Annotated in this window: 68 protein-coding genes and 7 pseudogenes; 20 read left to right on the top strand and 55 right to left on the bottom strand. The window is 36.2% G+C overall.

The features are described 5' to 3' along the window. The 3 genes and pseudogenes from J4P91_RS18615 to J4P91_RS29750 all read right to left on the bottom strand — a co-directional run. On the bottom strand, positions 1-659 hold a 659-nt coding region (locus J4P91_RS18615; RefSeq protein WP_243763910.1), incomplete at its 3' end, for an SH3 domain-containing protein. 1088 nt (positions 660-1747) lie between these two features. Continuing rightward, a pseudogene (locus tag J4P91_RS18610) lies at positions 1748-2179 on the bottom strand (helix-turn-helix domain-containing protein); the annotation flags it as partial. A 10-nt stretch (positions 2180-2189) separates the two neighbouring features. Then, a pseudogene (locus J4P91_RS29750) lies at positions 2190-2549 on the bottom strand (hypothetical protein); the annotation flags it as partial. An 8-nt stretch (positions 2550-2557) separates the two neighbouring features. Here J4P91_RS29750 and J4P91_RS18605 point away from each other — a divergent pair. From J4P91_RS18605 to J4P91_RS18590, 4 genes are all read left to right on the top strand, one after another. Next, positions 2558-2731 (top strand): hypothetical protein, encoded by a 174-nt coding sequence (locus J4P91_RS18605; RefSeq protein WP_207995322.1) that lies wholly within the window; start codon positions 2558-2560, stop codon positions 2729-2731. Further along, positions 2728-2931 carry a hypothetical protein gene (locus J4P91_RS18600; protein WP_207995321.1) on the top strand — a complete coding sequence of 68 codons (204 nt, stop codon included), beginning with the start codon at positions 2728-2730 and terminating at the stop codon, positions 2929-2931. Before J4P91_RS18605 ends, J4P91_RS18600 begins: the two co-directional genes overlap by 4 nt. Positions 2932-3090: 159 nt before the next feature. Further along, positions 3091-3342 (top strand): hypothetical protein, encoded by a 252-nt coding sequence (locus tag J4P91_RS18595; RefSeq protein ID WP_207995320.1) that lies wholly within the window; start codon positions 3091-3093, stop codon positions 3340-3342. Between the two features lie 18 nt (positions 3343-3360). Then, positions 3361-3849: a hypothetical protein gene (locus tag J4P91_RS18590; protein WP_207995319.1), complete on the top strand. Its 489-nt coding sequence runs from the start codon at positions 3361-3363 to the stop codon at positions 3847-3849. Between the two features lie 384 nt (positions 3850-4233). Here J4P91_RS18590 and J4P91_RS18585 read toward each other — a convergent pair whose 3' ends face one another. The 7 genes and pseudogenes from J4P91_RS18585 to J4P91_RS18560 all read right to left on the bottom strand — a co-directional run bounded on the left by J4P91_RS18585 (position 4234) and on the right by J4P91_RS18560 (position 11358). After that, positions 4234-5262: a hypothetical protein gene (locus tag J4P91_RS18585; RefSeq protein ID WP_207995318.1), complete on the bottom strand. Its 1029-nt coding sequence runs from the start codon at positions 5260-5262 to the stop codon at positions 4234-4236. Positions 5263-5446: 184 nt separating this feature from the next. Further along, a pseudogene (locus J4P91_RS18580) lies at positions 5447-5530 on the bottom strand (IS6 family transposase); the annotation flags it as partial. Positions 5531-5841: 311 nt separating this feature from the next. Beyond that, the gene (locus J4P91_RS29445; protein WP_279538658.1) at positions 5842-5973 is read right to left on the bottom strand and encodes a hypothetical protein; all 132 of its coding nucleotides are present in this window, start codon (positions 5971-5973) and stop codon (positions 5842-5844) included. Between the two features lie 85 nt (positions 5974-6058). Then, entirely contained in the window at positions 6059-7348 is a 1290-nt protein-coding gene (dnaB, locus tag J4P91_RS18575; RefSeq protein ID WP_207995317.1) for a replicative DNA helicase, read from the bottom strand. After that, positions 7345-8211, bottom strand: coding sequence for a DnaD domain-containing protein (locus J4P91_RS18570; protein WP_207995316.1), 867 nt, complete (start codon positions 8209-8211; stop codon positions 7345-7347). Before J4P91_RS18570 ends, dnaB begins: the two co-directional genes overlap by 4 nt. A 585-nt stretch (positions 8212-8796) precedes the next feature. Continuing rightward, positions 8797-11118: a M20/M25/M40 family metallo-hydrolase gene (locus J4P91_RS18565; protein ID WP_207995315.1), complete on the bottom strand. Its 2322-nt coding sequence runs from the start codon at positions 11116-11118 to the stop codon at positions 8797-8799. After that, complete coding sequence (locus J4P91_RS18560) at positions 11119-11358, bottom strand: hypothetical protein (RefSeq protein ID WP_207995314.1); 240 nt, start codon at positions 11356-11358, stop codon at positions 11119-11121. A 327-nt stretch (positions 11359-11685) separates the two neighbouring features. On the opposite strand from J4P91_RS18560, the gene J4P91_RS18555 reads away from it, so the two are divergent. The 3 genes from J4P91_RS18555 (at position 11686) to J4P91_RS18545 (ending at position 14231) form a co-directional block, all read left to right on the top strand. Then, positions 11686-11814: a metallophosphoesterase family protein gene (locus tag J4P91_RS18555; protein ID WP_207995313.1), complete on the top strand. Its 129-nt coding sequence runs from the start codon at positions 11686-11688 to the stop codon at positions 11812-11814. A gap of 19 nt (positions 11815-11833) precedes the next feature. Further along, complete coding sequence (gene pepV / locus J4P91_RS18550) at positions 11834-13240, top strand: dipeptidase PepV (protein WP_207995328.1); 1407 nt, start codon at positions 11834-11836, stop codon at positions 13238-13240. A gap of 493 nt (positions 13241-13733) precedes the next feature. Beyond that, on the top strand, positions 13734-14231 hold the full coding sequence (locus tag J4P91_RS18545) for a DinB family protein (RefSeq protein WP_207995312.1): 498 nt from the start codon (positions 13734-13736) through the stop codon (positions 14229-14231). Positions 14232-14706: 475 nt separating this feature from the next. On the opposite strand, the gene J4P91_RS18540 is transcribed toward J4P91_RS18545, so the two are convergent. The 10 genes and pseudogenes from J4P91_RS18540 to J4P91_RS18495 form a co-directional block, all read right to left on the bottom strand. Continuing rightward, positions 14707-16143, bottom strand: a complete 1437-nt coding sequence (locus tag J4P91_RS18540; RefSeq protein WP_207995311.1) for a GntP family permease — start codon at positions 16141-16143, stop codon at positions 14707-14709. 90 nt (positions 16144-16233) lie between these two features. Beyond that, the gene (locus tag J4P91_RS18535; protein ID WP_207995310.1) at positions 16234-17025 is read right to left on the bottom strand and encodes an enoyl-CoA hydratase; all 792 of its coding nucleotides are present in this window, start codon (positions 17023-17025) and stop codon (positions 16234-16236) included. Between the two features lie 35 nt (positions 17026-17060). Beyond that, entirely contained in the window at positions 17061-18665 is a 1605-nt protein-coding gene (locus J4P91_RS18530) for an ATP-dependent acyl-CoA ligase (protein WP_207995309.1), read from the bottom strand. Positions 18666-19073: 408 nt separating this feature from the next. Then, positions 19074-20798 carry a sigma 54-interacting transcriptional regulator gene (locus J4P91_RS18525; RefSeq protein ID WP_207995308.1) on the bottom strand — a complete coding sequence of 575 codons (1725 nt, stop codon included), beginning with the start codon at positions 20796-20798 and terminating at the stop codon, positions 19074-19076. A gap of 459 nt (positions 20799-21257) precedes the next feature. Continuing rightward, positions 21258-21567: pseudogene (locus J4P91_RS18520) on the bottom strand (nucleoside triphosphate pyrophosphohydrolase). A 275-nt stretch (positions 21568-21842) separates the two neighbouring features. Next, entirely contained in the window at positions 21843-22358 is a 516-nt protein-coding gene (locus J4P91_RS18515; RefSeq protein ID WP_207995307.1) for a GNAT family N-acetyltransferase, read from the bottom strand. 186 nt (positions 22359-22544) lie between these two features. Next, a complete protein-coding gene (locus J4P91_RS18510; protein WP_207995306.1) occupies positions 22545-23270 on the bottom strand; it encodes a MerR family transcriptional regulator in 726 nt (241 codons plus the stop codon). Between the two features lie 26 nt (positions 23271-23296). Further along, positions 23297-23581 carry a hypothetical protein gene (locus J4P91_RS18505; protein WP_207995305.1) on the bottom strand — a complete coding sequence of 95 codons (285 nt, stop codon included), beginning with the start codon at positions 23579-23581 and terminating at the stop codon, positions 23297-23299. Between the two features lie 3 nt (positions 23582-23584). Further along, positions 23585-23923 (bottom strand): magnetosome magnetite crystal formation protein family, encoded by a 339-nt coding sequence (locus tag J4P91_RS18500; RefSeq protein ID WP_207995304.1) that lies wholly within the window; start codon positions 23921-23923, stop codon positions 23585-23587. A 441-nt stretch (positions 23924-24364) separates the two neighbouring features. Further along, positions 24365-25477: a tyrosine-type recombinase/integrase gene (locus J4P91_RS18495; RefSeq protein WP_207995303.1), complete on the bottom strand. Its 1113-nt coding sequence runs from the start codon at positions 25475-25477 to the stop codon at positions 24365-24367. 511 nt (positions 25478-25988) lie between these two features. On the opposite strand from J4P91_RS18495, the gene J4P91_RS18490 reads away from it, so the two are divergent. Then, positions 25989-26609, top strand: coding sequence for a GIY-YIG nuclease family protein (locus tag J4P91_RS18490; protein WP_207995302.1), 621 nt, complete (start codon positions 25989-25991; stop codon positions 26607-26609). A 678-nt stretch (positions 26610-27287) separates the two neighbouring features. On the opposite strand, the gene J4P91_RS18485 is transcribed toward J4P91_RS18490, so the two are convergent. Beyond that, positions 27288-27848 (bottom strand): recombinase family protein, encoded by a 561-nt coding sequence (locus J4P91_RS18485; protein WP_207995301.1) that lies wholly within the window; start codon positions 27846-27848, stop codon positions 27288-27290. Between the two features lie 617 nt (positions 27849-28465). On the opposite strand from J4P91_RS18485, the gene J4P91_RS18480 reads away from it, so the two are divergent. Both J4P91_RS18480 and J4P91_RS18475 read left to right on the top strand, forming a co-directional pair. Next, positions 28466-29521, top strand: coding sequence for a DNA cytosine methyltransferase (locus J4P91_RS18480; protein WP_207995300.1), 1056 nt, complete (start codon positions 28466-28468; stop codon positions 29519-29521). Further along, positions 29484-30593 carry a hypothetical protein gene (locus J4P91_RS18475; RefSeq protein ID WP_207995299.1) on the top strand — a complete coding sequence of 370 codons (1110 nt, stop codon included), beginning with the start codon at positions 29484-29486 and terminating at the stop codon, positions 30591-30593. The genes J4P91_RS18480 and J4P91_RS18475 overlap by 38 nt, the downstream gene beginning before the upstream one ends. 37 nt (positions 30594-30630) lie before the next feature. Here the strand turns inward: J4P91_RS18475 and J4P91_RS18470 are convergent, their stop codons facing one another. The 10 genes and pseudogenes from J4P91_RS18470 to J4P91_RS29440 form a co-directional block, all read right to left on the bottom strand. After that, a complete protein-coding gene (locus J4P91_RS18470) occupies positions 30631-30888 on the bottom strand; it encodes a histidine phosphatase family protein (protein ID WP_307802547.1) in 258 nt (85 codons plus the stop codon). A gap of 258 nt (positions 30889-31146) precedes the next feature. Continuing rightward, positions 31147-31323 (bottom strand): annotated as a pseudogene (locus J4P91_RS28980) (hypothetical protein); the annotation flags it as partial. A 31-nt stretch (positions 31324-31354) separates the two neighbouring features. Next, a complete protein-coding gene (locus tag J4P91_RS18460; protein ID WP_243763909.1) occupies positions 31355-32707 on the bottom strand; it encodes a reverse transcriptase domain-containing protein in 1353 nt (450 codons plus the stop codon). 339 nt (positions 32708-33046) lie between these two features. Further along, positions 33047-33148, bottom strand: a pseudogene (locus J4P91_RS29745) (recombinase family protein); the annotation flags it as partial. Positions 33149-33305: 157 nt separating this feature from the next. Continuing rightward, the gene (locus J4P91_RS18455) at positions 33306-33485 is read right to left on the bottom strand and encodes a hypothetical protein (protein ID WP_207995297.1); all 180 of its coding nucleotides are present in this window, start codon (positions 33483-33485) and stop codon (positions 33306-33308) included. A 372-nt stretch (positions 33486-33857) separates the two neighbouring features. Next, on the bottom strand, positions 33858-35792 hold the full coding sequence (locus tag J4P91_RS18450; RefSeq protein WP_207995296.1) for a hypothetical protein: 1935 nt from the start codon (positions 35790-35792) through the stop codon (positions 33858-33860). Continuing rightward, on the bottom strand, positions 35789-36412 hold the full coding sequence (locus J4P91_RS18445) for a helix-turn-helix domain-containing protein (RefSeq protein WP_307802546.1): 624 nt from the start codon (positions 36410-36412) through the stop codon (positions 35789-35791). The genes J4P91_RS18450 and J4P91_RS18445 overlap by 4 nt, the downstream gene beginning before the upstream one ends. 597 nt (positions 36413-37009) lie before the next feature. Then, positions 37010-39478 (bottom strand): restriction endonuclease-like protein, encoded by a 2469-nt coding sequence (locus J4P91_RS18440; protein WP_207995325.1) that lies wholly within the window; start codon positions 39476-39478, stop codon positions 37010-37012. Beyond that, on the bottom strand, positions 39453-41990 hold the full coding sequence (locus J4P91_RS18435; RefSeq protein ID WP_207995295.1) for an MrcB family domain-containing protein: 2538 nt from the start codon (positions 41988-41990) through the stop codon (positions 39453-39455). Before J4P91_RS18435 ends, J4P91_RS18440 begins: the two co-directional genes overlap by 26 nt. 124 nt (positions 41991-42114) lie before the next feature. Next, positions 42115-42249, bottom strand: coding sequence for a hypothetical protein (locus J4P91_RS29440; RefSeq protein ID WP_279538657.1), 135 nt, complete (start codon positions 42247-42249; stop codon positions 42115-42117). 179 nt (positions 42250-42428) lie between these two features. On the opposite strand from J4P91_RS29440, the gene J4P91_RS18430 reads away from it, so the two are divergent. Beyond that, positions 42429-43775: an MFS transporter gene (locus J4P91_RS18430; RefSeq protein WP_207995294.1), complete on the top strand. Its 1347-nt coding sequence runs from the start codon at positions 42429-42431 to the stop codon at positions 43773-43775. 131 nt (positions 43776-43906) lie between these two features. On the opposite strand, the gene J4P91_RS29435 is transcribed toward J4P91_RS18430, so the two are convergent. The 3 genes and pseudogenes from J4P91_RS29435 to J4P91_RS18420 all read right to left on the bottom strand — a co-directional run bounded on the left by J4P91_RS29435 (position 43907) and on the right by J4P91_RS18420 (position 45496). After that, entirely contained in the window at positions 43907-44038 is a 132-nt protein-coding gene (locus tag J4P91_RS29435; protein ID WP_279538656.1) for a hypothetical protein, read from the bottom strand. After that, positions 44038-45146 (bottom strand): annotated as a pseudogene (locus J4P91_RS18425) (tetratricopeptide repeat protein). The gene J4P91_RS29435 and the pseudogene J4P91_RS18425 overlap by 1 nt, the downstream one beginning before the upstream one ends. A 185-nt stretch (positions 45147-45331) precedes the next feature. Then, on the bottom strand, positions 45332-45496 hold the full coding sequence (locus J4P91_RS18420) for an IS1096 element passenger TnpR family protein (RefSeq protein ID WP_017153077.1): 165 nt from the start codon (positions 45494-45496) through the stop codon (positions 45332-45334). A gap of 158 nt (positions 45497-45654) precedes the next feature. Here J4P91_RS18420 and J4P91_RS18415 point away from each other — a divergent pair, with 158 nt between their 5' ends. Continuing rightward, complete coding sequence (locus tag J4P91_RS18415; RefSeq protein ID WP_207995293.1) at positions 45655-47088, top strand: alanine/glycine:cation symporter family protein; 1434 nt, start codon at positions 45655-45657, stop codon at positions 47086-47088. A 193-nt stretch (positions 47089-47281) separates the two neighbouring features. Here the strand turns inward: J4P91_RS18415 and J4P91_RS18410 are convergent, their stop codons facing one another. The 7 genes from J4P91_RS18410 to J4P91_RS18380 all read right to left on the bottom strand — a co-directional run bounded on the left by J4P91_RS18410 (position 47282) and on the right by J4P91_RS18380 (position 54907). Then, positions 47282-48733, bottom strand: a complete 1452-nt coding sequence (locus J4P91_RS18410) for an MFS transporter (protein ID WP_307802545.1) — start codon at positions 48731-48733, stop codon at positions 47282-47284. Positions 48734-49090: 357 nt separating this feature from the next. Then, positions 49091-50314, bottom strand: coding sequence for an L-2-hydroxyglutarate oxidase (gene lhgO / locus J4P91_RS18405; RefSeq protein WP_207995291.1), 1224 nt, complete (start codon positions 50312-50314; stop codon positions 49091-49093). A gap of 72 nt (positions 50315-50386) precedes the next feature. Then, positions 50387-51325: a glutarate dioxygenase GlaH gene (glaH, locus tag J4P91_RS18400; RefSeq protein WP_207995290.1), complete on the bottom strand. Its 939-nt coding sequence runs from the start codon at positions 51323-51325 to the stop codon at positions 50387-50389. 495 nt (positions 51326-51820) lie between these two features. Then, positions 51821-52480, bottom strand: coding sequence for a 2OG-Fe(II) oxygenase (locus J4P91_RS18395; RefSeq protein ID WP_374192057.1), 660 nt, complete (start codon positions 52478-52480; stop codon positions 51821-51823). 233 nt (positions 52481-52713) lie between these two features. Next, positions 52714-52854, bottom strand: coding sequence for a hypothetical protein (locus tag J4P91_RS18390; protein ID WP_207995288.1), 141 nt, complete (start codon positions 52852-52854; stop codon positions 52714-52716). Positions 52855-53022: 168 nt separating this feature from the next. Beyond that, positions 53023-53376 (bottom strand): DUF3870 domain-containing protein, encoded by a 354-nt coding sequence (locus J4P91_RS18385; RefSeq protein ID WP_207995287.1) that lies wholly within the window; start codon positions 53374-53376, stop codon positions 53023-53025. 82 nt (positions 53377-53458) lie between these two features. Beyond that, entirely contained in the window at positions 53459-54907 is a 1449-nt protein-coding gene (locus tag J4P91_RS18380) for an amino acid permease (protein ID WP_243763908.1), read from the bottom strand. Positions 54908-55357: 450 nt separating this feature from the next. Between J4P91_RS18380 and J4P91_RS18375 the strand changes: the two genes are divergently transcribed. Continuing rightward, positions 55358-55504 carry a YflJ family protein gene (locus J4P91_RS18375; RefSeq protein ID WP_207995286.1) on the top strand — a complete coding sequence of 49 codons (147 nt, stop codon included), beginning with the start codon at positions 55358-55360 and terminating at the stop codon, positions 55502-55504. Positions 55505-55623: 119 nt separating this feature from the next. Further along, on the top strand, positions 55624-55953 hold the full coding sequence (locus J4P91_RS18370) for a hypothetical protein (protein WP_207995285.1): 330 nt from the start codon (positions 55624-55626) through the stop codon (positions 55951-55953). Positions 55954-56151: 198 nt separating this feature from the next. On the opposite strand, the gene J4P91_RS18365 is transcribed toward J4P91_RS18370, so the two are convergent. Beyond that, a complete protein-coding gene (locus tag J4P91_RS18365) occupies positions 56152-57732 on the bottom strand; it encodes an N-acetylmuramoyl-L-alanine amidase (protein WP_207995284.1) in 1581 nt (526 codons plus the stop codon). Positions 57733-58085: 353 nt separating this feature from the next. After that, the gene (locus J4P91_RS18360; RefSeq protein WP_207995283.1) at positions 58086-59135 is read right to left on the bottom strand and encodes a M42 family metallopeptidase; all 1050 of its coding nucleotides are present in this window, start codon (positions 59133-59135) and stop codon (positions 58086-58088) included. 162 nt (positions 59136-59297) lie between these two features. On the opposite strand from J4P91_RS18360, the gene J4P91_RS18355 reads away from it, so the two are divergent. Next, positions 59298-59480 (top strand): hypothetical protein, encoded by a 183-nt coding sequence (locus J4P91_RS18355; RefSeq protein WP_207995282.1) that lies wholly within the window; start codon positions 59298-59300, stop codon positions 59478-59480. Positions 59481-59524: 44 nt separating this feature from the next. Here J4P91_RS18355 and J4P91_RS18350 read toward each other — a convergent pair whose 3' ends face one another. The 3 genes from J4P91_RS18350 to J4P91_RS18340 all read right to left on the bottom strand — a co-directional run bounded on the left by J4P91_RS18350 (position 59525) and on the right by J4P91_RS18340 (position 61059). Next, a complete protein-coding gene (locus tag J4P91_RS18350; RefSeq protein ID WP_207995281.1) occupies positions 59525-59851 on the bottom strand; it encodes a nucleoside triphosphate pyrophosphohydrolase in 327 nt (108 codons plus the stop codon). Positions 59852-59876: 25 nt separating this feature from the next. Then, entirely contained in the window at positions 59877-60206 is a 330-nt protein-coding gene (locus J4P91_RS18345) for a hypothetical protein (RefSeq protein WP_207995280.1), read from the bottom strand. 64 nt (positions 60207-60270) lie between these two features. Further along, positions 60271-61059, bottom strand: a complete 789-nt coding sequence (locus J4P91_RS18340) for an enoyl-CoA hydratase (protein WP_017153093.1) — start codon at positions 61057-61059, stop codon at positions 60271-60273. Positions 61060-61314: 255 nt separating this feature from the next. Between J4P91_RS18340 and J4P91_RS18335 the strand changes: the two genes are divergently transcribed. Further along, entirely contained in the window at positions 61315-62709 is a 1395-nt protein-coding gene (locus tag J4P91_RS18335) for an O-antigen ligase family protein (RefSeq protein ID WP_207995279.1), read from the top strand. A 219-nt stretch (positions 62710-62928) separates the two neighbouring features. Here J4P91_RS18335 and J4P91_RS18330 read toward each other — a convergent pair whose 3' ends face one another. Continuing rightward, positions 62929-65640 carry an S-layer homology domain-containing protein gene (locus J4P91_RS18330; RefSeq protein WP_207995278.1) on the bottom strand — a complete coding sequence of 904 codons (2712 nt, stop codon included), beginning with the start codon at positions 65638-65640 and terminating at the stop codon, positions 62929-62931. 952 nt (positions 65641-66592) lie between these two features. Then, positions 66593-68443: an S-layer homology domain-containing protein gene (locus tag J4P91_RS18325; RefSeq protein WP_207995277.1), complete on the bottom strand. Its 1851-nt coding sequence runs from the start codon at positions 68441-68443 to the stop codon at positions 66593-66595. A 342-nt stretch (positions 68444-68785) separates the two neighbouring features. On the opposite strand from J4P91_RS18325, the gene J4P91_RS18320 reads away from it, so the two are divergent. Beyond that, on the top strand, positions 68786-70225 hold the full coding sequence (locus J4P91_RS18320) for a glycosyltransferase family 39 protein (protein WP_207995276.1): 1440 nt from the start codon (positions 68786-68788) through the stop codon (positions 70223-70225). A gap of 82 nt (positions 70226-70307) precedes the next feature. Here J4P91_RS18320 and csaB read toward each other — a convergent pair whose 3' ends face one another. Next, a complete protein-coding gene (csaB, locus tag J4P91_RS18315) occupies positions 70308-71399 on the bottom strand; it encodes a polysaccharide pyruvyl transferase CsaB (protein WP_207995275.1) in 1092 nt (363 codons plus the stop codon). Between the two features lie 201 nt (positions 71400-71600). Further along, a complete protein-coding gene (locus J4P91_RS18310; RefSeq protein ID WP_207995274.1) occupies positions 71601-73118 on the bottom strand; it encodes a putative polysaccharide biosynthesis protein in 1518 nt (505 codons plus the stop codon). A gap of 498 nt (positions 73119-73616) precedes the next feature. On the opposite strand from J4P91_RS18310, the gene secA2 reads away from it, so the two are divergent. Both secA2 and J4P91_RS18300 read left to right on the top strand, forming a co-directional pair. Beyond that, positions 73617-75980 carry an accessory Sec system translocase SecA2 gene (gene secA2, locus J4P91_RS18305; protein WP_207995273.1) on the top strand — a complete coding sequence of 788 codons (2364 nt, stop codon included), beginning with the start codon at positions 73617-73619 and terminating at the stop codon, positions 75978-75980. 13 nt (positions 75981-75993) lie between these two features. Next, a complete protein-coding gene (locus J4P91_RS18300) occupies positions 75994-76884 on the top strand; it encodes an accessory Sec system S-layer assembly protein (protein WP_207995272.1) in 891 nt (296 codons plus the stop codon). Between the two features lie 93 nt (positions 76885-76977). On the opposite strand, the gene J4P91_RS18295 is transcribed toward J4P91_RS18300, so the two are convergent. Continuing rightward, positions 76978-77346 carry a hypothetical protein gene (locus tag J4P91_RS18295; protein WP_207995271.1) on the bottom strand — a complete coding sequence of 123 codons (369 nt, stop codon included), beginning with the start codon at positions 77344-77346 and terminating at the stop codon, positions 76978-76980. A 182-nt stretch (positions 77347-77528) separates the two neighbouring features. Further along, positions 77529-79001: a SulP family inorganic anion transporter gene (locus tag J4P91_RS18290; RefSeq protein ID WP_207995270.1), complete on the bottom strand. Its 1473-nt coding sequence runs from the start codon at positions 78999-79001 to the stop codon at positions 77529-77531. A 356-nt stretch (positions 79002-79357) separates the two neighbouring features. Here J4P91_RS18290 and J4P91_RS18285 point away from each other — a divergent pair, with 356 nt between their 5' ends. Continuing rightward, positions 79358-79828, top strand: coding sequence for a hypothetical protein (locus J4P91_RS18285; protein ID WP_207995269.1), 471 nt, complete (start codon positions 79358-79360; stop codon positions 79826-79828). Between the two features lie 34 nt (positions 79829-79862). Here the strand turns inward: J4P91_RS18285 and J4P91_RS18280 are convergent, their stop codons facing one another. The 3 genes from J4P91_RS18280 to J4P91_RS18270 all read right to left on the bottom strand — a co-directional run. Continuing rightward, complete coding sequence (locus J4P91_RS18280) at positions 79863-81419, bottom strand: fatty acid--CoA ligase (RefSeq protein ID WP_207995268.1); 1557 nt, start codon at positions 81417-81419, stop codon at positions 79863-79865. Between the two features lie 487 nt (positions 81420-81906). Beyond that, entirely contained in the window at positions 81907-83397 is a 1491-nt protein-coding gene (locus J4P91_RS18275) for a coproporphyrinogen III oxidase (RefSeq protein ID WP_207995267.1), read from the bottom strand. A 138-nt stretch (positions 83398-83535) separates the two neighbouring features. After that, on the bottom strand, positions 83536-84231 hold a 696-nt coding region (locus J4P91_RS18270), incomplete at its 5' end, for an LPXTG cell wall anchor domain-containing protein (protein ID WP_207995266.1).

Below are 84231 nucleotides of genomic sequence, written 5' to 3'. Positions count from 1 at the left end.
TTCGCTACTTCTTGCGCTTTCGCTACTTCTTGCGCTTTCGCTACTTCTTGCGCTTTCGCTACTTCTTGCGCTTTCGCTACTTCTTGCGCTTTCGCCACTTCTTGCACTTTCGCCACTTCTTGCGCTTTCGCCACTTCTTGCGCTTTCGCTACTTTTTGAACCTTAGCTACCTCTTGCGTTTTCGCTACTTTTTGAACCTTAGCTACCTCTTGCGTTTTAACAGGCGCTGTACTTGTTAAGAAAGGAACATGTACATAAGCTGTTTTTCCATTGTATTCAAATTGTAACCAATCATTTTGTACTTGATGTGTTGTTTCGATTACATCGTCTTTTTTCAATTTACCAAGAATTTCTGAGTTTGTGTTTGCTTCAGCACGTACATTTAATACGTTTGCTGTTACGTAATAGATATCCTTTGTAAAGTCCGCGCTTACGAACGCTTCTTTACCATTTAATTTGATTTTTGACCATCCGTTTTCTGTATGTATAACATTTAATTTATATCCATCTAGTAATTTACCAACAATGTTTGATTTCGTAGTTGAGTTTTCTCTTACATTTAGTACATCAGCTGTTACGACAGTTTCTGCATTAGCAGATGTTGTGAAAATCCCAAGACCCAAAACTGCTGCTGTTGCTACACCAATTATCTTTTTCATAATAGCCTCCATTGCATTTGTTTTCGAGTTCTCATTATAACAATCATTTTTTGAGATTTGGATAAATCATAGAATTACAAACGATTCGTAATATATCATTAACACTTTGTAACAATGATAGAAACAACAGAAAGATGCTTTCAACCGCTTGTATTCAGGAGGTTTATTGACTTTAATTACTATAATTAGCCATTAATTTATTTCAAAATAATGAAATGTGTTTCATGTATATTTCATTTTTATTAATATATCATTACTGTTAGTGGTGATTTTACTATGAAATGAACAATATAGTTATATAATAATAATATTTTTCAGTTTGTAAAATTATAAAAACATGATTATTATTAAGGGGAATTCGTACAATTGTTACAAGGAGCAAATATTAAACGGAAAGATTTACCTTTTATCCTCGAGTTCTCTAGTCATTCTTTTGATAGTAATATTGACTATTTGACGGCTTTAACCAAGAAATAGAAATTCTCATTATAGAGATATTAGAAAGAGTATGCTTCAACTTCTTCAATATAAACTGTATCTTCTTTACGAATAAGTACAATATCTCCTTTATTCATAAAGTCACGACGTTTTAAAAAAGTTGCGAAGAAACACCCCTTTGAATCTTTTTATCTACAGGGGTGTTTTTTATGTCCAAAAGAAAAAGAACACCAAAAATTGAAAAGTAGATTCAAGAAGATCGAGGTTCAGGAATGGAATGCAGATTATAAACCATGGCTAAAGATTCAAGACGTATCTTCAAAAGGTCGCTCTACACGTTTAAAAGAGATAAAAACCAATTAGCAGAATGAATTTCTATAAGATCTAGAACGAAATCACTTTTATTTAACCGAACATTCATACCTTTCCGTTGGTATTTGAGAACAGTTTCTTTTATTAACGTAGGAGGAAAGTATTGTCATTGCGCAGATGAATTAGGAATTAAACATCCTATATCTCCTAAAACTGGTAGGTAGTTTATCATAAATTGAACTCCCCCCACCTTCACTTCGTTTAGAGGAGGGGGTCTTCTCGGTTAAAATAATAAATACATAACTATGAATAAAGAAACAAGATGATATAAATAAAGACTATATCACAGTATGCTTTTCACGATATTGTCTAGGAGTCATGTTACATATTTTTTTGAACACTCTTGTGAAATAACTTTGATCATAAAAGTTAAGCCAAGCACAAATATCTGATAATGGATATGTAGTTAATGTTAATAGTTTTTTTGCTTCGTCTACTCGCTCCCTTTGAATATATTCACTTAAAAGGATTCCCACTTCCTTTTTAAACAATTTAGATAAATAAGTAGGATTCATATCAAGTAGTGTAGCGAGATCATTGAGAGATATTTCATGGTAAATATTTTTGCTAATATGATTGAAACATGTAGTAATTGTATTCGAATATCTTTGAATATTATACTCCTTAACACGATCAGCAAAAGCACATAAAGCATCCTCAATTAATCTATTCACAGAATACATGTTATCTAGTTGTTCAATGGTCTCCATTTACTTTATCTTCCACTTGTGTTTGAATCAAATATGTCCAGTAATCTTTTGATGCATTTTTCATTGTTAGTAGCAGTTCTTCTTTCGTTGTACTTTCTTGTACATCTTTAAAAGAAAGACCTGTATAATCACCTTTATTGTCCCTTATTTCAAGGTGTGTTATTTTTTTATTATTCTCTTGAATAAGTTGTGATAAAGCAAATAACCGATCTAATTCTTTTGATTCAAATTGACTATAATCAATCTTATTACTAGATTTTAAAGTTAATAATAACTCATTCGTTGGTGTTTCAGTCGTACCTCCACTATCAACAACAACATATTGAATAGCATTTTCCTCATCAAACTCCGAGTAACCTATATAAGAAATCGTTAGCTATGGAACTGATTAGAATGGGGCATGACTTACACCATACGATGAGAAACCGCAGCAATCCTAAGTATCAAATTTATGTAATGGTAGAAACACCAGAACTAATACATGATATGCTCGCTATTAATCTCCGAGATGAGATGATATTTCAAGCCAAACGGAAGCGAGAAATAAAATGAAACGTATAAAAAACATCATAGCTTCACAACGTGTGCAGATGATTTTGCTATGTATCTCCGTACTTGGAATGTTGTTCTTATTATGGTTTACAATTTGGACTAGCCTGTTCTCTACTGATCCAGCTGAAGAAATAAAGGCTGAGCAGATAAAAGAACGGCAACAAGAAAGAGTGAAAATGCTTGAGAAGCATTTCGAATAAACATTGCTAACTCTAGCGAAGAACTACATAATCGGGCTATAAAAGTTCAATGTGTCTACTTACCAATACATTATATAAATCTATTTATATAAATAAATTAATTTATATAATGACCTCAAGCCCTTTTACATATAAAAAAAAAGAAAAGGAGTCAATCACATGAGACAAGAAATCTTAGCCAGCGCAATCCACGCACTGCAGGAACTTTTTTATAACAAGGAGCATAAAAGTCAATTTCTAGCAATGAAGACGCTAGAGATGTACATGGATTTGAACTTATTTCAAGATGTAAAACTTGCAGCAAGCGAAATAGAAAAACAAAATGCATTTAGCCTTTTAGCGCCAATGAAACTGTACGATATGACAACTGCCAAGCAAATCGAACAGCAACTACGTGGCTCAATCTATTAAATAAAGGAGATATGAAAAATGAACATGCAAATCTTTGAAATGACCATAGATGGAGAAACAATAAGATGGGAGGAAAAATCACACGCTCAAATCTTCCGTAACTTCTGGAAGTTTTTCACGGAGAAAGACTTCCAACGAACAATCAAAATAGTTGAACTTGTCGGTATCCGCACTTCCAAGTTTCCATATTTCACAGCTAAAAATGGAAGCAAAAAGAAAAACATCTTTATGAAAGACAACTACTACATTTACGGACATTTAACCCCACAACTTATGCAAAACACATACACAAAATTCATCGCAGAATGGGAGGAAGGAACGGAAGCGAAAAAGAAAACAATCCCTATCCCATTAAGCGTATGGTTCAATGAATCAAACGGAAACATTCACATGAATGTTGGTGGTACATTCACACGTATAAACAATGACCCAGCATGTACATGTGGTGATCCAAGTTTATATGAACTTCTGGAAGAACATCTGCGCCAGGCAGGGAAAATAGAATAGTATGTTCGTTGACGAATATACCTTTATAAGAAAAATAAACAAACGATAGAATTCAATATACCCTTTGAATTCTATTTTTTATTTATTCTCCTTCCCCTTCAAAATAGCAAATTTATCACGGAAATATTGGTATATTTTGTCTCCCCCCCTTTTTCGGAGGATGGGCAAAAATACCCTATCTAGCAATTTTTTGTTTGCTTGGCTACATATATTTCAAACAAAACAAAACCACTACGCTACAGCATAGTGGTTTTGTTCCCTACATAAAAAAACCCAACATATCACAAATTACCTATCTGAGAACAGCAATAATATGTAAACAAACTTCACCATTGAATCCGTTCGCATTATATCGATGTCGCTATGCCCCTTAAGGGGTCTTTTTTATGCTGCAGGTTCTATTGGAGCTGGTTGAGGAGTTACTTCCCCGCCATCCATTCCATCATTCATCATGGATTGATTCATAAATTCACCAATCATTTTTTGCAACTCATCCATTGGAACAATGTTCTTTTCAGAAGTATCGAATGTGAATTTGATTGGTTTATCGATAGATTTGATATTAGAATGAATATTCATATCAAATTTAATTTTTTCATTTTCATCTTTAGGATTTTTTGCTTCGATATGAATTACTGCATCCTGTTTTTTAATTGTGTTTCCATCCATTGTATAAGTTAAAGAAATAGAAGATTTACCAAGATTTGCATTTTTCAATTCTTTCTTAAAGTCTGCAATTTCTTGTTTTGTTCCAGTGAAGTTTTTCATTTTAGACATTTCATCAAATACCTTTTCAATCACTGTTTTTAAATCTTTACCTGTTAATTTCACAGTATATACATCTTTTTCTTTTGTAAATTTGTCTTCAGGAAGCGCTTTGATTGCATCTAATAACGCTTTCTGTACTTTCTCTTGGATTTCCATAGATTCTTTTGTATCTACTTCTCCTAAATCTTTCATATCCATTTTGATAACTTTTCCTTCTAGCGTAGAAAAACTATCACCAGGAATGCCAGCTAATTGTAATAGCGATTTTACATTATTCGCTTTTACGTATAAAGCCTTTTTCCCTTCATCCATAAACATTGGAATCGATACATCCATTTTCATTCCATCTGTTTTAATATTTGCACCAATTGTTATTTCGTCTTTTTTTGCATCTTTATCTGTTTTTGAATCAACTGTAATTGATACGTTTTTTAACATATCCATTGCTGCTTTATCTTCTGGTTTCATATCTTTCGCATTAGAATCGAATTTAAAAGAAACTGAACCGCTTGCTTCCATTTGTTTTGCATTTAAAATGCTTTCTGTTGAAGAAACGACTGTTTCTTTTGCAGATTTTCCACACGCAGATAAAGCAAAAAGACTTAAACTTGCTGCAATCAATAATCCTTTTTTACCAAACTTCATAAAACCACCCCCTTCAATACATTAACATATCCTTCCTATCATAACAATGATATAGAAGAATTTAATGGTGATTCTTACACCACCTAACGAAAAACACCTTAGCCTGCAATTCACTAAAGACAAAATGGTTCTGGTGCAAAAATAAAAGAGAATAAAACACATATATTCTTAACGGAATCGTATCTTATGCTGCAAGTCGAAACAATTGATGGATGAATTCTTTCTGATTTTGAACAGACTGATCCCGTAAATCAATCTGTTCTTTTTTAGAGTACTAGTATCAGTATGTCCAAGTTTCAGAGATTAGTTACATAAATCTTATAGTTTTTGCACCAGAACCTTTATTTATCAATTAGTAAAGTCCCAATCAGGAAAGATTCGTAAAAGAAGCTTATGGCGTATCTCCGGAATTATACTTTTCGTTATATCTATTACTATTATTCCATTACTAATTTATAGTATAGGATTTTCATGGCATTCGATAAAAATATTTGCTGCTGATATTGCACTACTTACTAGAATCATGGTTACCTTCTTGACTTTGAACGGTTTATTATCAATGGATCACTATTAGATATTTTAAAATGACTTACCTATTGGAGAAGCCATCATAAAAACAAAGAAACGAATGTACGTTCCCTTTACCGCTAGTATATATGAAATTACAAAAAAGAAAACAGCAATTTCGCGCTGTGCACGACTAACATTCACCCCTCCCTACCACCAGACTATGTCCTGCACGTGCTTGAGGAAGGGGACTTCTGCCCGGGTACTGTTAAAAACCTCAAAAACAAGTCTAGCCTTCCCTCTCCACAAACTTCCCAAACTCCTTCAAAAATCTCAGTTTCATCGTCCCAATCGGTCCGTTTCGATGCTTCGCAACTTGAATTTCTGTAATATCTTTATGCTCCGTGTCCTTATCATAATAATCTTCCCGGTACATAAGCATAATCAAATCCGCATCCTGCTCAATCTGCCCTGTCTCTCTTAAGTCAGATAAAAACGGGCGCTTATCTTGACGCGAATCCACCCCGCGGGAGAGTTGCGACAGCGCTACGACGCACACGTTTAAATCACGTGCCATTAACTTCAATTTACGAGAGATTTCACTCATTTCTTGAAACCTGTTTCCTCTATAGTTTGAATCACCTGTAATAAGCTGCAAGTAATCAATAATGACAAGCAATTTTTTATCCTCATACTTTCGCTTCAATTTGCGCACTTGCATCCAAATCTCTTGCGTTGTAACGCCGGCCTTATCATAAATTTCCATGGGCAGATCACCAATTTCCGCAAAGGCCCGGCTCATTCTCCCCCAATCGTCTATCGTAAAACGATGCTTCGGATTTTTCAGTCGTTCTACTGATACACTGCCCAAACAAGAAAGCATTCGTTTCAGCAATTGCTTATTGCTCATCTCTAAAGAAAACAATCCAACTGCCGCATTCGATTTCGCCGCATGAAGCGCAATATTTAAAGCAAATGCCGTTTTTCCGATCGAAGGCCGCGCCCCAATCACAACGAAGTCACCTTCCTGCAAGCCACATGTCATTTTATCTAAAGCTGTAAAACCTGTCTCAATGCCCGTTACCTCATCTGTATCTTGATGGAGCTCTTCATAAAGATCGACTAACGTATCCTTCAAATCAAAATCAAGCGTACATTTCCCTTCTTCCAGTTCAGAAAGTTTCGCAATCGTCTCACCGATCACTTTTTCATCCTTCTCCGCAAGAAGCCGTTCACACATATTGTGCGCCGCACTCCCCGCCTGATTCATTTTCCACGCACTCCAAACAAGTCCCTCATAATACGCGAAATTCGCCGTCGTAGGAACACTCTCCATCATATTTACAAAATACTCAATCCCGCCAATTTGCTTCAAAAAGTCGGGATTCATCTTCGAAACGAGCATAACAAGATCAATCTTCTGTCCACTTTCCTCTATTTCTCGCATCAACCGAAATACCGTTTGATGCACCGCCGTAGAAAAATGGTGCTCAGTGAGACGACATTCCTGAATCAGTTCTCCCTCAAGCAATAAAGAACCTAATGCCGTCTGTTCCGCCTCTATATTTTGAATGCTCATGGCCGCCATCCATGCTCCTGCAAGAACTTCTGCAACTCTTCTTCAGACGGGGTATTCTTCTCCCACTCCTCACACTCCGCCAAAAACTTCTCCGTCTCTTGCATACCAGGCGGCTCCTTCTTCCGAAACTTCACTTCTGCTTGTTCCACGTCACTCAGCTTCATATAGCCTTTTCTATGCCACTCCCGCAAAATCCCCTTCACATAACCAATCGTCCGCTTATTATTTTCAACCGCAATCTGTAGCGCTTTTAACACAAGCTCCTCCGATAAATCTGTCATCCACTCACTTAATTCTTCCGCCACATAAGGCGACAAACTACCGAAATTTTGTTCATAAAACAGAAATACACCGTTTCCCGTTTCTTCCTCCTCTTCCTCACCTTGTTCCTCTGCCACATACTGATCAATCAGCTCCTCTGTAACAATATCAGACACATCATAAGGCGAACCGAATTGCTCTAAAAGTAGCGGAATACTCATCTCGTCCTCCAAACACTTCCGAAGAAACATCTTAACAAACTCTTCACTTTTCACACTCTTCAGCTCACGCAGCACACACTTCTCCACATTCGTACTCGTAATCGGATTATAACGAAGCCAATTTAAAATAAATAACTCCTTCGTTTCCGCATCGTACAAAATCTTTCCATACTCAACAAAACGCTGTAGTAACTTCTCAACAGTCTCCCGATTATACCCAGTCTCCATCTCCGCCAAACGCTTCGGCAGCGAATAAATTCCGCACTGCGTCGTCTTCGAACAAGTCAGCAAATAAAGATAAAAATAGCGCTCCTCCGGCGTTAAATCCAAAACAAAATCATCCTGCCAAAAATTCACCTGCACATTACGATACACTGCCATATTTATTCCTCCCATTCCTTAATGAAACATATGTAATTGATGGTTCCATGATGTATATAGGGATGAAGAAGGAATTTTGGCGGGTTTATTTTATATTTTTTAAAAAATGACTACGACTACTTTTCTTCGAAGTAATGCTTGTAGTCGTTTTTTTGTTTTTTATTTTGTTTCTTTTTAGTGATTTATTTATTGGTAGGGGGTTATAAGGGGCTTGGGAGGGGGTCTTTTCATATGTACATGGTCGACAGTGCTGTGTATGTTTCTAAATGTAGCTTTGAAATAAAGCTTGATCAAAAATCCTGTTTTGAAATGCAAGACTTTTTCTTGTTCAGCAATCGGACCAGATTGTTGAGGAAGAGTTGCCGATTTTACAGAAGGTAAATTAGTTTAAGATTAATGGTGGTGAACCGTATCATAAGTAATTAAGTTTTATTGTTCAAGTTTTACCATTTAAATGGTATTCATTATTTGATTTCCATTCAAATACCTCCCGATGTTTTACAAGCAGTCAATCGTATTAAAAGGCCGACATATACTAGTTTGGAAAATCAAACATTGTATATGTCGGCCTTTATTTAATGGTCATTAATGTTTAATCGTTTTCATGATGTATGAATTATCCCCATAGGTACTGTATTTTGACGACCGTTCCCCTTTTGATTCTGGAATGCTGTAAGAGCGATCGGCTATCATCCACTCTATAGAATCCTTAGCATTTACGGTTACCTTTACATGTAACTCTTCGGCTTGACCTAGAACGTAATTGAATTCAAATGGCGATTCCTTTGTAAATTCTTTTTGCTTCAACTCCAATTCTTTTCCATTGATGATCAGTTGAGATACATTCATCGTTGAAAAAGACTCCATTAACAATTCTTCAGCATTGCGATTCGTTTTCAATTGGTATTCTATTGTCCGCTTGGCACCTTCAACCTTATCAGATAATATCGTCACACTAGGTGCTTCCATGCCATATAAATCAGCCTGGGTATAACTTATATCCCAGTTTAAAATAGGAAATAATTCTGACGTATGGCCTTTCTTCACATTTTCATTAATATAATTTGATGTATATTCATCTAATGGCTGACGGGCCGCCCAATATGCTTTTTTTGAATTTGCATCCATAAAATAAGCAATATCGCTTGCTTGTGGATGTTCTGCTGTCGGCATGTTATTTAGGTTGATACTGTTAGTGATCATGACCAATAATCCTGTAACTAAGAAGATGGATGGTATCACCCAATTGAATTTTATTTTTAAGGTGGTGAAAATAGATACCAGCATGGCACCTAAAAGAGAAACAAGGACCATGAGCACACCAGCCATATGCATGGATATGAGGCCTTCAAAGAGATAAATAACTGGTGATAGAATAAGAAATGCCGGGATGGCAAAACCAGCTGTAACAAGATAACTCTTCCATGAATGCTCATCTAAACGAATTAAAATATTGACGCAGATTAGAGCAAATAATAGTGGCCACGCAAACACATAACTGCCTGCTTGGAGCAGAAAACTCGAGGTAGCTAAAAGGATTAACCAAAGAAATAAGGCACCCATCATTAAGCTGCCTGTTTTGATTTTTTTATGGGCCAACCCATAAAGGATAGTCAAGAAACCAAAGATAATAATGGAAAAACTGATGAAGTAAAAGGTATCAACCGTCTTATCGGTTCCCATTAACCATTCTTGATCCGTAAAAATAAAGGTGAGTACGGACCATAATCCTGATCCGATGGCAAAAGACCCGATGATGCCAATAATGAAAACAAGAAAACCTGCAAATGTTCCAAGAAGGGATAGTTTCTTAAGCCAATATCCATGTACGACCGTAACGACAAAAAGAATAACCGCCAACAGCATAATCGGAATGACAAGTTTGTCTGAGTAGGTGATCATGTTGGAACCCAAAATGTTAAAGAAAACTTGATTCCCTTCATGAGTTTGAGTGAGATCGACGTTTCCAAAATGGGTGACAAGATGTAACATATATTCGCCGTGATGCTGGAGACTTTCTAAACTTAGCTCTTGAAAGTTATCGCTGGTTGTATGATAATGGCTAACCCCATCACCAAAGGCAAAGTTTAATCCTTTAAGACCGGCTTCTTTAAACACGCTGAAATCAGTATCATTTGGCATTTGCTTATATAAACTATAAAGGAAGGAATGAGCGACAGGTGTGTAAGCGCCTTGAACGAACTCCTTAACTAGCCAACTATTGTTATCACTTGTTTCAAACATAAAAGAGGGACCTTCGTTTCCCCGTGCCTCAAAGTTTAACACTAATCCGACATCATTTACCCAAGGATGTCCCTCTACAAATGCTTTTGCTCCAAGTAATCCATTTTCTTCTCCGTCTGTTAAGAGTATAATGACATCGTTTTGAAGAGGTGCCATTTCCTTTAAGGCCCTTACTGTTTCTAAGATGGCAGCCACTCCGGCGCCATCATCGGCTGCACCTGGTGATCCTGGTACAGAATCATAATGTGCAACAAGAATAATCGATTTTGTAGAGTTCGTTCCTTCGATTTTGGCAACAATGTTTTCCACCGTGCCGCCTACTATCCATCTGTCGACACTATTTAAAGAATTGACTTTTTGGATTTCGGGATTTAATCCTAACTCTTCTAAACTGTGAACAAGATAGTCTCGAACTCTGTCATGTTCTACCGATCCAAGAGGATGTGGTTTTACAGCAAACTCTTTTAAATGGGAGAGTGCTCTCTCGGCAGAAAACTCATTTGCTGAACCAGTAGCTGGTACAACCTTTGGTGGCTGAAGTTGTAATAAACTCACAAAAATAGTTCCAATAAGAATAGCCACAACAGCAATGAAAATAAGTGCATTTTTTTTTGTGTATTCACGAGCTTGTAGCTTCGTTTGGGTAGATGGTACTGATTCCAATTAAATTTCCTCCTTAAAGTTGAGAAAAAATTTTTCTAGCGAAGTATAAAGTGTAAACAAACAACCAGGGACGATTTTAGATAAAGCAAGCAAATTCAAGTTTTGGCAGCTTTCTTTTTTCATGACTGCCGTATTTCCGTTATTATTCTTGGTAGTATAAGATTGAATTTTGTTCTTTTGGAATAAGCGTGGAGGTTTGTTCTGTTCTTTGCCTTGCTCTTGGTTTGTTGATACCTGCATTATATAGTCTCTATATTTATAATGAGATGATGAAATAAAATATACCTAGTTAAGTATCATATTTAAGTAATCGGGGGCAATTCTCTAATATGAATTGTGCCTTTTCTTTTGGTATAGGGCCAGATTGTGGAGGAAAGTGAACAATACCAATATTAGTTTATATAGAATGCAATCGAGATAGTAAAGGTTTAAACTTAATCGATTGGGTAGGTTACTTGAAGAAGGTTTTTTATAATTTTGTGGAATTCATTTAGGGAAATAAGTTTTATTATGAGGGCTTACTTTAGAAAGAGAGTAGATGTATAGGATATAAGGGGGCTCTTATTTGTGAAGACGGCTATTATTTCTGACACTCATGGAAATATAGATGCAATACAAGCAGTGCTATTAGATATTAAAATTCGCGGTATTAAGGATATATATAATTTAGGTGACAGCTTTTATGGACATAATTGAGAAGGGAGTTGAAGTTGTAATGGAAATCAATTGGCTGGCAGAAGTGGAAAAAAGAAAAGATGATCTTTTAAAGGACTTGGAAGGCTTATTGCGTATTGCGAGTGTTAAGGATTTAACAACGAGTACTCCCGAATATCCAATGGGTGAAAAGATTGGCGAAGCATTGGATTATGTTTTGGCTTTAGCCAAAAATGAGGGTTTTAAAACAAAAAACTTAGACGGCTTTGCCGGGTTTGCTGAATGGGGAGAGTCTGAAGATTATATTGGGGTACTTGCCCATGTCGACGTGGTTCCTGCTCCTGGAGAATGGACAACAACACCTTATGAACCAACTATTCGAGAAGGAAAGCTCTATGCCCGCGGTACTATTGATGATAAAGGACCGGGAATGGCTGCATTTTATGCGTTAAAGATATTGAAATGCCTTGGCCTTCCTTTGAAAAGGAAGATCCGCATGATTTATGGCACAGATGAGGAAAGCGGTATGCGCTGTATGAAACATTATCTTGACGTAGAACCCGCGCCAACTTACGGTTTTTCTCCTGATAATGAATTTCCGATGGTGCACGCCGAAAAAGGGCAAATTAACGTGAAACTGACTTTAAATGGCAGTGAAGAAGAAAAACATGGAACTATTTTAGTTAACTTTTCTTCGGGTGACAGGGGAAACATGGTACCTGGGAAAGCCGCTGCTAAAATTAAAACGAAACACCCTGAGGAACTTGTGAATCGTTTTAAAACATATTGTACGGAACAGGGGCTGCATGGAGAGGTCAGCAAGTCTGATGAAACGATTATTTTAACCCTTTACGGTAAAACTGTGCATGGTATGGAACCGCAAAATGGAGTGAATGCCGGACTGGAGTGCCTGCATTTCTTAAACTCATTAAGCTTTGCGGGTAGTGACCAATCATTTATCACATTTGCCGAAAACAGCCTATATAGTGATCCTTTTGGGGAAAAGTTGGGAATCCAATACAGTGAAGATGTGCTCGGACCTTTAACGGTTAATGCCGGCATTTTTAATTATAATCATACAGCTGGTGGCTCAATTCAGTTGAACATTCGATTCCCATTAAATAATGATTACCAACATACCATTGAAATGATCACGAAAAAAGCTGAGACCTGCCATTTTACAATCGCTGATGCGCAACAATTCTCTACACATTATATCCCTGCCGATCATCCAATGATTAAAACACTACAATCGGCTTATCAATCGATTACAGGGGATGAACCCACACTTTTAACATCGGGCGGGGGAACATATGCAGCGTTAATGAAAAATGCAGTGGCTTACGGTGCGCTTTTCCCTGGTAAGGTAGATAGCTCTCACCAAATTGATGAATTTATAGAAATCGATGATTTAATCAAAGCGACAGCTATCTATGCCAAAGCATTATATGAATTAAGCCACTTATAAAATCAAAGGCCAGGTTTGTAGTTTAGTCAACAGGTCAACCAGAAAAATAAAATGTACCCTATAGAGTAGACACTTAAAAAGGTCTGCCCTATAGGGTACTTTATTTGTCATGATGAAGGAATAAAAGCTGGATGAGCCGAATAAGTCATAGTAATCATGGTTTTGTTGTATTCTCAAAATAAAAGAATGGAGTATTTCATTGAGAATATTTTTTCGTTATATGGCCGACAGTCGAAAATGAAAGTTATTTTATGCGTATGAATGGCTTTTTTTGAAATTGATTGAGGATTATTGTTATCGTCACCCGGAAATTTCGGATTACCCTGCCATGTTGGAGAGGATTAGAAGCTGGAGAGAAAGGTATGTCCAATATGTAAGGGACCACTTGGATTTGGTTTTTACCTTTTTAGGACCGATTAATTATACTATAGTCAGATTTTTTCTTGTCTTTTAACTTTGAAAGATTACACTAAACAGTGAGGAGATTGGTTGTATGCAAGTTGTAACCAAAATGTTTTTAGAACAACTCGACATGCATTGTCATGAGAATGATTGGTTTGCATCCATGGATCAGGCGCTTCATGGAGTCAGCGCAGCCGAGGCAGCATGGACAAGTTCGGGAATCAGTAATTCGATTTGGCAGATTGTCAACCACTTGATATTTTGGAATGAAGACGTAATCCATCGAATCAAGGTCACAGAGAATCCGCATAAGGCAGAAGACAATGAAGAAACCTTTGGAAATCCGGGGGATCCAGAAGACGAAATTGGGTGGGCCCAGACAGTGCAGCGCCTCAATGAAGTCATGAATAAATTAAAAACGGTCATTGCGGACCTTAACGATGAAAAGTTAAAAGCTCCGTATGCAGCTAACAGGTACTCTATTGAGCGTTTACTCAGCAATATCATGATGCACGATACATATCATCTCGGCCAAATTGTTCTGTTGCGAAAGTTGCAATCCTCTTGGGGTGGCGTTGATTGGTCCTAAAGCACCATAATTCAGCGACCTTCCTCGCCCAGCCGTAGAAGCAGTATTGAAGGTGTGAAACCCCTTTACATTCTCTATGGTGAAGCGGGTGATTTTCCTGCTTTATGGATGGCTAAACGGGTGTGATAGTCAAATAAATTAGAACGTATTTGCAGAGAGATCTTTCGCATATTTCATTGTTTAACAGTCGGGCGCTTTTCTTAAATAAGAAGGCGTCTTTTTGCATGTACAACACATTTAGGGATTGAGTTTAATGCGGTGTAAAAAAAGATTGTGAAGTCCTGTACTTAAAGTAAAGGGGGCTTTAGTTTAACAAGCAAAAGGCAATAATCTCATCTTGATCTTCCACAATCGGGCGCGATTATGGAGCAACACAGGGAGAAAATGATCAAACTTTATTCCAAAGCAACAATAAAGGATGTCATTGAAGACATACAAACAAGCCATCACTCATAAAATGATGGCTTATACACGCTTATACAATAGAAAACATCAGATACACGCCAACAACGAAGAAAACAGCAGCCGTCTTAATTAAAGTAATACCGAAAATCTCTTTATAAGCTTCCCGGTGCGTTAATCCTGTCACTGCAAGCAACGTGATAACCGCTCCGTTATGAGGAAGAGTGTCCATACCTCCTGCTGCCATTGCGATAACACGATGCAGTACATCTAACGGAATACCAAAATTCGCTGCTGCTTCAATATATTTGTCTGCCATTAAGCCTAATGTAATACTCATTCCGCCCGATCCTGATCCTGTTAGCCCGCACAATATATTCGTCATAACCGCTCCGTTGATTAAAGGATTGGAAAATGTCCCAGTCAAATAATTTTGGATCATAACAAAGCCAGGTAAAGCCGCAATAACGGCACCGAATCCATACTCGGCTGCAGTGTTCATCGCAGCTAAGATGGAACCACTTACACCCACACTTGTAATCGATTGAAAATGTTCTTTTACCGCTTGGAAGTTTAATAATATAGCACTCAGTATACCGATAAGAAGCGCGATTTCCACTGACCAAATACCGACAACTTGCGCCATATCAATTGTTCCGTACTCCTTCAAACCGATAGATGCAAAATCAAATCCCTTCGTATACCAAACAGGAATGAACTCTGTAAAAACTTTATTCATCACCCCAACTAGTACGAGCGGTAGAAAAGCCAACCAGTAACGAGCTGGAATCGCATCACCTGTAACAATCGGCGTTGGTTCCGCTTGCGCGCTAGTTGTCGCAGCCATTTCAGAAGCCGCATCACCTTTTCCGGAATAACCCTCCCCTTTAGCCGCTGCCTTCTTCCTACACCTTTCCAAATACAGCATGCCGCATATAAAAATAAACAATGCACCAATGATTCCTAATGTAGGTGCTGCATAAATATTTGTTTTAAAAAATGTAGTTGGAATTACATTTTGAATTTGAGGCGATCCAGGAAGAGAATCCATCGAAAACGTAAATGCACTGAATGCAATTGTCGCTGGAATGAGACGTTTCGGAATATCCGCTTCGCGAAATAATTGTGCCGCAAATGGATAAATCGCAAATACTGCGACAAATAAACTGACGCCGCTGTATGTAAGAATCGCTCCCATTAACACGATGGAGAGAATAGCTCTTTTCACACCTATAAAACGGATGATAATTTTCGCGATTTTTTCTGCGATTCCAGTGATCTCAACCACTTTACCAAATATCGCTCCAAGCAAAAACACAGGAAAATATAATTTTATAAATCCGACCATCTTCACCATGAAGACATTAGAGAAGAACGGTAAAACGAGCGCTGGATCAGTCAAAAATACAGCCAGCAAAGCACATAACGGAGCGAATAAAATGACTGAGAATCCCCGGTAAGCAACAAATATAAGCAAGCCAAGCGATAACAGTACAATCAATAAATCCATAATCCCTAGTCCCCCCTCAATTCTCTCAAATTTGTTTTATGCCTTGATATGTTGTTACGATGCCTACCAAAGGCAGACATCGTATTCTTTTTATTTATGCTGAAAAAGCGGGACTCTCTTTTCTATAAAAGCACCCACTCCCTCTTTTACATCACTCGTTTGAAAGACATGGCCAAAATTTTCAGCCTCTATTTTTAGCCCTTCCTCAAGAGAATACGATAATCCTTTATTAATAGATTGCTTCATCAACGACAAAGCAGGAAGAGAAAATCGAGCCATCTTCGCAGCCAGTTCCTTCGCTCTATTCAACGCTTCGCCGCGCGGAACAACATGATTCACCAAGCCAACTTGCAAGGCCTCTTCAGCACCGAGCGGTTCACCAGTAAACATCATTTCTTTTGCCCTCGCAGTTCCAATTAAGCGAGGCAAACGCTGCGTTCCTCCCGCACCCGGAAACAAACCTAACTTTACTTCCGGAAGCCCGATTTGGACCTGTTCTTCGATAATCCGTAAATCACATGATAAAGCTAATTCACACCCGCCCCCAAGCGCTAATCCGTTAATCGCAGCGATGACAGGCTTCGGCAGGCTTTCTATTTTATTTAATGGGTTCTGGAGCCACAATGATTTTTCCTCTGCATATTCACTCCCTTTCCCAATCCATTCCGGAAATGACTTAATGTCCCCTCCAGCAACGAAAGCTTTTTCTCCAGCACCTATTAGGATTACAACAATAACTTCATCATCTCTTTCAATTTCATCGACCACCGCCGTCATTTGCTCAATCACCGCGTAGCTCAGTACATTCACAGGAGGATTATCAATGATAATAGTGGCGATTCCTTTTTCTTTGGACCATGAAACAACTCGCTTATTTTCCAATGCAATCCCTTCTTTCTAATATGTAATAGGGCACCTCAACTCGTTCTTTTAATGACATACCCTGCCTGCTCGCGATCCCAAGCAGTACCGATTCCTTCTTCCTGCAGCTTGAACTTCTGAATCCGTTCCGTCGCAGTTTTTGGGAAAGATTCACGAAACTGAACGTATCGCGGCACCATAAAGTAAGCCATGCGTTCTTGACACCAATCGATAATCTCTTCATGAGACAGCGTTTCTCCTTGCTTTACAATCACATATAATTTGACATCTTCTTCCCCTACTTCTGACGGAACACCAATCGCAGCTGATTCAAGCACTTTCGGATGGTTATTCACGACCTTTTCAATTTCCCAAGACGAGATATTTTCTCCACGCCTCCTAATACACTGCTTAATTCGATCGCAAAAGTATAAGTAACCTTCCTCGTCCTGGTAACCGCGGTCCCCAGTATGGAACCATCCTCCTTCCATCGCTTCTTCTGTTTTATCCGGCATTTTATAGTAACCGTCCATGAATGTTTGTCCTTGTAAAGCACGAATGAAAATCTCTCCGATTTCACCAGCCCGTACTTCATTTCCTTCCTCATTCACAATCTTTGTCTCTACATAAGAATACGGTTTTCCGATAGAAGGCGGCTTATTAGCGTTCAATGGATTCGTTACACAAAACCCCGTCGTTTCCGTTAATCCGTAACCTTCCACAATCCGAACGCCAAACCTCTCCTCAAACGGCTTCCAAAATTCCTTAGGCGTAGCAGCACAAGCCGTCACCCTTGCTGGATTTTCATAATCGGTTTCCTTTTCCGATTGCTTACAAAGAATCGGAATCATCGACCCTAAAGAGTTGAAAATAGTTGTGCCATGACTACGAATTTCATCCCAAAAACGTGAAGCACTAAACCTCTTTCCAAGAGCAATCGTCGCATTGGAAGAAATAGCACCGAGTACTGTATGAGCTTGAGCATTAATATGAAATAGCGGCAGCGCTGTAAATAAAATATCTTGCGAATTCGCGCCGACCATATAGGTAGCGAATGACTTTGCAGAATTGACATAAGCAGAATGACTTAACATGACCCCTTTCGGTAATCCAGTCGTTCCAGAGGTGTAAAGGATACTGTTGATAGAAGAGGAGGAAACAGATTCATTTGGAAGATAGTGATGATTTGTATTCAATACGTCTTTCAATCCGATTACCGACCGTTCTTTACCATCACCTGTAATGATTACGCTTTCATCATTACCGTAGACAACAATTCCAATTTCCCTTTGTATAAATGGTAAACAAGAAGCGATTTGAGGAACAAATTCCTTATCAACGATCATTAACTTACAATCGGAATGAGATACAATATATTGCAAACCTTCTCCCTTTAAATGCACATTAAGAGGTACCGCAATTGCTCCCATAAAAGATAAAGCAAACCATACATCCAGATATTCAGGGTTGTTATGAAGCATAATACAAACTTTGTCACCTTTTTGAATGCCAAGTTCACTAAATCCCGCTGCAGCTCTTGTAATCCGATGATAAAGCTCCTCATACGTAACCCTTTGTTCTTCAAATTGTAGATACACCTTATCAGGCGACTTTTCGATACTTTGCATAAGAAAATGTGGCAAACTCTGATTCTCCAGCATTGGCTTCCATCCCCTTTCTATTACAATTCTTTTTATTTATCCCGCATTAACGGGCAGTAAGACTCCCACCTTAAGATTCAGAAAGAAGCGAGGCAGATAGGCGGGAGATTAACTGCCCGTAAAAGCCCGATTGGTTCAACTAATAATCAGTGGGGGATGAAGCCCCCCCACTGATTAAAGTTTCACTTTATATAGCAAGAGTTATGCCAAAAATCGATTCATTCCCCATTTCCTTATTCCTGCAGGGACAAGCCCCGATTCTCCCTTACATGTACACCTTCACATGTCGCATTTGTGCTACAAATTACAGCGACCATGTCGCATATATAAGAAAACGTCGCAAAAATGAGACAGTAGTGATTACCGTAAACCAAACAAAAAAAGGGCCTATTTGCCCTTTACATTCCTTCATCCTATTCCGTACCTTTCTATTTTTCGATATAAGCTAGCCCGATGAATCCCCAAAAGCTCCGCTGCCTCTTTTCTATTTCCAGCTGTCTTTTCCAAAGCTCTCGCAATCACCCGTTTTTCAGCCATTTCCACTTCCGCCTGCAGTGAATAGCTTATCTCGCTCTCCTCTTGATATCCCTCACAACTTAGCGCCTCTTCTAAATTCTTTTGCCGTAAATAAACAGGAAGGTGATGCACGTGAATAACCGTTCCTTCCACAACATTCATCGCTCTCTCCAGCACATTCTCTAGCTCCCGAATATTCCCTGGCCAATCGTGCTCCATGAGTATGCCCCTTACTTTCTCATCTAACGAAAGAACGCTACTCCCAAGCTCCTCATTCAACTTCCGAATTAAAAATTCCGTTAAATGTACGATATCTTCCTTTCGCTCTCTTAGCGGCGGAATATCAATTCCAAACACATGTAGCCTATAATATAAATCCTCTCTAAATTCTCCTCTTTGCACCATTTCACGGAGATTTCGATGCGTCGCCGCAATAAAGCGGACATCAATCTTATGCGTTTTTGTACCGCCAATTCTTTCAATCTCTTTCTCTTGCAGCACCCGAAGCAACTTCACCTGCATGTCCAAAGACATATCGCCAATCTCGTCCAAAAACAACGTTCCCTTATGAGCCAGCTCAATCTTCCCAGGCTTACCGCCCTTTTTCGCTCCAGTAAAAGCACCCTCTTCATATCCGAACAATTCGGCTTCTAAAAGATCCCTCGGAATCGCAGCACAATTCAACCGAATAAATGCACCATCAGCACGTGGACTCGCATGATGAACCGCATTGGCAAAAAGCTCCTTCCCCGTTCCACTTTCTCCTCTTATCAAAACCGTAGACCGACTTTTCGAAACCTTCAAAGCCATCGTTTTCACTTCTTCCATTTTCGCACTCTCTCCTACAATACTTTGAAACGAAAACCTTCCTGCTTGCAGCCGCTTTAATTCAGTTTGATAGTATGATAGCTTTGATTCCATTGCACGAATCTGATCCCCCAAAGCTTTAAACTGCTGGATATCATGAAACATGATTTTACCAATCGCACCAATAACCTTCCCTTCCTTCATAATAGGAATGCGATTTGCAATAACATTCCGACTATTCACACGCTGAATATGCCCAATTTCCACCTGTCCCGTCTTCACAATAATATGCATCCGCGTATTCTCAACAACCTCCGTACAATGCTTCCCAATCGCTTCCTTCGGGTCCTCAATTCCTAAAAATTGCGCATAAGCACCACTAAAAAAATTGATGATCCCTTGCTCATTCACCCCTATAATACATTCAGACAGTAAATTCAACGCATTTTCATATCGGCTAATAGCACTTTCTAAAGACGATACGCTTTTCCCCTTATTTTCTAGAATGACAATCGACCCGTTCTCTTTCCCATTCTGGTATACAGGGGATTCATTCACAGTGAACACTTGGTTACCAATCTTGCTTTCGTACTGATGCAAACTATCATTTTGATTCACTACTAGCTGTTTACAATTAGGAATAATCGTCGATATGTGCTTACCCGTTATTTCTTTTTCTGTTTTGTTTAACATGCTGCAGAATGATTGATTGCTGAATGTGATTGTTCCATCGTGGCTTGTAACCGCAATCCCGTTATTCATTATCTCAAGAGCTTGAGTCGTTAACTGCAAATTTCCTCCTTTATCCATATGCGTTTGGAAGCCTCCCCATCAAATCGTACTCTTTCCCCATGTAATATATATCCATTTTATAACACCTTGTGAAGTACTTGGAACTTCTAAAACTGTTTAAAGCTAATATATGCTTTCGAAGTTAAGCTGAACTTTAGTCATCATGTACCTTAACTAAAGTACAAGAAGGATATTATGTAAAAATATCCAATTAATAAAGTGATTAATAAAATCCCAAAAATATTATAACGAATTTAGGTGCTGCATATATTGAAAACGTTATTTGGTATATTTCTCTGTCTATTGGGAGCCTTTTTAATAGGTTTAACAGTTAATAGTTTTGGAAACATAGGTAACACCATAATGAAAATAATAGGAATTGTCTTTGTTGCATTGAGCATCAAAATAATAAGCAACAAAAATAAGGAATGACACTCGAATTCTTAAGAAAAAAACTGTCAATAGACGGTCTTATTTTTATGACTTCATTGTCATAACTAAAAAGATTCGCTCCTGAAAACCACCGCATTTTTTCTCTTTTTGTTTCCGTACTTTTTCCACATCTTCAAGCGTTACACCTTCATGCTGTGCTAGTGCGTTTATGAGTTCTAGTAAATCTGCTAGTTCTTCTACCTTATGCTCTTTCTTTCCCGCCTCTAAATACTTCGTTAGCTCTTCCTCTATTTTCTTACCTATTTCTTCTATGTATTCTTGTTATTGGGGTTTTTCCATTATGTTTAATTATTTCTGGGATGCGGTCACGTACTAGTTTGTTGTAGGTTGGCATTTGAATTCCCTCCGATGTTTTGGTTCCTCCTTCATTATAGTGTCTATACACAAACGATAAAGGCACCTTAACAAATTCATTATGGTGTAGCTTTGAAATAAAGTTTAATTGCGATAATGCTATTGACCTTAATAAATGAAGAAAAGAGCCCGTTTCGAAAAAGATTAATCAAAACATGCTCTTCTTGTTTTAAATTGAATGACTCGTTAATAAAAAACTTGATGGTTTTGTAATTACTTATTCAAGCACCATTTAGTTGAATAAGATTTGTAAATTTATTCTTTCCATTCGTTTTCCAAAACGCTGTATAGTAAGGAATCTCTCCAACCACCTTTTATTAACAAGTTCTCACGCATTCTTCCTTCCTTAGTCATTCCGACCTTTTCTAATACTTTTGATGAACCTATATTCCTAGGATCACAAGTAGCATATATTCTATGAAGCTTGAGTTCGGAGAAGCCAAAATCAATCAATAGATTAGCAACATCTGTAGCTAATCCCTTTCCCCAATAATCCGGATTAACAATATAGCCAATTTCTCCATTTTTATTTGTAAAATCTCTAATATTTAACTCCCCAGCTCCAACCATTCTCTCAATGTCCTTCTCAACAATCGCAAATACATATCTTGTTCTTGGTTCTTGAGAAGCATCTTTAATCACTTGCTTAACAAAGTCCTTTGAATCTTCTACTGTATTAGGTCCCCAAGGTTGATATTCACAAACTTTATCTTGCGAAGCATATTTATGAACATCAATCCAATCATGATTTGTGAGTTCTCTTAATAGCATTCTTTCGTTTGATAGAATAAATTCAGTGTGTTCGATTCTATTCCCCTCCCTTTTGATTTTTCAATATTATATCCTAACTCAACTATAGAAAAAACCGAAAATCACCACTAGTTTTCGGTTCATCTTTTTTATAAACAGCGTGATTCTATTTTAAAATTACATACGGCTTGTTAAAGTGTCTTTTCATCACTGCATATTCTTCATAACTTCTTTCAAATACTGCTCTTCTTCCTTCGTCAACACAGCAGGAAATTTAGCTAATAGAATATCATCCTGTTTCGTAATATTTACAAGGTCACCTTGTAGTACACCAGCACTCTGAATAATTTTTTCTATTAAATAATAAAGCTCTTTCACAACCGCTTGAACATCAGTATGCAATGGATCCTTCTTCTCTTCCCTATATCTCTTTATCTGTTTGATTAAACTCATAAACCGCTGATTGAATTTCAATTTTAATTCTTTATCATCAATATCTTGTATCCCTCGTTCTTCTAACCACTCTCTATTTTCCTTTTCCATTATGAATGTTTGTAAGAAAGAACAAAATAAAGGTACATCAATCCTTTCTTCTTTTTGCACTACCTCTACCATTTCATCCATATGTTTGAGCACCTTCGCAATTCGTTCTTGTTCTGCCAAAAGTAACTCTCTTTGAAAATGAATCCGCTCCATAAAATTTTCCTTAGGAATATCATTCTGTAAAATGATATTTTGAATCTCCCCCAGCGAAAAACCCAAATGCTTCAATGCTTGAATTTGTTGCAATACATATAAATCATCTTTCACATATAAACGATGTCCACCTTCTGTATAATCGCTTGGCTTTAATAGATTGATTTTGTCATAATAACGAAGCGTTCGTACTGTTACATCACCTATACTAGCGAACTCGCTAATTGTCCAGGACATGTTTTCACCTGCTTTTCGATTTATTTTTATAACTCAACATTCCGTTTCTTAATTACATGTTGAATCATATCGGAAACATTTGCTAATACACCTTTATCATTTTTCATTTGCATCCCTAGCTGAAACAAACATACTACAAGCAATAAAAACGTGTAATTTTTCCGAGTGGGATTTCCGCAGCTATCATATTCCTCATCACCATAGTACAAATCATTTTGTTTTCTTTTTCGCATCATTAAATAGACAGCAGCGAGAAAAGCGAATATCGCAATAACAACTTTCTTTTTCTTTGTTTCCAATTCTGTATTCATCATTTATTCTCCTTCCATAACGTATTTGTCTTCTTTGAATAATGGAATTCGAATGAGATAGCGGTATGGGTGATTACGGATGACTTTCCATGCAACGATTCCTACTTGGATTACTTCAAAAGTAAACACAATCCAGAATAAAAATTGGCTTATACGTGAGCTAATGTTAAATAGAAGAAATATCAATAAATGAAAGTTAAATGCTTTTCGACAGTGGTATTTGTATACTTCGTTTTTACGGGCCATTGCTATGTACATAAACAATGGTGAAAAGATACCTACAACAGCTGAGAATAGTAACATGATGACGATATTTCTTTTTTCTTTTGTGGTGCTTTTCATGGAATCCCCCTTTCTTGTGTTTTCTTTTTTATCGTAGGGGGTGACGTTGGGGGAGGTTCAAGGGGGATTGTTAAATTTCTTTTTGGATAAATAAAAGGTGTGGTTTTTGGAACATATGTAACGTTTAAAAGCAAAAAAGGAAGTGATCTCCATGTATTCTTGAACAAAGCGATAATATGTAGTGGGGCTTAAAAAATTTTGGGTTTGTTATTATACAAGACGGAAGTTAAAGAGTAATTGAGAGCATGTTTTGAAAAGCTTGTTGTAGAGCGTCAGAGAAAAAAAGAATAGAACCTCCATCTTGACAGGGTGGAGGTCGTGAGTTCGAGCCTCTCCGGGGTCATAAGTACAGAAACCGTGTCAAATCAACGTTTGATGCGGTTTTTATTTATTTACTCGCATACTCAACAACACCAGTGGTCACAGAATTGGTCACATTCCCTACAAAATCTCTTCTATTTTGTTAACCGCATCTTCTTGCATTGTTGGCAATACATGCGAATAAGTATCTAATGTGATTTTAATGTTACTATGTCCTAGCCTCTCAGAAATCACCTTTACATTCACACCTTTAGCCAATAACAAAGTTGCATGTGTATGACGTAAATCATGAAAGCGAATCTTCGGAACAGCTGCTTTCTGAATCAGAGCATTTAAACTTCGTCTAACATTAGCAGGATTAATTGGTGTTCCAGAAGGCGTACACATCACCAAGTCATTGTCTTGGTATTCCTCACCTTGACTCAACTTCTCTTTCAATACGACTGCTCTATGCTTCTTTAGCTTTGCTATTGTTGATGCAGGTAATAGTATCTTTCTTAAACTTGATTTCGTCTTTCCTCCAAGCAAGAACGTTTTTCCATCATGACTTAATGTTTGGCTAATGGTTAAATGTCCTTTTTCTAAATCAACATCTTTCCACCGTAACCCTAGCAACTCACCTTGTCGCATGCCAGTTACAAGAGCCATATGAAAGACGATAGAATATCTACTATCCTGTGCAGCTTTTAAGAACAACTGTACTTCCTGTTCATTCCATACAGTTAACTCTTCCTTATCAACTTTAGGCAACTTGGTTTTAGCTGCAACATTTTTGGTGATTAACTCTAAATCTATTGCATGTTCAAGAGAGTTTCTAATAACTTTGATTATCTTCTCAATTGTTCCTCTCTTTAAACCTTCGTCCCGTAGTGAATTAACGTAGTTTTGCATATGCAATGATGTTAACTTGGCTAATTTGACGTTGCCTAGAGAAGGAATGATGCGACTGTTTAAATACCCTTTCAGTACTTTCGCAGTTTGAATACCAACACTGTGCTTCTTGGTATTGAACCAACTTTCCAGATATTCACCATAGAGAAGTTTGCTAGGTTCTACATATGTTCCAGTATGAACTTCTGAAAGCAGCATTGTTAAAGCATCTTCTGCTTCTTTTTTGGTAGCAAATCCTCTTTTCTTCTTTTGCTTTCTCTTACCTGTTAGAGGGTCAATACCAATATCTACAATATAAAAATACTTTCCTGTTTTCTTATCTTTTTTGACGCTTCCTTTCATCGTTAAGAGCCTCCTTGGAGTCCTTAACTGTGCTGTATATGGTAGTTTTATTATAATAGATAATTACTGATATTATTGGGTAAATTTCATACGGCGACAATACCACATACCTACTATAAAAAAAGAAAAGACTCTTCTTACAATTATTCAAATGATATAAAACAAAACTCCTATTTCTTCAACTTCCATTTGTAGAGAAAAGAAATTTCTCTACACTCTGAGGTATTCATTATTGAATATCTCTTACAGATGTCTCATATCTCCCTTGTTTTATTTCTTAACGGATACACGAATACCTTCACAATCCCTCTTACATTTTGGATACACTGCAAAACTAATTTATACACTTTTTAAAATCAGATTTTCTATGCTTCATTTCCATGCGATAAGGATTACTTTTTTGAGCGATTCATTAGCTCATATATACGGAATTTTCACGTCTATCTATTTTCATGATACTTTTACAAATGTATTTTTTTGAACATACTACATTAAAAGGAGGGTGTTTAAGGTGAGAACAAGTGTAAATTATGAAATGACAGTTACCTACGGGTATGACAATGATATTACAACTTATAATATAAGTTTTAAAAGGTACACAAAGGCTGAAAAAGGCATGATTGAAAATAAAGCTGGATTATACCTCCTGCTTGATGAAAACGAAAATGTCATTTATGTTGGTGAGTCCACAACCCTTAAAGAAAGAATAAAGCAGCATGCTTACAGTGTTGGGAATTCTGCAAAGTTCGCTAGTCTCATTACATACATAGGTATTTACTATGCCCCTATGAAAAAATATGAGCGCCTACTTATTGAAGGAATATTAGTAAACAAACTTAACCCAGAGTTCAATATAAACGATGAAATAGCTGACAATAATGATGAACTGTCTGAATGTAATAGCTATCAAATGTATTGTATTGATGGACAGCAAGTGGCAGTGTCTATAACACAAGAACAATTCAACGAGATTAGAGAAGCGCAGGAAAATAACAGCGCTACGAGAAAAGAACTAGCAGCAAAGTATGGTATCAGTATACAGACTGTTGCCCACATAAGAAAACTTACTAGAAAAATTTTCATTCATTGGGAACAAGAGCGTATAGCGGCTACCACTAAAACAGCAACTTAAAATGAATCATTTATCCGCTAACTTTTCATCCTCGTTCTGGTAGCAGTTTAAATACTCATTTCGGTAAAAACCAAATAGCAATAAAATAATACGACATAAAGTCTTAATATGACCGATTTTATAATTTATTGTAAGATGTTATTTTACATAAGCACAGTTAAACAACAACTCTCTATATAAAATAGCGTTCTCATCTATCTATTTCTAAATGAAACAAAAGAACAGCCACATTTTTATGTTTGGCTGTTTTGCTTCATTTAGTTCTATAAATTCCAATGAAAATATTAACACTTGCTATCATTTTAACGCATAAATGCATACAAATTTTTACGTTTATAACAGCATAATTCAAAGAGATTCCAGATACAATTAATTCTGTTTTATAAGCAACAACTGCTTCTGTTGTTAAGAACATTGCTGCAACAGATGCAGAAAACCTTGATTTAATCATGTTTTACTTATATTCAATTCACTTAGAATCACCCTCAGCAATACTTGAATTTTCTATGCCATGTGAGTGCAGTAGCCTATCCCTTTTCCCACCTATGACCCCATTGAAAATGTGGAAATGGTGGGGGGTTAGCAGAATCAAAGTGTATTCATCTTATGAGTTTGTAAATACATAAACATGCCCCTTATCAAGGACAAACGAAAAGAGACCCCTTGGGGAGTCCTTTATTAACTCATTTGTTGATGCTCTTTGATTAACTTGTCTAGTGTTGGTCTTGATACTCCTAGTTCCTTTGCTAATTGAGTCTTTGATACTTCACGATTCATATATCGTTGATAATTCTTGTCAAAGTCTGGGATTGATACTTCTTTTCGTCCTTTGTACTTTCCTTCTGCTTTAGCTATCGCAATGCCTTCACGTTGTCTTTCAAGCATATTTTCACGTTCAAAATCGTTAATAGCACTAATCATCTTTAACATTAGTCTACCTGTTGCCGTTGAAGTATCGATATTCTCTTTAATTGATACAAGTTGAACCCCTTTTGATTCTAATAGTTCAACTAGTTCTAACAAGTCTTTTGTGGAGCGTGCTAATCTAGAGAAGTCTGCAACGTAGATTGTATCACCTTTTCTTGCAAAATCTAACATCTCTTGTAGCTTTGGTCTATCTGTATTCTTAGCAGACACCTTTTCTTGGTATACCTTATCTATGTTGTATTGTTTCATCGCTTCGACTTGTCTTGCTTCATTTTGTTCAACTGTTGATACTCTGATATATGCTATGTTCATGTTCACCGTTCCTTCCGTACTTATCTGATGAATCAAGGATAGCATTATTGTAAATTTAAAATCAGGGGTTTAATTTACAATTTGTAAATTAATTAGATTATTAGTTTTAGATTTACAAATTATCAATACTTATCAGTTGTAAATTTAAGGCAAGCTCTAGATTTACATCTTACCAATCGAGAACAACATGGTAAAAGCGGTTATATGAATCATTTTATTTCATTCTAACAGGATTCTTCTTGTTATCGATTATCGTCTCGAACTTCTTCAGTGTATTACTGCATGTTTTATCACTTTACCACAATAAACTATACCTTTTATTGGAGTCGTATCGAACATTTACCAAATGCTTATTTGTGGATGTGTGTGGTTTGGTATTACCTAATGGACAACTGCATCATCAGTAAGCTTTCACAATATGCCTTAAGATTGAATCCTAGTAACGTATGATACCTTTTTAATATATATCTTATTCCGTACTACCTCTGCAAACTATTCCAATTAATAACAATTAAAACTTATTTTTCTTTGTCGAATTCAGTAAAAAACAGAACATTTTTTCGTATTTTCGTTTATAATGAAAGATATCAAAATCTAGATTCACGAGGTGCTTATACATGGAAGTAAAATTTATAGACCTTTTCGCTGGAATAGGTGGATTTAGACTTGGTCTTGAACAATCGGGATTTAAATGTGTTTTTTCTTCTGAAATAAATGATAATTGTAAAGAAACTTATTTTGCTAACTACGGAGAGATGCCAGAAGGGGATATAACAAAAATAGATGCAGAGGATATTGATGATTTTGATATACTCAGCGCTGGATTCCCTTGCCAACCTTTCAGTATCTCTGGAAAGCAATTAGGATTCGAAGATACACGAGGTACGTTGTTTTTTGATATTTTGCGAATAATAAAGGCTAAAAAGCCAAGCGTGGTTCTACTAGAAAATGTAAAGCATCTAGTACATCATGATAAAGGTAATACCCTAAAAGTTATCCTCAAAAGTTTACGTCAGTTAGACTATGAGGTTAATTGGAAGGTTTTGAATGCAAGTGATTTTGGAGTTCCGCAGAACAGAGAACGTATTATTATTGTCGCATCGAAAGATAAACAATTTGATTTTGATAATTTAAATACCGCTGAAAGACCGATTCTAAGAGGCTTTCTTGATACCGAGGGAGACTTTGAATACTTAGATGATACTGAATACAGCCTCCTTATTAACCCTACAGTACAGAAGTCGGGACTTATCTTTGCTGGGTATAGAAATAAAAAAATAAGGGTTGCTGGTGTTAGACCGAATACCGAGCATCTTTCTAGGGTTCATAAACAACCCAACCGTATCTATTCTGTTGACGGTGTACATCCTACTTTACCTTCACAAGAAACATCGGGTAGATTTTTTATTTTTGTAGACGGAAGAGTACGGAAATTAACCATAGATGAATGCTATAGAATTACAGGCTTTCCAGAAAACTTTAAGAGAGTAAGTTCACTCGGTGAACAATATAAACAAATTGGAAATTCAGTGTGCGTTCCTATGGTGGCGGAAATTGGAAAAGAAATCAAAAAGCAATTTTTCAATAAACAACCTAAAGTTAGTAAAATTAATTTTAAGGGGGAAAACACTAGAGATGACAACACATACAGAAGCGTTACAGTCAACGTATGATAAAGCTATTACATTGGTTGCTGAAGAAGATACTTCCCTTTGTGATGAATTTTCAGATGAAGAAATTAGTATTTTAAACAAGATTATAGAGTTCTCGGAAAAGGCAAAAGGTGTTCTAACGGTTATAGTAACAAGTTTAACTCATAAGATTGTTCACCCCGAGCAAGACATTAGATATCACCAAGACAATCTTCCAAATGGATACTCTGGACGTGGTATTGATACGAGATTTATTACTCCCTTTATGAAGTCAGCAAATTTCCCTGCAATGTCTGAGAGTGGATGGTTAACTCGTTCGCTTGAACAAAATGCTCCCTACCTATTAGAATATCGAGGAAGCATTAGACCATTAGAATTAAAAACAGCATTCTTAAGTATATTGAATAATGTTGAAGAAAATGGTGCGGATGCTGATAAGTACTTATTATATATATTCAATCAGTTAATCATCGAAAGAGATAAAAAAAATATAGAACTAGCCAAGCCTTCATCTCTAACTATTGAAAATATTGCTAACTACTTAGAAACACACTTTAATTTCAGATATCATTCCAGAGGAGCATCCCGATTACCAGTACTAGCGATTTACTCCGCTTATCAATGTATGATGAAAGAAGTAAAAAGATTTGAAGGGAAAACATTAATGCCTTTAGAATCTCATACTTCTGCCGACTCTCAATCTGGAAGTGTTGGTGACCTTGAAATTAGGGATGAGAAAGGAAGAGTTTTCGAAGGTGCAGAAATTAAACATGGGCATAAAGTGACCGCACAGATGGTAAGAGATGCTTTTGAAAAGTTCAAAATCCATCCAATCCAGAGGTACTATATTCTTTCAACTGTAGGTCATAAAGAGGATGAATACGAAGAAATACAACAGGAAATACAAAGAATTCGGTCTTTACACGGTTGCCAAATAATAGTCAACGGTCTAAACTCCTCTATAAAATACTACCTTCGACTTTTGGATGATACTTTCGAATTTGTAAATTATTATGTGGAAAACTTGAAGGTAGATGGAGCATTAAAATTTGAGCATAAAGAAAAATGGAATGATATAGTATCGGGTCGATAAAGGAAGTGCAAGTTAAAAATGCTTGCACTTCTTATTTTTAAACAGAATAACCTAAATTCACAGCGCATAAACAGAGGGGTGCGGACTTATTACACTTCATAAAATCATGGAAAGCAAGGTCTTGTACAGTTTGTACTGCTCTTGTATAGGAACTTGAAGCAATTACATCAATATCCTTATCAGTTAATAATTCAGTTACTTTTCTTGTGGCTATTTTACCTTCTTTAGACAATCTTCTAGTTCTTTCTTCTCCAAATTTAAATGGAGATTCAGCACGACGTACCATATATATCACAGTAGCCAAGGTTTATCCCCCCTCAGTAATTATTGAACATTTCAATTTCACTAAATTTTTATAGTAGATTGACGTTTTAACCCCGAAATTCCGAAGCGCTAGACACGTTATATTTCATTCTGTAGCATACAAGATAAAAGAAGGATTTTATTAGTATGTGTAACTATGTGGTGAAATTACGACCCCATGTTCAATTATCCGCTCCAATATACGAAAAAAGGGAGAACCTCAATTAAGAGTCTCTCCTTATGGTGTTATTTATTCCACTCCAGCAACTGGTGCGATGTCTTCAAACTTGCAATTCTGCATAGCTGCTGTATTCGCCATCGCTTCTACTTCCTTGTATGTATGAGTCTTAAGCAACATTAAAGCATGTTCCACTTGTTGCTTGGAGTGCTTTCTTGGTCTACCTTCTCGAAAGCCATCATGCTGTTTAGTTTAGCAAAAGGCGTTTCTTAGATGGATTTTACTTACTTTTAGGATTCGTCAGGCGTTTTTCTATATATTTCCAATGATTTCTAACTTGGCGTTCCATAAGATTATTTGTTTCAGAATTATCATCAAATATATGCTGCGCCCTAGACACATAACTCAAAAAGTTCCCATGACCTTTGCGTTTCTTCCCCAGATGAGTGTAATTTTGATACAGACTCCTTCTGTATGATTTTTGTTTATGTTTCGCTGTTCTCCTATTACATAATCGTACCTTTTTATACGCTCTACTATAGTATTTGAAAAGACTTTTTTCTCTAATCTTGACACTGTTACCATCAAAGGTAAAGCCCAGATAGTCTAAAAAAGACGGTTGTAAGAGTTCATCCAAAATTTTGTTATCAGTATAGATGTACTTGGCTGTTTTCTCTGGTTGAATCTCCAGCCTTGGAGTTTGGTTCTTGATAGCGTCCACATAAGCAGTATGGATATCAAGGACACTAAACTGCCAATCTTCCTTAAAGGGTATTACTATAATCAAATCATCACAGTACCTTCTGTATAGACCATTATGAACCTTTACATAATCATTTATCATTTTGTCAAAATCTAAAAGGTAAATATTCGAACAAACCGAGCTGATACCCGCTCCTTGAGGAATACCGAAGTTTTCCTTATTAACTTTGATTTTCCCTTTTTTAAACTCTCTGAATTCTTTATCACTAAAATACCGAGTTAAATTTTTACGCTCTTCTTCATCTAGATGTTTTTCATTTACAGCTTTTTCTATTTCATCTTTTTCTACAGAGCTAAATTTTGTAATGTTTTTAAATACAGCATAGTAATCCGCAGGCAGACTATCCACTTTCAATACATCCTGTAATTTGCGCTTTAAATATCTATGGTCTAAACTATCAAAGAATTTAGTGAAATCAGCAACATAAATAAATGCTTGCTGACAACTTTTAATGAAATCAATTACTTCCTTAGCAAAATTTATATTACTTTTCCCTTTGAGATTATTTCTGTATGCCGTTGCTACCTCGTTGATTTCTAATTCTTTTGCAGTTTCATTGTAGTACTCATTTAGCATTTCACCATAATATCTATAAATATAACTATCGGTATGAGAAGCGTAATATATATCTCGTTTTTTTACCTTTTTCTCTTTTCCTTCTTTGTTGTATTTAAAGAATTTCAATTCATAATGGATGAACGGGTAAAATCCATGCCTAGCTATCCAGCATGGATTTTGTACGTCTTTTTCAATTTTTTCAAATGATATTTTATTATCGAAGTGAGTATATCTTTTAATAGGATACTTCTTTTTATCCACTTGGGCAAAGCCAGCAAGGGTTTGTAATCGTAGCCTATTACTCTGAACCATATCAGTCACCCCTCGCCAGCATACTCCGTTTCATCTGCATCCATTTCTGGAATACAAAAGGACTACTTCTTTCACTAATAAGTTATACTATAGAATATATAGTAGATTGGTTGTTGAATACAAATGGAGGTGTTGATGTCCATATGCAGTGTTGCTTAGCATTAACCTTGGTAATTGCATGCTGGTTGATTACAGCAAGAAATACTCAGTGGTTTAGGCTTGACAACAGTTCACTAATCTCCCTCACAGCAAGTTCTATGAGACTATCACATTATACTATTATTTGGTTTATTTTCCAAGTCAAAAAATTCAAACGATTCAATTTCATTATTCTAACTACTTCTCCTCAAAGATGACTTCGCAGCTTTCCTTCTTCAGCACCTTTGTTTGTACTGTCAGTTCCTGCGCTACTGTCGATACCTTTGCATAACCATATTTCATGGGATTCTCTCCTTTTATTTATGTCACTATGTTATGACACATTCTGATAACTTGATTTTACTAGGTCGGGAAATTCCAAAAAGGTTGTATGCATTATTATTAAGTTCATTAAAAAACTCCAAAAATAAAGGACTCCCAAAAGGAAGTCCTACGTTTATTACTTATTCAAACTCTCTTTCCAGTCCATCATATCTGCTAATACTTCTCTAAAATCTTTATCGAACGGATACTTTTCTGCAATCTCGTCTGAATGTGTTAATTCAATTTTTTCCCACTCATCACTTAATTTAATCCACGCTGAAATCGCTTCATCTAGCGCTTTGTTGAACTTATCCATTTTATCTATCACCAACTTTTAATTTGTTGTCGTATGTTTAAAATTCTATCATTATTTCATTTGTACAGCTACAACCTTCTTTATACCTTTAAAAGTTCATTTAATAAAAGCAGAGTTTTATTAGATAAATTTCACATCTACATACGCACCTTATTCCGAAGCACCTAAGGTAAATGATTTTGTTTATCTAACAGACGAAAAAAGTTGAAAAGACATATACTAAAATTCAAAAACATTTGAATTACAATCTAATAGAATAGGAAGGTTATGCACCTTCCTATCTTCTCTCATATTTTTTAGGCAGCATTTATATCCCCTAACTGTCTCTCAAGAATAGGGATGACTTTTATTTGTGTATAATTTATACTATTATTAACTGATTAATTTTTTCTTTTCTTTGACTTGTAATGGACGGCAATCCTTTACAAGTTTTTTTCTTGTTAATTTTAACTTTTCTTCGACTTGTAATGGACGGCAATCCTTTACAAGTTTTTTTCTGATTATTTTTGGGAAACTAGACTTGCTCATATCTTCTTCTGTTATCCCCATCTCTTCTTTTATCTTTTTGTTAGAGGAGATTATCTCTAGTTCATAGGCATCAAGCATCTCAGCAATACAACGCTTGAATTGTTTAGTTTTGAATTCTTGCTGTCCCTTGAAGTATAACTTCACTCTATCCAGTATTTCTTTTTCTGTTGCCCAACCCTTGCAATTTATTAAGCTCAGTGCAGTGAAATGTATATTCGACACCACTTCTTCATTCAACTGTGCAATTTCTTTCCCTTTATCTTGAGGAAAGACCTTGTCCGCTTCTTGTCTTCCAAAAGTTCTCATAACTCCTTCATAGGAAATAGTTCTGGCTGTACAACCTTTTTCTAACCAAACTCTACACATTTCATCGATTTGACGAAAAAACTCATAAGTGTACATCGGCAACTCATATGTGCTGCTCCTATACCGAAAACGATTCTCTCTTTTATGCTCTTTCTGTGCTAACAACAACGACTCAGGGATTTCTAATTCATCTAATTTCCTTGTGACTCGAAACAGAGTGAAAAAATTCATTCTTGTTCCCGTAGCACTTGTACTCCTACCAAATTGTTTCGCTAAGGTTCTTATACTATGATAGAATACAATTCTTGGGTCTGAATCATTGGTGATATATTCTTTCGTTAAGTCTAACAACATGTATAAGTCCTGCAAATGTCCATATCGATTGAACACTTCATAGAAGTAGGGATGAATCTCTTCCAACTCATCAGACCTTAATAACTCCTTATACATATCTACAGATTCCTTGAATTCTTTCACAGCTTCACTTTCATATATCTCCACTTTGTAAAGCTCCATCAAAAATCTTTTTGCCTCTACAACAGTGCAATTTAACAGACGCTGTACCACATGAAGGATTGTTCCTGCAAATGGATTACTTGTTGAATGACATTTATAAAGCCAATGACCATTCTTTTTTCTAGATTGATAGATTGAAGCACTTGGATTATCCTCATCATGAAAGATATCAATAAAGTTTCCCTTTCCCTTAATTCCTAAAAAAGTTCTTAAATCTTGCCTTTTAAGATAGTCGTATACTTCATTACTAGACAATATAACCTGTTCTGTTCCTAGTGCTTCTTGAAGTCTCTTTATATCTTTTTCCTTTATCCAATCAATATGAGTAGAATAAATACTGCTATCGCAAGCTTCATGGCTCGTGCCGACCCTTTTGGTGGACATATTACTAAGATGACTCTGTATGTCCCGCAAAGGGGTTGTATCTAATCCAGTGAAACTGGATACCTTTAACCGATTATTAAAATCAAATGCCATAGCTTCTTTACCACCAAAGAAAAGACGGCTGCCATCTCGGCAGGCTCGGTCTGCTTGTGGATAACGTTCAAGCAAGCTATCCATGATATGCTCAAAATCCTTGTATTGAGTTAAAGGTTTGTCCAATACAAAAACTACTCGAAATTTATGGTGACTATCCTTGTGTCTAAACGTTGTGTAGAGGAACGCAGCATGCTGTTTAAAGAATATATCATTGATTGCCTCGTCCAATGTCAGGTCTTCATCAAAATCTAAAGCTATTACTTGTTGAGATTCCCAATTTGCCTTTGACCTTTTGATGCTGTCTCCTATGGATTTAAAGGTTGCAGGAATGAATGTTTTTCCTTTTGCAACCTCTTCAGCTAGCTTTGCTGCATCAATCTCAATAGCATTGCATCGGATAATACGGTTATTAATGAGACCGATTTCTCTTCCGCTTGGCTTGGATGAATACTCAACATTATCCAGTATTATTTTCATCCTATTGCCCCTCCGAAAATATCATGTTTTTTAATGAGTTCCTCCAATTCCTTATTTAACTCATTCGTCATATTATTCATGTTAATGAGAACAAGTAAATTTGTTACAGCCTTTATCTTATCAGCAGAATCCTGTTGAAAAGTACCATTTAATGCAGACAAAGCGAGTAAATATATCTCATCTGTAGAACGATGGAAAGCATTGAATAAATTAGTATCATCTTGTAACAATAATCTTGTTCGTTTTAGTTCCTCTTCTTTCTGTTTCAGTTCCCCTTCTTTTTGCTTCACTGCCTCTAATGCTACTCTGTCTTGATAATAAGGGTCTAAGATGAATGGAATTCCATCTTCATCCACTATTTCTTCTGAATGTTTTGCAGATAGATGCTGAAAGTAAGCTAGTTCAATTTCCAATTCATCTGCCCTATCTATTTCTTTTTGAAATAAATCCATATTTACATGACTGAACTCTGGTATTTTCGACAATTGGTCAAGCCTATCTTTTGGAATTCGCCTTTTCTCTTTTAACCAATCATAAACAGTTTGCCTACCTATCCCAAGTTCCTTTGCTATCTGATTAACGCTCAAACCAAATGTTTTAGCAAGCTTTTCTAAACCTATGATAATAATCTCTCCTGTTCTATATTTTGACTTACATTTGTAAGCCTAATCAAGTTATATCACGACTTACATTTGTAAGTCAATGTATTTCTGTTATTTTCCTTAGAAAAAATCAACCAGTTGAATTACTTTTTAACATTACTCTTTACTGATTTGTTAAAATTTATAGGCTATATTTGATTCCTAATGAAAAAGAGAACAGCCATGTGACTGCTCCCTTCTGCTCACTTTTTAGTGATTACCTTACCATTATACAGACAGCTAAAGACATAATTTTTGTGGTCACAAATGGTCACATAAATTACAATAACCATTGCTTTTTTAATAGAATTCCGTTTATACAAACCCGTGAAAATGCCTTTAAATCAGCGTTTCCCCCGTAGCTCAGCAGGGAGAGCGCCACCTTGACAGGGTGGAGGTCACATATTTCCGGCCAGTAGAAACACACTTACAGGAATCGGATCAAATTAAAACATCTTGAGACAACTCACTAGTCGCATATGAAAATAGATTAGATCTCTTATCCACCACACAACTCTCTCCAAAAAATCTGTAATGTTACCCCTGCTATATTGATTACTTTCAACACATATATATCTATTTTAATTGTTCCAAAACCACCTTAAACAACACCGAAGAATTACTCACAACATAATCCAACGGCAACTCTTTAAACACAGCCTCTTTTCCAACCATCACATTCCCCTGCCCGTAATCAATCCTAATTTGAACATCCTGAACAGAATAACTTTTAATAAAAGACGCCTCGTCCAAATAAGAATGATCCAACTCAACTTTCACCTGTTTCGTAAATCGGCGCAGCGTTTTCCAAAGGGCACGTTCTTCTTTTGATTTCATAAATAATTCCGGAAGCTCTTGCACTTCTTTTAATAGTGACATATTTGTTAGCATATATGTTTGAATCCCGTATCCGACTGGACGAATGAGATGATCGAGCTTCTTCCATGGCTCTAGTTCAAAATAAACACAATCATTTGTTTCATCACTAGATAATGGATTCTCTCTGTTTATATGGATATCTTTAATTCTTGCCACATGTTGAATACCACCGTTTTCTCCATGCCACTTTTTCGGTGCATACAAGGCTATGTGTTTCGTTTCTTGCCACCTAGGTTTTAATTGTGAAACAGAAATTTGATAGAAGCCTTCTTTCATATATGTTTCATAGTCTTTTTTTGTTTTCACACTACCGACTAATACCTTTTCATCTAAAGAGGAGTTCCATTCTTCTTTTGTTCCTCTTGGAAGGATCCCTTCTCTTATAATTTCTTCTGGGCTCTTTTCAATGAGATGATCAAGAAATTGTTCCACTAGTTTTGTTGCATTTGGTAAAAATGGAAAACCGCCAATATTTACTTTTTCAATACTTTTATAGAAAGGATGATGCTCATATTCTTCCTCTTGATTCCATGGGAATAATACATAAGCTCCATAGGCTGTTCTCTCAAACGGTCCACCTTGGTCTACTACTAACGCATCTCGGTATCGGTGCATCGTGTTAATATCTTCTTCCATTGGACCAGGTGTTCCATACTGTCTTTTATAATAGGAATCACTTTTAGCAAAATCGATTCGGTATTTGGCGTCAAAAATATATTGATATTGATAGTTTTTCCCTTTCTTCTCAATAGCAAGCATAGTATCAGGTTTTTGAGTGACAGTTGGTAATGCTTTATTTCTCTTTTGAAAATACAGCTCAATCACTTCATCTGTTTCAGGATGCCTAAATGTTCTTTTTGCTGTTTTACTTTCATCAAGTGTTACATATAATCCATCTTGCCGAACTTTAATAATATCTTGATCCACTGTTTCATATTTTTTAGATAGAATTTGTCCAAGCTTTAAATACGTCCAATATTCATATAACCTCGCAACATCTTTAACAGACATTTTAAAGATTTGTCCTCTTAGTGTTAGGCCTCTCGATAACATTAGAAAAATTTGATACGCATCTCTATAACCAGATGCCATTTGAATAACAAGAGAAAAGACGGAGCGATCTAATGTACCAATCCTATTCCAAAATGGATCATTCAATTCATTTTTCATTCGAGATTTCATTTTCCTTACGTTCTGAATAAGATCATCATCAATTGACAAACCCTTAAATCCAGAATCTTTTTCTAAAGCTTTAAGTAAATCATCGATTTTATGTACCACTCTCTGAATCATCCACTTAACAAATCGATTTTCCAATGTATCGTACGTTACTTCCTTATAAGCTGTAATTCCTTTCGCTGGAACCATGTTTGCACCTACTTCTTGAAACAAGTGAGGTCTTTTTCGTAAGTAATTCATTCCAACAGAATCTAGCCTACGAATCCTCTCTCCTCGTACAAGCTGATGCCGAGTAATAAGTGTATGGTGCGGTTGCCTTTTAATATGAGAAATTGCCTTCATAAATCTATGAAAAGAGTCATTGAGAATCCGATAAAACTCACTTTTAGATGGATTAGTCGCATAGATTGTTGATGCTCCCAAATAGGTCCTTTTCAATAAATGAAATGCCAAATTATAAATTTCATCGTTCACCTCTTCTAATAGTGCTCGATAGTCATCTTTATAATCGAGCTTTGATGGAAAAATTTCTAATGTAATTGTTAGTAGAGATTTTTTATCATCTCGAATTTCAAATGTTGTATAACCTACTTCATTTGGAAATGAGAGATTTCCCATTAATATTTTCAATGAACCCATTTGAGTAGAGCTAATTGCCTTTCGAAGTGATGGATGTTCATGGTAAAAAGACAACTCTCGATCATTTTTAGGAACGACAACGAGCTGATAACTTCTATTCTCGAAAAAGATAGGAGAGTGCTCGCCTAATTCGCTAAGCTTTTGCAACCGAGCGTCATATACGAAAGTTGATTCTACTTCTCCAAACACATGAAAATGCATCATTTCATCTGAAGCAATTGTTTGATGTTTTTTTAAGCTCTCATATTTTTCATGATAAGGATTCCCTTTAATCGTCAATGAAAAATCTGCTGTTTCAATCTTAACTAGTTCTATATCACCGTTAGATCCAGAAAGAGGTGAAGCCATCATACTCGAACCTCCTTAACATATGAGACAGCTTTTTAGCAGAACGAGGATACTTCGCATGAGACATAGCATCTTCATTATCAAACTCTTGATTTGTACATAGCGTATATAATTTCTTTAATGCCTCTTCTGTCCTTCCATCGCTTCCTGCAATACGCGGTAAGATCTTTTGATACATTTGATAGTCTAACGCCTCGTCAAACGATAATAATTCACTTTTTTCATTGTAAGCCATGTAAAAACAAATTTCGTCACGTATCCGGTACCCAACTTGCGCTCCAACCAGTTCAAGAATCTCATTCATTTCAATTAAAATATGAGATACTTTCTTCACGAGATCTTTATTAAGCTGAAAGCATTCTTTTAAATGAAGAAACTTGGCTGTCAAGGAACTATTGGAAATACACTTTGCCTGCACTTCTTCTACATCCATTAAAAACTCAAAGGAATCTAGTTTCACTTGATTAAATTCAATTGTATTCGCACGATCCAATACTTTTTTACTTAATGGATGTGTCGTTTCATCCATATTGATCGTTCCAATGACGTACACATTTGATGGAATCGTAATTCGTTCCCCAACAATTGATTCTGGAAGAACAGCCGATGTAACACATACTCTCTCTTCCCATCTTCGGCTTTCAATAACACTTAGAAAATCACTGAAATAGTACTCTACGCGAGCTAAGTTCATCTCATCAAGCACGACAAAATAAGGCTTGTCCGGATTCTCCGTTGCTTTTTTAAGAACTTGAATTAACGGCCTTTCCTGAAATTCACCTTGAATATTCACGTAACCAAGTAAATCAGAACTATCGCTCCAATCAGGGCGAACAGGAATAAGCGTGAACTGTCCATTTTCCTCAGTCGCACCTAAACTTTCAGCAAACCACTGAACAATTTTTGTTTTCCCTGTCCCTGAAATACCAGACAAAATAACAAAGGGCTTCGTCTTTAGAGAAAAGACAAAGTTAATAATATCCTGTCTATCGTAATAGAAACCTTTGCTTTTCATATAAGAAGAGACATGCTCTACAATTTCCTTCTCGTTCAAATCCATTTCTTTTTTCTCGGAAACCATCGGAAGATCAATCCCTTTCTCTCTAAAAGCAATGTATCCCTCATAATAGCTAAGCATTTCTTTTAAATCTTCTACTAGTTCTGCTTCACTTGGCATCTGATTAACATCATATACAATGTATGCTGCTGTTGAGCTTGCATAGCCTTTTGCTTTTGGACTTGTACCCAAGAAAATCCCATCGTCTTTTTTCACTTTTGTAGACATATGTATATGTTGACGAATTTCTTGTTTAATTTCTTCCATTTCCTCTTTAGAAGTTTCAGTTACTCCTTGCGCTAGCGTTAAATATAGTTGCTTCATATCTTCGCTAAATAAATAAACAATATAATAGCCTCGCTGCGTCGATGTCGTAATATCTTTATTCATAATAGCAAGCCATGGAACAGCGGCCCAATTCCCTTGTCCAATTGATCCTGTAACAACATACTGATTATGATCGATAAAATGTAAACGAGTAATCTCTGTTGTCATTTCATTTCGAACGACTGAACCAAGTTTATGACCTGCAAATTTTTCCGTTCTTGCCTCTAAATACTCATGCATAACAGTTAAAAATTTTTCACGTAAGTTACTATTCATAGTATCGTCCTCTTCACCATTGTCTTTTAAATATTGTTCAACTGGAACCCAGCTCTCGTTAATTAACCCTACCTGTTCAAACCACATTAACAAATTATGAGTACGTTCCTTCGCTACGGACTCAACCATTAAATTATCCCCTCGTGAATTTCGGACAATTGTCATTCCTAAATGAACTAAAGCCTCTTTCTTTTCAGCTTTTGAACGATTAACTAAGAGTTTAAGTACAAATAGAACAAGCTGAAAATACCCCCGTTTTAAAATCAAATCTCGAATAAAAGCATCCTTATTTTTCGATCCAATATATTCATTTAATAGAGTAGCATTAGTCTCATGAACTTCATCCAAAAAGCCCAATAACCTCAAATCTTGCCGTCCACGAGATTTCACTCTATATAAATTCCCATCAATTTGGTGACTTAAATTTTTCGGATCATATGTATTATCTATTACCTCTTCTAAAAAAGTGATCACTTTATGATATTGCTCACATGGCAGATCATCTGTTTGAAATTCTTTAAGTGTAATAGATTCTGAGTCAGTTACATTCACAAAAGGAAGTTGTGAAAAGAAAGCCATCAAAAAGGTATTATATTCACTTGCTTGTTCAAAATCTTCACTCGTTACCGTACGTATATTTATGAACTTTTGCCAATCTTGCTGGAGAGTTTCAAAAGTTACCATAAAATATGGATGTGATTCTTCTCCTCTTTTGTACTTCTCGCGTAAAAGTTCCGTTTCAACGTATAGCCCTTTATCATCTGTCTTTATAATCAAATAAGATTCATTAGTATTGATATCATTAACTTGATTGGTTACTTTAGCGAATTCAATTATGAGTTGGTCTAACATTTTTACCTCCGCAGTTACAATTAATTACAATTACTACTATTTTAACAAACTATATATAAAAGAAAAATGATACGCTATAACGCTTGATTAAATAACCTTTCAGGAGGAATTAAAGCCAAAACATTCACTTTTCTACTTTGTATTGTCTTTCCACTTCTGATAAGGTCATTGTCACCACAGCAATTCGCCTCTCAATTAAAGCACTTACAACTTCCCCCTTACTCCACGCGAAAACTAAAATATTCCATATAACTCCCACACCCTTTACTCACCTGTAAAATAGAGAAAATTTTCATTATATTGAGAATTTTAAAATGAAACGATATAATTTATTTACATTTATACACTTTCATACTTAGTCCATAATGCTATTTTTTAAATTATTTCTATAATTTCCAAATGCTGAAAAAGAAATTTCTTCAAAGGAGGATCTTAATCATGTCTCAATCCACCCATCGCGCAAATACAAAACGCATCACCGGAAACATCTTCAAAGGTTCAGTTGGAAATCTGATTGAATGGTACGACTGGTACGTCTATTCTGCTTTCGCCGTGTATTTCTCAGCAGAGTTCTTCCCTAAGGGAGATCCGACTAGTCAACTACTTAACACAGCTGCTATCTTTGCCGTTGGCTTCTTGATGCGTCCGCTCGGAAGCTTGTTGATGGGGCGTTATGCGGATCGTTATGGTCGGCGCGCTGCATTGACACTTTCTATTACTATCATGGCTGGTGGTTCCCTCATTATTGCCTGCACCCCGGGTTATAGCACAATTGGCATAATGGCCCCTATTATTCTCGTTCTCGCACGCCTGCTTCAAGGGTTGTCATTAGGTGGAGAATATGGAACTTCGGCTACATACTTGTCCGAGATGGCTAGTAGCGGACTCCGTGGTTTCTATTCGAGCTTTCAGTATGTAACGCTTGTTGCTGGACAGTTGGTGGCATTAGGTGTCCAGATTGTCCTTCAGCAAATACTGAGCGAACCAGATATGAAATCTTGGGGCTGGCGTATTCCTTTTATCATCGGAGCAATGGGAGCAGTTGCTGTATTGTGGCTGCGCCGCACGATGGATGAATCGGAGCAATTCTCAAAAATGGATTCTAAAAGCCGCGAGAGCGCTGGAACTATTCGGGCTTTACTGAAACATCCTAAGGCAGTACTAACAGTAGTCGGGCTAACGCTTGGTGGAACTGTTGCTTTCTATACGTACACGACGTATTTGCAGAAGTTCATGGTGAATACTGTAGGTCTTCCTAAGGAAGTTGTTAGTTGGATTAACTTTATCGCCCTCTTGGTATTCGTCGTACTTCAACCACTCGCTGGTATGTTATCCGACCGGATTGGACGACGCCCGCTATTGATTGGTTTCGGCATCCTTGGAACTTTGCTGACAGTGCCACTGTTCTTAATTATGGAACAGACGAAGTACCCTATCGTTGCTTTCTTGCTTATGATGGTAGGTCTCATTATCGTTACCGGTTATACTTCTATCAATGCGATTGTAAAGGCCGAGCTCTTCCCAACTGAAATCCGTGCCCTTGGCGTAGGATTCCCTTATGCAATCACTGTTGCGGTGTTCGGCGGAACGGCTGAGTTCATTGCATTATGGCTGAAGAGTATTGGACACGAATCGCTTTTCTACTTCTATGTAGCTGGTTGTATTGCGATAAGCTTCATCACTTATTGGCGTATGGCTGAATCTTCGAAAGTCTCTCATATCGAAGCTGAGTTAGCTGATGAAAATACACAAAATATCCGTAAATCTCGTTCAAAGCAATCTTAAACATTATAATGTCTATTTTAAAATGAAGATTCATCCTAAAAATTCCCTTAATAAATAAACTGCATCTCCAATTATTAGTCGTATCTAATAATTGGGGTGCAGTTCAAATAATCACTCTTTTGTTATATCAATTAAAAATGATCAGCATGCGAGTACTGTATGATTTCTTCTTTTTGCAGAGCATGTTGTGTATCACCTTCGTTATTCCACCCAATCGCTAAAGTCATTACCAATCCTAACGTTGCTAATACAATTTTTTTCATTATTTTAATGCTCCTTTACCAAATATTTTTTGTTTCGCTTCGTAACATAGATTGAAGTAATCACTAACTTTTTCATGATTATTTAATTTACGAAACTCAACAGCTAACAACTCTCCATATTCTTCAACAAACTCCCATAAACCTTGTTTTTTGAAATAAGAAATGCTTTTTTGCACTTCTTCTTCTACTAGTTCAATAGGTTTGTTTTCATTTAATAAACGTAAAATATTGAAATGATATACATATTCTTCATTTCCTATTTCCTCACAAACTTTTAAACCTTTTTCGATAAGTTCTTGTGCAATATTTGTTTCTTGTAGCTTATAATGTTCACGCGCTTGTAAGAACAATGCTTTAAAATGATTTGGAATTTGTTCTGTAACTTCAGATAAATGACGAATCGCCAATGGAGATAAATTTTGCATTGCATATAATAATCCTAAATTATGTCTAACTACTAAAATTAACTTTTCCTCATTCTGTTTTTGTAAAATGTCAATGGATCGATTTAAATGTTCTTCAGCTTGTTCAAATTGTTTTAAAAATATACAAGCAGTTCCTAATGTATTTTCACAAGATGCAACTTTCACTTCATATCCAGCATGTTTTGCAAAAATTTCTTTTGCCCTATTCGCATATTCAATTGATGTTAGCATTTTAGAAGTATGATGTAATACAGCGAACTTTTGATTGAATTCAGCGTGTTCTAACTCGTCGGAAACATATTCCAATAAACTTTCAGCTTCTTCATATTGTCTGCTAGCTTCATTATAATTACTAAACATTAAAGCATGCTCAGCTTTGAAAGAGTGATAATAATATGCTGTAAGCTTATCGGTTGTTTCATCAATAGGATCAATTACATCGAAGCTGTCTTTTCTAATGCTTAATCTGTCAGTAAGTAGTTGATATTTAAAATCTAGCAAAGAATAGTATAATAATAAATTCCGGTTTTGTTTTTCTTCTTCTACACGCTTAATATGTTCTATTTTCTCATCTATTTCTTTTTTAATTGTGTTGCTTTTATTAATTGCTGTGATAACATCAATTGATACAAATCATTGAGCTGTTCCATAATCACTTCATGCGCGAAAACACCTGTGCTCATACACTACATCCTCCTCAATAATCTTCATTTATCTAAATATTACCACAATTATACATATTCCGTAGAAAGAATACTTTTTTTGTAAATTGATAAACAAAATACAGAATATTCAATCTTTTAATCAGAAATTACATTTAGCATTTTTATCATTCGTTTCGATATGATAATTTATTAAGTTCTTATAGTTATCGATGCTCAAACGACAACATTTTCCATCCCATTATAATTTGAATAATTTCGTGCAACTCTGCGAATGTTACTTGATTATCAACTAAAAAGATCCTCCAAATCGGTGGACGAATTCCTTTCAATATATCAGCGATTTTCCAAATATATCGACCACGCGACAAATTTCGCTACCCCGCTCCACTAAATTATTTCAGAAAAACAAAAAAAGTCAGAAAAATATCACAAACCCTTCTAAATCAACATCCTCCCACACTCGATTTGCGGCTACGTTATTTTTAAAATATACTTTTATATATAACTAGAAAAGGAAGTGCATTACATGATCGATACTTTTAGTAGATTCCTTGAGGTAACGAATAACATTTTATGGTCATATATTCTTATTGCGATGTTAATCGGCCTCGGGCTTTATTTTTCTTTTAAATTAAAATTTGTACAAATTAGCCATTTTGGTGACATGATACGGTTAATCGGTAATGGATTCAACCGCAAGACAAAGAAAAAGGATAGCATATCCCCGTTCCAAGCATTTTGTCTGAGTGCAGCAGCTCGCATTGGAATCGGAAACCTAGCTGGTGTAGCGCTAGCTATTTCAATGGGAGGACCTGGTGCAGTATTTTGGATGTGGTTCATCGCGATTATTGGAGCGGCTACAAGTTTTGTAGAATGTACACTTGCACAAATTTATAAGGTCAAAGACGGACGCGGGTTCCGCGGGGGTCCTGCTTATTATATGGAAAAGGGGTTAAATAAGCGCTGGATGGGCGTTTGGTTCTCACTCCTGATTACAGTTACTTATGGATTAATTTTCAACTCGGTACAGGCAAATACAGTAACATTAGCATTTGAGAATGCTTTTGGTTTGGAACGTTACATCGTAGGGATTTTAATGGCTGTATTAGTTGCGATTATTATTTTTGGCGGTATTAAAAGCATCGCACGTATTACAGAAACGATTGTTCCGCCAATGGCTATTGTTTATATCGCCGTAGCTGTTTTTGTTGTGATTAAAAACTTTTATATCTTACCGGATGTTTTTCTAGAAATATTTAAAGGGGCATTTGGTTTAGATCAAGCAATTGCTGGTGGCATCGGGGCAGCAATGAAGTTCGGTATTCAGCGTGGTTTATTCGCAACGGAAGCGGGTATGGGTAGTTCACCAAACGCTGCCGCTACATCAGATGTCTCACATCCTGTAAAGCAAGGACTTGTTCAAGCGCTTGGCGTTTTCGTTGATACGTTTTTAGTATGTACTTCAACAGCATTTATCGTATTATGCTCCGGGGCATATAAGCAAGCGAATTTAGAAGGAATTGAGTTAACACAAATAGCATTAAGTTCTCAAATTGGCTCATGGGCAAGTAGCTTCTTAGCCATTATTATTTTCTTATTTGCTTTTAGTTCATTACTAGGAAACTACTATTATGGTGAAACAAATATTGCATTCATTAAAGAAAGTAAAGCCTGGTTAATGATTTATCGCGTTGCAGTAGTTGCGATGGTTTTATTCGGATCCGTTGCGACGCTTCAAACTGTTTGGAATATGGCTGATTTATTTATGGGTCTTATGGTATTTACAAATTTAATTGCTATTACCCTTCTTGGTAAGTTTGCATATGCCGCTTTAGCAGACTATATGAAGCAGAAGAAAGCTGGAAAGACACCAGTTTTCCATGCTGATTCTATTTCTGGCTTACAGAACACAGAGTGTTGGGAAAAAGATAATTCAGAGGAAGAAAAACAAGCCGTATAGGAAAAGAAAGCAAATCCAATTTCTTACTATGAGAAATCCCCCTTATTACAATTCAATTTGTAATAAGGGGGATTTTTTGAATGCATAATCCTACTCATTTTTGCGCTTGTTTGAATTAGAGAAAAGTGTGCTGCGTTACTTATTCAATCAAATAATTTTAAAAATTGCAAAAATACATGTTACTTTTCATACATTATGAGTTTTTCACTTCTTCAATTTCTAAAGATTCTTCGTGCCACCAAAGTGCTTCTTCAGGGTCTTGCTTCGCTATTTCGTGTGCTTCTTTTTTCGTTTCTACAGTCGGGTACGAACCTTTCAAGGCGCGACCTGACGTTGTCACAAATAGTAGGCTAAATACAATTAAGCCAATTAAGCTGACACCGGTTAAATAAAATGCGGGTGCAAGTGCATTTCCAGTAGCATGAACTAAATATGAACATACGAGCGGTGTTGTTCCACCAAATATGGATACGGAGATATTAAATGATATCGAGAGTGCACGATAACGTACATCTGTGAAAAAGAGAGCTGGTAATAAGGAAGGTAATGTTCCTTCATAAGTACTAAGGAAGAAACCTAAAATAAAGATACCTATAAAAATAGCTGCAATATGTCCATTTCCGATTAGTAAAAAGGCAGGAATTGAACATAATGTCAAACCGAGTAATCCGAATTGTACTACACGTTTATTACCAACTTTATCGCTTAATTTCCCGAAATAAAGCGCCAGTGGAATCATGAGTGCCATCGTAATTGAAATAATGATTAAACCAGTCGTTTCTTTGATTTTTAATACTTGTGTTAGATAAGAAGGAATATAAGAAAGGATCATATAGTTTGTAATATTAAAGAAGGCAACAATTACTGTACTTAAAAGAAAGTCTTTTTTATGATATTTCAAAATATCAATGAACGAAATTTGTTCATCTTCTTCAGACTCTTCTTGTGCCTTTTCCATCTCTTGGAATATAGGAGATTCATCTAAATGACGGCGTAAATATAAACCGACCAAACCAATTGGTGCAGCAATTAAGAACGGGATACGCCATCCCCAGCTAAGCATTTGTTCATCTGTTAACACTACCGTCAAAACAGTAACGATTACTGAAGCGGCGATGTAACCAGAAAGCGTCCCAATTTCAAGGCCACTACCGAGTATACCACGCTTCTTATCAGGAGAAGATTCAGCGATATACACCATTGCTCCTGAATATTCGCCTCCTGTGGAAAATCCTTGAACCATACGAGCAACTAATAATAGTATCGGTGCCCAAATTCCAATTTGTTCGTAGGTTGGTAGTAGCGCAATAAATAATGTAGAAAGTGCCATTAAAATAATAGTTGTACTTAACACAATCTTTCGGCCATATTTATCACCAATTCTACCGAAGAAAATACCACCAATCGGCCTAACTAAGAAGGCAGTAGCAAATGTACCAAATGTAAGTACAAGTTGGAGACCACTATTGTGAACACCCGAGAAGAATAATTGACTTAAAACAACCGCTAAATACGCATATAAGCCAAAGTCGAACCATTCCATTGCATTCCCAATACCAGTGGCAACAACAGCTTTCCTGGCTTGTTTTGGGTTCACTACATTTACATCTTGAGGTCCAAAATCTAAATCATTTTTTTGTTGCATATAATAAAAACAGCTCCTTATTTCATTTAAAATCATTAAGCACACTTTCTCTTATAGAATAAATTCAATACGAAGCACTTAAGGAAAAGCACCCTCTCTTTACCTGTTACTATTGTTTCATAAAATTAATTCCCTGTCTAACGATATGGATTGTAGGCTAACAAATATAACGCTTTCACAAGAGAAATTACACCACATAAATATTTCGAAAATATCCGTATACATCCTATTTCATACAGAAATATTAAGTATTCTTCTCCTATACCATTTATTTTCCAAAGATATCGCTTTTTTCTCAATATATATCCGTAATTCAACAAATTTTGTTATTTACCAAAAAAAAATTAAAAAGCTACCTCAAAAAGTAGCTTTTGACAAGGAAATTCGGTCCAAAATCACATCCGGCACTTTACTTACAATTTCCTCTCCAATTTTCAAACTCGCTGTTGCCGCTGGAGACGGTGCATTACAAATATGCATAGAATTTATACCAGGAATAATGCAAAAATCATCTACCATATTTCCATTGGATAAAATCGCCTGCGCTCTTACACCAGCATGAGTCGGAACGATGTCTTTCTCTGTGAGCTCTGGGATTAAGCGCTGCAAGCTTTTGAGAAAGGATTGTTTGCTGAAAGAACGAATCATTTCCTTCATGCCCTCTTTCATATTCGGCATTGCCATTTTCCAAAAGCCGGTGTATGTCATAGTTTCCATGAAGTCTTTTATGTCAAAGTCTTTTTTTGTGTAGCCTTCGCGCTTGAAGCTTAATACTGCGTTTGGCCCAGCATGTACGTCCCCATTTATCATGCGTGTAAAGTGAACGCCTAAGAATGGAAAATCTGGGTTTGGAACAGGGTAAATTAAATGTTTTACAAGGTGGCGCTTTTCTGGAACGAGTTCGTAATATTCACCTCGGAACGGAACAATTTTCATATCGGTTAGTATTCCTGCTTTTTTGGCGATGCGATCACTATGTAGCCCAGCGCAGTTAATAAGAAATTTTGTTTCAAAGACGCCTTTGCTTGTTTCGATTGTAACGAAATCCTTGTGTTCAAAAATCTGTTCTGCTTTTGTGCCTAGGTGTACTTCTCCTCCGCTTTCCTCTATGATACGTGCAAATGTATGACTAACTCCTTTATAATCGGCAATGCCGCAGGAAGGAACGCGGATGGCTCCTAATCCTTTTACGTGAGGCTCGATTTCCGCTAATTCTCCTTGATCGATTTTAGAAATGTTCAGCCCATTTTGTAGACCTCTTTCGTACAGATTATGCAAAAGAGGAAGCTCTTCTTTTTCTGTTGCGACAATCACCTTTCCGCACATGTCATAGGCAATGCCATTTTCTTTGCAGAACTCGACCATCGCTGCGTTTCCTTCTTTAGCAAATCTCGCTTTATAGCTGCCTGGTTTGTAGTAAATGCCAGAATGAATGACACCGCTATTATGTCCTGTTTGGTGATGTGCAAGTTCATTTTCTTTTTCGATGACTGCGATTTTGGCATGAGGGAATTTTTTCATTAAGGCCATTCCAGTTGATAAGCCGACAATTCCTCCGCCGATAATTAGAAAATCATACATACTACTTCCCCCTTATGTTTGTATCCCCTATATGAGGAAAAGCAGGTCTTGTTGAAAGACCCGCCACATGTATTATTTAGAAAAACAACCGCGCTGGCGCATAAGCTCCCGATATAAATCTTTATTTTTCTCAAAAGGAGCGCGCCCGTGCATCCAAAATAGATTATTTAATAGAACGAGATCACCAACCGGTAGTTTTAATGCATGCGTTGCTGGAGAGTTCTCCACAGAGTTTGATAATTCCTTCAAATATGTTGCCTGTTCGATATTATCAGGGTAAGCGAATTGATCAATGAAGCAAATACATGGTGCATTGTTCACATCAAAAAATGTTTCACGATATACAATTTCTTGCGCATTTTTACTTGGAGGTGCTTTGTACGTGATTTTGACCGATGCGAGTGGATGCTTCCGAAATCTATCAAGCTCTTCCCAATCATCTAAATGAAGTAAACGCGACTCGCCCCCTACTGCGTTCTTTTCTTCAATTTTCATCATCAGAAGCCAATCTGTAGGTTCATCCACAAATGTTCCGTCTGTATGAAGCGTGAATAATCGATACGCCTGGCGAAGATACGAATCACTGCTGTCTGTATCTTTTACGTTAAATCTCGCATAGTACGTTCCTGTCATTGCATCAAAGTTAGACGTACCAATTAAATGTGTTAATGCCGTTGCAAATTTCACATAGTTCCCTGCATCTGTCGTTTCTCCCTGTACACCAATTGTAAATCCGCCCGTTTCTCGGTCATGAATAATGCCCCGAACATTTTCCATAAACGATTCACCAAAGAGCTTTTTCATTCCATCAGCAAGGATAAAGCGGGAATACGGAATATATTGTAATGATTGCTCAGAGTGTTCTTTTACCTCTTCAAAAAATTGTTGAAGCAACTGCCCGTCTAACACAATATGATACAAACGTTTATGTTCTGGATGAGGAACAATTTCATATCCCTCATATTTCTTCGCAAACTTCATCTTCGTTTCTTGTGCCGTAATGATTGACATCTTAATTCCTCCTTAGTCTGGATAAATTAAAAAGCCAGTCATACGCATCTACAATGTAAAAACTGTAGAAAACGTACAACTGGCTTGAAATTACGAGTGTTCTTTAATCTCTTAAAGTACAGTAATAATAGACAGTTTGTTATTCAAATATGAGCAAACAGAAAATGAAGATCGGATATAGAGAAGGCTTATTTCTCGTATGGATCTTATCATTTAATAATTAAATAATAATTCAAAATATTCTAAATGTCAATATGTTCATTTGGGGTGTTCTATGCTTATTACATATAGAACATAACTTTTCAAGAAAAGCATTAACGATTTTCCTCTTCTTTTACCCAGCCGATCTTATTTACTGTCTCGGCTGCAAACAAAAGTGAGGGAGCATAAATAGAAAACAATAATACCAATGAGGGATTCTTACAAATAAACCTATATCTATATTCAAATTTCATAAATTATAAAAAATGAATGTAATCCAAATCGAGTGTTATCTTAATATAAAGGTCTTCTTCTTATCCATTGCGTCGCAACCCATTTTTCACCTTTGATAACAGGTTCACTGCCATGTAAAGTGAGCTTGTTTAATGATGCATCCTGATAAAAATATTCGAAATATACTGCCATTCCTTTTTTCGGAGATACAGAAAGGTTGAGTTTTGGAAAGAAAGTCTCTCCACCTTCTTCTACATGATTTAGGTACATGACAAGGGTACTAATACGATTGTTATTTGCTGCCGCACTGTTTTCTGCAAAAAAATCATAATGTGCTTTATATTCTTGGCCAACTGTATACTTTAAAATATGTAATCCTTCTCCATGTGAGGCAGGAACATTCATGATGGAAGCGATTCGTTTTTCGATTCTAGTAACAGCCTCACTTACTTCTAAAAACGTACCACTACTCGTCCGAATGTTATTTATTTTGCGCGAAACACCAATTTTAGAACGTTTCATTTTATTTTTAGACATTTCAATTAACGTTTCACACTCTTCATCACTTAATACATTTGCTAACACGACAATAAGAGGATCTTCTAATCTTGAAATAATTTGAATTTCTCTATCTTCTGTTACAATTGTGTTTCCAATGTGGTTAAAAATCGTTAGTTCCTTATTTTCAACTGTTTGATTTTCCATTGTTCTTTTCCCCATCTCCCTTAAAAATAATTGGATATTATGAATATATCACATTTTTCTTTCTATTCATTTTTTAAAAAAAATTAAAGTGAGGACTGTTCCGCGGAATGAATAGATTATATTGTCATAATGTTCTTTATTCGGTTTATAATCTTCTGCAGGTACAACAGCAATTGCTCGTAATCCGTTTTTCACTTCGTTTTTATTTGCATCAATTGATTCTATGGACCATTTACTGAAGTAAGGGATTATAACCATGTTCCCAACGATCTAACATCAATTGGCTCAATTTCAGTAATCCATGCGAAAATCTTTTGATTGTAGAAATTGTATTCCTTATTTGGAGTAGAAGGAGCATCTGTGCCAGGAAGTGTAAAGTATATTCCCATAAATTAAAACTACCCTCAGTGAGGGATGAAGAAAATCCCCACTGATTATTAACCCTCACCAATCGGGCTTTTACAGGCAGTTTACCTCCCATCTAACTTCTTTGTTCTTGCTTAATTTTGAGATGAGAGTTTTACTGCTCGTTCATGCGGGGTAAGCTGGGCAGTTTGTTATAGATTTGTTTCCTCATATTCTTCTTGTGGCTTTTCGCCGTTTACATAGTTTGTATATTGGCGGTACAAATCTTTTAAAGCGCTAATAATCGCATTTTGTGCTTTCCCTTGATAATGATAAGAAATTTCTTGAACGATATCTTCAATGCCATCTCGTAAACTATGTCCTCTTAAAATTTGTGAAATAAAGTCTCTTCCATGTTCAGTCGCAAGAGTACATGACGCCTCAATAATGACATGATATTTGTGATCTGCCTCTATTGTAATTGTTAATGTTTCATAGACACTGCGTACAGCCATCCCTTTTGGTAGTCTTGAGTGTCCTGCCATGAAAAAAGTTCCTTTACGCATATTCATCCCCCATTATTATGCATCGTTTTATTCTATAACTCACATTTAATCAACATATCCTCCTTTATTTTGTAATAACAGCTTAGTCCTTCTCTAGACTAACTTTCGAATCTTTTATCATCGTAAAATCTTCTTTTATTGGCACTCGCTTATTTCTATCTCTTAGAAAATAGATTGCGATTACGATAGCGGTCGCTAACATCGTCATATAAAATTGCATACGCATATCCGCTATAAACGCTTGTGCAACAAATATCGTAATAATCATCGCAAGCGTTGCGTAAGTGAGATACGGAAACAGCCACATTTTCACCTTTAACTTTCCAGGGTCTTCCCGTTCAGCTTGTCTTCTTAACCTGATATGAGAAACGGCAACAAACATATACATCAGCATCGTAACTCCACCTGAGCTATTCGCTAAAAAAGCAAATAATTTATCAGGAGATATGAACTTTAGCATGGCGCAAATGAATGCAAATACGATACTTGCATAGATCGCCCAAACTGGTGTCCCTCTACTGTTTAACTTGGAAAACATAAGAGGAGCGTCTCCTTTTTTCGCAAGTGAAAATAACATACGAGAACTCGTGTATATACCGGAATTCATAACCGAAAGGAGCGACAGAAATACAACCCCATTCATAATTTCCGCAGCCGCAGGAATTCCTGCCATCTGAAATAAACTTGCATAAGGCAGTTTCAATAATTCCGCATTGTTCCACGGCATAAAAATGACCAAAATCGATACAGACCCTACAAAGAAAATCATAAGACGCCATACAACACTATTAATCGCTCGTATCACATTTTTCTCTGGATTTTCAGATTCTCCGGCCGCAATTGCAGCGACCTCACTCCCCGATAAAGAGAAGGAAATAAATACAACACTGAGTAGTACAGGCATAATCCCTTTTGGAAAAAAGCCTCCGTTTTCAGAGATGATAGAAAAATCTGGTCTATCTACACCAGGAACAATTCCAAAAATCATCGAAATTCCTAAAACTAAAAATGCAAGAATCGCTACAACTTTAATAAGGGCTAACCAATATTCAAATTCCCCATATAACTTCACTGAATAAATATTTGTCATTGTCATAAGAACAATCATGAAAAAACTGGCTATCCATGTTGGTATGGAAGGAAACCAATTGTTAATCATCACTCCTAACAATACCGCTTCAATTGCGATAATGATGACCCAATTAAACCAATATAACCAACCGATTGTGTATCCTGCCCAAGGTCCAATTGCTTTATGTGCATATGTCGAGAAAGAACCGCTATCAGGATTTACCGCAGCCATTTCCCCAAGCATCCGCATTACAAGTACAACCATTAAGGCGCCAATGATATAGGACAAAATGGCAGCTGGACCTGTTGATTGAATAATTGTCCCACTTCCTACAAATAATCCCCCTCCGATAACCCCACCAATTGAAATCATTGTGATATGCCTGGTTTTCAAGTCTTTTTGTAGTTCCTTTTTTTCTTTCACCAAAAAGATCACCAACCTATAAGTATTTATTTTCATAAATCCTTTTCTTAAAGTGAGCATACATAAGATTAAAACATCACCATTGTTGATAACGCTTTCTTAAAATCATCCTAAAAAAATAAAAAGAGCCAGAAAAACAATGTAAAGAGTTACATTGGATTTTACTGTCTCTATCCCTATGGCTTGTCTTCCTGCTAAGGAAGTTCAAGTGGAAAGTAGCCAATTATCCTCTATTGGATTGAACGAAATCATATCCGGGCATGCAGAGAGGCTAATCACTGTCATCCGATAATAAGCTAATAATAATACAAATAGACTGAATATTCAACTTTTATTTAAAATTCAGTCATACCACAAGAACCCCACTGCTTTATCTCACTTTCATTTAATAATTACCTTAAATCGCCATATCCCACACTAATGAAAGACGAAATTTCCAACTTCCCAAACATATACTGTTTAAAAGCAAAAAAGGAAGTGATCTCCATGTATTACGGAACAAAGGGATGGTATGTAGCTGAACTAAAAAAATTAGGAGTTCGTTATCATGAAGGAAGAAAATTAGAAAGTTACCGCGCCCATGTTTTACGTAATTTATTAGCTGAACAACAGGAAAAAACGGAAGATAAGTAATCTATCATGATTAATCAATAAAACGATATCGGCGATTCAACAAATTCCGCCACACAAAAAGAGGCTACCGCAAACAGGTAGCCTCAGAATGATTTAGGACGGATGAATTTTATCCAATTATGGAACGATATACATATCATGTAAGAAAAGGGGATGAAGTTCTGTTGTATACATACAGCTTATACGATTCAGGCAATGCTTTTAGTATCAGAAAATCTTATCATATTAAATGCGATATTCCTCCGCATCGGTTTAGAGCGATTATGATGGAGTTTCGCCGTAATAAAGAAATTGGAGAAAATATTGGTGAATTTATCGAGTTTATGAAGCAGGAGTTTGGTGAAGAATTCGAACTGTTTGAGTATGACGATATTGTACAATATGATGCGGATCAAGAGAATAGCATGATACTAGCAAATCTGCTGGATCAAGCGGATGAACATGTATGAGATAATTAAAATAAAACGATATCAACCATTCTTTCGAATATATCAGTGCTTTTCAAAATATATCGACCGTTTCTCAGCATATATCGGCGGTTCGACATGAGATATCGACCTCTCGCCAAGATTTGCGCCCACTACCCGTCCGCCACGTACACACACGAAAAAAGAGGTCACCCCGCCATGGGGTAACCTCTTTTTCAATTATAAGCGGTAAGAAGAAACATCATTACCTTTCCACTCATAGTAATCTAAAATACCAGAGTAAATCGCTTCTGCAGCGCGTTGTCTCCATTCTGGGGAGGATAGTTTTTCACCCTCTATCTGGTTATCAACGAATCCTAGTTCTGTTAGTACAGCAGGCATTGTGTTTTCTCGAACAACGTAGAAGTCGCCTTCTTTTACGCCTCTGTCACGTGTGTCAAGGGCGTCTACTAGGCGGTTTTGAATTTTTTCTGCTAGTACGCGGCTTTCATCTACATATGGGTTTGTTCGAGTTGCTGATCTGTAGTAGTAAGTTTCTGTACCATTAGCATTTCCGTCAAAACCATTACCATGAATACTTACAAAGATATCACCATGATTTTCTTGTGCAAATTCAACACGTTCTTTTAAAGAATCTGCTGCATCCGTTCCTGGTCTTACGTCAGTTTCATGTGTTAGCAATACAGTGAATGGTGTTTTTTGCTCAAATAATTTTTGTACTCGTAAAGATGTGTCCAGTACAATTTTGCTTTCATCCATGTTTACGCCTTCATGGCCTGGATCTACACCACCATGGCCTGGGTCAATAACAATTGCTTTGCCTTCTAAGAAGTTTGCTTGATTTAATTGATTTTTATCGAGCCATTGGAAACCAGCATTTGTACGAATGCGGATCCAGCTTCCTTTTTCTTCAATCACAGTTACTGTTTGTGGACTGTATTTCCCCATTACTTTCGATGAATGTGATGCTTCTTGATAAGTAGTAAATGATTTATCAATATACTCTGTCTTCTCTTTTAACGGTGTCCATTTGTCCCCTTTATCCGTTACAATTTTAATCCAGCCATCTCGCTCTTCTTTTACGATAACGGTTTGAGGTTCATGTTGATTTGATGTAATACCTGATGATAATGATGGCTGATGATATGTGATGAATTTTCTATCTATGTACATTTTTTTCGTTTCCTGTTGACCGTTGTTTTTCAACATATCAGTTTTAGCAGTAAGCTGTGCTGCTTCTACACGTTTTATAGGATTATCTGGTTTCCAACCATTATCTGTACCGACAGAAATATTTAATTCTACTAAAATATTAGCGAACTTTTCACCCCAATGGCCTTTTAAGTCTTCAAATTTCGTAGTTAAATTTCCGCTAACTTCTTGATCTAATTTATACGTATTCACAAGCATCGCTGCCATAGCGGCGCGAGTTACTTGTCCATCCGGATTAAATACACCTTTTCCTTCTCCTGCAATTATCCCTGCTTTTTCAGCCGCTGCGATATACTTAGTTGCCCAATGATTTTGCGCATCTTTAAAAGATGGTTTCGCACTTTCATTAACTTGTAAGCCTAAAACCTTTGTCATAATTGTTGCTGCTTGAGCACGAGTTAATGTGCCATTTGATCCGAATGTGCCATCTGGCATCCCGCTAATTACATTCTTATCAACTAAATAACTTACTGCCTCTTCTGCCCAATCAGGTACATCTGGAAATGTGTTTGTTTGAGCTAAACTACTAACTGGATGCGTTAATAAACTTACTGCTAAAATACTTGCAGCTACTACTCGATACTTCATAAAAAAAATTCTCCTCTCCAAATCTTCTTAAAAAAGTGACATATAAATCTCTTAATCAATCATTTTACAACTGCCAAAAAAACCCAGTCACAATTCTCACCTATATAGTTTATAATACCCCCTCTATATAGTAAACACATTTCCTTCTATTTCGACAAAATACATATATAACAAAAATACAATCTCATGATGACTGCTTTTCTTATATTTGTTTTTTTATAGTAACTACCATATAAAGACAAAAAAGAAGAAGTTGTCTCTAAAAAGCCGTTCTCAGCGACCTTTTCGGACAACTTCTTCCATAAGCTGATTAGTAATACCTTTCAATACTCCCAATCAGCTAATCATGCTTATTATTCCCCAATCAACTCAGACATCACATAAGCAAATACCAATGCCTCCGTATGCGCAATCGAGCTCTCATGTGTCCGCTCGAATGCATGAGAAGAATCAATCCCTGCTCCGATTAAAGCGTGTTTCACATCAAAACCAGCGCGGATTGCGGCGGATGCATCTGATCCGTAATACGGATAGATGTCTACTTTATATTCAATGTTATTTACTTTTGCAAGATTCACTAGGTGTTTGCGTAACCCGTAGTGATATGGGCCGCTTGAGTCTTTGGCGCAAATAGATACTGTGTATTCGTCTGATGCTTGTCCGTCTCCAAGCGCTCCCATGTCGACAGCTAAATATTCTACTGTTTCTTCTGGAATGTTAGAGTTACCGCCATAGCCAATTTCCTCATTATTAGAGATTAAGAAATGTGTTGTATATGGTAATGTAATATTTTCGTCTTGCAATCTTTTAATTAATTTTAGTAGGATTGCCACGCTTACTTTGTCGTCTAGGTGACGTGATTTTATGTAGCCACTCTCTGTAATTTGGACGCGTGGGTCGAATGAGACAAAGTCCCCTACTTCTATTCCTAGTTCACGAACTTCATCCGCTGAAGATACGCGCTCATCAATACGAACTTCAATATTTTTTTCATCACGTTTTGCTTCGCCTGCATCTTTATATACATGGACAGATGTTTGATGCATTAAGATTGTACCTGTATATGTTTTACCGCTCGCTGTTTCGATTTCGCAATATTCTCCTTCAACAGAGTTCCAACGAAATCCGCCGATCATTGATAAGCGAAGGCGACCGTCAGATTTAATTTCTTTTACCATTGCACCTAATGTATCAACGTGAGCAGTTAATAAACGATGCTGCGCATCTTCTTTTCCTTTTAACGTTAAAATAAGCGCACCTTTATTATTACGTTTCGTTTCTACATTCCATTCTTTTACATAGTTTTCTATAAAGTTAATGATTTTTCCTGTATTTCCAGACGGGCTTGGAATAGAAACAAGCTGTTTAATTAATTCCATCGTTTCTTTTGCATGATGTGCCAATGTAGGTTCCTCCACTTCGTTTTTCTAATATTCAGTATACAGAAATTATCAAAAAACCTCTACTAATAACGATAAGGATTTCTGTATATTTTATTTTTGCAATTTCATAATTATGGTAAAATATTCTTTAGTACATATGAATAACAAAGGGGATTTATTGAAATGAAATTAACGAAAAAACATGTAGAAATTGCATTAATCTGGTTTTTAGCATCTTTAATTTGTTTACAGGTTTCTTATGTTCTTCATACCTCTACTGCGATTGCAATTGGATGGATGCTAACGGGAGTATTTCTTATTATTAGTCTGTTTGTAGGGAAAAAGACGTTAGTAAAAGTAAAATAAAAAGCACAGCTCATTTATAAGAGCTGTGCTTTTTATCTATCAAACTACTCCTCCGAAACATCTATTAAATAGATTCCTCTTTGGAATCCACCACGCTCTTCTTCTTTTTGCTTACGAAGACGTTCAATATCTTCAAATGTTGCACCTTCTGCACGCGCTAATGCGATGATGACCTCTAGTGCATCCGCAAGTGAATCTAATGCATGTTCCCGTTCTTTCATTGAGGCGAATTCGCGGATTTCTTCTGTTCCGATTTTCGCTAATGCTTGTATGTATGCTTGACCTGTTAGTTTTTTCGATGTGTATGTTTTTCCAGACATTAAAATCTTTTCTGGAACAAGATCTCTAACTAGTTTGTTATAAGTTGACATAGTCTCTCTGTCGCTCCTCTCATTCTTACAATTTCTCTAATTCTACATTATACATAAACCATACTTTCTTTACATAAGCACTTCCCCAGTCCCTTCCTTTTTCCTTCGCATATGGACTAGAAAAATGATATACATCATAATCGTCCTGGTTCTCTCCATATATAACTCGCAATGACTCTGGTATCGCTTCTTGATATGGATTAGGCCTCTTTTGCACTTCTCCATGTAAAGCAATAATAGGATGCCCCGAAAGAAAAATAGCCGTTCGGACTGCTACATTAGGGATGCTATGTAACGTAATATACATAGCGAATAAAAGTGTAATTATAATGAGTCTTTTTCTCTTTTTTCTCATCTATTTCTCCTAATAAAAAGTGCTAACACAATTATACTAAAATGTGTTAGCACTTTCTTCCTTTTTATTCCCCTTTAAACGCCGGCGGACGCTTTTCTAAAAATGCAGTAATTCCTTCTTTATGATCAGCTGTTTTTCTCATTGCGTATTGTCCGCGTTTTTCAAGCTGCAATGTTTGTTCTAAATTCGAACGATTAACTTCACATAGAATTTGTTTCGTTTGAATCATTGATTTAATTGGTTTTTGAAGCCATTCATTGATTTTTTGTTTGACAGCACCTTGGAAGTTTTCTCCGATGACTTCGTCAATTAATCCTAGTTCTAGCGCTTCTGTTGCAGATAATTTTTTACCTTCCCAAATGATTTGTTTTGCCATATTTTCACCAAGACGTTTTTGTAAGAAGAAATGTCCCCCGCCGTCTGGTATTAAAGCGATTCCAATAAAATTCATCGCAATGATAGATGAAATGTCTGCCAATACATAATCAGCTGTTAAAGCAATACTTAAGCCAAGTCCCGCAGTTGGTCCATGAATGGCACTGATCACAAGTTTTGGCATTGTATATAACGTCAAGACAATTTCTGAAATAGTATTCATAATACTTTCAAAACGGCTTTCATCATTACTAGAAAGCATAGATTTAATGTCTCCACCCGCAGAAAAGCCACGTCCATTTCCGCATAATACGACAATATGAACGGAACTTTCAGCTACTTCTTTCAGTCTTGCTAATAATTCTTGCAGCGTAGGTTCATCTAATGCATTTAATACTTCTGGGCGATTCATCATAATCGTTGCTACTCGCCCTTCATATTTCACAACTACAGACTCTGCTTTACTTTTTACTTCCATTATATATCCCTCTCTCTTCTCTAAAGATTATACTTGTATAATTAAAGAAAAGAGGTAGAAAACCCTTCTTTTTTCGTAATTTTCTGTCTAATAAACCCGAAAATTTAGGAATCTTACCATTATAATGTAAAAAAATATCTGCATTAAAACATATTTGTCGCATATCTGCTTCTATTTACCGTTATAATAAAATGGTGTATTCTTATGTTGATGTATCAACCTTATCATGTAAAAAATGAAGAAATGGAGGAAAACATGGTTAACAAGTTGAACCAGACGAATAACTACTTCCCACATTTCCTGTTACTATTCATTGTGTTGCAACCAATTTTAGATTTATTAACATCTTTTTCTATCTACATATTACACATGAGTGCGACAGTCGGAATTGTAGTAAGATTTGCCTTTATGGCTCTCGCTCTAGGATATCTACTTCTCAATTGGAAACAACCTGGTAATAAGAAATATGTTATATATGTATGCTTACTAGGTATAACAATAGCAGCTGGTTTCATAAACAATGTGTTAGTTAAGTCTCCTTTTTATATGGGAGAAGAAGTTAAATTTATTGCAAAAAATATATACCCAATCTGTTTATTATTCGGATATATACTCGCATTCAAAACTTTAAAAGATTTACAATACGCTTACCATAAATTAATGACGTATTTCTTATATGCAACATTAATTTTCAGTATTGTTATGTTTGTCTCAATTGTATCTGGAACGGATTTCCAAAGCTATCCACATTCAAAACTTGGTTCTAGAGGATGGTTCTTTGCTGGAAATGAGTTAAGTGCTATTTTAGCAATTACGTTCCCGATGGTTGTACTTTACTCCGTACATAAAACAACATCGTTTTCAAAAATCTACTACTGGATTCCAACAATTTTAGCGATGTATGCCAGCATTATGGTTGGAACAAAGGTTGGTTACGGAGCGATTGTGATTACACTAGGCGTTGCGCTTCTTTTTTCTTTCATTGAATATATGATGCAACGTAAAAAAGAAGGAAAAGGCTTCACCAAGCTCGTAAATACAGTCGTTGCTCTTGTTGTACTAGGAGGTTTAGTTGTCGTAACACCACTTACCCCTATTGCAAAAAATATGGGCATTCATTTACAGATGTATGAATATAAAAAATCAGTAAGAGAAGAGCAAGCAAGACAAGAAGGAAAAGTCATTAAAGAAAATCCTGAAGATGCACAAAAACATGCAGAAGGAAAATTAACAAGCGGAGAAATGACTAGTTTAATTTATAGTGACCGTGATAGGTTTTTAAAAGTATATAAACAATACTATAAAGAAGCACCTATATCACAAAAACTACTCGGTATGGGATATGCAGGAAACTATAAAGATAAGGTTAAGCTCGTTGAAATGGACTTTCATGACTTATTCTTCGCTTATGGAATCATTGGTTTTCTGATGTACCTGTTACCATTTCTTTACTTTGGAATTCGACTACTCATGCGAGTAATTACAAATTTCAAATCGATTCTAACTGTGAAATATATGTTACTGGCTAGCGCATTAGCGTTATCAATCGGCATCGCTTTTACAGCTGGACATGTATTAACTGCACCAGCCGTTAGTATTTTCTTTGTTGTGATACTCGCTTATTTAATCGTTGATCTTAAGGCAGACTGAATATAGGAAAAAATATAATCAGTGGGGTGATTCTACCTCACTGATTATTATTGATACAAACTATATTGCAATAAAGTGAAACTTCCATCAGTGGGGGTCTTACTGCCCACGAATAGCGGGATAAACAAAACAACTTATTTTACATGTAAAACCCCTGTAGAGAATGTCTCTACAGGGGTTTTTAGTAAGGTTCATAGATAGTTCAACTATCTACCGCTATTATTTTTGTGCTTCAGTAGCTTTTGCTTCTGCAACTTTTTCTGCAGCAACTGGAGCTGCTTTTGTGCTCACTTCAGAAGTAGACGCAACTACACTTCCAAGACTTAATTTATTTCCTGCTACGTCCACGATATTGATTTGTGCATTAGTCTTACTAGGTGGTACTACGCTAATTGTTGCAGCTTGTAGAAGATTTATTGGTTTTTCGTTTGGATCCAATGTTAAGTAAACAACATTTGCTTCTTTCGCATCTTTTTCAATTCCTGTAACTGTTGAAGCGTTGTTATTTACAACAACTTTCAAGTCATCAATGAATTCTTTACCATCTTTTGCGATATCTCCTAGGTTTTCATTGAATGTTAACTTGATTGTATTTGTATATTCATCGTTTTTATCCGCTTTTAAATATACAGCTGAATCTAATTGTGGTCCTTCATTATCAATAAATCTGATAATGTTTTCTACTGGTGCTAGCGTTTGCTCATTTGCAACTACTTTGCTACCAGATGCAGTTAATACATTTGTACTAATTGTGAATTTAACATCTTGATTTTTCTTAAGGAAGTCAGCTGGCAACTTAACTTTAACAACTTGTTTGTTACCATAGAAGTCCGCAGTTGTACCTTCTGGTAAAGCTTTACCATCAATTGTATAGTTTTCTAGTAGCTTCGCATTACTGCTCATATCTTCGCCGTAGTTAATTGTAACTACATCTCCCTCAGCGGAAATGATTGACGAATCTTTTTTCACTACAGGTGTAGATACATCAATATCGCCAACTTTTGTAGTAAACTCAGTGTTAGCATTTGTATTTACAGAGTAATAAGCAAGATCAAGAACTTTTGCGAACTTCACAGCGCCAGCTTTTAATTGTACATCATATGGTCCCGCTACAGCTGGTGAAGGTAATGTAATATTTAAGAAGTTGCCTTCTGCTTTCACTTCTGTAGGTGTGATTACTACACCGTTATTAGCACGTACAACAACTTTAGATGCATCAGCTTTTTCGATGCCGCCATTAAATTTAATTTTTAATGTGTTACCTTCAATTGTATTTAAGTTATCAGATACAACTTTTGGTGTAGCAGTATCTTGAGATAATGTAACGCCCTTATCTACAGGCTTACCAAGTAAGTGTACTTTATCTTTAAAGTTTTTCAAGTTTACACTTAATGCTACACTCTTTTCACCTGCTGCATATAATGGGTTACGTGCACCATTTTCATCTTCAGCAATGGAAACAATGTATGATTTTGAATCAGTTGGATCGATAGTAAATTGTACATGTCCTGGTGCACCTGTTACATCTCTTTCACCAGCATTCGGGAATGTGTAGTTTCCTTTTTTAACAGTGATTTCAGGATCTTGTCCTAATGTTTCAGAGAACGTCACTTTGAATGTATGACTGTTAATTTGTTTTACTGCTTTCACTTCTGGTTCAGTTGTATCAGCAGACACAACATATTTCGTTTCTAAGATAGAAGCTCTATTCGGATTTGCTGGTAATGTGTCTTCCACATCATATGCAACTACTGCATGCTCACCTCTGTCGAAGATTCCTTCAGGGTTTGTAAGCTTGTTAGTTGTTAACGTATAAACGCCTGGCGTTTTACTTGCTACAAGATCTTTTGGTTCAACTAGTAAACCGTCAATTTTAACTTTTGAATTATTTTTCACTGGTTTGTTGAATGTTAATTGTACTTTGTCACCATCGACAACTCTTGCTCCTAATAATTCTGGTTTTACAGAGTCAGAGAATGTTTTTACTGTATCAAGATACTTTGGAATAGGTTTTAAGTCTGCACCTAATACGCCTGTGCTTACATGCACTGCATATTTGTCGCCATTAGAAAATGCTTTATCCTCTTTCAATCTGAAGATTACACTTTTTCCATCTTTTGTTAAAACACCATTACCTTCGAAATCTTCAAGTGCTACATCGTTTTCATTGTGTTTAAAAGTATATTTTGTTAAATCAGTAGCTGTTTTCCGATCTACTGGATGATTGAATGATACTTTAATTTCTGATGCATTAATTGCCTCTACAGATTGAACTTTCGCTTCGCCAGTTGATCCTGGCTCGTAGTTCATTGCATTGAAAATGAATTGAGCAGCTTGCTCACGAGTTACAACACCATTTGGATCAAATTTACCTTCGCCTTGACCAGCTACGATACCTAAGCTAGCAAGCGTTTCAATAGAAGATTTCGCAGTTTCCCAAGGTAAATTATCAATATCATCGAAAGTCTTTTTATTATTTTCATCAGCTGTAAAGCCGTATGCATTTACAATAAGTTGTGCCATTTGAGCACGAGTTAATTTTTGGTCTGGACCAAATTTACCGTCTCCTAGGCCAGACATAATGTTATGCTTCTCAGCGATTCCAATGAAGTTCGCATATATATTAGATGCAGGAACATCAGAGAATGATGGTGTAGCTTTTTCATGTTGAAGTCCTTGTGCTTTCACAATAAAAGTAGCTATTTGCGCACGAGTTACATCTTTTCCGAAACCAAATGTACCATCACCGTTACCTACAATGATACCTTTTGCTGTCATATCATTGATCGCTTTAGCAGACCAATGTTCACTTGGAACATCCTTAAATGCATTTTCTTCAGCAGAAGTTGCCACTGGCGCTACTACACCAGCTACCATTGCAGCTGTCATTGTACCAGCCATTAACTTATTGAAAGATTTATTTTTTGCCATCTTCTCTATTTCCTCCTCAGAAAATATATTACTAGCTTCAGAAGTATGTATTCAAAAACTAGTTACCTTTTAATTTAGCAATTAAATTTGTAGATAATTTAAAATCAAATATCTTATAAATCACTTGAATGAATAAAATAAGGTAAATATAACAATGTTTTACAAAATTGCTAAATCTTAAATCATATACATAATACGCCATCGTAATTTTCTTTTAAAGAGCTTTTTATCGCATCATTCGACATACCAAACTAAATATTTGTCGTTTTTTTCTGTTATATTATTCCTATATTTTGAAAAATATCCCAAAATAAAGACATTTTATAAAAATATCCTATTAATTAACGTTTTTTTCTGAATTTATTTATTTGTTTCTTTATTGAGAAAAAAATGTTTTTTTGTCGAATTTTAACAAAAAGCATTTTTTTCAAGTTCAAATTATCTCATCAAAAATAAAATGAAACTTCTATTAGTAGATCGGTTTCTTCACCTTCAACGGATGGTTCATTAGCCAAATAAATCGAGTTTCCGCAGACAGTTATCTCTTTCTTCTCACTTTCGTTTACTACAATATATAAAATATAAAAATATTTTTATCCCGCTGTTTCTAAACAGTAAGCCCTAAGTTTCACTTGACATGCCTGGGCAGAAAGATGGTCTAACTGTTTCTATGCACGGTCAAATATTCTCTCCTAACTAAAAAGAATGGTTTTATGTCGTTTTTTCAATTTGTATTTACATACTCATTCACTCATTTAGAACTTCATCTAAAAATTCAACTATAAAATTACCTAAAGATTGCCTCTACTCTATCATCACATTACTTTTACAAAAAAACGAACCACCCTTTCGTTACACACGCAAGGATGGTTCGTCTTTTTCATTTCGATATTACTTTCTGAATATAGTAGGCTTTATTCGTACGCAATACGCTAAGCCTGTCCACATTTCATTAGTGTTTTACATACTCTACATTTTCTTTTATAATGTACCCTTCTTGTACCTTAGGATCATCCGAAACGACCTTAATCCAGAGCTGACCATTGATTGTTTCTTCTCCTGTAACAGTTACAACCGTGTCCGTACTTAAACGATACAGGCGTTCATCTGACACACTTGGATTATTTTTTACATCTACATTATTTGTCACACGTGCAAGTTTATATCTATTATACTCTTTCTTACCTAAATACATATCAAAACGGAACATATGACCAGCTACTTTTTTCCCCCAATTGGCATCCGATGCATACTTCATATTAAGACCGCCTGCTTTATTACCTGTATACGTCGCTGTATAACGCCAATGTTCCGGATTTAAATATCCTTCATTCATATACACTTTTGCCGCATGTTCAATACAGTCTTCTTTCGAATTGAACTGTTCACCGTTACCATACGGACTGTCATCTGTTGCTCTTAATCCAAATAAATTATTCTTATCTTTTGCAAGATCACTCGTTCCATATAAACTCTCATGAACTGCTAATGAATATAAGAAGAGTGCATTTACATTATATTTACTTTCTACTTCTTTAAACTTCTTCCCTAATCCAATAAGTGGAGAGTCTGGTTTAATCCATTTAATATAACGATCTAACTCTTCTGCTGTATATTTTGTTTTTGTTCGTAAAGATACATAGTTAAAATATTGATAGAAAGTTTCATTTCCGAATGTTTTTCCATCTACACTATATATTTGTTGTCCTTGTTTCATAAATGACGGTGCCGCGCCATATCGAAATTCTGTATAACCTGGTGAACTAGTATTATAAGTATAATATTTATGATATAAATAGCCGTCCCCTTTTACATAATAAAACGATTTTTTCATTTCATTTTTAGGAATTAAAGTTACTTCATTTTTCTTAACATAGCCAACCAAGTCAGAAATTTGAACTTTCACTCGGTCCTCTTCAACCTGCAACACTTTGAATTCCGTTCCATATTGAACGTATGTAATAATACTTTGTAAGTTATCATTATATATATTCATTGTATTCGTTGTTTCTAATTTCTTTGCACTTGCAAATCCGCCTTGAATCCATACAAATTCACCGTTATACTTAACTCCGTTCATTCCCTCGTTTTGCGCAGCTGTAACAGCTTCTTTATACGTACTATAATTCCCTACCTCTACTTCTGTTCCATCTTCTTTTACATTCGTCACCACATATTTTTTTGTTTCCACATGTTCTTTATCAATCTTTTGAAGCATTCCACTTAAAAATGCTGCAGCAGTACCCCTTGTAGCAGATAACTTTGGTCTAAATGTATGATCTTCTGGGTATCCTTTAATAATTCCAGCTGCTACGACAAACTGAACATGTTCCGGATATTGAATTTGCTTTGCATCAGTAAAAGTTAACGGAGATAAAGGGACATTAATATTTTTATATACTAATGCATTTCGCACCATTACTGCCATCTCTTCACGCGTAATTTCATCATCCGGCGCAAATATATTATTTCCGCGTCCAACTAGAATTTTTGCATGAGCTGCTCTACTCACACCATCATATAAACCATAAGATTGCGGAACATCTGTAAAGTTTGAATCTGCTTTAGGTAACTGTAATGCTTTTGCTATTAATGTAGCAAACTCCGCCCTTGTTACATTTTTATCAGGTAAATATACATTTCCTCCGTATCCTGACATAATCCCTCTGTCAATTAGAAAGCGTAACTGTGGCTCAAATAAATGCCCTGTAATATCATCACTTGCCGCATAACTCGCTACAGGAGTTAAAAGTAATGAACCAGTTAATGCAACTGCCGCTAAGCCTTTTGAAAATTTTTTCACGTTTATCCTCCTCTTAATCTAATAAATTACTGTTCCCAAATCGATTATATACTACATAGATTGACACAATAAATAAAAATTAGCAGAGAGTAGGAAAATTTCCTCTTGTGATTTCAAACTAAACATATAGTTATAAAGTAAAATTCCCCTCACCATTAGGCTCTTACAGGCAATTATCCCCATCTTGAATCATGAGGTGGATCCATATTTCAACAAATAAAATCCTTTATACTCATTCATAATGATATATAATGTTATTGGTCATAAGTAGCCCTTTCATGGATTACAGTTTTACTTAATCTAATTTTTTCATAGCTATAAATATAGTTTGGAGGATATATCATGCCTAAGTTATACAAGTTCACATCTAGGTCTTTACAGATACTAGCATTCTTATTTTTTATTCTAACATTCATTTACTCTCTTCAATCTTTACTAAATAACCCTACATATAATCATATACCCTTTCTGTTATTCATGCTTATTATTGGAGTCATACTTATTCTATTCGTTGCCTTAATAGTTAATCGATATATGAATAAAAGGAAATTTATCCTATTTATTTGTTTACTAGCATTCGGCCTCAGACTATCATGGGTACTTACAATCGACACAAATGTAATCCAAGACTTTGAACGGATGTATCAAGGGGCAATCAGTGCTGCAAATCATGATTTCACTTTTGCGACTAAACCTTACTTTACAACTTGGGTCTACCAATTAGGATTTACGATGTATCAAGCTGCTGTAGTAAAACTATTCGGAACAGGGACCTTAGCAATTAAACTACTAAATATACTATATTGCACTGGTATTACATTGTTCATATATCGGATTGCTGCACAACTCTTTAACGAATTTAGTGGTAGAATTGCTGCACTTACTTTTGCCATGTATATACCGAATATTATCATGTGTTCCGTGTTAACAAATCAACACCTAGCAACCTTCTTGTTCTATGCCGGATTCTATCTTCTTATCAAAAAAGGAATTACTCATCCATATGCATGGATTTTTGCCAGCGTATTGATTGCTTTTGGAGATATTATGAGACCAATTGGCCTTGTCATTCTACTTGCTCTAGCATGTTTTCTCTTCCTAGTTCATATAATAGGAGAGCAAAAAATAAGCAAAAAGATGGTATTAAAAAAATTAGTTGGAATAATTGGTATTTATTATATCGTTCATTATATTGTGAGCTATTCATTTATAGCCGCCGGTATTACGCAATACCCTCTTTCTAATAGGGACCCTTATTGGAAATTTGTATTAGGATTTAATCATGAAACGGCAGGTGCATTCTCTTTTACTGACTATCAACTTGTCAATCAGTACGATGTTGGTGAGGAACGGTTTGCAATCGAAAAAAATCTCATTCAAGAACGTACGAAAGATAAAAAGCAATTCGTAGTATTACTTCATGATAAATTCAAATCCATGTGGGGAGATTATGACGCATCTGTTTACTGGGCACTAGAAGGTTATGAATATCCGAATTTAAAAAATCTCTTATGGACGACTGAAAAACTTTCATATATTAGCATTTGTCTATTTGCTTGTCTCTCCTTCATGAGAGTGATAAAAGAAACAAACAATAAACAATTGTCATTTTTCTTATTATTACTTCTAGGTTATGCAGCTGTACACTTACTAATTGAAATTCAAACACGCTATCGATATTTTATTATGCCTACTTTTATCATCATACAAAGTTATGGCATTTACCTTACTACACAATATATAAAAAAGAAATTTCGGCATAAAACCAAAAGTTTCTCCTAGGTAAAATAATGATAAAGTGAAACTTTAATCAGCCCGCAAATAGCGGGATAAAAATAAGAGGGTGATTTCAAAAGGTCTCAATTCATCGACCTTTTGTTTCACCCTCTTTATTTAAATGACGGATCAATCTTTTTGCTGATTTTACACTTTGCACTTGTAAGTCGTCTACTCTCTTTTGCAAATGATGTTGCATAGCTTCATGTTGATTCAACTGTTTTTTCGCCATTTTATACAAATCTTCTGCATCCCAATCCCCATCTACACTTCCAATTATAGGCTGATTAACTTGCCGTAAAAATGAATCAACTTTCGGATCATACGAAATTCCAATCATCGGTGTTGCAGCCACAGCCGAGAAAATAAGAGCATGAAGGCGCATACCAATCAAAAGCGAGCACTCTGATAAAATAGATATTTTCTCATTAATATCCATCTTATAGGGAAGCATATAAGTCTCCTCTCCCATTAAATCAATCACATCTCGTGATGCATTTTGATCAAAAGGTCCATGCATTGGTACAAAAAGAATATGATACCCTTCCTGTTTCAGTTTTTTTAATGCTATCGCTAACTTTTTCATGTAGTCTTCTTTCGCATTCCAATACCGTACACTAATAGCGATTATTTTCCCATGTAGTGAATGCTTTTGTAACCAATCCGATTTGTATCCTGACCTCCAGGCTAATACTGGATCCGGAACAAGTTCAATCTCTCTTTTTATCCCAAGTTCTTTTAAATATAAAAAAGAATCTTCATCACGTACTGAGATATATTCTGCTTTCGATAAATGCCACTTTACTAACAAACGATTATGTCTTTTAGTAATCGGACCTATTCCTTGTGAATAAATATAATACGGCTTATGTAACAGCCGAGCAAGCCCCATAATACCTGTATAGTATAAAATACTCTTTACACTCGTTTGATCCTGCAGTAGACTACCGCCACCACTAATAAGTCCATCGCTTCTCTTTATCGCTCCATACACCGCTCTTATATCCCAACGATTTACCGCTTCAACACCGTACATTTTTTTTGTATAGTCAGGGTCATTTGAAAATACAACAAGTTCAAGGTTAGGCTCCTCTTCATGCAATGCTTTAATAATTGATTGCAAAATTGCTTCGTCCCCAACATTATAAAAACCATAATATCCTGATAAAACTAACCGCACGCTTAATCTCCTCCAACATTTCGCAATCAACTGAACAAATTGCCATCAATCTCTCATGACAAAAGATTCGATAGCTTCAAACTTATCTATATATAATAAATCCGTGCAAATTTACCAATGCAACTTAACTTACTATTTACATTACATATTTCATATAAAGGCCAGATGAATATTCATATCTTCCCTAGTAAATGTTTCACTTTATTTACGCAAAAATGGGATTCGCTCTCTTGATATCCAGTTTAATTTCAGCGCACAAATCATATATAAAAGTGATACAACACTTAATGCAATGAAACTATACAGCAATGCGATAAAACGTGAAGTTGTTACATTTATTATAGTAGTTAATTCATACAATCCTATTCCAAATATACAAGATATAATAATTACGGATAAAAATCCCCCAATTTTTATCGAGTAAGCAAGATACCTTCTAATATAGGCGTAATTTATAGTGCAAATCATTATATATATGATAAGCGTGCTATATGCCGCCCCGTCTATTCCAAACTTTCCAACAAGTACAAGGTTTAACAGCCCTTTCACAATACTTGCCCCAATGACAATCCATGCGGCCTGCATAGAACGATTGATTCCCTGTAAAACGCCTATCGATAATACCATATAAGAGGTGAAATACGAACTTCCAATCATAATAGCTAACATGCCGCTTCCTTTTGCATCTGTAAACAAACCAATATTCAGCGGTACTGTTAATGCCATCAGCCATATCGTCATTGGCATTGTTATAACATGCGCAAGTTGATTTGTTTGCTGCACCGTCACTTTCGCTAATTTCATATCTTTCTTTGCTAAAGCAGATGTTAATAACGGAATTAGTGGAAATACAATCGCACTAGAAAATACAACAATCAATTGTGTAAATGCAAACCCCCGACTATAAATTCCATACTGCGTTTGAATCATGCTTGCAGTTCCGTGCAATACATTAGGAATCGTTACAGAATCAATTAAATTTAACAGTGGCATTGATAATGCTCCAATAGCAATTGGAATCGATACACTTAGTATCTTCTTACCATCTCTTTTTAAATCTTGAAATGAATATATTATTCCCTTATAATACGAACTTTTTACATACGTCATTCTTAAATAAATGAGCGAACTAATAACTCCTAGAAAAGAACCCACCATCGCTCCGCCAGTTATAACACTGCTACTTTTATTCCAAGTCACAAATAGATAGGCAATTGTCAGCATAAAGAATACGCGAACAAATTGTTCAATTACTTGTGAAACACCAGTTGGAACCATATCACCAAACCCTTGAAAATACCCTCGATATACTGCCATATACGGGGCAATTAAAAGCGCAAATGATGTAACGATTAGTGGTAACCTTGTCTCTTGTCCACCAAGTATTTCTGCGATTTCACTTGAACATAACAGAATACTCACAAAACCCACTGCTCCAAATGTAATCCCTACAATAGAAGCAGATGTGAATAATTTTGCGATTCCTTCTCGATCATGTTTTTCATTACGCTCTGCGATTAACTTTGATATTGCAAGAGGCACTCCTGCTACTGATAAAGTTAGAGCAATCATATACACAGGAAAAACAAGCCTGAAAATACCAAGCACCTCATCTCCTGCGATATTTTGCAACGGAATTTGAAAGAAGCTTCCTAACAGTTTCGATAGAAAGGTTGTAATCGTTAAAATGGCTGCCCCTTTTACAAACTTTTTATTCATATTTCTTCTCTTTTCTTTCTATACATTTATTCTAAATTCATGTAAAACCATATCTAAATCTGAAATATATTTTATTCCTACTTCTTATATATTCACAAAAACTATATATCCATCTTGATTTTCTACCATATAAAGTGAAACTTTAATCAGTGGGGGGTTTTCTTCATCCCCCACTGATTATTAGCCCGCACCAATCGGGCTTTTACGGGCAGCCCGCCCCCACCTAAAAAGAACTGTTTTATACCGTTTTTTCAATGTGTACTTATATACTACTGAACCTATACACATATTATCTCATTAAATTATCATAACAAATTTATTATATATTGAATACTCTCTTTCTTTGTTATAAATCAAAAATAAAGAAGCAATAAAAAATTCAATATTTATACTTAACGATATTATTTATCCATATTTTCCTTCTATTTACTACTTCTACTTGTTCCTTATGAACATGTGCTATAATGAAGCTATTGTCAGTAAGAGGGGTGTAATAGCATGCTGAATTCGTTCAAAAAAATATTAGGGGATTCACAAAAACGTAAGCTAAAAAAATATGAATTATTTGTTGCTGAAATTAATGCACTTGAACCACAAATAGAAGCACTATCTGACGAGGCATTGCGCCAAAAAACTGCTAGTTTCAAAGAAATGCTTCAAAACGGGAAAACAATTGATGATATAAAAGTAGAAGCATTTGCCATTGTTCGCGAAGCAGCGAAGCGTGTGCTTGGATTACGTCACTATGATGTACAGTTAATTGGCGGACTCGTATTATTAGAGGGAAATATTGCAGAAATGCCAACAGGAGAAGGAAAAACACTCGTTTCTTCTCTACCAACTTATGTACGCGCCTTAGAAGGAAAGGGCGTGCATGTTATTACAGTGAATGACTATTTAGCAAAACGTGATAAAGAATTAATCGGTCAAGTCCACGAGCTTCTCGGCCTGCAGGTCGGATTAAATATTCCAGAAATTGATTCAATTGAGAAGAAACGTGCATATGAGGCTGATATTACATACGGCATCGGAACAGAATTTGGCTTTGATTATCTCAGGGATAATATGGAATCTTCATCACCCTCACAAGTACAGCGTCCTTATCATTTTGCAATAATTGATGAAATCGATAGCGTCTTAATTGATGAAGCTAAAACTCCACTCATTATTGCTGGCAAAAAATCCAGCAGTTCTGAATTACATTATTTATGTGCAAAAGTAATTAAGACATTTCAAGATGCCGTTCACTATACATATGATGCAGAAACGAAATCATCTAGCTTTACAGATGAAGGAATTACAAAAATTGAAGATTTATTTGATATTGATAACCTATATGACATTGAACACCAAACTTTGTATCACTATATGATTCAAGCTTTGCGTGCACATGTGACATTCCAACGAGATGTTGACTATATCGTACGTGATAACAAAATTATGCTTGTTGATATTTTTACAGGGCGCATAATGGATGGACGTTCTTTAAGTGACGGTTTACATCAAGCGATTGAAGCGAAAGAGGGCTTGGAAATCACAGCAGAAAATCAAACTCAAGCATCCATTACGATTCAAAACTTCTTCCGTATGTATCCAACTTTATCAGGAATGACAGGTACAGCAAAAACAGAGGAAAAAGAGTTTAATCGTGTATATAGAATGGACGTTATACCAATTCCAACGAACCGTCCTGTTATTCGTGAAGATTTAAAAGACCTAGTCTATATGACTGCTGATGATAAATATAAAGCAGTGCGTGAAGAGGTTATCAAACGACATGCAACAGGACAACCTATTTTAATTGGAACCATGTCCATCTTGCAGTCTGAGATGGCAGCTCGTTACTTAGATAAGGCTAACTTATCTTATCAGTTACTAAATGCAAAAAGTGCAGAACAAGAAGCTGATTTAATTGCAACAGCTGGACAAAAAGGGCAAATTACAATTGCGACAAATATGGCTGGGCGCGGTACTGATATTTTATTAGGGGACGGTGTACTGGAACTCGGCGGCTTACATGTTATCGGAACAGAACGTCATGAATCTCGCCGCGTTGATAACCAATTAAAAGGTAGAGCTGGCAGACAAGGTGACCCTGGTAGTTCACAATTCTTCCTTTCATTAGAAGATGATATGTTCCAGCGCTTTGCTCAAGAAGAAGTAGAGAAATTAAAGAAATCATTAAAAACGGATGCTAATGGACTCATCCTTACTCCGAAAGTACATGATTTTGTGAATCGTACGCAACTCGTTTGTGAGGGCAGTCACTTTTCAATTCGTGAATATAATTTAAAATTAGACGATGTTATTAATGATCAACGAAATGTAATCTATAAACTTCGTAATCATTTTTTAAATGAAGAGACAAATATGATAGAGATTGTAGTTCCAATGATTGAACATACAATAGATTCAATCGCTAAACAATATCTCTTAGAAGGAATGCTTCCAGAAGAGTGGGATTTTGTTAGTTTAACAGAATCTATAAAAGAAGTGGTACCTGTTGAAACATTCCCACACTTATCAGCTAACGACATTCAGTCTATCGAAGATTTACATGCACGAATACAGGATCCTCTTTCTAAGTATATTGAGCGTGTACAAGAATTAGAAAATCATATAGAGTCACAACAAGCATTACGTCAAATGGGATTACATTTTCTCGATCAAGTTTGGGTAAATCATTTAGATACAATGCAGCATTTAAAAGAAGGTATCGGATTAAGACAATATCAGCAAGAAGATCCTACACACCTTTATCAAAAAGAAGGTCTTGAAATCTTCTCTCAAACATTCAGTCATTTTGAAAAGGAAATTTCTTTATATCTTGCGCAATATTTAAATATTCCACAAAACATATAGTGAGGTGCATTTCATGTTATCATTTTTAAGAAAAGCCAAAAAAAAAGGAAAAGATTCCGTCATCTCTAGCTCCCAACTATTAGGGAATGAAGAAAGCTCGATTAAAAATATAAGTGTAAAACCTACACTATACTTCCATCCATCTTGGAGTGAAATTGCACAAGAACAAAAATATATTTACCAATTCTTGAATAAAGATTTAGGAGATTTGCAAGAGAACCAAATCTCATTAGCTGGAATTGAGGCCGAAAAACAAAATGATGCTTATTATGTGACTACTTTTATTCGTAATACCGTTTCACAATCTATTAAACTCGAAACAATAACATTACAATTGCTGAATAAAGATGAACAACTGTGTGCACGTAAAGCATTTCATCTATCAGATTTAGGTGTTATTCCTGCAAATACAAATATGCCATGGGTATTTATATTCGAAACAGATACAATGACTGAGGCATGTTTATCCAAAGAAGATTGGCAACTCGTATTCGAATTGAAACCTGAACACAAGTTAGATTTTGACCCTACATGGGAAGCGCAATTAACAGATAATGCAAAAGAAAGATTGCAGAAAATAGTTGCAGATCTTACACCACCTGCTGAGAATGAGATTAATTTCTTAGGATTACAAACGGAGCTCGAAGAAAGTGGTGAGTTACATGCAACAATGTTCATTCGGAATGGATATAATCAAAATGTAAAACTAGAAAAACTTCCACTGCATATTTCTGATGCTTCTGGAGATGTCATTGCTAAAGGAATTTTTACATTAGCAAATTTCACACTAAAAGCGAATTCAACAAAACCTTGGACATTTACATTTCCTGCGAATTTATTAGTAAAAAAAGATATAGATTTATCTACTTGGAAAGCGTTTGTACCACAATCAAAAGAAAGCTAATCCTTCCCTAGCATACTTTCTTTGGTGACACATCATACAAAAAAAACAAGTCGTATTCTTTATACGACTTGTTTTTTTTGTATGTAAAATGACTTAACTCATTTGCAAATGCTCAATATAGTATTGCGCTTGTTCCTTACAAAGTGATCCCAAATTTTTAAACCCTAAATTTTCAAGCTCACATAACTGTTCTTTTGTTGGATCTTCATTTAATATTCGATTCATTTTTTTATTTACTTTCATTGCTAGCTCTTGATGAAAATCTGGGTGATTTTTTACTTCGTCATCGATTTGATCGAGCCACCTTGATTTTGTATACAAGTACTGCTTCCACTGTTCAACAAATTGTTGCATATCAAATTTTTCTTCATTCCACTCGATTGACTTCATATATTCTGTAAAAGAAGCAACAATTGAACGTGTAATTCCAATCTTCACACCGTGTGGTAACTGTTTGTACATCAAATTTCCCTCCAACTTAAAAATATCCCTTTTATCACTATAAGTATTTTGTTTTACATCCCCTCTTTTATGATAGCACATCGCGTTTCAAAATGTGGATATGTTGCTAAAAAAATACATTTCATTTACTACACACTGCATACAAAAAAGCGCCTTTCTTTTCAGAATGACGCTTTACAAATCTATTTTTCTTTTACCATGTTTAACTTTTCTCTTTGCTCCTCATTTGCCAAACTGAGCAGTGTTTTTTCAATATGCGGTTGTACATGTTCAAGCATTACACTCGTCCCCATTTTCTCCATATGATCCACAAAGTTTAATAATGCCATCGCTCCTGAAGTATCCATATAGTGCACGTCATTCAAACGTAATGTCAAATGAGATTTCACTTCTTGTAAAGAAGAAAAAATACGATCGACAGATAAGAAGGAAAGTGGTCCCTGAATCATATACATTTCCCCTTCTCCTTTTACAATAGAAGCTTTCCGTTTCTTGCATTGCATCATATATAGAATGAAAGAAAGTATTATACCGAACGCAACCGCAATCATTAAATCAAATTTCACTGTAATCACCATCGTTAAAAGCATAACAACAACATCACCTTTTGGCGTGACATGCATCTTTTTCATACTATCCCAATCGAACATTCCAATACCTGTTAAAATTAAAATACCCGATAATACCGCAAGGGGAATATATTGTACAACTGCACCAAGCCCCATAATGAAAATAAATAAAATGATGCTATGCATACAAGCTGACAATGCTGTTTTTCCACCGCTTCTTATATTCACAATAGACCTTACAGTTGCACCCGCTCCTGCTAATCCGCCAAACAAGCCACTCATAATATTCCCTATCCCTTGGCCAATCAATTCTTTATTACTTTTATGCCTTGTACCTGTTACATTATCCATTACAACAGATGTTAATAACGAGTCAATTGATCCTAGTAATGCGATACTAAGCGCCGGCAAAATAAGTTCTAGTACTGTCGATCCACTAAAAGATGGTACATGAAGAGAAGGCATCGCTTCTGGAATTGCTCCGATTTTTTCAATCATGTTGTTCAGAGGAATCGTTCCCAGAAAAGGTAATTGAATCGTAAGCCCTTGTAATACATGAGAAAATAACGGCAATGCCAGCGTAACCCCAACTAGTGCAATTAAGCTCGCCGGAATTGCTTTAATCCACTTCCCTGCAACAAGCATAACGAGAATTGTTAACAAAACAAGTAAAAAGCTATTTTTCACATGCTTCATCTCGCCCAAAATAATGATAAGTGCAATTCCGTTCATAAATCCTGAAACTACAGAATATGGAATATAACGAATGTACGAACCGAGCTTACATACACCAAATAAAATTTGAAATAACCCTGCCATCATAAATGCAAGAAAACTCGCCTCAAGTCCATAACTTGCAATAACCCCTGTCGCAATGACAGTAATGGGACCTGTAGGACCTGTTACTTGCCCTGCTGTACCGCCAAACAATGCTGCAAATAATCCTGCAAAAATGGCACCGTACAATCCAACTAATGCCCCTTCAGATGTCCCCGTTGCAGCAATCCCAAATGCAATTGCAAGCGGCAGTGCAACAATTGCGACTGTAAAACCTGCTAGGCATTCCTTTGCTATTTTTTGAATCATAAAAAATCACCTCGATATAAAGTGAAACTTTAATCAGTGGGGGTTTTCTTCATCCCCCACTGATTAATAGTTGAACCAATCAGGCATTTACCGGCAGTTCATCTCCTCCCTCACTTCCTTGCTCTCACCGACTTCTGAGGTGGGAGTGTTACTGCCAGTTAATGCGGGGTAATGTCCACGTACCATTGTACCCTGTAAAAGATTATTTCGGCAGACGTTTTTACAAGAAACTATTTACAGTATCGTGAAGTAAACGCCTTCATACCTCTTTCTCTCTCTTTTTTCTAACTTTGGAAAGAGAAGCGACTGTGCTATAATGAACAGATTAAATCTTTTACTATATATTTGGAGGCATTATGCTAACTTTTGAAGAAAAATTATCGATTATCGAATCTTTCCCAGGGTTGGAAAGAAAGAACGTATCATTAAAACGTGTGAACTTTCACTTTGAAGAAAGTCGCTTAGACAAAAAGAACGTTGTTTATCATTTACATCCAAATGGTAATGGCTTTGTATACGCTAACGGTATTAGCGGTTATAAAACAGACGATAAAGGCATGGTTAACATCCGTGAATTTTCAGCAGACGAACTACGCTCATTAATTCAAAAATCAATTGAACTTCTATCTCAAGAGCCAGAAGAGGTAGTAGCACAGGCTGCACCTGCTAAAGAAGAAGAATGGCGCAATGAAGATGGGCATATCCTTACTCTTATCCAAGAAGACGATATGTGGAATGTGTACGCTGGTAGTAACTTAGACGGAACATTTAACTCTTATCCAGAAGCTGCAGAATACCTTGATGAAGAAGGTTTCTCGCGCAAATAAAAAAATGCCTTTCCAAATTGGAAAGGCATTTTTATTATTTTTTAGCACCCTTTAACGATTCTCTAAGCACAAATTTCTGTAACTTCCCACTCGCATTACGAGGAAGTTCATCTGCAAATATGTAATGACGTGGACGTTTATAATCAGCTAATTCATCACTTTCTTTGCAATACCTTTCTAAATCCGCTGCCGTAATCTGTTCATCTTTTTTCACCACTACCGCAACAACACGCTCACCCCAGAGCTCATCTGGTTCACCAAGTACAGCCACATCTAATATGCCAGGATGACTATGCAGGAAATCTTCAATTTCACGCGGATAAATGTTCACTCCGCCACTAATAACCATATCGTCAACACGATCTGCGACATACAGATAACCATCTTTATCAAAATAACCTAGATCACCCGAATGGTACCACCCTTTATACATAGATTTTGCGTTCGCTTCTTCACGATTATGATATCCTGCCATCATGGTTGGTCCACGTGAAATAATTTCTCCCACTTCATACGGTGGTAACACATCATCCGGTTCTGTCGGTCCCTCTTCGTTCGGCTTTACAATTCGAATTTCGTGACTAAAACAAGGAGTTCCTGCTGAACCAGCTTTCGTAATTTGATCTTCTTCTACTAAGAATGCAATAACCGGCCCCATCTCTGTCATTCCATAAATTTGAACAAGATCAATATGCAGACGCTCTTTACATTCTTTTACAAGCGCTGGCGCCATCGCAGCTCCGCCGTATATCCCAATTTTCATCGAGCGCAGTTCATATTGTGATAAATCCTCTTGTAACATCATATTCCACATCGTTGGTGCCGCAAAGAATGTTGTAATTTTTTCCTTTTGAATTGTATGTAAAACCGTCTTTGTATCAAATTGGTGTAAAATGATATTTTTCCCGCCCACTTGAATTCGTGGTATAACACCAGCATTTAATTCACCGCAATGATATAACGGTGCGACTGCAAGTCCAATACTGTCACGGTTATATTTTAAGAAATACGTACAAATCATGCTATGTTCGGCCATATCGCGATGACGGTGTAACACCCCTTTTGGATGACCCGTTGTACCACTTGTATAGAGCATGGAACAATAATCAGTTTCCTCAATAACAATATCAACCGCTTCAGATGAAGCTGCATTTACTTTTTCATGATAAGAAGCAGCGTATGAAGGCGCATCATCTTCTATGTACCAAAAAGAACTGTTTGGGAAATCTCGTTCAATGGCAGCAACCGTCTGTTCAACAGCTTTTTCAAATACAACGACTTTGGAGGATGCGTCCTTAAGGATGTAAGTTACTTCTTTCGCTTTTAAACGGAAATTAATCGGATTGAAAATCGCACCGATTTTAGCACAAGCAAGGTAAACGTTTACAAATTCACGACAGTTATATAGATAAACAGATACAGTATCTCCTTTTTTCACACCTTCTGCAAGCAGAGCGTGCGCCGTTTTATTAATCTGTTCATCCCATTCTTTATACGTCCAGCGAATATTCTTTTCTGGCTCTACTAACGCTTCTTTATTCGAATACTTGCCAACCGTTAAATCAAAAATCCTCCCAATCGTCATATACATGTCAAAATATGCCCCCTTTTCACTTTCATAAATCTATCATTTCGTGTATAAGTTGACATTTCCTCTACATTTTTACCTTCTTTTTCTGATCATTCTCGACACTGTTTTACAAATCTATATTCATTTTGATTTTCCGGCATATAAGTATATGCTATGAAAACAAAAGGAAATCTCCACTCGTTTTCTCCCTTTGTTCTCACTTGGCATGGGGCTAAATAAGGCACTGACCGCTTCTATGCACGGACGGATTCTCTCTTCCACCTAAACAGTGGTTTTTATTTATAAAAAAAGAAACTGAAACCTAAAGACCCGCAATATGCGAACCTTTAGGCCAGTCTCTTATCCCGCTTTAACGGGCAGTAATACTCCCACCTTAAATTTTAGCTGAAGCCAAGAAGTTAGGTGTGAGATAAACTGCCCGTAAAAGCCCGATTGGTTCAACTAATAATCCGTGGGGGATGAGCCCCCCACGGATTAAAGTTTCACTTTATGAAAATAGCTCTTTTAAAATTTCAAGCTTATCTTCTGTATATTTGATATAACCATCATTATATGATTTCGGATCTTTCGGATTCGCGAAATGTGTAATTGCCCCCGTCTCTGGATGAACAAATTTACTTGATGCACCGCAACCAAGACCGATAATGGATTGTACTTCTTCCATAATCACGATATTATAAATGCTTTCTTGCGACGGCATTGCGTAACCAACATTTTCCAAGTTACCTAAAATGTTCTTTTGGCGGTATAAATAATATGGTACGTAGTTATGATTCTTCGTCCATTCTTCTGCCTCATGCATCATCGCTGTAATTTCTTCACGACCTGCTACTTTATATTTACGCTTGTTTTGCGTCATTTCAGAAGCACGTTTAAATGATAATGTGTGGACTGTTAATGATTCTGGCATTAACTTTTCTGTTTCATCTAGCGTATGTTTAAAGATATCTAACCCTTCACCTGGAAGACCAATAATTAAATCCATATTAATATTGTTCATTCCCATTTTACGTGCTAAATGATACTTCTCAATCGTTTCTTCCACCGTATGATGGCGTCCGATTGCTTTTAACGTTTCTTGATGGTACGACTGTGGATTAATACTAATACGGTCAATGTTCCATTTATTTAGTACTTCTAATTTTTCTGGTGTAATCGTATCCGGACGACCTGCCTCAACTGTTACTTCACGTACTTCTTTCACATCCGGGAACGATTGGTACATTTCTTCATACAACATATCCATCTCTTCTGCTGTAATACTTGTCGGTGTACCGCCTCCGTAATAAATCGTTGTAACCTTAACACCTTTTTCCTTTAAGAACTTACCGATTTCACGAACTTCATAGTGCAGACCGCCTAAGAAAGAATCAACAGATCCTTGACGTCCATTAATCGCATAAGCCGGGAATGTACAATACGCACATTTTGTCGGACAAAACGGAATACCGATATAAATACTTACTTCTTCTTTCAAACGATATAAATCTGGAACAACTGCTAATTGGCAGTCAACAATGCGTTGCAGAAGCTCAATTTTTTCTTCGTGAATTAAATAACTTTCACGAAGTTCTTTATGCGCTTCTTCTTTTGACATACCATCTTGCAGCATTTTGTGAAGAAGCTTTGTTGGTCGTACCCCCGTTAAAATGCCCCAACTTTGCTCAATTCCAGTTAGCTGCTGTAAAACAGAAAGATACACATAAGAAACAACGTGCTTTACTTGTTTCATACGTTCTTTTTCTACTGTAAAGAAAGATAAATCTTTTTCAAACGTTTCTTCATATACATTGCCAGTTGCAACATCTGTTAAACGAGCTGAAGCTGTCACATTTCCTTCTATCTGTATTTCAACAATAAGATTCGCCTCTTCTTTCTCAAATCCTATCGTGCTTTCCTCAAAAAATAAGCCGCTAATATTTTGCAGCGGACGTAAAAAACGATCATCTTGTAACGTTTTAATTGAAATTAACAACACTTATCACCTTTTCATTTGTAAACTCTCTTTAGTTTACTTGAAGGGCGTTTTCAGGTCAATATAGAAGCTTTTTCCTTATTCCTTCTACTAAATAAAAAGCACAAGAGATAGTATCATCCCTTGTACTTCTTATTTTTATCAACCTCTTTTAGTTATAAATCTCAAACGAATTCCTAACAGAATTAAGATACCACCAAGAAGCGGAAGCCAATTCGTAGAATGGCCTGTCGCTGGTAATTTTTGATCCCCATTAGAAGTTTGTTCACTTGATGATTTATCTTTATCCAAGTGTCCTTCTGATGAAGTTCCCGTTTCTCCTGGCTTACCTGCTTCTTCTGTTCCTTCTCCTGGTTTACCTGGTTCTTCTGTTCCTTCTCCTGGCTTACCTGGTCCTTCTGTTCCTTCTCCTGGTTTACCTGGTTCTTCTGTTCCTTCTCCCGGTTTACCTGCTTCTTCTGTTCCTTCTCCTGGTTTACCTGGTTCTTCTGTTCCTTCTCCTGGCTTACCTGGTTCTTCTGTTCCTTCTCCTGGTTTACCTGGTTCTTCTGTTCCTTCTCCTGGTTCACCTGGTTCTTCTGTTCCTTCTCCTGGCTTACCTGGTTCTTCTGTTTCTTCTCCCGGTTTACCTGGTTCTTCTGTTCCTTCCCCTGGTTCACCTGGGTCTGTCGTTCCTTCCTCTGGTTCACCTGGGTCTGTCGTTCCTTCTCCTGGTTCACCTGGGTCTGTCGTTCCTTCTCCTGGTTCACCTGGGTCTGTCGTTCCTTCTCCTGGCTTACCTGGTTCTTCTGTTTCTTCTCCCGGTTTACCTGGTTCTTCTGTTCCTTCCCCTGGTTC

The organism is Bacillus sp. XF8 (assembly GCF_017498755.1).
Taxonomy (GTDB): Bacteria; Bacillota; Bacilli; order Bacillales; family Bacillaceae_G; genus Bacillus_A; species Bacillus_A bingmayongensis.
The sequence above is the reverse complement of the archived record's forward strand: the minus strand, read 5'-3'. Positions and strand labels throughout refer to the sequence as shown.

Coding starts and splice junctions, on each gene's coding strand:
- J4P91_RS18285 (WP_207995269.1), top strand. CDS start 79,358: ATGCTAACTTTTGAAGAAAAATTATCGATTATCGAATCTTTCCCAGGG.
- J4P91_RS18300 (WP_207995272.1), top strand. CDS start 75,994: ATGTTATCATTTTTAAGAAAAGCCAAAAAAAAAGGAAAAGATTCCGTC.
- J4P91_RS18455 (WP_207995297.1), bottom strand. CDS start 33,485: ATGGATAAGTTCAACAAAGCGCTAGATGAAGCGATTTCAGCGTGGATT.
- J4P91_RS18505 (WP_207995305.1), bottom strand. CDS start 23,581: ATGAATACAGAATTGGAAACAAAGAAAAAGAAAGTTGTTATTGCGATA.
- J4P91_RS18450 (WP_207995296.1), bottom strand. CDS start 35,792: ATGAAAATAATACTGGATAATGTTGAGTATTCATCCAAGCCAAGCGGA.
- J4P91_RS18350 (WP_207995281.1), bottom strand. CDS start 59,851: ATGTCAACTTATAACAAACTAGTTAGAGATCTTGTTCCAGAAAAGATT.
- J4P91_RS18485 (WP_207995301.1), bottom strand. CDS start 27,848: ATGAACATAGCATATATCAGAGTATCAACAGTTGAACAAAATGAAGCA.
- J4P91_RS18495 (WP_207995303.1), bottom strand. CDS start 25,477: ATGAAAGGAAGCGTCAAAAAAGATAAGAAAACAGGAAAGTATTTTTAT.
- J4P91_RS18480 (WP_207995300.1), top strand. CDS start 28,466: ATGGAAGTAAAATTTATAGACCTTTTCGCTGGAATAGGTGGATTTAGA.
- J4P91_RS18540 (WP_207995311.1), bottom strand. CDS start 16,143: ATGGATTTATTGATTGTACTGTTATCGCTTGGCTTGCTTATATTTGTT.
- J4P91_RS18570 (WP_207995316.1), bottom strand. CDS start 8,211: ATGGCAGTGTATCGTAATGTGCAGGTGAATTTTTGGCAGGATGATTTT.
- J4P91_RS18340 (WP_017153093.1), bottom strand. CDS start 61,059: ATGGAAGTAAAAAGTAAAGCAGAGTCTGTAGTTGTGAAATATGAAGGG.
- J4P91_RS18475 (WP_207995299.1), top strand. CDS start 29,484: ATGACAACACATACAGAAGCGTTACAGTCAACGTATGATAAAGCTATT.
- secA2 (WP_207995273.1), top strand. CDS start 73,617: ATGCTGAATTCGTTCAAAAAAATATTAGGGGATTCACAAAAACGTAAG.
- J4P91_RS18600 (WP_207995321.1), top strand. CDS start 2,728: ATGAAACGTATAAAAAACATCATAGCTTCACAACGTGTGCAGATGATT.
- J4P91_RS18605 (WP_207995322.1), top strand. CDS start 2,558: ATGGAACTGATTAGAATGGGGCATGACTTACACCATACGATGAGAAAC.
- J4P91_RS18355 (WP_207995282.1), top strand. CDS start 59,298: ATGAAATTAACGAAAAAACATGTAGAAATTGCATTAATCTGGTTTTTA.
- J4P91_RS18530 (WP_207995309.1), bottom strand. CDS start 18,665: ATGCTGGAGAATCAGAGTTTGCCACATTTTCTTATGCAAAGTATCGAA.
- J4P91_RS18365 (WP_207995284.1), bottom strand. CDS start 57,732: ATGAAGTATCGAGTAGTAGCTGCAAGTATTTTAGCAGTAAGTTTATTA.
- J4P91_RS18560 (WP_207995314.1), bottom strand. CDS start 11,358: ATGCAGGTATCAACAAACCAAGAGCAAGGCAAAGAACAGAACAAACCT.
- J4P91_RS18380 (WP_243763908.1), bottom strand. CDS start 54,907: ATGAAAATAAATACTTATAGGTTGGTGATCTTTTTGGTGAAAGAAAAA.
- J4P91_RS18595 (WP_207995320.1), top strand. CDS start 3,091: ATGAGACAAGAAATCTTAGCCAGCGCAATCCACGCACTGCAGGAACTT.
- J4P91_RS18435 (WP_207995295.1), bottom strand. CDS start 41,990: ATGTTAGACCAACTCATAATTGAATTCGCTAAAGTAACCAATCAAGTT.
- J4P91_RS18440 (WP_207995325.1), bottom strand. CDS start 39,478: ATGGCTTCACCTCTTTCTGGATCTAACGGTGATATAGAACTAGTTAAG.
- J4P91_RS18345 (WP_207995280.1), bottom strand. CDS start 60,206: ATGAGAAAAAAGAGAAAAAGACTCATTATAATTACACTTTTATTCGCT.
- J4P91_RS18320 (WP_207995276.1), top strand. CDS start 68,786: ATGCCTAAGTTATACAAGTTCACATCTAGGTCTTTACAGATACTAGCA.
- J4P91_RS18585 (WP_207995318.1), bottom strand. CDS start 5,262: ATGAAGTTTGGTAAAAAAGGATTATTGATTGCAGCAAGTTTAAGTCTT.
- lhgO (WP_207995291.1), bottom strand. CDS start 50,314: ATGTATGATTTTCTAATTATCGGCGGAGGAATTGTCGGCTTATCAACT.
- J4P91_RS18545 (WP_207995312.1), top strand. CDS start 13,734: ATGCAAGTTGTAACCAAAATGTTTTTAGAACAACTCGACATGCATTGT.
- J4P91_RS18375 (WP_207995286.1), top strand. CDS start 55,358: ATGTATTACGGAACAAAGGGATGGTATGTAGCTGAACTAAAAAAATTA.
- J4P91_RS18385 (WP_207995287.1), bottom strand. CDS start 53,376: ATGCGTAAAGGAACTTTTTTCATGGCAGGACACTCAAGACTACCAAAA.
- J4P91_RS18335 (WP_207995279.1), top strand. CDS start 61,315: ATGGTTAACAAGTTGAACCAGACGAATAACTACTTCCCACATTTCCTG.
- pepV (WP_207995328.1), top strand. CDS start 11,834: ATGGAAATCAATTGGCTGGCAGAAGTGGAAAAAAGAAAAGATGATCTT.
- dnaB (WP_207995317.1), bottom strand. CDS start 7,348: ATGAGCATTCAAAATATAGAGGCGGAACAGACGGCATTAGGTTCTTTA.
- J4P91_RS18460 (WP_243763909.1), bottom strand. CDS start 32,707: ATGGTTCAGAGTAATAGGCTACGATTACAAACCCTTGCTGGCTTTGCC.
- J4P91_RS18370 (WP_207995285.1), top strand. CDS start 55,624: ATGGAACGATATACATATCATGTAAGAAAAGGGGATGAAGTTCTGTTG.
- J4P91_RS18290 (WP_207995270.1), bottom strand. CDS start 79,001: ATGATTCAAAAAATAGCAAAGGAATGCCTAGCAGGTTTTACAGTCGCA.
- J4P91_RS18390 (WP_207995288.1), bottom strand. CDS start 52,854: ATGGGAATATACTTTACACTTCCTGGCACAGATGCTCCTTCTACTCCA.
- J4P91_RS18330 (WP_207995278.1), bottom strand. CDS start 65,640: ATGGCAAAAAATAAATCTTTCAATAAGTTAATGGCTGGTACAATGACA.
- glaH (WP_207995290.1), bottom strand. CDS start 51,325: ATGTCAATCATTACGGCACAAGAAACGAAGATGAAGTTTGCGAAGAAA.
- J4P91_RS18525 (WP_207995308.1), bottom strand. CDS start 20,798: ATGGATAAAGGAGGAAATTTGCAGTTAACGACTCAAGCTCTTGAGATA.
- J4P91_RS18430 (WP_207995294.1), top strand. CDS start 42,429: ATGTCTCAATCCACCCATCGCGCAAATACAAAACGCATCACCGGAAAC.
- J4P91_RS18395 (WP_374192057.1), bottom strand. CDS start 52,480: ATGGGGAAAAGAACAATGGAAAATCAAACAGTTGAAAATAAGGAACTA.
- J4P91_RS18295 (WP_207995271.1), bottom strand. CDS start 77,346: ATGTACAAACAGTTACCACACGGTGTGAAGATTGGAATTACACGTTCA.
- J4P91_RS18310 (WP_207995274.1), bottom strand. CDS start 73,118: ATGAATAAAAAGTTTGTAAAAGGGGCAGCCATTTTAACGATTACAACC.
- J4P91_RS29435 (WP_279538656.1), bottom strand. CDS start 44,038: ATGAAAAAAATTGTATTAGCAACGTTAGGATTGGTAATGACTTTAGCG.
- J4P91_RS18410 (WP_307802545.1), bottom strand. CDS start 48,733: ATGCAACAAAAAAATGATTTAGATTTTGGACCTCAAGATGTAAATGTA.
- J4P91_RS18500 (WP_207995304.1), bottom strand. CDS start 23,923: ATGAAAAGCACCACAAAAGAAAAAAGAAATATCGTCATCATGTTACTA.
- J4P91_RS18590 (WP_207995319.1), top strand. CDS start 3,361: ATGAACATGCAAATCTTTGAAATGACCATAGATGGAGAAACAATAAGA.
- J4P91_RS18280 (WP_207995268.1), bottom strand. CDS start 81,419: ATGTATATGACGATTGGGAGGATTTTTGATTTAACGGTTGGCAAGTAT.
- J4P91_RS18510 (WP_207995306.1), bottom strand. CDS start 23,270: ATGTCCTGGACAATTAGCGAGTTCGCTAGTATAGGTGATGTAACAGTA.
- J4P91_RS18515 (WP_207995307.1), bottom strand. CDS start 22,358: ATGCTATTAAGAGAACTCACAAATCATGATTGGATTGATGTTCATAAA.
- J4P91_RS18415 (WP_207995293.1), top strand. CDS start 45,655: ATGATCGATACTTTTAGTAGATTCCTTGAGGTAACGAATAACATTTTA.